Source organism: Haloferax sulfurifontis ATCC BAA-897 (assembly GCF_000337835.1).
Lineage (GTDB): Archaea > Halobacteriota > Halobacteria > Halobacteriales > Haloferacaceae > Haloferax > Haloferax denitrificans.
In genome coordinates this window covers 171,802-280,738 of the sequence record NZ_AOLM01000027.1, presented here as the reverse complement: position 1 = coordinate 280,738, position 108,937 = coordinate 171,802, and the positions used below count along the sequence as shown (strand labels likewise).

116 protein-coding genes, 2 tRNA genes and 2 pseudogenes (2 of these 120 running past the window's edge) are annotated in these 108,937 nt (G+C 68.2%); 51 read left to right on the top strand and 69 right to left on the bottom strand.

From position 1 onward, the window contains the following. Window positions 1-1,194, top strand: partial view of a heme-binding protein gene (locus C441_RS16880; protein WP_007276176.1) — the 3' portion only. 336 nt of this gene lie to the left of the window's left edge; 1,194 of the gene's 1,530 nt are visible here — the last part of the coding sequence; its start codon lies off the left edge, out of view; the stop codon is at window positions 1,192-1,194. Between the two features lie 182 nt (window positions 1,195-1,376). Here C441_RS16880 and C441_RS16875 read toward each other — a convergent pair whose 3' ends face one another. From C441_RS16875 to C441_RS16855, 6 genes are all read right to left on the bottom strand, one after another. Continuing rightward, a complete protein-coding gene (locus C441_RS16875; RefSeq protein ID WP_007276175.1) occupies window positions 1,377-1,625 on the bottom strand; it encodes a hypothetical protein in 249 nt (82 codons plus the stop codon). A gap of 52 nt (window positions 1,626-1,677) precedes the next feature. Further along, entirely contained in the window at window positions 1,678-2,136 is a 459-nt protein-coding gene (locus tag C441_RS16870) for an SHOCT domain-containing protein (RefSeq protein WP_007276174.1), read from the bottom strand. 51 nt (window positions 2,137-2,187) lie between these two features. Beyond that, window positions 2,188-4,317, bottom strand: a complete 2,130-nt coding sequence (locus C441_RS16865) for an alkaline phosphatase PhoX (RefSeq protein ID WP_049920661.1) — start codon at window positions 4,315-4,317, stop codon at window positions 2,188-2,190. Between the two features lie 103 nt (window positions 4,318-4,420). Continuing rightward, window positions 4,421-4,885, bottom strand: coding sequence for a hypothetical protein (locus C441_RS16860; protein ID WP_007276172.1), 465 nt, complete (start codon window positions 4,883-4,885; stop codon window positions 4,421-4,423). Window positions 4,886-5,078: 193 nt separating this feature from the next. Beyond that, window positions 5,079-5,249 carry a hypothetical protein gene (locus C441_RS20070; protein ID WP_004041755.1) on the bottom strand — a complete coding sequence of 57 codons (171 nt, stop codon included), beginning with the start codon at window positions 5,247-5,249 and terminating at the stop codon, window positions 5,079-5,081. Continuing rightward, entirely contained in the window at window positions 5,249-6,322 is a 1,074-nt protein-coding gene (locus tag C441_RS16855) for an aldo/keto reductase (RefSeq protein WP_007276171.1), read from the bottom strand. The genes C441_RS20070 and C441_RS16855 overlap by 1 nt, the downstream gene beginning before the upstream one ends. 191 nt (window positions 6,323-6,513) lie before the next feature. On the opposite strand from C441_RS16855, the gene C441_RS16850 reads away from it, so the two are divergent. The 3 genes from C441_RS16850 (at window position 6,514) to C441_RS16840 (ending at window position 8,072) form a co-directional block, all read left to right on the top strand. Continuing rightward, complete coding sequence (locus C441_RS16850; protein ID WP_007276170.1) at window positions 6,514-7,431, top strand: acyltransferase; 918 nt, start codon at window positions 6,514-6,516, stop codon at window positions 7,429-7,431. A 114-nt stretch (window positions 7,432-7,545) separates the two neighbouring features. Next, window positions 7,546-7,842, top strand: a complete 297-nt coding sequence (locus C441_RS16845) for a DUF7577 domain-containing protein (RefSeq protein ID WP_004967472.1) — start codon at window positions 7,546-7,548, stop codon at window positions 7,840-7,842. A 50-nt stretch (window positions 7,843-7,892) separates the two neighbouring features. Next, window positions 7,893-8,072, top strand: a complete 180-nt coding sequence (locus tag C441_RS16840; protein ID WP_004967471.1) for a hypothetical protein — start codon at window positions 7,893-7,895, stop codon at window positions 8,070-8,072. Between the two features lie 14 nt (window positions 8,073-8,086). Here the strand turns inward: C441_RS16840 and C441_RS16835 are convergent, their stop codons facing one another. Then, window positions 8,087-8,266 (bottom strand): hypothetical protein, encoded by a 180-nt coding sequence (locus tag C441_RS16835; protein ID WP_049920660.1) that lies wholly within the window; start codon window positions 8,264-8,266, stop codon window positions 8,087-8,089. A 335-nt stretch (window positions 8,267-8,601) separates the two neighbouring features. Next, window positions 8,602-8,672, bottom strand: a tRNA-Gly gene (locus C441_RS16830). A 324-nt stretch (window positions 8,673-8,996) separates the two neighbouring features. Here C441_RS16830 and C441_RS16825 point away from each other — a divergent pair. Next, entirely contained in the window at window positions 8,997-9,827 is an 831-nt protein-coding gene (locus C441_RS16825; RefSeq protein ID WP_007276169.1) for an NAD+ synthase, read from the top strand. 33 nt (window positions 9,828-9,860) lie between these two features. Here C441_RS16825 and C441_RS16820 read toward each other — a convergent pair whose 3' ends face one another. Beyond that, window positions 9,861-10,556: an enoyl-CoA hydratase/isomerase family protein gene (locus C441_RS16820; protein WP_007276168.1), complete on the bottom strand. Its 696-nt coding sequence runs from the start codon at window positions 10,554-10,556 to the stop codon at window positions 9,861-9,863. Window positions 10,557-10,616: 60 nt separating this feature from the next. Here C441_RS16820 and C441_RS16815 point away from each other — a divergent pair, with 60 nt between their 5' ends. Both C441_RS16815 and C441_RS16810 read left to right on the top strand, forming a co-directional pair. Further along, the gene (locus C441_RS16815; protein WP_007276167.1) at window positions 10,617-11,294 is read left to right on the top strand and encodes a DUF7114 family protein; all 678 of its coding nucleotides are present in this window, start codon (window positions 10,617-10,619) and stop codon (window positions 11,292-11,294) included. Between the two features lie 78 nt (window positions 11,295-11,372). Then, window positions 11,373-11,444: transfer RNA gene (locus tag C441_RS16810), tRNA-Thr, on the top strand. A 310-nt stretch (window positions 11,445-11,754) separates the two neighbouring features. On the opposite strand, the gene C441_RS16805 is transcribed toward C441_RS16810, so the two are convergent. Next, on the bottom strand, window positions 11,755-13,665 hold the full coding sequence (locus tag C441_RS16805) for a hypothetical protein (RefSeq protein WP_007276166.1): 1,911 nt from the start codon (window positions 13,663-13,665) through the stop codon (window positions 11,755-11,757). A gap of 40 nt (window positions 13,666-13,705) precedes the next feature. After that, window positions 13,706-13,990: a helix-turn-helix transcriptional regulator gene (locus C441_RS19620; RefSeq protein WP_161618826.1), complete on the bottom strand. Its 285-nt coding sequence runs from the start codon at window positions 13,988-13,990 to the stop codon at window positions 13,706-13,708. A 99-nt stretch (window positions 13,991-14,089) separates the two neighbouring features. On the opposite strand from C441_RS19620, the gene C441_RS19740 reads away from it, so the two are divergent. Both C441_RS19740 and C441_RS16800 read left to right on the top strand, forming a co-directional pair. After that, window positions 14,090-14,266: a hypothetical protein gene (locus C441_RS19740; RefSeq protein WP_161618825.1), complete on the top strand. Its 177-nt coding sequence runs from the start codon at window positions 14,090-14,092 to the stop codon at window positions 14,264-14,266. 18 nt (window positions 14,267-14,284) lie between these two features. Next, window positions 14,285-16,081 (top strand): DNA methyltransferase, encoded by a 1,797-nt coding sequence (locus C441_RS16800; RefSeq protein WP_007276165.1) that lies wholly within the window; start codon window positions 14,285-14,287, stop codon window positions 16,079-16,081. A gap of 193 nt (window positions 16,082-16,274) precedes the next feature. Here the strand turns inward: C441_RS16800 and C441_RS16795 are convergent, their stop codons facing one another. Then, window positions 16,275-17,330, bottom strand: a complete 1,056-nt coding sequence (locus tag C441_RS16795) for a pectinesterase family protein (protein ID WP_007276164.1) — start codon at window positions 17,328-17,330, stop codon at window positions 16,275-16,277. A gap of 155 nt (window positions 17,331-17,485) precedes the next feature. Here C441_RS16795 and C441_RS16790 point away from each other — a divergent pair. Continuing rightward, window positions 17,486-18,811 (top strand): annotated as a pseudogene (locus C441_RS16790) (MFS transporter). Between the two features lie 18 nt (window positions 18,812-18,829). Here C441_RS16790 and C441_RS16785 read toward each other — a convergent pair. Both C441_RS16785 and C441_RS16780 read right to left on the bottom strand, forming a co-directional pair. Next, window positions 18,830-19,453: a class I SAM-dependent methyltransferase gene (locus tag C441_RS16785; protein WP_007276163.1), complete on the bottom strand. Its 624-nt coding sequence runs from the start codon at window positions 19,451-19,453 to the stop codon at window positions 18,830-18,832. A gap of 148 nt (window positions 19,454-19,601) precedes the next feature. Further along, window positions 19,602-20,213 (bottom strand): hypothetical protein, encoded by a 612-nt coding sequence (locus C441_RS16780; protein WP_007276162.1) that lies wholly within the window; start codon window positions 20,211-20,213, stop codon window positions 19,602-19,604. Window positions 20,214-20,311: 98 nt separating this feature from the next. Between C441_RS16780 and C441_RS16775 the strand changes: the two genes are divergently transcribed. Continuing rightward, window positions 20,312-20,929 (top strand): hypothetical protein, encoded by a 618-nt coding sequence (locus C441_RS16775; RefSeq protein ID WP_007276161.1) that lies wholly within the window; start codon window positions 20,312-20,314, stop codon window positions 20,927-20,929. A 42-nt stretch (window positions 20,930-20,971) separates the two neighbouring features. Beyond that, window positions 20,972-21,625, top strand: coding sequence for a potassium channel family protein (locus C441_RS16770; RefSeq protein ID WP_007276160.1), 654 nt, complete (start codon window positions 20,972-20,974; stop codon window positions 21,623-21,625). A gap of 290 nt (window positions 21,626-21,915) precedes the next feature. Here the strand turns inward: C441_RS16770 and C441_RS16765 are convergent, their stop codons facing one another. From C441_RS16765 to C441_RS16755, 3 genes are read right to left on the bottom strand one after another with little or no spacing between them, the layout of a single operon-like run. Beyond that, on the bottom strand, window positions 21,916-22,767 hold the full coding sequence (locus C441_RS16765) for an ABC transporter ATP-binding protein (RefSeq protein WP_007276159.1): 852 nt from the start codon (window positions 22,765-22,767) through the stop codon (window positions 21,916-21,918). Continuing rightward, window positions 22,764-23,462 carry an ABC transporter permease gene (locus tag C441_RS16760; RefSeq protein ID WP_007276158.1) on the bottom strand — a complete coding sequence of 233 codons (699 nt, stop codon included), beginning with the start codon at window positions 23,460-23,462 and terminating at the stop codon, window positions 22,764-22,766. Before C441_RS16760 ends, C441_RS16765 begins: the two co-directional genes overlap by 4 nt. Before the next feature lie 24 nt (window positions 23,463-23,486). Then, window positions 23,487-24,524, bottom strand: a complete 1,038-nt coding sequence (locus tag C441_RS16755) for a substrate-binding domain-containing protein (RefSeq protein ID WP_007276157.1) — start codon at window positions 24,522-24,524, stop codon at window positions 23,487-23,489. Window positions 24,525-24,755: 231 nt separating this feature from the next. Here C441_RS16755 and C441_RS16750 point away from each other — a divergent pair, with 231 nt between their 5' ends. Then, a complete protein-coding gene (locus tag C441_RS16750; protein ID WP_007276156.1) occupies window positions 24,756-25,232 on the top strand; it encodes a PIN domain-containing protein in 477 nt (158 codons plus the stop codon). A gap of 24 nt (window positions 25,233-25,256) precedes the next feature. Here the strand turns inward: C441_RS16750 and C441_RS20065 are convergent, their stop codons facing one another. The 12 genes from C441_RS20065 to C441_RS16695 all read right to left on the bottom strand — a co-directional run bounded on the left by C441_RS20065 (window position 25,257) and on the right by C441_RS16695 (window position 33,195). Next, on the bottom strand, window positions 25,257-25,430 hold the full coding sequence (locus C441_RS20065) for a hypothetical protein (protein WP_004967457.1): 174 nt from the start codon (window positions 25,428-25,430) through the stop codon (window positions 25,257-25,259). A gap of 206 nt (window positions 25,431-25,636) precedes the next feature. Then, window positions 25,637-26,044 carry an ACT domain-containing protein gene (locus tag C441_RS16745; protein ID WP_007276155.1) on the bottom strand — a complete coding sequence of 136 codons (408 nt, stop codon included), beginning with the start codon at window positions 26,042-26,044 and terminating at the stop codon, window positions 25,637-25,639. 151 nt (window positions 26,045-26,195) lie between these two features. Beyond that, window positions 26,196-26,834 (bottom strand): non-canonical purine NTP pyrophosphatase, encoded by a 639-nt coding sequence (locus C441_RS16740; protein WP_007276154.1) that lies wholly within the window; start codon window positions 26,832-26,834, stop codon window positions 26,196-26,198. A gap of 54 nt (window positions 26,835-26,888) precedes the next feature. Beyond that, window positions 26,889-27,167, bottom strand: coding sequence for a DUF5808 domain-containing protein (locus C441_RS16735; RefSeq protein WP_007276153.1), 279 nt, complete (start codon window positions 27,165-27,167; stop codon window positions 26,889-26,891). A gap of 65 nt (window positions 27,168-27,232) precedes the next feature. Beyond that, complete coding sequence (locus tag C441_RS16730; RefSeq protein WP_007276152.1) at window positions 27,233-28,891, bottom strand: bifunctional N(6)-L-threonylcarbamoyladenine synthase/serine/threonine protein kinase; 1,659 nt, start codon at window positions 28,889-28,891, stop codon at window positions 27,233-27,235. Between the two features lie 33 nt (window positions 28,892-28,924). Beyond that, a complete protein-coding gene (locus C441_RS16725; RefSeq protein ID WP_004967452.1) occupies window positions 28,925-29,236 on the bottom strand; it encodes a 30S ribosomal protein S24e in 312 nt (103 codons plus the stop codon). A gap of 68 nt (window positions 29,237-29,304) precedes the next feature. Next, on the bottom strand, window positions 29,305-29,844 hold the full coding sequence (locus tag C441_RS16720; protein ID WP_007276151.1) for a GTP-dependent dephospho-CoA kinase family protein: 540 nt from the start codon (window positions 29,842-29,844) through the stop codon (window positions 29,305-29,307). A gap of 2 nt (window positions 29,845-29,846) precedes the next feature. Beyond that, window positions 29,847-30,044, bottom strand: a complete 198-nt coding sequence (gene spt4, locus C441_RS16715; protein ID WP_004967450.1) for a transcription elongation factor subunit Spt4 — start codon at window positions 30,042-30,044, stop codon at window positions 29,847-29,849. Next, window positions 30,044-30,616, bottom strand: a complete 573-nt coding sequence (locus tag C441_RS16710) for a DNA-directed RNA polymerase (RefSeq protein WP_004041780.1) — start codon at window positions 30,614-30,616, stop codon at window positions 30,044-30,046. The genes spt4 and C441_RS16710 overlap by 1 nt, the downstream gene beginning before the upstream one ends. A gap of 7 nt (window positions 30,617-30,623) precedes the next feature. Further along, window positions 30,624-30,992 (bottom strand): hypothetical protein, encoded by a 369-nt coding sequence (locus C441_RS16705; RefSeq protein ID WP_007276150.1) that lies wholly within the window; start codon window positions 30,990-30,992, stop codon window positions 30,624-30,626. A gap of 22 nt (window positions 30,993-31,014) precedes the next feature. Continuing rightward, on the bottom strand, window positions 31,015-32,250 hold the full coding sequence (locus tag C441_RS16700) for a translation initiation factor IF-2 subunit gamma (protein ID WP_049920659.1): 1,236 nt from the start codon (window positions 32,248-32,250) through the stop codon (window positions 31,015-31,017). 237 nt (window positions 32,251-32,487) lie between these two features. After that, a complete protein-coding gene (locus C441_RS16695; RefSeq protein ID WP_007276148.1) occupies window positions 32,488-33,195 on the bottom strand; it encodes a hypothetical protein in 708 nt (235 codons plus the stop codon). Between the two features lie 225 nt (window positions 33,196-33,420). Between C441_RS16695 and C441_RS16690 the strand changes: the two genes are divergently transcribed. Next, window positions 33,421-34,404: a DUF5787 family protein gene (locus C441_RS16690; RefSeq protein WP_193363604.1), complete on the top strand. Its 984-nt coding sequence runs from the start codon at window positions 33,421-33,423 to the stop codon at window positions 34,402-34,404. Window positions 34,405-34,428: 24 nt separating this feature from the next. On the opposite strand, the gene C441_RS16685 is transcribed toward C441_RS16690, so the two are convergent. The 5 genes from C441_RS16685 to C441_RS16665 form a co-directional block, all read right to left on the bottom strand. After that, entirely contained in the window at window positions 34,429-34,611 is a 183-nt protein-coding gene (locus C441_RS16685) for a hypothetical protein (RefSeq protein WP_229722725.1), read from the bottom strand. Window positions 34,612-34,672: 61 nt separating this feature from the next. After that, entirely contained in the window at window positions 34,673-34,885 is a 213-nt protein-coding gene (locus C441_RS16680) for a hypothetical protein (protein WP_007276145.1), read from the bottom strand. Next, a complete protein-coding gene (locus C441_RS16675) occupies window positions 34,882-35,706 on the bottom strand; it encodes an MBL fold metallo-hydrolase (protein ID WP_007276144.1) in 825 nt (274 codons plus the stop codon). Before C441_RS16675 ends, C441_RS16680 begins: the two co-directional genes overlap by 4 nt. A gap of 50 nt (window positions 35,707-35,756) precedes the next feature. Further along, complete coding sequence (locus C441_RS20355) at window positions 35,757-36,368, bottom strand: hypothetical protein (protein WP_239640848.1); 612 nt, start codon at window positions 36,366-36,368, stop codon at window positions 35,757-35,759. 50 nt (window positions 36,369-36,418) lie between these two features. After that, window positions 36,419-37,837, bottom strand: a complete 1,419-nt coding sequence (locus C441_RS16665) for an ATP-binding protein (RefSeq protein ID WP_007276142.1) — start codon at window positions 37,835-37,837, stop codon at window positions 36,419-36,421. A 349-nt stretch (window positions 37,838-38,186) separates the two neighbouring features. On the opposite strand from C441_RS16665, the gene nasA reads away from it, so the two are divergent. The 6 genes from nasA (at window position 38,187) to C441_RS20060 (ending at window position 44,893) form a co-directional block, all read left to right on the top strand. Continuing rightward, window positions 38,187-40,298, top strand: coding sequence for an assimilatory nitrate reductase NasA (nasA, locus tag C441_RS16660; RefSeq protein ID WP_275040277.1), 2,112 nt, complete (start codon window positions 38,187-38,189; stop codon window positions 40,296-40,298). 58 nt (window positions 40,299-40,356) lie between these two features. Next, complete coding sequence (locus C441_RS16655; RefSeq protein WP_007276140.1) at window positions 40,357-40,989, top strand: molybdenum cofactor guanylyltransferase; 633 nt, start codon at window positions 40,357-40,359, stop codon at window positions 40,987-40,989. A 265-nt stretch (window positions 40,990-41,254) separates the two neighbouring features. Further along, a complete protein-coding gene (locus C441_RS16650; protein WP_007276139.1) occupies window positions 41,255-43,009 on the top strand; it encodes a nitrite/sulfite reductase in 1,755 nt (584 codons plus the stop codon). A 2-nt stretch (window positions 43,010-43,011) separates the two neighbouring features. Beyond that, a complete protein-coding gene (locus C441_RS16645; RefSeq protein WP_007276138.1) occupies window positions 43,012-43,206 on the top strand; it encodes a hypothetical protein in 195 nt (64 codons plus the stop codon). 130 nt (window positions 43,207-43,336) lie between these two features. After that, entirely contained in the window at window positions 43,337-44,470 is a 1,134-nt protein-coding gene (locus tag C441_RS16640; RefSeq protein WP_007276137.1) for a thiolase family protein, read from the top strand. Between the two features lie 252 nt (window positions 44,471-44,722). Next, a complete protein-coding gene (locus tag C441_RS20060) occupies window positions 44,723-44,893 on the top strand; it encodes a hypothetical protein (RefSeq protein WP_007276136.1) in 171 nt (56 codons plus the stop codon). Window positions 44,894-44,945: 52 nt separating this feature from the next. Here C441_RS20060 and C441_RS16635 read toward each other — a convergent pair whose 3' ends face one another. From C441_RS16635 to C441_RS16625, 3 genes are all read right to left on the bottom strand, one after another. After that, a complete protein-coding gene (locus C441_RS16635) occupies window positions 44,946-46,853 on the bottom strand; it encodes a cation:proton antiporter domain-containing protein (protein ID WP_007276135.1) in 1,908 nt (635 codons plus the stop codon). Window positions 46,854-46,982: 129 nt separating this feature from the next. Continuing rightward, on the bottom strand, window positions 46,983-48,989 hold the full coding sequence (locus C441_RS16630; protein WP_007276134.1) for an AMP-dependent synthetase/ligase: 2,007 nt from the start codon (window positions 48,987-48,989) through the stop codon (window positions 46,983-46,985). A gap of 100 nt (window positions 48,990-49,089) precedes the next feature. Beyond that, window positions 49,090-49,998, bottom strand: a complete 909-nt coding sequence (locus tag C441_RS16625; protein WP_007276133.1) for an MBL fold metallo-hydrolase — start codon at window positions 49,996-49,998, stop codon at window positions 49,090-49,092. Between the two features lie 83 nt (window positions 49,999-50,081). On the opposite strand from C441_RS16625, the gene C441_RS16620 reads away from it, so the two are divergent. The 3 genes from C441_RS16620 to serS all read left to right on the top strand — a co-directional run bounded on the left by C441_RS16620 (window position 50,082) and on the right by serS (window position 53,544). Continuing rightward, a complete protein-coding gene (locus C441_RS16620; RefSeq protein ID WP_049920657.1) occupies window positions 50,082-50,342 on the top strand; it encodes a hypothetical protein in 261 nt (86 codons plus the stop codon). A 140-nt stretch (window positions 50,343-50,482) separates the two neighbouring features. Continuing rightward, a complete protein-coding gene (locus tag C441_RS16615; RefSeq protein WP_007276131.1) occupies window positions 50,483-52,051 on the top strand; it encodes an SLC13 family permease in 1,569 nt (522 codons plus the stop codon). Window positions 52,052-52,158: 107 nt separating this feature from the next. Continuing rightward, the gene (gene serS, locus C441_RS16610) at window positions 52,159-53,544 is read left to right on the top strand and encodes a serine--tRNA ligase (protein ID WP_007276130.1); all 1,386 of its coding nucleotides are present in this window, start codon (window positions 52,159-52,161) and stop codon (window positions 53,542-53,544) included. Window positions 53,545-53,611: 67 nt separating this feature from the next. Here serS and C441_RS16605 read toward each other — a convergent pair whose 3' ends face one another. Next, on the bottom strand, window positions 53,612-53,965 hold the full coding sequence (locus C441_RS16605) for a nuclear transport factor 2 family protein (RefSeq protein ID WP_007276129.1): 354 nt from the start codon (window positions 53,963-53,965) through the stop codon (window positions 53,612-53,614). Between the two features lie 120 nt (window positions 53,966-54,085). Here C441_RS16605 and C441_RS16600 point away from each other — a divergent pair, with 120 nt between their 5' ends. Continuing rightward, window positions 54,086-54,583 carry a DUF367 family protein gene (locus tag C441_RS16600; protein WP_004967429.1) on the top strand — a complete coding sequence of 166 codons (498 nt, stop codon included), beginning with the start codon at window positions 54,086-54,088 and terminating at the stop codon, window positions 54,581-54,583. Between the two features lie 61 nt (window positions 54,584-54,644). On the opposite strand, the gene C441_RS16595 is transcribed toward C441_RS16600, so the two are convergent. After that, window positions 54,645-55,007 carry a DUF5518 domain-containing protein gene (locus C441_RS16595; protein WP_007276128.1) on the bottom strand — a complete coding sequence of 121 codons (363 nt, stop codon included), beginning with the start codon at window positions 55,005-55,007 and terminating at the stop codon, window positions 54,645-54,647. A 225-nt stretch (window positions 55,008-55,232) separates the two neighbouring features. Here C441_RS16595 and C441_RS16590 point away from each other — a divergent pair, with 225 nt between their 5' ends. After that, window positions 55,233-56,210, top strand: coding sequence for an NOG1 family protein (locus C441_RS16590; protein WP_004967427.1), 978 nt, complete (start codon window positions 55,233-55,235; stop codon window positions 56,208-56,210). Window positions 56,211-56,353: 143 nt separating this feature from the next. Here C441_RS16590 and C441_RS16585 read toward each other — a convergent pair whose 3' ends face one another. The 4 genes and pseudogenes from C441_RS16585 to C441_RS16570 form a co-directional block, all read right to left on the bottom strand. Further along, window positions 56,354-57,094 (bottom strand): SIMPL domain-containing protein, encoded by a 741-nt coding sequence (locus C441_RS16585; protein ID WP_007276127.1) that lies wholly within the window; start codon window positions 57,092-57,094, stop codon window positions 56,354-56,356. A gap of 90 nt (window positions 57,095-57,184) precedes the next feature. Further along, window positions 57,185-58,488 (bottom strand): annotated as a pseudogene (locus tag C441_RS16580) (TIGR00341 family protein). A 42-nt stretch (window positions 58,489-58,530) separates the two neighbouring features. After that, the gene (locus tag C441_RS16575) at window positions 58,531-59,253 is read right to left on the bottom strand and encodes a 5-formyltetrahydrofolate cyclo-ligase (RefSeq protein WP_007276126.1); all 723 of its coding nucleotides are present in this window, start codon (window positions 59,251-59,253) and stop codon (window positions 58,531-58,533) included. Between the two features lie 85 nt (window positions 59,254-59,338). Further along, complete coding sequence (locus C441_RS16570) at window positions 59,339-60,001, bottom strand: helix-turn-helix domain-containing protein (protein WP_004967423.1); 663 nt, start codon at window positions 59,999-60,001, stop codon at window positions 59,339-59,341. Window positions 60,002-60,479: 478 nt separating this feature from the next. Here C441_RS16570 and C441_RS16565 point away from each other — a divergent pair, with 478 nt between their 5' ends. After that, window positions 60,480-60,812 (top strand): DUF7344 domain-containing protein, encoded by a 333-nt coding sequence (locus tag C441_RS16565; RefSeq protein ID WP_004967422.1) that lies wholly within the window; start codon window positions 60,480-60,482, stop codon window positions 60,810-60,812. A 139-nt stretch (window positions 60,813-60,951) separates the two neighbouring features. After that, window positions 60,952-61,569 carry a GTP-binding protein EngB gene (engB, locus tag C441_RS16560; protein ID WP_007276125.1) on the top strand — a complete coding sequence of 206 codons (618 nt, stop codon included), beginning with the start codon at window positions 60,952-60,954 and terminating at the stop codon, window positions 61,567-61,569. Window positions 61,570-61,605: 36 nt separating this feature from the next. Here the strand turns inward: engB and ddh are convergent, their stop codons facing one another. The 3 genes from ddh to C441_RS16545 all read right to left on the bottom strand — a co-directional run bounded on the left by ddh (window position 61,606) and on the right by C441_RS16545 (window position 64,684). Then, complete coding sequence (gene ddh / locus C441_RS16555; protein ID WP_007276124.1) at window positions 61,606-62,532, bottom strand: D-2-hydroxyacid dehydrogenase; 927 nt, start codon at window positions 62,530-62,532, stop codon at window positions 61,606-61,608. Window positions 62,533-62,668: 136 nt separating this feature from the next. Further along, window positions 62,669-63,166, bottom strand: coding sequence for a DUF3179 domain-containing (seleno)protein (locus tag C441_RS19245; protein WP_007276123.1), 498 nt, complete (start codon window positions 63,164-63,166; stop codon window positions 62,669-62,671). Between the two features lie 276 nt (window positions 63,167-63,442). Then, complete coding sequence (locus C441_RS16545; protein ID WP_007276122.1) at window positions 63,443-64,684, bottom strand: NUDIX domain-containing protein; 1,242 nt, start codon at window positions 64,682-64,684, stop codon at window positions 63,443-63,445. A gap of 60 nt (window positions 64,685-64,744) precedes the next feature. Between C441_RS16545 and C441_RS16540 the strand changes: the two genes are divergently transcribed. The 3 genes from C441_RS16540 to C441_RS16530 all read left to right on the top strand — a co-directional run bounded on the left by C441_RS16540 (window position 64,745) and on the right by C441_RS16530 (window position 67,149). After that, a complete protein-coding gene (locus tag C441_RS16540) occupies window positions 64,745-65,239 on the top strand; it encodes a metallophosphoesterase family protein (protein ID WP_007276121.1) in 495 nt (164 codons plus the stop codon). Window positions 65,240-65,365: 126 nt separating this feature from the next. After that, on the top strand, window positions 65,366-66,121 hold the full coding sequence (locus C441_RS16535; RefSeq protein ID WP_007276120.1) for a coenzyme F420-0:L-glutamate ligase: 756 nt from the start codon (window positions 65,366-65,368) through the stop codon (window positions 66,119-66,121). A 41-nt stretch (window positions 66,122-66,162) separates the two neighbouring features. Further along, window positions 66,163-67,149 (top strand): 5,10-methylenetetrahydromethanopterin reductase, encoded by a 987-nt coding sequence (locus tag C441_RS16530; RefSeq protein WP_007276119.1) that lies wholly within the window; start codon window positions 66,163-66,165, stop codon window positions 67,147-67,149. Here C441_RS16530 and C441_RS16525 read toward each other — a convergent pair. Beyond that, window positions 67,103-67,339 (bottom strand): hypothetical protein, encoded by a 237-nt coding sequence (locus tag C441_RS16525; protein ID WP_007276118.1) that lies wholly within the window; start codon window positions 67,337-67,339, stop codon window positions 67,103-67,105. The genes C441_RS16530 and C441_RS16525 overlap by 47 nt on opposite strands. A gap of 139 nt (window positions 67,340-67,478) precedes the next feature. On the opposite strand from C441_RS16525, the gene C441_RS16520 reads away from it, so the two are divergent. Next, window positions 67,479-67,721: a DUF7573 domain-containing protein gene (locus tag C441_RS16520; RefSeq protein WP_007276117.1), complete on the top strand. Its 243-nt coding sequence runs from the start codon at window positions 67,479-67,481 to the stop codon at window positions 67,719-67,721. Window positions 67,722-67,833: 112 nt separating this feature from the next. Here C441_RS16520 and mutL read toward each other — a convergent pair whose 3' ends face one another. Beyond that, a complete protein-coding gene (gene mutL / locus C441_RS16515; protein ID WP_007276116.1) occupies window positions 67,834-69,531 on the bottom strand; it encodes a DNA mismatch repair endonuclease MutL in 1,698 nt (565 codons plus the stop codon). Beyond that, window positions 69,528-72,314, bottom strand: coding sequence for a DNA mismatch repair protein MutS (mutS, locus tag C441_RS16510; RefSeq protein ID WP_007276115.1), 2,787 nt, complete (start codon window positions 72,312-72,314; stop codon window positions 69,528-69,530). The genes mutL and mutS overlap by 4 nt, the downstream gene beginning before the upstream one ends. 205 nt (window positions 72,315-72,519) lie before the next feature. Between mutS and C441_RS16505 the strand changes: the two genes are divergently transcribed. The 6 genes from C441_RS16505 to yciH all read left to right on the top strand — a co-directional run bounded on the left by C441_RS16505 (window position 72,520) and on the right by yciH (window position 79,687). Further along, window positions 72,520-73,476 carry an AAA family ATPase gene (locus C441_RS16505; protein ID WP_007276114.1) on the top strand — a complete coding sequence of 319 codons (957 nt, stop codon included), beginning with the start codon at window positions 72,520-72,522 and terminating at the stop codon, window positions 73,474-73,476. Between the two features lie 5 nt (window positions 73,477-73,481). Next, window positions 73,482-74,510, top strand: a complete 1,029-nt coding sequence (locus C441_RS16500) for a DUF58 domain-containing protein (protein WP_007276113.1) — start codon at window positions 73,482-73,484, stop codon at window positions 74,508-74,510. Beyond that, on the top strand, window positions 74,507-76,756 hold the full coding sequence (locus C441_RS16495) for a transglutaminase TgpA family protein (RefSeq protein WP_007276112.1): 2,250 nt from the start codon (window positions 74,507-74,509) through the stop codon (window positions 76,754-76,756). Before C441_RS16500 ends, C441_RS16495 begins: the two co-directional genes overlap by 4 nt. Window positions 76,757-76,807: 51 nt before the next feature. After that, complete coding sequence (locus C441_RS16490) at window positions 76,808-78,100, top strand: helix-turn-helix transcriptional regulator (RefSeq protein ID WP_049920656.1); 1,293 nt, start codon at window positions 76,808-76,810, stop codon at window positions 78,098-78,100. Window positions 78,101-78,247: 147 nt separating this feature from the next. Next, complete coding sequence (locus C441_RS16485; RefSeq protein WP_229722718.1) at window positions 78,248-79,327, top strand: DUF7096 domain-containing protein; 1,080 nt, start codon at window positions 78,248-78,250, stop codon at window positions 79,325-79,327. Between the two features lie 66 nt (window positions 79,328-79,393). Continuing rightward, on the top strand, window positions 79,394-79,687 hold the full coding sequence (gene yciH, locus C441_RS16480) for a stress response translation initiation inhibitor YciH (RefSeq protein WP_004976316.1): 294 nt from the start codon (window positions 79,394-79,396) through the stop codon (window positions 79,685-79,687). A 120-nt stretch (window positions 79,688-79,807) separates the two neighbouring features. Here yciH and C441_RS16475 read toward each other — a convergent pair whose 3' ends face one another. From C441_RS16475 to C441_RS16440, 8 genes are all read right to left on the bottom strand, one after another. Then, window positions 79,808-80,158 (bottom strand): rhodanese-like domain-containing protein, encoded by a 351-nt coding sequence (locus C441_RS16475; protein WP_007276109.1) that lies wholly within the window; start codon window positions 80,156-80,158, stop codon window positions 79,808-79,810. 1 nt (window position 80,159) lies between these two features. Beyond that, window positions 80,160-80,723, bottom strand: a complete 564-nt coding sequence (locus tag C441_RS16470; RefSeq protein WP_007276108.1) for an NUDIX hydrolase — start codon at window positions 80,721-80,723, stop codon at window positions 80,160-80,162. Further along, a complete protein-coding gene (locus tag C441_RS16465) occupies window positions 80,720-81,205 on the bottom strand; it encodes a DUF5809 family protein (protein WP_007276107.1) in 486 nt (161 codons plus the stop codon). The genes C441_RS16470 and C441_RS16465 overlap by 4 nt, the downstream gene beginning before the upstream one ends. A gap of 24 nt (window positions 81,206-81,229) precedes the next feature. After that, window positions 81,230-81,733 carry a DUF5810 domain-containing protein gene (locus tag C441_RS16460; protein WP_007276106.1) on the bottom strand — a complete coding sequence of 168 codons (504 nt, stop codon included), beginning with the start codon at window positions 81,731-81,733 and terminating at the stop codon, window positions 81,230-81,232. Window positions 81,734-81,975: 242 nt separating this feature from the next. Further along, window positions 81,976-82,323, bottom strand: a complete 348-nt coding sequence (locus C441_RS16455) for a HalOD1 output domain-containing protein (protein WP_004967396.1) — start codon at window positions 82,321-82,323, stop codon at window positions 81,976-81,978. Window positions 82,324-82,484: 161 nt separating this feature from the next. Continuing rightward, a complete protein-coding gene (locus C441_RS16450; protein ID WP_007276105.1) occupies window positions 82,485-85,694 on the bottom strand; it encodes a GAF domain-containing protein in 3,210 nt (1,069 codons plus the stop codon). Between the two features lie 82 nt (window positions 85,695-85,776). Beyond that, window positions 85,777-86,265, bottom strand: coding sequence for a ribosomal protein S18-alanine N-acetyltransferase (gene rimI, locus C441_RS16445; RefSeq protein ID WP_007276104.1), 489 nt, complete (start codon window positions 86,263-86,265; stop codon window positions 85,777-85,779). Between the two features lie 163 nt (window positions 86,266-86,428). Next, window positions 86,429-88,396: an aconitate hydratase gene (locus tag C441_RS16440; protein ID WP_007276103.1), complete on the bottom strand. Its 1,968-nt coding sequence runs from the start codon at window positions 88,394-88,396 to the stop codon at window positions 86,429-86,431. A 272-nt stretch (window positions 88,397-88,668) separates the two neighbouring features. Between C441_RS16440 and C441_RS16435 the strand changes: the two genes are divergently transcribed. The 6 genes from C441_RS16435 to C441_RS20055 all read left to right on the top strand — a co-directional run bounded on the left by C441_RS16435 (window position 88,669) and on the right by C441_RS20055 (window position 93,148). Then, the gene (locus C441_RS16435; protein WP_007276102.1) at window positions 88,669-89,142 is read left to right on the top strand and encodes a deoxyuridine 5'-triphosphate nucleotidohydrolase; all 474 of its coding nucleotides are present in this window, start codon (window positions 88,669-88,671) and stop codon (window positions 89,140-89,142) included. Window positions 89,143-89,573: 431 nt separating this feature from the next. Continuing rightward, window positions 89,574-90,812: a proteasome-activating nucleotidase Pan2 gene (gene pan2, locus C441_RS16430; RefSeq protein ID WP_007276101.1), complete on the top strand. Its 1,239-nt coding sequence runs from the start codon at window positions 89,574-89,576 to the stop codon at window positions 90,810-90,812. A 108-nt stretch (window positions 90,813-90,920) separates the two neighbouring features. Continuing rightward, the gene (locus C441_RS16425; RefSeq protein WP_004967383.1) at window positions 90,921-91,394 is read left to right on the top strand and encodes a pyruvoyl-dependent arginine decarboxylase; all 474 of its coding nucleotides are present in this window, start codon (window positions 90,921-90,923) and stop codon (window positions 91,392-91,394) included. Window positions 91,395-91,484: 90 nt separating this feature from the next. Further along, window positions 91,485-92,333: a sensor histidine kinase gene (locus C441_RS16420; RefSeq protein ID WP_007276100.1), complete on the top strand. Its 849-nt coding sequence runs from the start codon at window positions 91,485-91,487 to the stop codon at window positions 92,331-92,333. A gap of 98 nt (window positions 92,334-92,431) precedes the next feature. Next, window positions 92,432-92,815: a DUF5811 family protein gene (locus C441_RS16415; RefSeq protein WP_004062941.1), complete on the top strand. Its 384-nt coding sequence runs from the start codon at window positions 92,432-92,434 to the stop codon at window positions 92,813-92,815. A 171-nt stretch (window positions 92,816-92,986) separates the two neighbouring features. Continuing rightward, complete coding sequence (locus tag C441_RS20055; protein WP_004062940.1) at window positions 92,987-93,148, top strand: hypothetical protein; 162 nt, start codon at window positions 92,987-92,989, stop codon at window positions 93,146-93,148. Between the two features lie 30 nt (window positions 93,149-93,178). Here C441_RS20055 and C441_RS16410 read toward each other — a convergent pair whose 3' ends face one another. Together C441_RS16410 and infB are read right to left on the bottom strand one after the other, a co-directional pair. After that, window positions 93,179-93,502, bottom strand: a complete 324-nt coding sequence (locus C441_RS16410) for a hypothetical protein (protein ID WP_007276099.1) — start codon at window positions 93,500-93,502, stop codon at window positions 93,179-93,181. Between the two features lie 137 nt (window positions 93,503-93,639). Continuing rightward, window positions 93,640-95,442, bottom strand: a complete 1,803-nt coding sequence (gene infB, locus C441_RS16405; RefSeq protein ID WP_049920654.1) for a translation initiation factor IF-2 — start codon at window positions 95,440-95,442, stop codon at window positions 93,640-93,642. Between the two features lie 197 nt (window positions 95,443-95,639). On the opposite strand from infB, the gene C441_RS16400 reads away from it, so the two are divergent. Next, the gene (locus C441_RS16400) at window positions 95,640-95,885 is read left to right on the top strand and encodes a PRC-barrel domain-containing protein (RefSeq protein ID WP_004967375.1); all 246 of its coding nucleotides are present in this window, start codon (window positions 95,640-95,642) and stop codon (window positions 95,883-95,885) included. An 18-nt stretch (window positions 95,886-95,903) separates the two neighbouring features. After that, a complete protein-coding gene (locus C441_RS16395) occupies window positions 95,904-96,362 on the top strand; it encodes an NOB1 family endonuclease (RefSeq protein ID WP_004967374.1) in 459 nt (152 codons plus the stop codon). 41 nt (window positions 96,363-96,403) lie between these two features. On the opposite strand, the gene C441_RS16390 is transcribed toward C441_RS16395, so the two are convergent. Both C441_RS16390 and C441_RS16385 read right to left on the bottom strand, forming a co-directional pair. Continuing rightward, window positions 96,404-97,141 (bottom strand): CPBP family intramembrane glutamic endopeptidase, encoded by a 738-nt coding sequence (locus C441_RS16390; protein WP_007276097.1) that lies wholly within the window; start codon window positions 97,139-97,141, stop codon window positions 96,404-96,406. A gap of 302 nt (window positions 97,142-97,443) precedes the next feature. Next, on the bottom strand, window positions 97,444-98,736 hold the full coding sequence (locus tag C441_RS16385; protein ID WP_007276096.1) for a hypothetical protein: 1,293 nt from the start codon (window positions 98,734-98,736) through the stop codon (window positions 97,444-97,446). A 72-nt stretch (window positions 98,737-98,808) separates the two neighbouring features. On the opposite strand from C441_RS16385, the gene C441_RS16380 reads away from it, so the two are divergent. Further along, a complete protein-coding gene (locus C441_RS16380; RefSeq protein WP_007276095.1) occupies window positions 98,809-99,342 on the top strand; it encodes a hypothetical protein in 534 nt (177 codons plus the stop codon). Between the two features lie 38 nt (window positions 99,343-99,380). Here the strand turns inward: C441_RS16380 and C441_RS16375 are convergent, their stop codons facing one another. From C441_RS16375 to C441_RS16360, 4 genes are all read right to left on the bottom strand, one after another. Then, entirely contained in the window at window positions 99,381-100,064 is a 684-nt protein-coding gene (locus C441_RS16375; protein WP_007276094.1) for a TVP38/TMEM64 family protein, read from the bottom strand. Next, entirely contained in the window at window positions 100,061-100,765 is a 705-nt protein-coding gene (locus C441_RS16370; protein WP_007276093.1) for a CehA/McbA family metallohydrolase, read from the bottom strand. The genes C441_RS16375 and C441_RS16370 overlap by 4 nt, the downstream gene beginning before the upstream one ends. Continuing rightward, complete coding sequence (locus C441_RS16365) at window positions 100,762-101,460, bottom strand: CDP-alcohol phosphatidyltransferase family protein (protein WP_007276092.1); 699 nt, start codon at window positions 101,458-101,460, stop codon at window positions 100,762-100,764. The genes C441_RS16370 and C441_RS16365 overlap by 4 nt, the downstream gene beginning before the upstream one ends. A gap of 127 nt (window positions 101,461-101,587) precedes the next feature. Continuing rightward, window positions 101,588-102,187 carry a GNAT family N-acetyltransferase gene (locus C441_RS16360; protein WP_049920653.1) on the bottom strand — a complete coding sequence of 200 codons (600 nt, stop codon included), beginning with the start codon at window positions 102,185-102,187 and terminating at the stop codon, window positions 101,588-101,590. 114 nt (window positions 102,188-102,301) lie between these two features. Here C441_RS16360 and C441_RS16355 point away from each other — a divergent pair, with 114 nt between their 5' ends. Beyond that, complete coding sequence (locus C441_RS16355) at window positions 102,302-102,793, top strand: DUF5812 family protein (RefSeq protein WP_007276090.1); 492 nt, start codon at window positions 102,302-102,304, stop codon at window positions 102,791-102,793. 37 nt (window positions 102,794-102,830) lie between these two features. Here C441_RS16355 and C441_RS16350 read toward each other — a convergent pair whose 3' ends face one another. Next, window positions 102,831-103,172, bottom strand: coding sequence for a hypothetical protein (locus tag C441_RS16350; protein WP_004967365.1), 342 nt, complete (start codon window positions 103,170-103,172; stop codon window positions 102,831-102,833). A gap of 127 nt (window positions 103,173-103,299) precedes the next feature. On the opposite strand from C441_RS16350, the gene secF reads away from it, so the two are divergent. The 3 genes from secF (at window position 103,300) to C441_RS16335 (ending at window position 106,256) form a co-directional block, all read left to right on the top strand. Next, a complete protein-coding gene (gene secF / locus C441_RS16345) occupies window positions 103,300-104,163 on the top strand; it encodes a protein translocase subunit SecF (RefSeq protein ID WP_007276089.1) in 864 nt (287 codons plus the stop codon). Then, window positions 104,160-105,734 carry a preprotein translocase subunit SecD gene (gene secD, locus C441_RS16340; RefSeq protein ID WP_007276088.1) on the top strand — a complete coding sequence of 525 codons (1,575 nt, stop codon included), beginning with the start codon at window positions 104,160-104,162 and terminating at the stop codon, window positions 105,732-105,734. Before secF ends, secD begins: the two co-directional genes overlap by 4 nt. A gap of 291 nt (window positions 105,735-106,025) precedes the next feature. Beyond that, window positions 106,026-106,256: a DUF7511 domain-containing protein gene (locus C441_RS16335; RefSeq protein ID WP_004967362.1), complete on the top strand. Its 231-nt coding sequence runs from the start codon at window positions 106,026-106,028 to the stop codon at window positions 106,254-106,256. Between the two features lie 69 nt (window positions 106,257-106,325). Here C441_RS16335 and rnhB read toward each other — a convergent pair whose 3' ends face one another. The 3 genes from rnhB to C441_RS16320 all read right to left on the bottom strand — a co-directional run bounded on the left by rnhB (window position 106,326) and on the right by C441_RS16320 (window position 108,592). Then, entirely contained in the window at window positions 106,326-106,973 is a 648-nt protein-coding gene (gene rnhB, locus C441_RS16330) for a ribonuclease HII (RefSeq protein ID WP_007276087.1), read from the bottom strand. 78 nt (window positions 106,974-107,051) lie between these two features. Further along, entirely contained in the window at window positions 107,052-108,335 is a 1,284-nt protein-coding gene (locus C441_RS16325) for a tRNA pseudouridine(54/55) synthase Pus10 (protein ID WP_007276086.1), read from the bottom strand. 32 nt (window positions 108,336-108,367) lie between these two features. Next, a complete protein-coding gene (locus C441_RS16320) occupies window positions 108,368-108,592 on the bottom strand; it encodes a hypothetical protein (protein ID WP_007276085.1) in 225 nt (74 codons plus the stop codon). A gap of 91 nt (window positions 108,593-108,683) precedes the next feature. On the opposite strand from C441_RS16320, the gene C441_RS16315 reads away from it, so the two are divergent. Continuing rightward, window positions 108,684-108,937, top strand: partial view of a DMT family transporter gene (locus C441_RS16315; protein ID WP_007276084.1) — the start only. 724 nt of this gene lie beyond the right edge of the window; 254 of the gene's 978 nt are visible here — the first part of the coding sequence; its start codon is at window positions 108,684-108,686; its stop codon lies beyond the right edge, outside the window.

Below are 108,937 nucleotides of genomic sequence, written 5' to 3'. Positions count from 1 at the left end.
TACGTCTCGGACGACTACTTCGAGGGCAACGAGGAGGACATCGACACCGGCCTGCTCCGCTACATCGAGGGCAAGCTCAAACCTGACATCCCCGAGGACACCTACATGTCCTTCTACCCGATGTCGAAGCGCCGCGGCGAGGAGCACAACTGGTACGACCTCTCGTTCGACGAGCGCCGCGACCTGATGTCCACCCACGGCGACACCGGCCGGCAGTACGCCGGGAAAATCAAGCAGGTCATCGCCTCCTCGGTCGGCTTCGACGACTACGAGTGGGGCGTCACGCTGTTCGGCGACGACCCGACCGACATCAAGGACATCGTCTACGAGATGCGCTTCGACGAGGTGTCCTCGAAGTACGGCGAGTTCGGCCAGTTCTACGTCGGGCGGCGCTTCCCGCCGTCTGACCTCGGCGCGTTCCTCGCGGGCGACGGCGTCCCGACCAGCGAGTTCGAAGACGAGTCCCACCACGGCGCGCACGCGCACGGCGAGGGTGGCCACCACCACGGCGGCGACGGACACCATCACGGCGGCGAAGGCGGACAGCACCACGGCGACGGCGACGACGGTGGACACCACCACGGCGACGACGGCGGCGACGAGAGCGCCGACGAGGACATCCGGGGACAGCTCGAAGACCTGAACATCTACGCCGGCAAGCCCCACGGCGAGGACGTGTACGCGACGGTCCTCTACTCCGAGGCCGACGCCGACGAGCTGTTCGACGAGGTCGAGGGCCTCCGGGGCAACTTCGACCACTACCCGACGCACGTCAAGACGGCCGTCTACGAGGCCAACGAGCGCGGTCGGGTCGCCGTCGTCTCCATCTGGGAGACGGCGTCGGCCGCCGAGACCGCCGCGGGCTTCCTCTCGGAGCTTCCCGGCATCGTCGAGCGCGCCGGCGAGGAGTCCGGCTTCGGCACGATGGGGATGTTCTACACCGTCAAGTCCGAACACCGCGGCGACTTCGTCGAGAAGTTCGGCACCGTCGGCGGCCTCCTCGAAGAGATGGACGGCCACTTCGACACGGACCTGATGGTCAACGTCGAGGACGAAGACGACATGTTCATCGCCAGCCAGTGGCGCTCGCAGGACGACGCGATGGAGTTCTTCCGCTCGGACGCGTTCCGCGACACGGTCCAGTGGGGCCGCGACGTGCTGGCGGACCGGCCGCGACACGTGTTCTTAGCGTAGCTCCGCGACCATCGGGAGCGGGGTGAGGAACCCCCATACGGGGGTGACGAACCTTTTTGGTCCAGACTTTGCCAGCGAGCGGAGCGAGCGCACGAAAAGGTGGCGTGTACGTGCTGGCGGACCGGCCGCGACACGTCTTCCTCGCCCGAGTCAGTCGAACGTCAAAATAGGGACGCGGCTTTTTACGCGAGCGCGGCGCGAACGTCTCGGAGCTTCGGGCGGACCTTGTCGGCCCCGACGTTGTACGCGAAGTACAGCGCCACCGCGCCCATCACGACCGCCCACGCGGCGATTTCGACGTTGCCCTGTTCGAAGGTGACGAACGCGAAGCGCTCGATGTACGCGCCGGCGAGGGAAAGCCCCGCACTGCCGAGGCCGAAGACGAGGAGTTCGAGGAGGTCCGGGAGCACGTCGACGAGTGAACTACGCATAGTCGTCCCGAACTCGGTCGAGCGTTGTGGCTTTTTCGGTCTCGAATCGGCTTCAGTTCCGCTCGAAAGTCGGTTCCGACTCGTCTGTCGCCCGAGCCTGCGCCCGCGATTGCGACCCGGCGAGGAGGTCTTCGGTCTCGACCAGTCTGTCGAGGCGGCGCTCGAACTCCTCGTCGGAGAGTTCGCCGGCGGCGTAGCGCTCCCGCAGTCGCTCGATGGCCGACTCGTCGTCGACCGGGTCGTACCCGGAACCGTCCGCCGACCCCGTCCACTCGCCTTCGCCGTCGGGGTCGCCGCGTCCGCGGCGACGGACGCGCCGCCCGGCGTACGCCAGCGCCATCACCGTCGGCGCGACGACGAGAAACCAGACGACGGCGAGGTGCGCTTCGAGCCCCATCATCAGCGCGATGAGCATCAACCACGCCCCGGTGACCGCTCCCAAAAGCGGCGGGCTTCGGGCTACGACGCGGGCCTCGCGGGAGAGTACCGAACCGAATCGTTCGAGGACCATCGGTCGGACGTGTCTCTCTAAATACAAAAAACCGCGTCCGAGCGAGGCGGGTTAGTCGCTGTTTCCGTTCCCGTTGCCGCGTCCCGGAGTGCCGTCACCGTCGCCTCGCCCCGGGTTGTCGGCGTCGTCGCCGTCGGGGTCGTTCCCGTGGCCGCGGTCGCCGTCTTCGGGCGTGTAGACGTAGAGGCAGTCGTTTTTGTACGAGCGGCCGAACTGGTCGGCGTCCTCGCAACAGAGCACGCGGCCGTCGTCCATCACGTCGAGGTTGTCGACGTTGATGAGCGCGTCGTCGGCGACGGCGGCGGGGTCGCTCGCGTCGGGGCCGACGATGACGGGTTCGAGCGTCGAGACGTTGTAATCGGCCGCCAGTTCCGCGCGGTAGACGACGCCGCCGTCGACGCGCTGGAACTGGAGGTCGCCCGCGTCGTTCGACATGTCGTCGTTGAGTTCGGAGATGCCGAAGTAGACGTAGTCGCCGGGTTCCGCGCCGTCGACGCTGTCGATGCCCTCGGCCTTGTTGAACTCGATGGTCGCGCCGATTTCCTTCGCGGCCGCGCGGGTTTCGAGGAACGGGACGCGTCGGAGTCTCTCGTCCACGCCACCGGGACCGGCCGCCTCGTACTGGTCGGCCCACTCGACGATTTCCTCGTCGGTGACGTAGTCGCGGTTGCCGTTTTCGACGACCGCCCTGTCGGCGGCTTCGAGGAGTTCGGGAGTCACCTCGTCGCCCTCCTCCCAGTCCGTGTGGGTTTCGAGGTAGTCGACCTGCGTGACGCCGTCGTACTCCGCGACCCACGCCGCGACTTCCGCGTTGGTCGCGTGCCCGAGTTCGACCCACTCGATTTCGAGGTTCACGTCTGCCGGGGGCGCTTCGACCGCGGCGTCGCGGTTCGTCACGTACGGCGCGTAGAGCGTTCCGGCGAGGTCCATCGGGTCGTCGTAGCTCGGAATCGGCTCGTCGGCGACGAACTTGTAGACGCCCTTGCTGTCGCCGTCGGAGGCGAGGTAGACCGTCCGCTCGTCGGACTGCACGTCGGGGCACTCCCACGCGGCCCGTCCCATGACGTAGTACTTGACCGGCTCGGGGGTCTCGGCGGCCGGGTCGCGGACGTCGACGATGTAGCCGTAGCGGTACGGGTTGGGGTAGACGTCGCCGATGGGCGTCAGATCGTTGCCGTCGCCGGACTGGTCGACCGGCTCCGCGCCGAGGTAGTACGCGAGGAGTTCGACGCCCGCGACCGCCCAGTAGCTCTGGACGAACCACGACTCGTCGCCGTAGTAGTCGTCGACGGCCGCCTGAATCTCGGTCGGGTTGGGTCGGTTCCAGAACTCGTGTGCGCCGCGGAGCCCCTTGCCCGTCCCCTTCTCGACGATGTCGCCGACCGTCGCGGTCAGCGAGACGCGCGGGTGGCCGTAGTTCTCCTCGGCCGACAGCATCGTGTTCCACGGGCTCAGGTCGCCGTAGCAGTTGATTCGCGTCCCCCCGAGGTCGCGCAGGGCGTCGGTGTTGGCGAGGTTCAGCGCGTTTTCGAGGTCGGCGGTCCACGAGCCGTCGTCGTCCCGACTGAGCGGAATCCGCGAGACGTTACCCGGACTCGCCTCCCAGTTGGTGAACAGGTAGCCTTCGGTCTCCTCGTCGTTCGTGGCGACGAACTGGTTGCAGTCGGGGGTGTAGCCCGCGTCGGCGTACTTCGACCCGCTGAACTGGTCGCTCGTGATGTTCGTTCCGTCGGGCGTCTGCGGCACGCCGAGGAGTTCCGACCCGCCGTTGATGACGTCGCGCTCGCGGGCCAGAATCTCGTAGTCGCCGGCGGCGGACCGGACCGTCCGCCGCTCTGCGTCCGTCTCGGGCGTCGACAGCTCGTCGAAGTCGCTCTCGCCGTCGAACGAGAACTGGAAGCCGGAGAAGTAGCCGACCGCCGCCCTGTCGTAGGGCGCGGGGTTCTCGCGGTCGGGGTGCTGGAGGCTGTAGAGGAGCGACCCGTCGCCGAAGACGAACGGACCGGTCACTTCCGCGCCGAACGCCGTCGTCGAAAACCGCTTGAGTTCGCCGCGCACGAGCGGTGCGCGCGGCGTGTTCGGGTCGTCGGGGTCGGCCGCCTGACCGACGCCCGCCACGCTCGCTCCCAGCGCGGCGGCGACGGACGATGCCATGAGGGTTCGCCGAGTGAATTCCACCATGCGACCGAAGAAGCGGAACCGGCCCCCGTGTAGATTTATATGACAACAAGGTTGCAATACTGTCCGAGGGAGAGCGGTCTGTTGATTATATAGCGGTCCGGTCTCACTCCGCGGCCGACGCGTCGTCCGCGACTGGCTTCCCCTCGCGTTCGAGCGCCTCGACCCCGTCTCGAATCTCCTCGGCGCGTCGTCGGACGGCCGCGACGTAGCGCTCGATTCGCGCCCGCTTTTTCCCGTAGAACGACGCCACCCAGTCGGCGTCGGCGTAGGGGTGCGTCAGGAAGTACGCGGCGAGGGTGTCGCGGCCCGCTTGAATGATTTCCGGCGGCACGCCGCGGTCGCCCGTGCCGGCCTCGACGAACCCGTTCACGTCGAAGTAGACGTCGGCGTAGAGCGCGGCCGTGTCGGGGTCGTCGAACTCGCGGCCCGCGTGGTCGGGCGCGCGGAAGCCGTATCGGCGACCCTCCTCATCTGGGTCGTCGTACTCGACGATTCGGACGCCCAGCGGGTAGGTTCTGTACGCGCGCTCCGACCGCGTCTCGGGGGAGGGAGATGCTGAATTCGACATGTTCGGGTGTGCGCGTCGCCCCGGCGCGAGCGCACCGCGGCGACCGTACCGGTCGGGTTCGACGGCGGGGGTGTAGTAGGCTTATAAGTTGGATATATATCGAACGGGAGCCCTCGTGAGCGTCCGAAACGAGGGAAACAGAACGAACCAAAACGAGCGAACGCGCGACCGAGCCGCCGCGGGACCGCCGTCGTCAGCGGCCGTCGCGGACGTACTTCGCGGCACCGACAACGCCGGTGAGGAGCGTCAGCGCAATCCACTTGCCGGCGTCGTCGCCGCGCTTCTTGGCGTCGAGACTGACCAGCCACGCGAGCGCGACGTGGGCGACCGCGGTGACGCCGAGGAGGGTCTTCAGGCGACCCATTATGCTTCGTTGCGCGCGCCCTTCGCGACGCGCTTGTCGAGGCCGGCCGCGCGGATGTCGTCGCCGTCGACCGACGAGCGGAGCGCGTCCATGCCGTCGAAGCGGTCGATGCCGAAGTTGTCCGCGTACAGTTCCTCGACGCGGGTCATCTCCTCGTCGGTGAGTTTCGGCACGTCGGAGGCCTTCGCCCACTCGTCGATGTCGGCTTTCGTGCGGAACGTCGGCGTGACGGCCGCGGTCTCGTCGTAGCCGAGGAGGTAGGCGATAGACGCCTGCGCCATCGTCCGTTCGCCGTCGCGTTCGAGGAAGCGGAGTTGTTCGAGTTTCTCCCAGCCCGTCTCGTACCACTCGTCGGGGCGGAAGCCGCGGTGGTCGCCGGAGCCGAGTTCGGTCTCGGGGCGGACCTGCTCGTTCAGGAGGCCCGAGGAGTGCGGCACGCGGGCGATGAGGCTCGTCGGGGAGCCGGTCTCGCGGATGGTGTCGAGGAAGTGGTTGCCCACGTCCTGCTCGAAGGCGTTCCAGACGATTTGGAGCGCGTCGAACTCCTCTTCGATGGCCATGTCGCCTTCGGCCAGCCAGCCGATGGAGGGGCCGAGCGCCCAGCCGGTGGCCTCGATGAGACCCTCCTCTTTCAGTTCGTCGAGGGCTTCGAGCACGTCGGGCGTGACCTCGTCGACGTTCGCGTTGTGGAGTTGCAGGAGGTCGACGTACTCCATGTCGAGGCGTTCGAGGCTCTTTTCGGTCGCCTCGCGGACCCACTCGCCGGTTATCTCCTTGGGGAGTTCGCCGTGGCCGGCCTGGGGGTTGTTGTAGAAGTCGTAGCCGATTTTGGTGGCGACGGTGACCTCGTCGCGGTAGTCGGCAAGCGCCTCGCCGACGACTTCCTCGGAGTGGCCGTGGCCGTAGACGTCGCCCGTGTCGAAGAAGTCGATGCCCTGCTCGATGGCGTGGTGGAGCATCTCGATGGAGTCTTCGTCCGAGCGGTCGCCCCACCAGTCGGTCCCGACGACCCACGCACCGAAGCCGACCTCGCTGACTTCGATTCCGGAGGTGCCGAGTTCGCGGTAGTGCATGGCCGGCCCTACGAATTGGGGCGACTTATTCCGTGTGTTTTGTTCCCGTACGCTGGGAATCTCCGGACCCGCGCGACGCTCGGTTTCACGCATCGCAAACGCCCGGAACCAGCCAGTATTGCCCGGAGGAGGCCTGACGCGGGGTTCGCACAACCGAATCCCTTTGAATCTCGACGGCTTACGACGGTGCAATGACGAAGGTCCACGTTTCGCTTCCGGAGGACGCCGAAGAAGGCTTACAGGCGTTTATCGACGAGGTTGACGGTCGGCTCGCCTCGGACGAAGACACCTGCACGGTCGTTCGGGACACCCTCATCGACCTGTTCGGCGACCGCGAGGCGTGGGAGCGCTGGCAGAACGGCAAGCCCGTCTCGCCCGCGACGCGGGTTCGGTTGCAGGGGTACGACCCGTGCAACGCGACGCTCGAAGCCGAGTACTACGCCGAGAAGGACGACGAGCGGTTCAAGCGCTCGAAGCATCTCCAGTGGCTCTGGCGGCAGTTCGACGCGACGCCGATGGCCGACAACGTCGCCTTCGCCCTCCGGTTCCGGCAGATGCTCGCCGACCACCTGTTCGCCGAGGCCGGCGACAACCTCCGCATCTTCAAGGGCGTCACCTTCTCCTACGGCCACAACATCTCCGTCGGCGACAACACCGTCATCCACGACGACGTCCACCTCGACGACCGCGGGAAGCTCACCATCGGCGACCGCGTCTCCATCTCCGACAGCGCCCACATCTACAGCCACTCCCACGACACCGTCGACCAGACCGAGGTCAGGAACTACCACACGACCATCGGCGACGACGCGCGCATCACCTACGACGCGATGGTCAACGCCGGCGTTTCGGTCGGCGAGAACGCCATCGTCGGCGCGCGGTCGGTCGTACAGGGCGACGTGCCCGCCCACCACATCGCGGTCGGCTCCCCCGCCAAGAGCGTGAAAGTAAAGCCCGGCTTCGAGGACGCGGCCGAACCGCTCGACGCCGGAGGCGAGCGCCGCGCCGACGAGCGCGAGATTCCCTACGAGCTCCCCGACGACATCGAGGCCTTCGACGAGTTCGACCGCGACCTCGACGGCCCGGTGGATTCCCACCGGCGCGAGTAGCCCTTTTCGACGCGAAGCCGCCCCGTCGGCATCGCCCGTGACCACCGCCGAGAGCCTCAACAGACCCGTTCGACCGAAGGACCGATATAGCATGCTAACGTAAGTCAATGTGTGATGGACGTCTGGGGTTGGATCGTCGTCTACGCCCTCGGGTTGACCCTGCTCCAGCTTCTGGTCTATCGGTACCTCGTCAACGGCGGTGAGCCGACGATGGGCGAGGGAACCGGACGAGACTCCGCCCGGACGGACCGCTACGTTCACCCCGAAATCGCGGCGTCGTTCGACGACGGCTCGCAGGCCGGCGTGCAGACGACGCCGACGGGCGAGCGCATCTGCCCGAACTGCGGGGCCGAAAACGAGGCCGACACCACGTTCGACCTCTGTTGGAACTGCACCCGACGGCTCCGGTGACGACCCGTAGCCGAGTCCGTTTTACCAGCCCTCGACTAACTACGCGTATCATGGCCGACGACGACGAACTCCACGGCGAAATCGACGCGCTCGCCCGCGACATCGAGCGGGCGATTCTCGAATTCGACTCGGCCCTCGAACGCCACGCGATGATTCGCCAGACCGCCCGCGAGCCGGTGTTCCGTTCGGAGTCTCCGCAGTTCGACGACGTGCAGAACCTGTTTTTCTGAGTCGGCGCGGCGGGCTATTCTTCGAAGAAGGTGAGAAACAACGCGATGGCGACGTAGACGCCCGCGCCCAGTAGCGCGAGCGGGACCGGCTGACCGGTCCAGCCGACTGCGTCGGTGTACATCTGAACCGTGAGTAACAGCGCGAGCGCCATCAGCCAGCGTCGAATCGACAGGAGGGCCGCTTCAGTTTCCATGTCGTCCCGTTCGGACAACTGTCAATAAAACCGGTTGTACGCCGACCGGGAGTGCCGCGAGTGAAACGAGCGGCACGTTGGCGAGATAGCATCTCGCCAGAACTGAGCAAACCGAAGGTTTGCGAAGGTCGGTCGGCAAACGACTGGAGGGAGTACCGTGAGTGAAGCGAACGGTACGTCGGTGAGACAGCGTCTCACCGGAAGTGCGCCGACCGGGAATTGTACCTCACTCGCAACGCTTCGCGTTGCTCGCTGATTCAATTCCCTCGGATCGCATCTCTTCACTCCATAGGACTCAGAGCCGTTCGGCTCCTCGTCTGATTCCGTTCAGAAGATGCGCCGACCGGGAATTGAACCCGGGCTCCGAGCTTGGGAAGCTCGTGTCCTACCACTGGACCATCGGCGCGCTACGCTTCGCTTGCGCCCCTGACTCGACCTCGCTCCGCTCGGTCGACCATCGGCGCTCACATTCGTTCGCCCCGTGGCTGACTTCACTTCGTTCAGTCACCCATCGGCGCTCACATTCGTTCGCCCCGCGCGTTGTCTCACGTCGTTCGACAACACATCGGCGCGCTCCGCTTCGAACCGCGTTCCGAAGCAAAAATTCGTAGACCGCGGGGGCACTTGAACGTAGCGCTTCACCCCATCGAACCCCCGCGAAAACTGGACGGCCGTCCATTGTTTTCGCGTGACACGTGCCTATTTGGCCCCCCAGACCCAACCGGGGGTCATGACATCCGTCGACGTTCTCTCGGAGGACGCTCCGTTCGACCTCCTGCTGTCCGACGAGGAACTCGAAGCGCACCGCGAGCACATCACGACCTTCATCGAAGACACCGTCGAGGCCGCCGGTGCCGATGGGGCCGTCATCGGGCTGTCCGGGGGTATCGACTCGACGCTCACCGCCTTCCTCGCCGTCGAGGCGCTCGGGAAGGAGAACCTCCACGGGCTCGTCATGCCGAGCGTGGCGAACGACGAGGACATGATGAGCGACGCCGAGGGAGTCGCCGAGATGCTGGAAATCGAGTACGACGTGGTCGAGATTCAGCCCATCGCGGAGACGTTCTTCGACACGTTCCCCGAGGCGGCCGACGACCGCATGGCCGCCGGAAACGTCTACGTCCGCACGCGGGCGGTGCTCAACTACTTCGTCGCCAACCACGAGAACCGCATCGTGCTCGGGACGGGCAACCGCGCCGAGGCGATGACCGGCTACTTCACGAAGTACGGCGACCAGGCGGTCGACTGCAACCCCATCGGGAACCTCTACAAACAGCAGGTCCGCCAGCTGGCCGCCCACGTCGGCGTGCCGGAAGACCTCGTGTTGCAGACCCCGTCGGCCGAGATGTGGTCCGGACAGACCGACGAGGGCGAACTCGGCCTCACCTACGACGCGCTCGACGCGATTCTCGCGCTCCACGTGGACGGCCCGCTCTCGAAGTCCGCGACGGTCCGTCACCTCGACGTGACCGAACAACAGGTCGACCGCGTGGTCGGCCTCGTCGAGGGGAGCGCCCACAAGCGGTCGATGCCGCCCGCGCCGTCGGCGCTCGACGTGTAGGTCGCCACGGACCCGCCACCCCGCCCGCTGAACTCACTTTTCGCGCGCCGCCGCGATGTCGTCGGCGTTCGCCCGATGCAACTCCGCGAAGTCGGCGGCTTCCCGGTCGAGTCGTTCTTCTCGGTCGCCGCGGTCGCGCAGTCGCTCCTTGACGATTCGGAGCGACCGGTGGTCGTTGTCGGCCATCGAGGCCGCGACCGCCCGCGGGTCGTCGACGATTCGGGAGACGAGCCCCATTCGGAGGGCTTCGTCGGCGTCGACGACGCGGCCCGAAAGCGAGAATTCGAGGGCGTGGCCCTCGCCGACGACGCGCGGGAGGCGAACGGTCCCACCCCACGCGCCGAACAGCCCGAGTCGGACGCCCGGCTCGCCGAGGGTCGCACGCGGGGTGGCCACCCGCACGTCGCAGGCGAGCGCGAGTTCGACGCCGCCGCCGCGGGCCGCGCCGTCGATGCCGGCGACGACGACTGATTCGGCCGATTCGATGGCGTCGGCGACGCGCTGGCCGTGTTGTGCGAATCCCTCGGGGTCGTCGAGGTCGGCGACGCTGTCGAGGTCCGCGCCGGCGCAGAACGCCGGGCCGCTCCCCCGGAGGAGGACGACCGGCGCATCGGTACCCGTGACCGCGGCTTCGAGTGCGTCGAGGTCGGTCGGTCTGAGGGCGTTCCGTCGCGCCGGGCGGTCGATGGTCACGACCCGGAGGTCGCCGTCGTCCGTCGTCCGTATCATACGCCCGTTGTGCCGTGGTTTTCCAAAGGTCTTTGCCCTCCCAACCGTAAGTATCGGCCGATGGACGACGCCGTGCGAGCCCGCGAGGCCGCGCGCGAGGCCCTCTCCGACATCGAGCCCGAGGCCCTCCGCGCGGCGCTGGACGAACGCCTCGACGCCGCCTCCTTGACGCCGGCAGTGCTCACGTTCGTGAGCGCGCGGGCCGTCGAACCGAAGGTCGACCTGAACGGGCTGGCCTCCCGCGCGGCCGGAGTGCAACTCATCTACGAGGGCCTCCGGCTCACCCGAGCGCTCGCCCACGACGAGCCGTGGTCGCACCTCGACTCCCCCGAGGCGGACACCGACGCCGACCTCGACATCCTCGCGGCGGACGTGCTCGTCTCGCGCGGCTTCTACCTCCTCGCCCGAACCGAGGCCGCCGACCACGCCGTCGAGACGGTCCGCGCCTTCGGCCGCGACCAGACCCGCCGCCGCTCGGCAGACGAGGCGGCGCGCCCGGACCTCGACGGCGAACTCGAAGTGAACATCTGCACGCTCGCCGTCGTCGCCGGCACCACGGCCGTCGGCTCGGCCCCGCCGACCGCCCTCGTGGAGTACGCCGCCGGGCTGGCCGACTCCCACGACGGCGACTTCCCCCCGGCCGACGAGACCGTCTCCGAGGGGACCGTAGAGCGAATCGCGGCGCTCTACCGAGGCGGTGGCGGCGACGACGCGGTCACCTCCGCCGCGGACCGCTAATCGACATACGCTACCACGGTTCCGGGGCGATTCGAATCGAAACCCCTAAAGAGGAACCCGGACAACCAAGGAATGCCTGCCTGGGTAGCTTAGCGGTAAAGCGCGTCCTTGGTAAGGACGAGACCCCGGGTTCAAATCCCGGCCTAGGCTTTCTGTGAGGAACAACGTGACGAGCAGAAGCTGTAGACGGATTTGAGCAGCGAGCACCTCTCCGATTTGCGAGTGAACTCTGCTTGGGCTTGCGCGTGCCGCACAAAGCGTCATTCGGACACCGCCTAGCTACCTACCAGCGTTTCTAGAAGCTCCCCGCCCGCATAACCGGGTCTTTGCCGCTATCGAGCGGCCGTTAGGGACACCCGTTGCGGTACCCTCTCTTTACAGTCTGTCGACCCCCAACTAATGACTCCTCACGCGGGGAGAACTGTAAAACAGATTGTTGCTCTCAGGCGACCCGAATCAGTTAGAAGTCCGTGGCGCTGGTCTGCTGCACGTCCACCTGTACGTCGTCAGGGAGCTCTCTCATATACGGCTCCATCAGTTGCGCTACAGATGCCGGAACCGCGTATTTGTTCTCTCGATTGACCAGAATCCCGCCATCTGTGTCCTTTGTCCCGTCAGTCATTGAGTTGAGAATCTTCGTCGGTGCCCGCATATCGAGCAAGTCTCCAATGTCAGAAGACGTCGGTGCTGAACCCCAGTTGACCTCGTCATCACCGCTTGCAGGTACGTTTTCACCGCTATCGGAGTACTCCGTCAGATTCCGGACGCACCTGTATATTCGTCGCTTCTTCTGTGTGTCCGACTCGATTTTGAAGAGGTATTTCTCGAACGTCTCCCGAACCCGCGCGAGCTCCTTTTGTCCTTCTCCCTCTGCCTCCTCGATACTCGGGAACCGACGCAGGAATATCGGTCGGGAAATTGCGTCGTACACCAAGACTTCGATGGCTACATCCTGTAGGTAATCGAGCGGGTCGCCCGCATAAACTCCTTCAACGTATCTGTTGTCTCGACTCTCGTCGTACCGCTCTGCGAGGTCGCGTGCAAAAGACAGCAACTCCTGATCCGCTTTTCCGCGCTCCCCTGACAATAACATCGAACGGAACTCGGCAAGCCGCGTAGTCGACGTGTCACTCTCAAGAATCATATCCGCTATCGCCATCGCGTTATTACGGCCCTCCTCGGACATCTCGAACACCTTGTTCTCGCGTTCTGCGATGGAGAAGCCCAGCCAAAGGTCGTCGGCCTCGTTGTCGCTGATTATATCTCGGAGCGAGCGTGGCGAGTCAAATGCGTCGAGTGAACCGTTTTGTCCCACACCGTCCAGCGAACCGCTGTAGATCGTGTTCAGATACACGTCTCCGTAGAGGAACGAGAGATGAAACGAAATCGACTCCTCGCTATCCGGTGAGACGGGAACTTCGAATTCTAATTTAAGATTGTCGGCGTCGAGGCTGATATCCCGTAGGTCTTTGGTAAGGTCTGTTGGAAGTTCTTCTTCAAACTGCTCTATCAGTCTGCGGCTCGTTCCTTGCTGTGGGTCTTCCTCCCATCGCGCCGGTGTTCGTTTCTCGTTGAAAAGGATACCAATGTGGAAGTGGATCTCACCAACGCCGACTTCGTTCAGTAGTTCGATGAGGGTATAAGAGCCCGCAGGGACACTGTACTCCCGTTCAAGTTCGTCGGACACCGTGGCAACCGTGTTTGATTTTGTCAGCTCGCGAACCAACGCCTTTGGTTTCCTCATCAGCGACGGTCTCGCGGTCGTCCCACCGCTGACTACGCTTGTCCGATGTTCCCCGAATACGAGTACGCCTTCGTCCTCAAAGAATAGCGTCGCGTCCGAGTTCGCCTGCTTGTTGTTCTTACCGAGGTTCAGCGTAACAGAGCCTAAATTAGACAACCTGTCTTCTTCGTCATCTGTGAGCGTTTCACGGGTGTAATCGAGCGATTTCCAACAGAGTTCCGGCTCAAGGAGATACTGGGTTAGGTTTCCGAGGTTTCGGTCGACGTCAAGGCGGTGAGAGTCTTCCTCGGCGGCAATCACCTTCTCGAAGAACTTCCCTTTGATCGCATCAAACGACCGGGTGAAATACTCTGCAACTGTGAACAGACCTCCATAGACGGCAGGAAGTGTGTCTCCGGGGTTGTCCTCTGCAAGTTGGCGTGCCCGTTGAACACCACCGACGCTCTGGTTCGTTAACTTATCTCCCCCATCTTCGTCGCCGTTGTCCGATTGTTTCTCGTGTTCTTGAAACGTAGCCAGCGGAAGTTTTCGGACAGTCGTGTTCACTGTCTGTTTGAGTATGACTTCCGCTTCATTCAACTCCTCGTTATCGTGGATAGATATGATTTTACGGTCAAAATGATTCATAACCCAGAACAACGACACAGACTGTATAAATGTGGTTGGCTCAATTACCGCCCCGCGCCTGTTTCAACCGAGAGATAAGTTCGTCTAAATCATCCTCCTCAATCTCTTTGGCGACCTCGGCCGTGTGAGGACTTTCAAGAAGCGTTGCAAAGGAAACCCTGGTCTTGTCTCTAATTCGTGCAACAGCGTTGTTAACCGTACCACGAGCCACTCCCCGTTCCTCGGCGATTTCCTTGTAGCTCATCTCCGGATGCTCGATTAAATACCGAATTACTTCGAGTTCTGCTTCGCTAAAAGACGGTTCTACATCCGCTTTCTTTGGCACAGATGAACGATAGTAGATAACTCCGATAATTATGTGTGTTGCATATATTGCAACACAACTAAATGGGTCTGGATAGTACGATTTACTGAGAGCCGAAAGATGACCGACGAAATCGAGTCCTACGGAGCGTTTCAGAGCGAACTCTCGGAGTTACTTCAGAGGGCAGAAAAGTCTGGGCTTGACAACGCCATGCTTGCCGGTATTCTCTTGGATTACCGTGACCATCTCAAAATGACGGGGGACACTCCCGAAGTTCCAGCAGGTATTAAACGATGACACAGAAAGGAGTCAGCAATGACTGAGGAGGCCCCCAGTAGGGGAATCGGCTCTCTGTACGCTCAATACGGGGGCGTTGAGATGAGAAAGGAGGGCAACCGAGTGTTCCCAGATTTCCGTTTCGAGGATAATCCGGGGATGAGCGAGTCGCCGGGTGAAATCGGATACCTTCTCGGAGACGTCCCCAAAGGCGAGGGTGTCGAGTACGCGTTCGAGGGTGAACCGGAAGAGTACCCTGAAATGGATTTCCGAGACCTCGCCAACGGTCTAGGCGACGGAAGAACCATCCCTAATACGACCTACCTCACGCACGCTATCCACAAGCACCCGGCCATCTTTATCCCACATATCCCGAGCTATATTATTCGACAGTTCACAACAGAAAAGAACGAAGATGGGGAACGGCCACTTGTCCTCGACCCGTTCTCTGGAAGTGGTACGACCGGACTCGAAGCGAAAATCAACGGAAGGGACTACGTAGGAATTGAAATTAATCCGCTATCCCGGTTGGTCTCCGAAGTTTCTACCTCACCCATTCCACCCAGTTGTTTGGAAGCCGCAGAAGAAGAGTACCTTCGACTTCTCGACCAGACCGAAGAACGGGTCTATGAGGAGTATGACGCAGAATTCCTTGACAGAACGAACAAGGAACACTGGTTCGAACCCGTCGCAATCCGCGATCTCTCCCGAATCAGGAAAGCCCTCGCCGACTTCATAGCGGGTGACTTCGAGCCACTCTCCAACGTTGGCGAGGGTGAACAGGCGGTAGTTGATGACCTTGGGATGGGCACTGACGAAGTCAAAACCCGCCTGGATCGCTGGCTGACGCTGATGATTGCGAATACGGTCTTCGAGGTCTCTAATGCTGATCCCGGTGTCTCCAAAGCGTATAAATCGAAGAAGATGCGGCGGAAGATTGAGGAAGGAGACCATCCACCGGACATTCTCGACACGCACGCACAACAACTGAAAGAGACACGGGGTAAACTCGTTGCGCTGTGGAACGACATATACGACACAAACTACAGCGACGGAACTATCCAGCAGACCATCCAAACGTTTGGGAACGAAGGGCAAACAGAGAACGTAGCGAACAATGCCGCTCACAAGGCCGACGTTGATATCAGGTTGGGTGACGCTCGAACCTTCGATATCCCTGAGCATCGGGAGGGTGTAGACCTCGCAGTCACATCGCCTCCGTACATCAACGCGATGAATTACTACAGGGGGTCGAAACTCCGTCTGTTCTGGATATATGACTTCCTCGAAGAAGACGAAAAATTCGACGCGAAAGAACTCCGTCAGTCCATCATCGGGACTAACTCTGTGTCGATGAGTAAGGTTGACAGAGAACTCCCCGCCGCGATTCGTGACATTTGGTGCGGAACAGACGAGGAATACGAACACACTCGATTGCCCCATCTGGACGCTGATATCGAGGCGATTCACCATCTTGACCACAACGAGGCCGAGCGCAAGGCGTATGTGACTTGGAAGTTCTTCGGTGACGGGATGCTCAAGAACTTGGCCCGTGTCTATGAACACCTGAAACCGGGTGGCTACTACTTCTTCGTCATCGGTGAGAACACGATTGGCGAACGACTCATTCACAGCCACAAGTACGTTGCCGACATCGCACAGAACCTCGGTAAGTTCGAGGGACACGGCGGAGACTTTGAAGCCGACGAGGGATTCCGACTAGTCGGGTCTGCGTGGGACAGGATCACCAATCGCGACCTGTTCAAAGGCAGAAAACATAACGGGGGCGTCATCGAGTGCGAGTGGGCCACGATCCTCCAAAAACCGAGAGAATAAAACACTGCACTGGGCTCTCGCTACTGATGTACTCGTAAGCGGCTTGGAACGGGCTTTTCATCATCCAGAACCGTCCAGTAGTCCTTGAGGGGTCTTGTGTGGCCTTCGGTTTCTCGTCGTTCAGAAACCGGTACATCGCTTCGTGTGGCGGCGTCGGCTTGTGTGTCGAGACTAAACCCTCCCTCCCGCACTCTCACACCTCCCAGTCCCACCACTCCCCATCACCCTCCGAACCCAACACGTTCGCCTTCGAATACCGCTCAGCCTCCACCTCAGTCAACGCCGCCGCCCACGGAGCTCGCTCGCCCTCCGAACCCGGTCCTCGGCTGTCGTACTCCGCGTATTCGACCGTCACCTCGGCCTCCGGGCGCGACCAGTTGTGCCAGCCGGCGGGGAGCACGTGCGAGCCCATCCGGGTGCGGAGAAACGCGGTTCGGGCGTGATTCCGCCACGGGCGGCCGAGATACACCTCGGACACGTCGGGGTCGGCGGTCAGTTCGCAGTCGAGAAAGACGAAGCCGAAGGGCTCGCTCTCGGGTGTGGAGGCCGCCGTCACGTACGAGTCGGCTTTCGAGTGGACGCGGCAGTTCTCGAAGACGGCGGTCGCGCCGCCGAAGACGAAGTCGGTCGTCCCCTCGACGTAGCACTCCGAGAAGTACTGGCGCGCGCCCTCGCCGGCGGCGTAGACGGTGTCTTGGTGGCCGAGGAAGCGGCAGTTCTCGAAGACGGCGCGGTCGGCGTCGACGTGGAGGGCGACGGCCTGTCCGACCGGGCCGGCGCTGTTCTCGACGGTCAGGTTTCGGGCGCGGAAGTCGTTGCCGCGGACCTTCAGCGTGTGGGTGAAGAAGGTGCTGTTGCGCCCGCGGTCGATTTTCTCGAAGTGGTCGTCGTGGGTGATGACCGTCTCCCCGGCGCGCTCGCCGACGAGGGTGACGTCGGGGTTCCACGCGTGGACCTCGACCTTCTCGTCGTACACGCCCGCGCGGACGAGGATGCGGATGCGGTCCGGCGGGAACGACTTCGCGCCGTCGATGGCGGCCTGAATCGTCTCGTAGTCGCCGGAGCCGTCCTTGGCGACGACGTAGTCGTACTCGTCGGAGTCGTCAGAATCGCCGGTGTCGTCGGTGTCGTTGGCGTCGTCGGAACCGCCGGTGTCGTCGTCGTCAGCGCCCCCGAGGGTTCCGGCCACTCCGGCGGCGACGGCGAGACAGCCGACCGCGACTGCGAGAGCCGTGAGTAATGCGATCATGGGTCGTACCACCCTCGCCGACGCTATACGCTTGGGGGATACCGGTGGAACTCACGGCGGCGCGGGGAGCGATTGCGCCACGGTAACTAGAACTCGCACCGACGTTCACGAACGTCCGCGACAGACATTTACACGCACGCGGTGTCGCCTGAGCTATGACACGGTTCTCAGTTCGGTCGGCGCCGACCCGGCTCCGGTGGGCGCTCTGGGCGCTCCTGACGACGGGCTTTCTCCTCGTCAGCTTCCATCGCGTGACCTCGGCGGTTCTCGCCGACGACCTCGCGCGGGCGTTCGACACGACCGGCGCGGAACTCGGCATGCTCCACGCGTCCTTTTTCTACATCTACGCCGGCCTGTAGTTACCGGCGGGCATCCTCGTGGACCGCGCGGGGTCGCGCCGGGTCGCCGCCGGCGGACTCGCCGTGATGGCGCTCGGCGTCTTCGGCTTCGCGCTCGCGCCGACCTACGAGGTGGCGTTCGCCTCGCGGGCGCTCCTCGGCCTCGGCGGGAGCGTCCTCTACACGGCGACGCTCCGGTTCCTCGCGAACTGGTACCGACCGGACGAGTTCGCCACGATGACCGGGTGGACCGTCGCCGCGGCGGGGATGGGCGGCGTGCTCGCGACGACGCCGCTCGCGGTCGCCATCGACGCGGTCGGCTGGCGCTCGGTCCTCCTCGGGGTCGGCGTCGGCGGCGTCGGTCTCGCCGTCGTGACGTACCTCGCGGTCCGCGACCGGCCGCGAGACGCCGGGTTCGACCCCCTCGACGGCGTCCGTCCGCCCGCGTCGTCGGTCGAACTCGGGGCGGTCGTCGAGAACACGAGGCGCGTCCTCCGCGAGGGCGAGACGTGGCTGATGGGGACGATGCTGTTTCTCGTCTTGGGCACCAACTTCACCGTCACCGGCCTGTGGGGCGTCCCCTACATCGCCGACCTCTACGACGTGTCGGTCCGGACGGCCTCGCTTTTCGTCTTCGTCGGTAACGTCGGCTTCCTCCTCGGGTCGCCCGTGCTCGGGACGCTCTCGGACCGCATCGGCTACCGAACCGAACTCATCGTCGCCTCCTGTGTCGTCTTCACCCTCTCCTATGGGCTCGTCTTCCTCCTCGTGACGCCGCCGCTCCTCGTGGTCGGCGTCCTGCTGTTCTCGGCGCTGTTCGTCATGGGCGGGGCCGTCATCGCCTTCACGGTCGCCAAGGAGCGCCACGACGCCACCGCGAGCGCGACCGTCACGGGCGCGATAAACAGCATGGGCTACTTCGGTGCGGCGCTGTTCCCGGCGGTGATGGGCCTCGCACTCGACGCCTACTGGACGGGCGAGACCGTCGCCGGGGCGCGGGTTTACACGGCGACCGGCTACCGCGTCGCGTTCGGCATCGCCACCGCCGCGGGGGTCGTGGCGGTGTGTTGTGCGTACCTGCTCCACCGGCGGGAGTCCCGGACCGACGCGGCTCTATCGGCGACCGCGGAGCCGACCGACTGAGGGACGTGTCCCTCCGCGCTAACAGCCGCCTCGGCCCTCGTACCGCGCCAGTACGAACGGGTACTGACTCCCCAGTTCGTCGTCCACGACGAACTCGGCTTCCACCGCGAACCCGGCCGCGTCGAGCGTCTCGTAGGTCTCCTCGATGTCGGGGAAGCTCCAGCGCATCTCGACGCCGCTGTCGAGCCAGTCGGGGTTCGCGCCGCTCCACGCCTCGCCGCCGACGGTCGAAAGCAGGGTGCCGCCGGGTCGGAGGACGCGGGCGAACTCCGCGAACACCCGCTCGTGTTCCGCGATTGGGACGTGGATGACGGAGTAGAAGGCGCAGACGGCGTCGAAGGAGTCCGACCGGACCGGAAGCGCGGTCATGTCGCCCTGTGCGAACCGCGCCGCCGGGACGTCTTGGCGGGCGAGGTGCAGTTGCTCGCGGGAGAAATCGACGCCCACCACGTCGAAGTCGGCGGCGAGGGCGTCCGTCACCGGCGTCCCCTGTCCGCACCCGGCGTCGAGGACCCGCGCGCCCGAGTCGAGGGCGTCGGCGAGTTCGTCGAGAACCGCGGGCGCGTCGTCGCTCCGCTGGTCGAGGTAGTCGTCGGCGAGGCTGTCGTACGCGTCTCTGACGGCGCGGCGCTGGTCTGTCATGCTGGACGTAATCAGGTTCCACCCCGCGGCCGCCGGGTAAGTGTCTTGTCCCGTGACAGACCCCACGCGGGCCGTCGGTTCGGGGTGACGGCGACGGTCGAAAAACGGAGTAACGAGGGTCGAAACGCGTTCGAAAATCGGGTGCGGCTCAGCGGAAGTCGCGGACGAACCGCTCGGGCATGTAGTCGACGACGTGGTCGGGCATCGCGTCGACGGCGGTCTCGGCGATAGCGACCATCGGCTTGCGGAGCAGGACGTAGACGCCGGAGACGGCGACCGCGGCGATGACGAGCGTCTCCGCGAGGCCGTCGAAGACGAGGACCGGCGGGACGGCAAAGGCGAGCGTCAGCGCGAGGTCCTCGGGCGCGCCGTCGTAGCGAATCAGCCGCTTCGGGGCGAGCCAGCGGCCGTTCCAGTGGTCGTAGACGGCGCGCTCGGAGGTGCCGAGCCACGGCTTGAGTTCGAGGCCGCCGCCGAGCACGTCGGACGCGGAGTGGAGCGCGGCCGCCGCGAGGAACAGCGCGACGGCGAGCGTCGTGGTGGTCGGGTTCAGCGCGGCGACCGCGACTGCGGGCGCGGCGAGCGCGCTGAAGTACACGGGGAAGTGGAGGGTCTTCCGGTGGCCCGCGTACAGGTCGAAGTCGGGGAACAGGCCGCCGAGTGCGGCCGCGAGCACCGGGAGCATCCCGGCCTCGGGGACCAGCGCCCACACGGCGGTGCCGAGAACGACACCCGCGAGGGCGTGAGTGGTGGCCATCATCGGTGGGTCGTATGCAATCTGGAGGAAAAACGGTGTCGGTGGTCGTGCTAGCCAGTCACACGGTCGAATTTAGGGTGCTCAGGCCGTAGTGCACCGTAATGGTCCCCCGTCGAATCGAGCGACTCGCGGGGCTGGCGATTCAGGTCGTTATCCTGTGTATCTTCCTCGTCGGCGTCTACACGCGGAACCCGAGCGTCGTCGTCAACGCGGTGCTCGCGCTGGGCGCGACGTTCCTCCCCGCGGTGCTCCGCCGCGACTGGCAGATTCGGCTCCACCCGCTTTTCGGCCTCTGGTTGACGCTGGCGGTGTTGCTCCACGCCGCCGGCATGCTCGGCCCGTACAACTACATCGACTGGTGGGACCACGTCACCCACACGCTCTCGGCGACCGTGGTCGCGGCCGTCGGTTACGTCACCGCGCGGGCCGTCGACGAGTACACCGAGGCCGTCTACCTCCCCGACCGTTTCATGTTCGTCTACATCCTGCTTTTCACGCTCGCGGCCGGCGTGTTCTGGGAGGTACTGGAGTTCGGCGCGCGCCTCGCCGCCGAGGCCATCGGCTCTGAGGCCGTCCTCGTCCAGTACGGACTCGCCGACACCATCGTCGACCTCGTCTTCGACACGGTCGGCGCGGTGCTCGTCGCCCTCTTCGGAGCGCCGCCGCTCGCCGACACCATCGATTCGATCAGGGAGCGACTCGAACGGACCGGCCCCTGACGGGGGACCATCTTTTAGCCACCTGATGTGTATACTACTACCATGAAACTCGTTATCGTTGGGTACGGGCGCGTGGGTTCGCGGACCGCTCGCGTGCTCCGCGAGGAGGGCCACGACGTGACGGTCGTCGACAACGACGAAAAGAAGGTCGACCGCGCCCGCGACGAGGGGTTCGAAGCCGTACTCGGCGACGGTGGGACCGAGAGCGTGCTGACGGAGGCGGGCGTCGAGGGCGCGGACGCCGTCGGCGGACTGACCGGCGACCCGAACGTCAACTTCGCGGCCTGCATGCTCGGCAAGGAGTACGACTGCCGGACGGTCATGCGCATCAGCGAGGACTACCGGCAGGAGATTTACGAGCGCTACGCCGACGACGTGGACGAGATTATCTACCCCGAACGCCTCGGCGCGGCCGGCGCGAAGACGGCGCTTCTCGGCGGCGACTTCAACGCCATCGGCGACCTGACCGACCAGCTTCGGCTGACGACGGTCAGCGTCCCCGACGGCGCGCCCGTCGTCGGCGAACACGTCGCCAACATCGACCTCGGTGCGGACGGCCGCGTCTACGCCCACGGCCGGGAGCGCGAGCCGATGACGATTCCGCTACCGGGAACCGTCGTCGAGCCCGGCGACCAGCTCGCGCTCCTCACGGAGCGAACCGCGCTGGAGCGAGTCCGGTCGAAACTGCTCGGCTGACCCTCCAGCCGACCGCCGCGGCCGAGACGTCACTGGACGAGTAGTCGGTCTCGGAAAACAGCGCCGTGGTGGCGGCGCCGAGTGTCGTACCGGGGGAACCAGAACGACGATGGTGGTGGTGGTTTTCGTGCCGGGCGCGTCGGTGGGAGGATGGGAACTGAGGCCGAATCCGCGCCCTATGCTCGGGTACGTACGGGGGACCTTAAATCTGCGTCAGACGGGAGTCACACGCCATCTACACGCAATATCTGCTGTTATACCGACGACGAGGTTGCCGCGGTCATCCGCGCTCAGTAGACGAGCTTCCCCTCGACGAACTGGCGGACCCGGCCGTCGTCCGGCGACTCGAACACCGCGTCGGTCGGTCCCGATTCGATGCACGTCCCGCCGAGGATGACGGCCGTCCGGTCCGACACCCGCCGGGCCTGTTGCATGTCGTGGGTGGCGAGCGCGACGGCGATGCCCCGGTCTCGGGCGGCCCGCATCGCCGACTCGATGGCGGCGGTGTTCCGCGGGTCGAGGTTCGAGGTCGGCTCGTCCAGCAGTAACACGTCGGGGTCGGGCGCGAGCGCGCGAGCGATGGCGACGCGCTGGGCCTCCCCGGCCGACAGCGAGCCGGCGTCGCGGTCGACCTTGTCGAACATGCCGACGGTCCGCAGGGCGTCGCTGACGGTGTCTGCGCGCTCGTCGCGGCCGAACAGCCCCGCCACCGCGTCGCGGACGCGAGCCGACCACGGCCGGCGGACGCGGAGCCCGTAGGAGACGTTCTCCTCGACCGTCGTCGAAAACAGACTCCGCGTCTGGAAGGCCATCCCGACCCTGCGTCTGACCGCCAGCCGACGGGCCTCGGGGAGGTCCCACACGTCGTCGCCGCCGACTTCGACCGACCCCTCGTCGGGGCGCTCGAACATCGCGAGCAGTCGAAACAGCGTCGTCTTCCCGGTTCCCGAGGGACCGACGACGGCGAGAATCTCGCCCGGTTCGACGGCGAGCGAGACGTCGTCCAGCACCGCGCCGTCGCCGAAGCCGTGGCCGAGGCCGCGCGCCGCGAGTCGGGTCCGACCGTGTCGCGCGTCGGTCGATGCGGAGTCGGACCCGTCGGACGCGCCGGACGCGCCGCCGCCGGGGACTCCGGCCGTCATCGTCCCCTCCCGTTCCGTCCGGGAGTCCGGTCGCGGAAGCGCGCGCCGAGGGCGTTCACGCCGAGGACGAGCGCGAGCAGGATGGCTCCGAGGGCGATGCCCGTCTCGATGTTCCCCTTCCGCGCCTCGACGGTGATGGCCGTCGTGAGCGTCCGCGTGAACGACGTGCTGTCCGAGAAGACGATGTTACCGCCGACGATGAGCACGGAGCCGACCTCGCTGATTGCGCGGCCGTAGGCGGCCAGAAGCGCCGTGACGATGCCGTAGCGCGCCTCGCGGACGACCAACAGGGCGACGTCGGTCGAGGTGCCGCCGGCGGCGAACGCGGCGTCTCTGAGGTCCTGTGGCACCGACTGGACCGCCGACAGCGAGACGCTCACGAGGACGGGGAGCGCGAGGATGGTCTGCGAGAGAATCATCGCCTCGGGCGTAAACAGCAGTTCGAACGCCCCGAGCGGCCCCGACCGGGAGAGTGCCAAGAGCACGACGAGGCCCACGACGACGCTCGGAAAGCCCATGCCGGTCGAGATGAGCGAGGTCACGGCGGACTTCCCGGTGAAGTCGCGAAAGCCGACCACGAGCGAGAGGGGCAGGCCGATTGCGGCGCTGAGCGCGACCGCCGCGGTGCTCACGTACAGCGAGACCGCCGTGATGCTGACGAGGTAAGTGAGGTTCAGGTCGCCGAGGCCGAACACGGTCGGTGGTGGGGTCCGGTCGGACTAAAAGTCCTCGGGGACGTGCTGTGCCACCCACGACTCGAACTGCGCGTCGGAGACCGACGCCGACGACTCGGAGGCGTTCTCCCCGCCGTCGTAGTCCTCGGGGACGTACTGGCCGAACTGCGGCTCCTCCGAGAGCGCGTTGGGGAAGAACAACTGCGACCCGTTAGCCGTGTAGTTGCTGATTATCTCCTGTCCCTCGGGGCCCGTGAGGAAGCCGGCGTACGCCATCGCCAGCGAGTAGTTCACGTCGGGGTACTTTGCGGGGTTCACCGGGATGACGCCGTAGGGGTTCTTCAGGATGGTCGGGCCGTCCTTGAGCGGGCCCTGAACCTGGATTTCGAGGTCGACGTTGTCCTGCGTCGCGAGGAACGTCCCGCGGTCGGAGAGCGTGTACGCGCCCGACTGGTCGGCCTGCACGAGCGTGTCGCCCATGCCCTGCCCGATTTCGCGGTACCACGACCCCGACGGCGAAACCCCGGCGGCCTCCCAGATGAGCAGTTCCTTCTTGTTCGTCCCCGAGTCGTCGCCGCGGGAGACGAACGTCGCTTCGGCCTCGGCGATGGTCGCGAAGGCGTCGGTCGCGCTCTCCATCCCCGAGATGCCCGCGGGGTCGTCGGCCGGCCCGACGATGACGAAGTCGTTGAACATCACGTCGCGGCGGTTGACGCCGTAGCCCTCTCGGAGGAACTCGTCTTCCGCGCCGCGGGCGTGGACGAGAATCACGTCGGCGTCGCCGTTTCGCGCCGTCTCGATTGCCGCGCCGGTCCCCTGCGAGATGGTCTTCACCCGGGCGTTGTACTGCTCTTCGAATACCGGGTTCAGGGCGTCCAGCAGTCCCGTGTCGTACGTGCTCGTCGTCGTCGCCAGCGTGAGTTCCCGGGCCGCGCCGCTCTCGCCTTCGCTTTGGCTTCCCCCGGACGCCTCCGAGGTTTCGTTGTTCGCCTCCGGGGGACTCGTGTTCCCCGTGCATCCGCTCAGTCCGAGAACCGCACCGACACCGGCCGCCTGTAAGAAGCGCCGTCGCTCTATCGCCATGCATTGTGGTTCGCCGAACGGGGAATAACTGTTTCCCATGTGATGTAACCACAAATAATTTCAATCTCGAGGATTCGAAACGACCCGCGCCTGAAACCGGTTGCGTCGGATTCTTTTCGACCCCCTCCGTGCTAGCGCCCATGAGCTGGGAATCGCTTTTCGCCCGCGCCGCCGCCTACGAGACGACCGAAGCCGACATCACCGAGGCGCTCCGCGCCCGCCGGGGCGACGATGCCTGAGACGGAGCCCTCGCCCGCGCGGGTCGTCGCCGACGCCGACGTGCTCGCGGCCGACCTCCTCGCCGACGGCCCCGCGAGAGCGGCGCTCGACCACCTCCGGCGGCACTCGTGGACGACGCTCGTCGCCAGCGACCCGCTTCTCGACGACGCCGAGGCGGTCGTCTCGTCGCTCGCGGACGCCGACCTCGCGGCCGACTGGCGCGAGAAAGTCGACTCGTGGGCCGAACTCGTCTCCCACCCCGACGGCGACAACCCCGCGCTGGCGTCGGCCTACCGCGGCGGCGCGATGCACCTCCTCACGTTCGACGACCGACTCAGCTCGGCGCGGGCGGGCGCGGCGCTCGGCGGCCGCTTCCCGGTCAGCATCCGCCATCCGAAGGCGTTCGCGTCGCTGTTCGCGCCGGAGAGCCTCTACGCCGAGGTCGAAGACGGGCCGTACCCCGGCCCGGACCGCGACCCGCGGGCGTAGCGAGACGGGTCGCGGCCGACCGGCTCAGTCGCCGAGGACGCGCGTCACCGCGAAGATGGCGAGGACGGTCACGAGACCGAAGCCGACGGCCACACCGAGGCCCCGCGAGGCGTCGCCGAAGAACACCGCGATGGCGGCGAAGACGGCGATGCCGTAGCCGCTGGCCGCGCCGGCGGCGACGACGTTCGCTCGGTTCATGCGTCTCCGTACGCGCCCGTCGTCCCTGAGTGCGGACCCTGTCGATTGCGGGGCGTGACGGGGCCGGCTGTCGTGGAGCGCGTGCAGTCGATACCGCTGGAGGGGTCGGTGACGAGCGGAGGGAGCTCGTCGCAGGCGGGGGACATCGTGGCTAATGTCTCACCGCCGACCGTATCAAGCTGTTCGACCGCGCGCCGGTTTCGGCGTCAGTTCCCGTCTCCGAATCCCTCGGCGCGCTCGACGGCACAGCCGAGCGATTCGAGCTTCGCCGCGGCCGCCGCCACGTCGCCCTCGCGGACGAGCACGTGGTCGGTCGAGTACGCCGACAGCGCGAACACCGAGATGTCCTCCTCGGCGAGCGCGCCCGCGACCCGCGCCAGAAAACCGACGAGTTCGAACGGCAGAACCATCTCGAAGGTGAGTCGCTTCCAACCCCACTCGACGTCGATGGCGGTCTGCTCGTCGACGCGCTCCTCCTCGACGACGACAGTCGTCTCCGCGTCGTCTCGAATCGTCGCGAAGGCGTTCGGGTCGCCCCGCTCGGCCTTGACGACCGCGTAGGTCGCCGCCGAGACGGTCACGGTCCCACCCTCGAAGAAGTCGCTCGGGTCCATGCGTCTCGGGGTCGCCCCGGCGGGGTAAGCGTAGTGGTCGCGGCGACTCCCGCTCAACGCACCGATACTACTCGAAGACTTTCAACGGACGCCTCACTAACGTTCGGCGTACTTCCGTCGGACGCTTCGCGCCCGACGACGTTTGCCTCGCTCACTCCGTTCGCTCAGCAAACCACGTCGCAAACTTCGCTAACGCCCGCCCGCGGTGGGAGATGCCGTTTTTCTCCTCGGCGCTCATCTCCGCGAACGTCGCGCCGTCGTGTTCGAAGATGGGGTCGTAACCGAAGCCGCCCTCGCCGCGCGGCGGGACGATGCGACCGTTGACGCTTCCGGTAAAGAGCTTCACCGGGAGCGCCTCCGTCTCCTCTGTGTCCTGTTCCGCGCCGCGGGCGGCCGCGACGGTCCGGTCGTCGCGGTCTATCGGGTCCGGACTCGCCTCGAACGGCTCGCCGTCGCAGTACGCGAGGACACACCGGAACGACGCCCGACGAGGCTCGTCGAGTTCGGCCGCGGCCAGCCGGCGGACCGCCTCGACGCCGAGGGTGTCTTCGACGTACGAGGAGTACGGGCCGGGAAAGCCCTCGAACCCGTCGATGAAGAGCCCGGCGTCGTCCACGAGCACCGGCTCGTCGGCGTAGCGGTACGCCTCGCGCGCGCCGTGGGCCGCGATGGGGCCGAGGTCGGACGCCTGCACCTCGGTGTAGTCGAAGTCGAGTTGGGTCACGTCGTCGTCGAGGTACGAAAGCGCCTCGCGGACCTTCCCCGCGTTCGTGGTGACGTATCGGAGCATGCCCGCCCCTCCGCGGGCGGACGTGGAAAAGTCGTCGGTGTCGGTCGCTTCGCCTCAGTCGACGATGACTTCGACGGGGCCGTCGTCGGCCTCGGCTTCCTCTTCTGTCTCCTCCGCCTTCTGGCGCTCGTTCCAGAGGAGGCCGCCGGCGACGAGGAGGACGACCCACGACCGCCAGCTCGCGAGGTTCAGCGTGTAGCCGATGCCGAACGGCTTTTCGACCAGCATTCCCTTGCCGGGTTGCCAGTACGACGAGAGCAGTCGGCCGGCGCTCGGTCGCTCGAAGTTGTACGGGATTCCGAAAAGCGTTCCGCGCTGCGGTTTGTCTGCCATGTGAGACGAATACGCCGGCTCGGGATAAATCGTTTTGGCCTTCCGACGAGTCCGGCCGCGGCGACCTACCGGTACCGACCGCGGGACTCGACCTCGCGCAACCGAGCGATGACTTCCTCGGAGCCGATGGTCTCGTAGCCCGCTTCGAGCGCGTCGATGAGGGGAGCGGCGTCGTCTGCGGTCCCCTCGACGCTCTGGGCGAACACGTGGAGGTCCATCGCGTGGTCCTCGACGTGGCCCGTGTGGAAGCCGAGGCCGAAGTCGATGAGGTACACGCGCGGGTCGCCGTCCGGCCCCGTTCCGACCCGGACGTTCCGCGTCGTCGGGTCGCCGTGGACGATGCCGGCCTCGTGCAGTCGCGCGAGAGACTCGCCGACGACGCGGACGGCCTCGGGGCCGAGGCGCTCTGCGAGGTCCGCGTCGCCGACCCGCTGGAACGCGATGACGCCGTCGACGGGGTCGACGTCGCGGACGACGGGCGTCCGAACGCCGGCGCGCCGGGCGTCGCTCGTCAGCCGCGCCTCGGCTTTGGTCCGCTCGCGGCGGATTCTCTCGTCCAGTTCCGGGTGGCGGTACGTCTTCGGGACGCGCCGCTTGACGACCTCCTCGGAGCCGATATCGACGGTCGCCTCGGCCCCGCGAATCGCGCCGTCGTCCGTGTGGGCGCGCGCGACCGACTCGTCCGCGCCGCGCCACGTCACGGCCACTTGGTCGGGTCGGAAGTTCGGGTCCACGGTGGATTCTTCGACCGCGAGCGTGTCGCCCGCGGCGAGCATCCGCGCGCCGAGGGCGGCTATCATGCCTGCGTTGTCGCGGAGGAACCGCGGGTCGGGCGCGTAGAACTCCGCCCCGCGCTGGTCGCACATCTCCGCGAGCATCTCGCGCAAGCGGGCGTTCTGGCCCACGCCGCCGCCGAGGACGAGTTCGTCCGTCCCCGTCAGCGACAGCGCGCGCTCGGCCACCTCGGCGAGCATGGCGAAGACCGTCTCCTGGAGGCCGGCGCAGATGTCGGGGACGGGCGTGCCCGCGTCCGCCTCGTCCTTCGCGGCGCTCATGATGCCGGAAAACGAGAAATCCATCCCCTTGACGACGTACGGCAGTTCGACGTAGTCGCCGTCTTCCGCGGCTTTCTCGACCTTCGGGCCGCCGGGGTGGGTCCAGCCGACGTGGCGGGTGAACTTGTCGAGGGCGTTGCCGACGCCGGTGTCCATCGTCTCGCCGAGGACGCGGTAGCGGCCGTTGTGGTAGCCCAAGAGGTGGGCGTTCGCGCCCGAGGCGTTCAGACAGACCGGCGAGTCGAAGCCCGATTGGTAGCGGCCGATTTCGAGGTGTGCGACCATGTGGTTGACGCCCAGCAACGGCACGTCGAGCGTCTGGGCGACCGAGCGGGCCGCGGTGCCGACGATGCGGAGACACGGCCCGAGACCGGGGCCGCGGGAGAAGGCGACGCCGTCGACGACGGGGCCGTCGCCGTCGTGTCGCGCCGCGGCGTGCGCGAGCGCGGTCTCGACGACCTCGGGGATGGCGTTGCCCATGTGTTCGGCCGACTCGCGCGGGTGGATGCCGCCGCTGTCGGGCTGGTAGGGGTCAGATTCGATGAAGACGTGGTCGGCCGCGGGGTCGGGCGCCCGCCCGGTCTCAGAGCGGAGCGCGTCGGGGTCGTCGGTCTCGAAAACCGCGGCGCTCGCGGCCCACGCTGTACCTTCGATTCCGAGAATGCGCATCGAGTGTGAAGAAACGACGAGTCGAAGCCGGGGTTACGCCTCTTCGGCTTCGACTTCGGCGTCGGCGTCGGTGATCTTGTTGCGTTCGAGCATGTGGTCCTGTTCGACGTCACGCGCGAACTCGGGGCTCTCGTAGACCTTCGCGTAGCCCGCGGTCTTGCGCATGCCGAACTTCGTGTCGAGTTCGTGGACGACGACCTCGTCGGAGTCCTTGTTCAGCTTGGCCGCGAGCGAGTCGCGGACCGACAGACGAGACGGCGTCGCTTCCTCGTGGACGATCTCGAATCGAACGTCCGTCCGGTGCAACATGGGGTTCTCCTCCTCGGAGATGATTTCGATATCCATGGTTCAGTTACCAGTAATTCCCCCCGAAGCAAGTAAAAGGATTTCGAAGGGACGAGCGCGCCCGCGTCTCAGGCGTCGATGGGCGCGACGACGGCGTCGAAGTCACCGTCGAACCGCGCGAGGAGGTCCCGCATCTCGGTCTTGGTCGCGTCGGTGACGGTCACGCGGACCATTCCCTCGTCGGGCTGGCCGTAGACGACGGTCGAGCCGACGGGCGCGGCGAGCACCGCCGGGAGCGTGGCGAGGTCCTCTTCGCCCGTGACGAGGAGCGTCGTCGGCTCGGGGTCGTCGAGCGCGGCCACGAGCGCCTCGACGAGGGCGACGGAGACGGTTCCCGGTTCGTTTTCGACCTCGACGAGGCGGCCGGTCTCGACCGCCCGGCGAATCTCCTCGCCGACGGCCTCGCGTTTCGTCTTGCCGTCGATGACTGCCACGTCCGGCGGGCGACCGGCGCGGCGGAGGTGGAAGGTGACGACGTCGCCGACGGCGACGAGCGGCGCGCCCGCGTCCTCGCTGGATGCGTCTGCGAGGAGGTCGTCGGCCTCGGTGTACACCGGGCCGAACGGCTCTTTGAACGCCGCCCGAAGCGCCGTCGGCAGGGTGAGCATCCTCAGCGGACCTTCAGCGCGTAGCCACCGGGCTCGGTGACGTTCATCTCGGTGGCGATTTCGCTGTCTTCGGGGTGGGTGATGACGACGTAACCCGCCCAGTCCTCGGTGAGACTGCTCGACCCGCAGTTCTCACACGTCTGTTTGTCCGGCTCGTTGACGAAGTGGCACTCGCGGCAGGCGAGACGGGGCTTCGCCATCAGTTACCCTCCGCCGAGGCCTCGCTCTGCTGGCGCTTCGATTCGAGCCAGCCGTGCTTGCCGAGCCCCGGCTGTTTGGCCGTGAGGCCGATCTTCGAGTCGCGCGGGTTGCGCTCGTCGATGCTCTTGGTGACGATGCGAGCGCGAACCTCGTCGTCGACGGCGAGCGTCTGGTTGGACTCGGTCGACGCGAGCTGTTGGTTCTCGCCGTCGTAGGCGAGGTATTCGTCGGATATCTGCGAGACGTGGAGCAGTCCGTCGACCGGGCCGATGCCGACGAAGGCACCGAACTCGACGACTTCGACCACGATGCCGTCGACGACCTCCTGCATGTCTGGGTCGTAGGTGATGGCGTCGAAGTCGGCCTCGTAGTAGACGCCGGGGCGGTTGGGCAGTACGGTGCCCTCGCCGATGTCGTTGACGTTCACGACGCTCACGACGCTCCCCACGTCCTCGTCCATCCGTCCTTCCAACTTGTCCTGCAACAGTCGCTTGACCCGCTCGGGCGTCACGTCGCCCAGGTGTCGGGGTGGGACTTCGACTGTATCTTTGAGTCGTACCCGTTTGTACATAGTTTCGTTAAGGTTCCGTGATTGCCAGCGTGGCGTGCCCCCGGATGCCGACGACGGGAATCCCGCAGTCGAGCACCCGGTCACGGAGGGGCTTGTCGTTCGTGACGACGTAGTCGACCTCGCCCGATTCGGCGAGTTCGACGACCGCGTCGTCGGCGTACGATTCCTCGGTTTCGACCGCCCGGCACCGGGTCGCCAGGTCCGCGCCCACGCTCGCCGCGACGCCTTCGGTCCCGCCGCCCGCCGAGAGCTTCTCCAGCTCGTCGAGGACGGCCGTGGGGACCACGAGGTCCGCGTCGGCCGCGAGCAACCGGTCGAGTTCGTCGAACACGCGGACGTCGAGTTCGACCGGCATCATGTGCGCGTTCGTGTCCATGACGACTACGGTGGCGGTCACGTCACTTGAGCGTCCCGATACCGATGAGCCGCCAGCGAGCGCCCACGCGGCGGTTGATGGCTATCTTCGCTCCCTCGGCGGCGCAGACGGGGCGCTTGAGCGAGACTTCCGCCTCGCCGCTTCGCGCGCTCGTCACCGCGCCGACCGTGGTCGCGGTGCCGACGGTGAGCATCAGGGGCTCGCCGGTGGATATCTCGTCGATACCCTCGTCTTCCTCGCCGCCGACGACGCGGTCGAGAAGCTCCACGTCCATAGTGAACTGCTCGCGCGTCGGCGGGAGCGTGCCGGGCTCGCCGGCGACCTGCCCCGCGAGCGCGTCGCCCTTCGTGAAGCTCGGGTCGAGACCGGTCCCGACGCCGCAGAGCCCGCCGGGGCGGACCTCGTCGACCATGTTGCCGCCCGCCTGGAGCGAGCGGACCTCGGTCGTGATGGAGCGCCACTCGGTCTGGCCCTCCTCGTCGACCTCGCGGCCGGGGCGGAGTTCGAGTTCGTCGCCCTCCTCGAGTTTGCCGGCGACGACGCTACCGCCGACGACGCCGCCCATGAGACCGTCCCAGGTCGTCCCCGGGCGGTTGATGTCGAAACTGCGCGCGACGAACATCCGGCTGTCTTCGGTCTCGTCGCGGTCGGGCGTCGGAATCTCCTCCTCGATGGCCTCGATGAGGAGGTCGAGGTTGACCTCCTGTTGGGCGCTGATGGGGACGATGGGCGCGTCTTCGGCCACCGTTCCCTCCACGAACTCCTTTATCTGTTCGTAGTTGTCGAGGGCGCGCTCGCGGTCGACGAGGTCGACCTTGTTCTGCGCGATGACGATGTTCTCGATGCCGATGATATCGAGCGCCATCAGGTGCTCGGCCGTCTGGGCCTGCGGCACGTCCTCGGTCGCGCTCACGAGCAGGATGGCGCCGTCCATGATGGCGGCACCAGAGAGCATGGTCGCCATGAGCGTCTCGTGGCCGGGCGCGTCGACGAACGAGACGGTGCGGAGTACGTCCGTCTCCTCGCCGTCTTCTGTCTCTTCTTCGACCGTGTAACACTCCGGCGCGTCGGCGCCGGGAATCTGACGGAACGTCGCGTCGGCGTACCCCAGTCGGATGGAGATACCGCGCTTCATCTCCTCCGAGTGCTGGTCCGTCCACGAGCCGGACAACGCTTGGACGAGCGTCGTCTTTCCGTGGTCGACGTGACCGACGAGTCCGATGTTCACCTCCGGTTGTTGTGGGTTTTTCGTCACCATTGACCTCCTGAGAGTAATCTTGCGTGAACTTGGCTCCGAACGACTGATAAAGGTGCTGTTCTCGGAGCGGCGACGCTGTGGCTACGTCGGGCGGTCACACACCGCGCGCGGCGATTCAGCCGCGTCTCCCGGTCCCGGCGACGCTCCGAAAAATGGGTCGTCGCGCCCCCCAGCACGACGGTTCGCGGACCGATTCGAGTAACCCCTCGAACCGCTGTCGGCTCCGGGCTTCGCCGGTTATTCGACGCCCGTGACGAGCGACTGAAGCTCCTCGCGGTAGGCGTCGGGCGTGAGCCCGAGGTCGATGTCGACCGAGACCTCGATGGCCTCGGTCGGCTCCTTGGTCACGCTGAGTTCGATGTTCTCGCCGGGGTGTGCGCCGCCGGCGACGAGAATCGTCCCGTCGTGTTCCCAGACGGCCAGCATCCCGCTGACGTCGAACTCCTGTCCCTCGATGGTGAACTCCTTTTCGTCCGTGAACGGGAAGGTGATCTCGTCGAAGGCGATGGTGGCCTCGTAGTCGGTCACGCGCGCCGACTCGCCGGTATCGACCGTCGTCGTCCGCGTGTCGGTCTGTTCGATGTCCGTGACGTCCACGTCTTCCAACTGCCCCTCGTAGTTCGCCCGCGCGTGTTCTTCGACCAAGTCGACGACCGTCCCGCGGACCGCTTCCGGGAGGTTCGACAGGCTCGGGTCGAGCGTCACGCGCGTCGCGAAGAACAGCGAGAACTGCCCCTCGGCCTGTCCGAGCGTCTTCTCCTTCAGCGTCTCCGAGAGGCCCATGTCCTCGTAGACGAGCGTCTCGAACGCCGCGGAGACGCTCGCCGGGCCGACCGACCGCTCGAAGGCGGGGTCCAGCGAGTGTCCCCCGATGTACTCCCAGCCGCCGGCTTCGAGCGCCGCCTCGGGAACCTGCGGCGGTGCCCGCGCGGCGCTCGCGGTCATTCCGGAGCTACAGCCTGCGAGACTCGCGAGCCCCGCGCTGGCCGCGATACCGAGGTACGCTCTCCGTCTGATACTGCTGGATTCGTTGTTTTCCCCCTTCATCGGTCAGTACTGCCGGGCTCTGGGCCAAATAGGTACCTCCCCGAAAATCAAATGCGAGAACACCGACACGACTCGTCGGCCGCGGGAGCGACCTTTTTGCCGCTCCGCACCCGAGCGTTCCACGTGCCCGGACCGGTGTCGTCGCCCTCGGAGTTCGCCTTCGAACTGGCGCTCTGCGCCCACCTCGAACAGGCGACGGACTGGCTCCCCGCGCGGCAACTCGGCGCGTCGGTCGCCTCGCCGGGGAGCCGCATCATCGACGTGTGCGCCGTCGTCCCGGGGCCGGGGTTCGACGAGCGCGCCCGCATCACCGACCGCGCGATTCCCGCGGCGGCCATCGAGAGCGACGTGGGAGCCGGGAGCGCCGTCTTCTGGCGGGACGGCTTCGACTGCCACCCCGGTCGCGCCCGGCGCGCCACCGACCGCGCCGTCGACGTCGGCTTCTTCGAGTCCGAGCGCCGCCGGAGCCGGGAGTACGTCCGCCGCGCCGCCCGCTATCCAGACGACTGGTTCTCACGGCTCGTCGGCATCGAGAACAAACCCGACCTCGGAAGCCCCGGCGACCTGCTCCGACAGCTCCGGCTCGACGTGAGCCTCGCGGTCTTCGACGAGGTGATTCTCACGACCGAGAGCTACGTCACCGGCGCGCATCTCAACCGCATCCCCGAGGAGGTCGGCGTCTGGCGCTTCGACCCCGACACGGGCGACCGGGAGGTCGTCCGCGACCCCCGCCCGCTTTCGCCCGATTCGACCGGCGTCGAACCCGTCGAGTACCACTCGCTTCACACCGACGTGGCGCTCGTCCCACCCGCCGAAAAGCGAACCGCGCGCATCCGGCTCGCCGAGCGCGCCTACGGGAAGGGGTGGCGCGCCTACGACCCCCCGGGCTGTGTCCACGCCCGCGTCGACGCCGACGGCCGCCCGGTCTGCGAGCACTTCGAGCGGGTGGTCGACCCCGGCTCGGAGTGCGGTGCCGACTGCCCGGCGTTCGAGGCGGCCGCCTCCCCCGAACTGGACCGCGACGCCCTCCGCGAGTCGCGGACGGGCTGGGTCGCCGACCCGCCCGGCGCGGTCCGCAGACAGTCGGGACTCGACCGGTTCGTCTGACTCGGCCGGCCGCTCGTCGGGTCGTTAGTCGCCTCGTTCGTCGGAGTAGACCCAGCCGAGCGTCGCGACGACGCCGAAGCCGACGACGAACACCGCGCCCTCGACCCAGTTCGGATCGCCGGTCCACGAGGCGACGAGGTACCAGACGACTCCGGCGACGACTGCCAGCGGCGTGCTGTATCGAAGGGCCGCGACGATATCGGACACGACCGCCTCGACGCGCTCCGGCCGCAAAACCGCACCGGACCGCCGCGTTCGCCCCCGGCCCTCACTCCGCGTCGGCCCGCCGCTCCATGTGGTTCCAGTAGGCGACGAGCGCAACGCCGATGACGGCGACGAAGACGACCTGCACGGCGACGGCGAAGAAGTCCAGCCGGCCCGTGTCGACGTAGGTCAGGACGAAGTTCCCCGCGGCCGCGACGACGCCGGCGGCCATGAGATACCTGAACGCCTTGTCCTCAGCGATGGTTCGCAGGTTCACAGCTCGTACACCTCGCCGTCGACCGCCAGCGGCTCCTCGAACGCCTCGTCGGCGGGGTAGAAGTGCGCCACGTGTACGAGGCGGGTCTCGTCGGCGTTCAGTTCCTCGCCGAGCGCGATGGCCCCCTCGCGGGTCATGTGCTTCGTGCCGAAGGTCCGCGCGACCCCGTTTTCGTCGTAGTCGTCGCCGCCGATGGGGTGGTACTCGCAGACCGACGCGGGGACGATGGCCTCGGCGAGAAGCAGGTCGGGGTCGCGGAGCACGTCGCGGGACGCCTCGGGGATATCGTAGGTGGTGTCGCCCGAAAGCGAGAGCTTCGCGCCCGTCTCCGGGTCCTCGATGGCGACGCCGTAACAGACCAGCGGCGGGTGGACGACCGGAACGAACGTCACGTCGAGGCCGCAGGCGCGGAACGACTCGAACGGCGTCTGGTCTTCGACCGAGATGCGGTCGAGGTAGGCGAACTTCGAGCGAATCGCGTCGGCGACGCTCTCGCCCGTGACCGGGTCGACCTCGTCGGCGGCGTGGACCGAGAGGTCGTCGAGCAGGCGGTAGACGTTCCCGAGGCCGTCGAGGTGGTCGAAGTGGATGTGGGTGACTAAGGCCTCGTCCGGGAGCGCAACGTCCTGCGTGAGAAACTGGTGGCGGAAGTCGGGGCTGAAGTCCACGAGGAGCGACTCGCCGGTCCGCTCGTTTTCGACGTGGACCGAAAAGCGCGTCCGCTCGATGCCTCGCTCGCGGGCCGCGAGGCAGGTCTCGCAGTCGCACCCGACGGTGGGCGTCCCGGTCGTGTCGCCGGTGCCGAGGAGGGTCACGCGCATTGAGTCAACCACGGGGACGGCGAGGTATAAACGTGGCCGACGGCGGCGAGTCAGGACCGGTATGTCTGCCGGAACTCGACTACGGGGTGGAACGTCCCCGAGAGCGTCGCCGCTTCGAACCGGAGGTTCGCAGTAACCGTGCGCGGAACCGCCGAGACGAGCGTCTCGAATTCGACGGCCGGCGTTCGCGTTTCACCGCTCCGATTCGGCCACACCTCGTAGGCGAACGTCACCCGTCTCACGTCCCCATCGAGGTATCCAATCCCCGGGCTGACGTTATCGAACGACCCGACGCCGAGTCGCTCCCGAACCGTCGTCAGCGCCTCGGTTCCCGCGACGCTCCCGCCGACTCGCGTCACCCACGACGACGCCGGTTCTCGCTCGTACATCGGCTCTTTCGTCGTCCCCGACTCGTCCACGTGTTTGCGATAGCCGGTGCGTCGTCGCACCTCCGCAGTCTCCGGATAGTAGTCGTACTTCGACGACGCTCGGTAGTCGCGCGAGAGTGTAATCGGGTCTCCTGCGGCGGGGGCGGGATTCGACTCCGGTTCGGGAAGGGGAGTCGCGGTGGACGGTTCGAGGTCCGACGTACACCCGGCGAGTGCCGTCAGAATACCGCCCGCTGTAATCGTCCGAACGAACCGGCGTCTGCTGGAAGGCATCGGCTCAGCGTTTGCGGCCAACTGATGAATGTTTTGTCAGAAAGGTAGACTTACTGCGCCGCGCCGGCGTCTTTCTGCGTCTCGCCTTCGTGTTCGTCCGCGTGGTCGTGGTCGTGGTCGTGATCGTGACCGTCTCCGGACGCCGACCCCGCGACGAGTTCCGACGAGTCGGACATCATGTCGAGGTTCTTCAGGTTGTCGCGCTCTTCGAAGTCGGCGACGGCCTCGAGCAGGTCGTTCTGCGTGAGTTCCATCCGCTCTTCGGTGAGCGCTTCGAGGACGGCCTCGCGGAGGACGAGCCGGAGGTCGGAGCCGGTGAGGCCCTCCGTCACGTCGGCGATGGCCGAGGGGTCGAACTCGTCTATGTCCATTCGGTTCGTGATGACCCGGAGGATGTCGGCGCGCATCCCGCGGTCCGGCTTGGGGAAGTTGACGATCTCGTCGAAGCGCCGCCACGCCGCCGAGTCGAGCTGGTCGGGGTGGTTGGTCGCGCCGATGAGGATGACCTCGTCGCGAATCAGCGAGATGTCGTCGATGCTCTTGAGGAGCGTGTTGACCGCGCGCTTGAGCGCCGCGTGTTCGTCCGACCGGCGGGTCTTCGCCACCGAGTCGAACTCGTCGATAAAGAGGATACACGGCGACAGCCGCTTTGCCACCTCGAAGGTCTTTTCGACGTTCTTGGCCGTCTCGCCGAGGTACTGGCTCGTAATCATCGAGAGCTTCACCTCGACGAACGGGAGGCCGAGTTCGTGGGCGAGCGCCCGCGAGACGGTGGTCTTGCCGGTCCCCGGCGGCCCGACGAAGAGGATTTTCCCGATCTCGCGGAGGCCGATGTCCGCGAGGTACTCGCGGTGCTCGATGGCCTTCATCAGCTTGTGAATCTCGCCTTCCTGGTCCGTCGTGAGCACGAGGTCGTCGAGGGTCATCTCGATTTCCTCGGGCGCGCGGACCTGCACGAGGTCGAGCATCTCGGCGTCGTCCTCGTCGTCGAAGTACTCGTCGAGCAGGCTGTCTATCCACACGCGGTCGGCGTGAATCGGCCGGGTCTGTTCTCTCGCGTCCGCGTGGGTCACGTCCACGTCGTCGCGGTCCTCGACCGACTTCGCGACCGTCGGGTTCGTCACGAGCCGGTCGTGGTCGGCCCGCTTGACGAACCACTCCAGCGCCATCTCGGGTTGGGTCAGCGAGAGACGCCCGGAGAACTCCTCACGCTGGGTGAACATGAGGTCGGAAATCGCGTCCCAGGGGTGTTCGACGCCGGTCGCCTTCCGCGCGACGGACTCGGTCACGACCAGCGGTCGCTCGATGCCGCCCATCGACGAGTCGTCCTCGTCGCCGTCGTCCTCGGCGTCCGCCCAGAAGACGCGTCGATACCGCGGGGGAAGGTCGTTTTCGTCAAGCGTTCGGTCGTCAGTGTAGAGGTGGGCCGTCAGCAGAAACTCGACAACCTCGAGCGCCCGTTCACTCATCCCCCAGAAATTGCCCGGGGAGACGCATAAGAGCGTCGGAGCGTCGCCGGGAGCCGCGCGCGACCGAACTACCTCGATGGCAAAGAACGCGGCGCGGCTCCGTCTGCCGAAGTTAATTCCAGAAAAAGAATACAAAAATATATTCTAAATCGGGCGCATTACGCGATTATATTCCTTTCATCTGATTCTATATTGTGTCTTCATTCAGAATACGGGGATAAAATATCCTTTCTTAAACGATTAGGTCTTTATGGTTATCTTCCGCCACTGTGAGCCAAGAAAGTGAAATGATATTCACGAACGGCACGGGATATATGCCCGAATACGGTACGTTCGACGCGGACGGTGGGTGGTGAGTCGCGTGGCGAAACAAGTTCCGACGACCTGCATGCGCTGTGCGGTCGGCTGTGGCCACGTCCATCTCGGCTCCGACACGGCGTACGGTCTCGACGCGGTCCGGGGCGACCCCTCGCACCCCGTGAACAACGGGCTGGCCTGCGGTCGCGGCATCCGCGAGTCGGCCGACCCCGACGGGTCGTGGCTCACGCGGCCGCTCGTCAGGGAGAACGGCGAACTCCGCCAGACCTCGTGGTCCGACGCGCTCGCGCGCGCGGGAGACGCCATCGCCGACGCGATGGCCGACGACCCCGACGAGGTCGCCGTCCTCGGGAGCGGTCAGCAGACGAACGAGGCGGCCTACGCCCTCGGAAAACTCGCCCGCGGCGGCATCGGCACCCGGAACTACGACGCGAACACGACGCTCTGCATGGCGAGCGCGGTCAAGGCCTACTACCGCGCCTTCGGGAGCGACGCGCCGCCGCCGACCTACGACGACATCCCCGAGGCCGAGACGCACCTCGTCTGGGGGGCGAACCCGGCGGTCGCCCACCCCGTGATGTTCCGGTGGATTCGCCAGTCGGCCGACGACGGCGACCTCGTCGTCGTCGACCCCGTCGAGACGAAGACCGCGGCGGTCGCCGACGACCACGTCGCCATCGACCCCGGCGGCGACCTCGCGCTGGCGCAGGCGGTCCTCGGTCACCTCGTCGAGACCGACCGCGTGGACGACGCGTTCGTCGAGGGGTACACGGAGGGCTTCGACCGCGTCGTCGACGAACTCCCCCCGGTCGAAGAGGCGGCGTCGGAGGCCGGCGTCTCGCTCGACGAAGTCGAGAAACTGGCGTCGCTCCTCGACGCCCCCACGCTCGTCTACTGGGGCATGGGCGTCAACCAGAGCGTCCGCGGCACCGCGACCGCCGGCGCGCTCGTGAACCTCTGTCTCGCCTCGGGGAACCTCGGCCCCGGCTCCGGCCCCTTTTCTCTCACCGGACAGGCGAACTCGATGGGCACCCGCGTCGTCTCCTCGAAGGGGACGTGGCCCGGCCATCGGCCGTTCGAGCACCCGGACCACCGTCGGACCGTCGCCGAGGCGTGGGGCGTGCCCGTCTCTCGGCTCCCCGACGACAACGGGCCGGGACCGGTCGGAATGTTCGGGTCGTCGCCGTCGGTCGTCTGGACCGTCGCCACCAACCCGCTCGCGGGGTTCCCGGACGCCACGGCCGCCCGCGAGGTCCTCGAAGACTCGTTCCTCGTCGTGCAGGACGCCTTCCAGTCCGAGACGGTCGAACTCGCCGACGTGGTGCTCCCCGCGGCGACGTGGGGCGAGGCCGAGGGGACCACGATGAACATGGAGCGGACCGTCTCGCGGGTCCGCCCGGCCACCGAGACGCCGCCGGGCGTCAGACAGGACCTCGACATCATCGCCGACGTGGCCGCCCGCGTCGCGCCCGGACTGCTCCCGAGGCCGTCGGTCTCGCCGAGCGACCTGTTCGACGAGTTCGCCGCGCTCACCGAGGGGACCGACGCCGACTGCTCGGGGCTGTCGTACACGCGACTCGACGGCGAGCGCGCCGTGCGCTGGCCCGCGCCGGACCCGACGAGCGAGGGCGGCTACCGCTACTACGACGCCGACGGGGAGTCCGACGACTCGACGTGGTCGTTCCCGACGCCGTCGGGGAAGGCGCAGTTCAGCGCGCTCTCGGGGCCGTCGCTCCCCGAACCCGCCGACGAGTCGTACCCGCTGACGCTCACGACCGGCCGCGAGGCCGACGGGTACAACACCGGCGTCCGCACGCGGAGCGACACGCCGGACCACCCGGTCGCCCGCGCGCACCCCGACACCATCAACGCGCACCGCGACGCGGTCGCCGACCCCGAGGGCGCCCGTCGAACCACCGTCGTCTCCCGCCGGGCATCGGTTCCGGCGACGCTCGACCCCGACGACGCCGTCCCGCCGGGCCTCGTCTGGCTCTCTATTCACCACCCCATGACCAACCGACTCACCAGCCCCGCGGTCGACCCGCAGTCGAACGAACCGAACTTCAAGCAGTGCGCCGTCCGCCTCGAACACCCCGAGACGACCGCGTCGACCGACCTCCTCGCGGCCGAGGTGAGCGACTGATGGCGCCCGTCGCCGCCGGCGGACGGCATCGCGAACTCGAACACACCGCCGCCTGAGAATGGCCGACGCGTCGCACCCACACCTCGACACCGGCCGCGCGGGCATCATCCTCGCCGGCGGCCGCTCGACCAGATTCGGCGGCATCGACAAGGCGACGGCCACCGTCGGCGGCCAGCCCATGATTCACCGGGTCGCCGCCTCGCTCGACCCCGTCGTCGACGAACTCGTCGTCAACTGCCGCGCCGAACAGCGGGACTCGCTGGCCGGCGCGCTGTTGGACTTCGACGTCCGGTTCGCGGAGGACGCCCACCCCGACCGGGGGCCCGTCTTCGGTTTACGGACCGCGTTGCGGGAGACGAGCGCCGAGTACGCGGCGGTCCTCCCGACCGATATGCCGCTGGTCCCGAGCGGGTTCATCTCGCACCTCTTCGGCCGCCTGCAGGGCGGCGCGGGCGTCGTCCCGCGGGTCTCCGAGACGACCCAACCGCTTCCCGCGGTCGTTCACTGCCGCGCCGCCGAAGTCGCCTGCACGGACACCATCCGCGCCGGCGACGACCGCCTCCAGACCGTGATGTCCGCCCTCGACGCCACCGTCCTCGACGACCGAGAAGTGGAGGCTCACGCCGGAACGCACGTGTTTCACAACGTGAACTCCTTCGACGACTTGCGCGCGCTCGCCGCTCGTCGGTGAACCGTGTTCGAGGGACGTACCACATTATTGTCCATGAGGGTCTGTTTTGATTATCCAATAATCGGCCGTCTATTTGCCCAAAATACGACCTTATATTCGGAATATCCGGTTATAGAATGGACGAATGCGGGAAATTGTGGCAATTTCTAAAGGTTTTCAACGAATACTCTTATCAACCTTTGTCGAGTCGTGTTATCACGAAACATGACCAAGTTCGCAAACAAACGCACACAGATAGTGGACAATTGCCCACTGGTGGTCGGAAATGGCGAGTAAGAAGGAAGCGTGGAAGTCGGAGCTCTACGGCGACGAGGTTCGCGAGAAAATCGAGGAGTTCGCCGAGAAGGGCGTCGACGCAATCCCCGAGGAGGAGCGCGACAAGTGGTTCACCCGCTTCAAGTTCTGGGGCGTCTTCCAGCAACGGACGGGTCAGGACTCCTATTTCATGATGCGGCTGACGAACGCCAACGGCGTCCTCGAACCGGGGCAACTCCGGGCCATCGGTGAGGTCGCGCGCGACTACGCCTCCGGTCCCGTCGAGAACCCCGAGTTCGGCGACGCGTGGGTCGACCTGACGACGCGCCAGTCGATTCAGCTCCACTGGCTCGAACTCGAAGACATCCCCGCGGTCTGGGAGAAGCTCGAAGCGGCGGGCGTCTCCTCGCGGTCCGCGGGCGGCGACACCATGCGGAACATCACCGGCTGTCCGGTCGCCGGCCGCGACAAGCACGAACTCGTCGAGTCCCAGCCGCTTCTCGACCGCTTCCAGGCGGACCTCCGCGGGAACGACGCGCTGTCGAACATGCCGCGGAAGTTCAACATCAGCGTCACCGGCTGTCGCGAGGGCTGTGCGCAGGACTCGATAAACGACGTGGGACTCGAACCCGCGAAGAAGGAAGTCGACGGCGAGACGGTCACCGGCTTCAACGTCCGGGTCGGCGGCGGCCTCGGCTCCCGAAAGCCGCGCGTCGCCCGCGACCTCGACGTCTTCGTCGCCGACGAAGAGCGCGCCTACGAGGTCGTCCGCGGCTTCGTCGAACTCTACCACGAACACGGCAACCGCGACGTTCGGGCCCGCGCCCGCAGTCGCTTCTTCGTCGACGAGTGGGGCACGGAGAAGATTCGCGACCTCCTGCAGGAGGAGTACGTCGACTTCGAACTCCGGTCTGCGGGCGAGAACATCCGCGACGAGTACACCTACAACGCGGGCCGCCCGGAGTCCGCCGGCAAACACGACCACGTCGGCGTCCACGAGCAGGCCGACGGCGACTACTACGTCGGCCTCAGCGTCGCGGTCGGCCGGCTCACGGCGTCGGACGCCATCGAACTGGCCGACATCGCAGACGAGTACGGGTCCGGCGAGGTCCGACTCACTCGCCGGCAGAACCCGCTACTGATGGACGTGCCGGAGGAGAAGCTCGACGACCTGCTCGCCGAACCGCTCCTCGGCAAGCACACGCCCGTCCCGAACCCGTTCCAGCGCGGCACCGTCGCCTGCACCGGCACGGAGTTCTGCTCGCTCGCGCTCACGGAGACGAAAGCGCGGACCGCCCGGATGCTCCGGTGGCTCCGCGACAACGTGGACGTGCCCGACGACGTGAGTCAACTGAAGATTCACTACTCCGGCTGTACCGCCGACTGCGGGCAGGCGAACACGGCCGACATCGGCCTGTTCGGCATGCGCGCCCAGAAGGACGGCGAGATGGTCGAGGCGATGGACATCGGCGTCGGCGGCGGCATCGGCGAGGACCCGTCGTTCGTCGAGTGGGTTCGACAGCGCATCCCGGCGGACGAGGTGCCGGGCGCAATCGCGTCGCTCGTCGAGGCGTTCGCCGAGCGCCGCGAGCCCGGACAGACGTTCCGCGAGTGGGTCGAGGCCGAGGGGACCGAGGCCGTCACGGAGTACTGCGTCCCCGAGGAGACGGACTTCGAAGCGCCGTACATGCACGACGCGAAGCAGTCGTGGTACCCCTTCGCCGAGGACGAGGCGCAGTCCGAACAGACGGTCACGAGCGACTGAACATGACCGACCGCATCGCCTCCGAGAACCCGGCTGACGACGCCGACGCCGCCGATTCCGAGGCCGCCGACGCGGGCTTCGAGCACGCCTCGGCCGACGTCGCGCCGGAACTGTTCCCGGCGGAGCCAACGGTCGCCGACGCGGGTACCGGCGGGACCCCCGGTCGGCCGGACATCGACTCCGCCACCAGTTCCTGACGTTCCGAGACTCGGTGCCGTCGTCTCCACTTTCACCGCTTCCTCGGCGTTTTTCGACCCGAACGACAACTCGTCGCGACGAATAGCGAGTTCTAAACTATTTATGGTGTTCGAACCCGGATGCTGTGTCATGCCAGAGCCAGTCATCGCGGCCGCGTACCGCACGCCGTTCGGCAAGGCGGGCGGCGTGTTCGAAGACGTCCGAAGCGAGGACCTCTCGGTCACGCTCATCGACCACATCCTCGACGAACACGACGTCAACCCCGACGACGTGGAGGACCTGATGTGGGGCGTCGCCCAACAGCGCACCGAACAGGACAACAACGTCGCCCGCGTCATCGCGCTCCTGTCGGCCCTCGGCGAGGGGACGCCCGCGACGAGCATCAACCGGTGGTGCGCCTCCTCGATGCAGGCCATCATCTCGGCGTCCGACGCCGTCGCCGCCGGCAACCGCGAGTGCATCGTCGCCGGCGGCGTCGAGAGCATGTCCCGCGTGCCGATGGACGGCGACTCCTACGAGCACCTCCATCCGGAACTGAGCGAGCGGTACAACATCTTCCAACTCCAGATGGGGATGACCGCCGAGAAGGTCGCCGAGGAGTACGAAGTCTCTCGGGAGGCCCAAGACGAATTCGCGCTTCGGAGCCACCGGCGCGCCGCCGACGCGACCGACTCGGGCCGTTTCGACGACGAAATCGTCCCGGTCGAGACGGCAGACGGCGTCGTCACCGAAGACGAGGGCATCCGCCGCGACACCTCGATGGAGGTGCTCGCCGGCCTCGACCCCGCCTTCTCGGGCGACGGCTCGGTCACCGCCGGCAACTCCTCGCAGATAACCGACGGCGCGGCCGCCGTCCTCGTCACCAGCCGCGAGTTCGCCGACGAACGCGGCCTCGACGTGCTCGCCTCGGTCGGCACGAACAACGTCGCCGGCGTCGACCCGACGGTCATGGGCATCGGCCCGGTCCCGGCCACCCGCGGCCTCCTCGACCGCGCCGGCACCGACATCGACGACTACGGCCTCGTCGAAATCAACGAGGCGTTCGCCAGCCAGTGTGAGTACTCCCGCCGCGAACTCGGTATCGACGCGGACGAACTCAACGTCAACGGCGGCGCAATCGCCCTCGGCCACCCGCTCGGGGCGTCCGGCGCGCGCCTCCCGGTGACGCTCATCCACGAGATGCAGAAGCGCGACGTGGACCGCGGCCTCGCGTCGCTCTGCGTCGGCTTCGGCCAAGGTGCGGCAATCGAGTTCAGTAGGTAGGGCGAGAGTTCGGCTGTTTTTTGGTCCAGATTTTTGCCGAGCGGAGCGAGGGAAAAAGGTGGCAGTGGCGCGGCAATCGAGTTCAGTCGGTAAGGTCGCCCCGCGTTTTTATCCCGGTTCGTCGCGGGACGCGAGCGAAATCCGAGGACCACGCGTCGGTGGTTCCCCGAACCGCCGACCTCGGCTATCGCTCACGAATATACGTGCGCCTTTCGTCACGTTCATACTTCGGTCGTCGAGAGTATCCCGGTGATGAATCTCACGACGGCCGTTCTCTCGGGGGGCGTCGCGGCGCTGGCGGCCGCGGGGGTCGCCTCCGCGGGAGTCGCTCCGAGCCCCGACCTCGGCGCGCCCGTCTGGTACGTCCTCGTCGCGCTCACCGTCGGCTACTGGACGGTGTTCGTCCGGTGGGCGCGGCGCTGACCGGTCGGGGACGACGCGAAAAATTCGACCGCGCGGCGGGCGGCGAGAGCCGTTACTCGGGGTTGACGAGCTCTTCTGCGTCCCGGACGGCCTCGCGCTCGCCGATGATGGTGATGCGGTCGCCCTCCTGGAGGGTGTACTCCGCGTTGGGGACCGTCGTGTCGCCGTTCCGCGAGACGAGCGTGACGAGACAGCCGTCGGGCAGTTCGGGACCGATTTCGCGGATGGTCCGCCCGATGAGTCGCTCGGCGGTGACCTCGACCTCCTGGACGTCGCCGGAGCGGCCGATCTCGCCCATCCAGTTCGACATCGACGGGCGCTCGATGTAGTTGTCGAGCGCCTGCGCCGTGGCGATGGTCGACGAGATGGTCCGCACGCCGAGTTCTTCGAACGCCTCGACGTTATCGGGGTTGTTCGCCCGCGCGAGGACGCTCTCGGGTTCGAACTTCGAGTTCGCCAACTGCGCGACGAGCAGGTTCACGTCGTCGTCGCCGGTCGCGGCGACCACGAACTTGGCGTTCGCGGCCCCCGCGGAGCGTAAGACGCTCGTGTCGGCGCCGTCGCCGTGATGGACGGTAAAGCCCATGTTCCGGGCCGTCTGGACTACTTCTTGGTCCTGCTCGATGAGGACCACGTTCTCTCCGCGGTCTGCGAGGCGTTCGGCGAGCGCACGGCCCACTTTCCCGCCTCCGATGATGAGTACACGCATTGGGATGACGTCGAGGTATTCTGCGATCTGGCGAGCGAGGCCGGCCTCGAAGACGACGGTCGTCAGGATGACGAGGAAGACCGTGCCGACGAGAATCGAGGCGCTCTGGTTCAGCGCGGCGGCCTGCTGGGCCATTCCCTCGGCCGCCAGCCGCGTCGCCTCCTCCTGTAGGGCGATAGCGAACAGCGAGGCCACGGACGCGGGGATGATACCGCGCGGGCCGACGAAGCTCATGAAGAGCTTCTCTCCTTTCGTGAATCGGTCGCCGCGGGCCGAGATGAAGACCAACAGCGGCCGAATCACGAGCGCGACGGCGGCGACGACGACGAGGCCGCCGACGCCGAGGTTCAGGAGGTTCTGGAAGTCCAACAGCGCCGCGAGGGCGATGAAGACGAACGACAGCACGAGGAGTGTGATGTCGCCTTTGAACGCCGAAATCTCCTCTTCGTACGGCACGTCCGCGTTGCCGAGGAGGATGCCGGCGGTCGCCACCGCGGCGATGCCGGCCTCCGTGGCGACGTAGTCCGCCGCCCCGTAAGACACGAGCGCGCCGGCGAGGACGAGCAGGCGCGCGTTCTGCGGCGCGTTGCCCGGCGAGAGGTCGACGTACCGGAGCGCGTAGTACAGCGCCCCGGCGACGATTGCGCCCACGATGACGCCGACGCCGAGGCGCTCGGCGAACAGCGTCACGAGAGCGTCGGGACTACTGACGCCTTCGAGGATGGCCTCGAAGATGACGACGGCGACGATGGCCGCCGTCACGTCGTTGACGATACCCTCCGTGTCGAGCGCCGCGCCGACCCGGTCGCGGACCGGGACGACTTCGAGAATCGGCGCGATGACCGTCGGCCCGGTCGCGACGAGGAGCGCGCCCACGAGGAACGACACCGGCCACGGCGCGCCGAGCGCGTAGTGGACGACGACGCCGGTCGCGATGAACGAGATTATCGCCCCGACGGTGACGAGTCGGAACGTCGCGGCCGGCGCTTCCCGTAGCTTGTCGATTCGAAGGTGGAACGCGCCCTCGAACACGATGATGGCGACCGAGAGACCGACGATGGCCTGTAGTGCGTTCCCGAACGAGTCGGGAGAGATGACGCCGAGGACCTCCGGGCCGAGCAGGATGCCCGACGCGATGAGGAACACGACGCTTGGGACCTGAAACCGGTCCGAGAGCACCTGCGAGACCACGCCGATGCCGATTATCGCGGCGACGAGCGGGATGAGGTTCGCCCCTCCTGCTGCGGCCACTTATATCGCCTCCATGGATTCGGTTCATGTGGCGACGGAAGATAAAACCATACATCTCGGGCGGTATTCCCGCGGTCTTGTAGATACGTATGTCCGCAAAACCCCCGAAAAAGTTTAGGCTGTCATATTTTACTGGGTCGCGTCCCGTTCGCGGCCCCGCCCCGTTTCCGTTTCGCCCCGGCGCTCCTCGTCGTAGATGAGAGACACCTCGTCGGCGTAGCGGTCGAGGATGTTCCGGCGCTTTTTCTTCATCGTCGGCGTCATCAGGTCGTTGCCCTCCGAGAACTCCTCGGGGACGACGCGGAACTGCTTGATTCGCTCGTAGGACTCGAAGTTCTCGTTGGCCGCCTCCACCTCGGCCTCGATGCGCTCGTACACCCGGTCGTCGCGGCAGACGGCCTTCGGGTCGTCCGGGAGGTCGATTCCCTCCTCGTCGGCCCACTCGCGCAGGCCGTCGAAACTGGGGACGATGAGCGCCGAGACGAACTTGCGGCCGTCGCCGAGGACCATGCACTGTTCGACCACCGGCGAGGAGGCGAAGGCGTCCTCGATGGGCCCGGGCGCGACGTTCTTGCCCGTCGAGAGGACGAGAATCTGCTTGGCGCGCTCGCGGAACGCGATGTAGCCGTCGGGCCGGCGTTCGACCACGTCGCCGGTGCGGAACCAGCGTTCGGCCTCGTCGTCCTCGACGAACGCCGCCTCGGTCTCCTCGGGGTCGTTCCAGTAGCCCTCGGTGACGCTCGGCCCGCGGACGAGCAGTTCGCCCACCTCGCCGCCCGCGTCGCCGAGTCGGTCGCCGACGACGGTCGCGTCGAGTTTCGTCTCGACGGTCCGAAGCGGGTAGCCGATAGTGCCGATTTTCGGCTCTTCGGGGGGGTTGACCGAGATGACCGGCGAGGTCTCGGTGAGGCCGTAGCCCTCGTAAATCGGGAGGCCCATCGCGTGGTAGAGCGCGCACAGCTCGGCCGAGAGGCTCCCGCCGCCGCTGATGAAAAAGTCGATGTTGTCGCCGAGCGCCTCGCGCACCTGCCCGAACACGAGGCGGTCGGCGAGGCGGTGTTTCGCGGTGAGCAGGTAGCCCGGCGCGTCGGTCGTGTGGTACGCCTGCCCGACGCCGACGGCCCACTCGAAGACGCGCTTTTTCGCCGGCGATTCGCTGGCCTGCGTCCGAATGGCGTCGTAGAGCTTCTCGTACACGCGGGGGACGCTCGTCCCGACCGTCGGCCGGGCGAGCTGGAAGTCCTCGCGGAGCGTATCGGGGCTCTCGGCGTAGGCGACGGTCGCGCCCGCCGCGAACATCATGAAGTGGCCGGCCATGCGCTCGAAGACGTGCGCCAGCGGCAGAAAGGAAAGCGTCACCGCGTCGGGACCGATGACCGGCGTGTCGCCTTTGTCCGGGCGCGGGCCGAAGCGCCGATAGCTCTCGTTGACGTTCGACCGGAAGTTCCAGTGGGTGAGTTGGACGCCTTTCGGCTGGCCGGTCGTCCCCGAGGTGTAGATGAGGCTGGCGAGGTCCTCGGGGTCGCGCTCGTCAAGCCACGATTCGGCGGCCGCCTCGTCGTACACGCCCTCGCCGCGGCGGTAGAGCTCGCCGAGGGTCAGCACGTCGTCGCGGTCGTCGCGGCCGTCGTACTCGTCTACGACGACGATAAACCGCAGGTCCAACTCGTCTTCGATGGCGAGCACGCGCTCCAGTAGTTCTTCGTTCTCGACCACGACGGCGTTCGCCCCGGGGTCGGAAAGCAGATACTGCACCTGACGCTCCGACGACGAGGTGTACACCGTGGTGACGACGCCGCCCGCGCCGAGGACCGCGAAGTCGGTCTGCGCCCACTCCATGCGCGTGTGCGAGAGGATGCCCACCCGGTCGCCGCTCTCGATGCCGAGGTCGCGAAACCCGGCCGCGAGGCGGCGGACGACGCCCCGCATCTCCTCGTAGGTCAGGTCGGCGAAGTCGCCGTCGGGAGCCGCCGGGACGACGCCCTCGGCGACCAGCGACCGCCGGTAGACGCCGCCTTTGTATCGCTGTGCGACTCGCGAAGCGTTCCGCGACGCGCTCGCCTCGAACATCCGTGGGAGGGTCGACCGCTCGATGACCGGGTCGTCGAACGCCGCCTCCGCGTCCCGCCAGTCCATGTTCTGTTAGTAATAATTCAACATCTAAAAACTATGTACGTGCGGTCTGTTGAAAGCCCGCGGTACCGCGGGGAAACGGTGATTTCGACTCCCGGTCGCGTCACTCGTCGTCGCCGACGTAGTCGAGGTAGCCGAGCACGCCGCGGGTGTTCAGACGTTCCTCGTCGCGGGCCTTCCGCGCGCCCCACACCTCGTCCATCTGGGTGTGCTCGACGAAGTGGTCGATGACGGCCTCGTCGTCGCCGAGTTCCGCGCGCTTCTGGCGGATGGCCTCGACCCACTCCACGAGGACGCGCTTGTACTTCTCGGCGAGGTCGGTGTCGAAGGGCCTCGGTCCGAAGTGGCCGAAACAGACCGTCTCGGGGTCGATGTCCTCGATGGTCCGCACGTCGTCGAGCGCCTTCTGGAGGTGGAACTGCGAGGGCGGCGAGGTCTGTCGGAGCGTCCGCGACCGCGGCTCCCAGATGCCGAGCGCGTCGCCGACGAAAAGCGCGTCGTCGCCGTCGTCGTGGAACATCACCTGATGCGGCGCGTGGCCGGGCGCGTGGTGGACCGTGAGCGTCCGGTCGCCGAGGTCGATTTCGTCGCCGTCGGTGAGGCCCTCGACGCGATCTTCGTCGATTGGGAGCGGCTCGTCGTAGAACCGCCACTGGTCTTCGACGGCCGCCTTCGTGCCCTCGACGAGCCGCGAGGGGTCCACGAGGTGCGGCGCGCCGAGTTCGTGGGTCATGACGGTCGCGTCGGGGTAGCGCTCGGCGAGGTAGCCCGCGCCGCCCGCGTGGTCGAGGTGGACGTGCGTCGGCAGGACGTACGCGAGGTCGTCGACGCCGACCTCGTCGAGCATCCCGAAGACCGCCTCCCTGTCGGCGGCGATGCCGGTGTCGACGAGCGCCGGCTTCTCGGCGTCGATGAGGTAGACCGAGCCGTACTTCTCCACCTCGTACATGCCGGTGTCGACGTAGTAGAGGTCCGTGCTGTCCGGGACGGGTTCGACGTCGCCAATAGCCATAGTTGACGGCCGTCTCGGGGAAAGAAAAGCGTTCGGTCGCCGGACCCCCCACGTTGATTACGGGCGACCGCAAAGCCGTCCCCATGTCCGAACAGGGCGGCGACCCGCTCCCGGACGTCGACATCGCGGACGTCTCGCCGATGGCGTGGCGACTGCTCAGAGTCGCCGCCGGCTACAACCAGCGGGCCGTCGAGCGCGCCGTCGACGACCTCATGCAGGCGCACATCTCCATGCTCGAATCCGGGAGCCGCGGCCTCTCGCGGTCGCGCCGACGCGCCCTGCTCGCGCTGTACGCCGCGGAACTCGACGACGAACAGGTCCGCACGCTCGTCGAACAGTTTTAAACCGCGTCGAGACGCGACGCCGAACCTCGCTTCCGTCCCCCGATTCCGACGGGAACGCGGCTGTCGACACCGATATACCGCCATTCGCTACCGTATTGAAAATAATTAAGTAAGACTATCGTTAGAGATAGCGTGTATCAATGATACGCGGTGTTACAAAGACTGCTCGCGGACGATTCGCCGTCTTCACGCTCGCCCTCGTCGCGTCTCTCGCGTTGGCCTTCGGGCCGTCGCTGGAGGGGCTTTCGACGCGGGGGCAGTACGCATTAGCGACGATGGTGTTCGCCGGCACCCTCTGGGTGTCCGGGGCGCTTCCCCTCGCGGTGACGGCGCTGTCGATACCGGTGTTGCTCACGGCCTACGGTGTCTACGGCGACATCGACCCGGCGCTCGCCGGCTTCGCCGACCACCTCATCTTCCTCTTTATCGCCGGTTTCATGCTGGCGAACGCGCTCCAGAAGTACAACATCGACCGCCGCATCGCGCTGTGGCTCATGGCCGTCATGGGGTCGTCGCCGCGGCGGCTCATCCTCGCCATCATGCTCGCCACGGCGTTCCTGTCGATGTGGGTCTCGAACACCGCGACGACGGCGATGATGACGCCCATCGCGCTCGGCGTCCTCGCGCAGGTGCTCGGCCGCGAGGAGGTCTACGAGGCCGACGCTACTGAGGACTCCTTTTCGAACATGCAGATAGCGACGCTCCTCGGCACCGCCTACGCCGCGAGCGTCGGCGGAGTCGGCACCCTCATCGGCACCCCGCCGAACGCGGTCGTCGCCACCCAGCTCAACGCGTTGCTCGGCTACGACATCGGCTTCGCCGAGTGGCTCCTCGTCGGCCTCCCAATCGTCGCCATCACCCTCCCCATCGTCTGGTACCTCCTCACGTTCCGGTTCTACCCGCCCGAGGTCGACGACGTGGAGGGTGCCCGCGAACAGGCGCGCGAGTACCTCGCCGAGGAGGGCGCGCTCTCGACCCGCGGCCGCCGCGTCGCGTACATCTTCGCCGCCACCGCCGGCCTGTGGGTCGTCGGCGGCCTCGATCTCGCGTTCGAGGGCGTCCTCTCGGACCCGGTGTTCAACACCCTGTTCGGCACCGGCGAGGGGATGACGCTCCTCGGCGTTGAGGGCCATCAGGGCCTCCTGTACTACGTGATGGTCGGGATGGTCTCCATCCCGGCGCTCGTCCTCGCGGACACGATGGAGTGGGACGAGCTGGCCGACATCGACTGGGGGACGATTCTCCTCTTCGGCGGCGGCATCTCGCTGGCCGACGCGTTCGCCTCCACGGGCGCGACGCGGTGGCTCGCCGAGGCCGTCTTCGGCTCTCTGACCGGCGCGCCCATCATCCTCGTCGTCGGCGCTATCGTGCTTCTGGTGATCTTCCTCACGGAGATGACCTCGAACACCGCGACGGCGACGATCATCGTTCCCGTGCTCATCGGCATCGGGAGCATCTTCGCGGCGACGCTCGGCCTCACCGAGGTCTCCGCGGCGGTGTTCCTCGCGGTCAGCGGGGCCATCGCCGCCTCGTTCGCCTTCGCGCTTCCGGTGGCGACGCCCCCGAACGCCATCGTCTTCGGGAGCGGCCACATCAAGCAGTCGCACATGATGCGGGCGGGGACCGTCCTCAACGTCGTGATGACCGGCGTGCTGACGATTCTCATCTGGTTCCTCTTCCAGTTCGTCTGGCCGGCGTTCCTCTGGTAGTCGGCGCGTCTGCGTTCGGCGCTCGCCGACGCCTCTCCGCGCGGTCTCGACCTCCGTTCTTCGGCGATGCGATACGATTTTCCCGCCCGCCCGGAAACCACAGTCCAATGATTGACAGGCAACTGCTCCGCGACGAACCGGAGCGAGTTCGCGACGCGCTCGCCGCCCGTAACATGGAGGGCGTGGACATCGACCGCGTCCTCGACGTGTACGACGAGTGGCGCTCGCTGAAGGCTGAAGGCGACGACCTCCGCCACGAGCGCAACGAGGTCAGCCAGAAAATCGGCCAGCTGAAACAGGAGGGCAAAGACGAGGAAGCACAGGAAGCCATCGACCGTTCGGGCGAGCTCAAGACGGAGCTCCAGGAGCTCGAAGCCCGCGCCGACGAGCTCGAAGCGGAGCTCGACGAGGCGCTCATGGAACTGCCGAACCTCCCCCACGAGTCGGTTCCCGTCGGGGCCGACGAGGCCGACAACGAGGAGGTCCGCCGCGTCGGCTTCGACGACCGCCGCGAGCTTCCCGACGAGGTGACGCCGCACTACGACCTCGGCGAGGAACTCGACATAATCGACGAGGGTCGCGCGGCCAAGACCACCGGCTCGGGCTTCTACTTCCTGAAAGGCGAGGGCGCGATGCTCGAACACGCGCTCGTGCAGTTCATGCTCGACGTGCACCGCGAACAGGAGTACGTCGACCTGTTCCCGCCGATTCCGGTCAAGACCACCTCGATGGAGGGCACCGGTCAGCTCCCGAAGTTCGCGGAGGACGCCTACCGCATCGGCGGCTCGGAGACCGAGGACTACGACGACGACGACCTGTGGCTCTGTCCCACCGCGGAGGTCCCGGTCACGAACATGTACCGCGACGAGATTCTGCTGAAGGACGACCTCCCGCTGAAGCATCAGGCGTACACGCCGAACTTCCGGCGCGAGGCGGGCGAACACGGCACCGAGACCCGCGGCATCGTCCGCGTCCACCAGTTCAACAAGGTCGAACTCGTCAACTTCGTCGAGCCCGACGAGTCGTACGACCGGCTCGAAGCGCTCGTCGACGAGGCCGCAGAAGTGCTCGACCGACTCGGCCTGCCGTACCGCGTCCTCTCGCTTTGCACCGGCGACCTCACCTTCGCGTCGGCGAAGACCTACGACCTCGAAGTGTGGGCCCCCGGCACGGAGTCCGAGGACGGCCCCGAGGACCTCGGCGGCCGCTGGCTCGAAGTGTCGTCGGCCTCGAACTTCGAGGACTTCCAGGCGCGCCGCGCCGGCCTCCGGTACCGCCCCGAGCGCCACGAGTCGGCGGAGTACCTCCACACGCTCAACGCGTCGGGCACGGCCGTCGGCCGCGTCATGGTCGCGCTCCTCGAATACTACCAAAACGAGGACGGCACGGTCGACGTGCCCGAACCGCTCCAGCCCTACATGGGCGGCCGCGAGGTCATCGAGGGCCACGAGCCGGTCGGCGAGGCCGCGGTCGGTGCCGGCAAGAAGGACTGAGCGACCGACCCGCGCCGCCACCGCGCTTTTCGCTTCTCACTCTCTTTGTCTCCCGCGACTCGCGCCGTCAGTTCGCCGTCGACGACTTGACGAACGTCTTCAGCTCCGAGAGCTTCCCGTCGCGCGCCCGAAACCGGTCGAGGAAGACGAACAGCTCGTCGCCGTCGCGGTCTTCGAGATGGCCGCGGACGACGATTTCGTCGTCGGACTTCGACTGGATGTAGCGCTCGATGACGTGTCGCGTGTCCTTTTGCGGCCTGTCGTCCCGCATGAACGAGACGAACTCCTCGCGCCCCGTGAGCGTCATGTCGCCGCGGTGCTGGACGAATTCCGGTTCGAGGAGGTTCCGAAGCATCTCGTATCCGTGGTGGTCGAGCGCCGTGTAGTACTGCCGGGCCAGATACGTCGCGTCGGGATGCACGCTCTCCCTTCGTCGGCTGGCGGGAAGTATCCGACGCCGGTTCGCCTCGCCCCTCGACCGAGTCGCGCGCGCCGACGCCGCGTTCGGGACGCTTTTCTCGGCCAGCCGCGTACCGCGGCTGTGGACCTGCACGTTCGATACGAGGGCGACGACGACCCGAAGAAGTGCACGGCGAAGAAGCTCGAACGCTTCGACATGGCCGCCCTCCACGGCTCCGACCGCGAGACCCCCTACGGCGTCGTGCTCAACCCCCACGCCGACAGGGCGCTGTCCCCCGCCGACGCGGACACGGGCGCGCTCGTCGCGCTCGACTGCTCGTGGGAGTCGGCCGGCGAGGCCATGTTCTCGCTCCCCGGCGAGCACCGCGCGCTCCCGTATCTCGTCGCCGCCAACCCCGTGAACTTCGGCCGCCCGATGCAGTTGACGACGGTCGAGGCGATAGCCGCCGCGCTCGTCATCTTCGGCGAGAAAACGCGGGCCGAAGACGTGCTCTCGAAGTTCAACTGGGGGCACACGTTCCTCGAACTCAACGAGGAGCCGCTCCGCCGGTACTCGGAGTGCGCGGACTCGACCGAGGTCGTCGAGATTCAACGGGAGTACCTCGAACGCGGCGAGTAGTCGTTTCGACGCCCCTCGACCTCAGCCTCAGATTCAGCTCAGCCTCAGATTCAGCTCAGCCTCAGCTTTTCACCCACGCGCCGACGGCCCCGGCGATGGCGCTGTCGATAGCGAAGACGAGCGTCAAGATGACGCCCGCGACGAGGACGCCGACGCCGCCGAGGAGTCCGCCCAGCGGGCCGCCGGCGAGTCCGAGGAGACTCCCGAGGAGCGCCGCGAGGAGCGTCACGACCATACCCGAGATAGAGCCCGCGACGAGGCCGTTCCACGCGCCGTTGCCGAGCGTGCCGCCCGCGAGGTAGCCCGCCGCGAAGCCGCCGAGCAGGCCCGCGCCGATTTGGCCGACGACGGGGAGCGCGAGCCCGCCCGTGCCGACGACGACGATGACGACGAAGCCGACGGCGACCGCTTTCCAGTCAGTCATGCGTCGAGGTAGGCCGCGGGCGGGCAAGAACTTCGTGGCGGTCGCGGGGGTTGACGGTTTGGCGGTCCGCGTCCGTTCGCGTCCGTCAGCGCCCGCGCGTCGGTCGCCCGCGACCCCTTCGCTTCCGGTCGAACCGTGCGGGAGACCTGCACGGCGAATCCCCCGCTCGAAGCGCCGAGCCCCAAACGGACGCGCTTTTACGGCTCGGCCATGTAGCGGACTGCAATGATTTTCGAGTCTCTCCCGACCACGCCCCGGTCGGACGAACTCATCGACAAGGCCTTCTCGCGGGCCGCGCGCACGGGGCGAGCGAAGCAGAACAAGTTGGAGGCTCAGCAGTCGATGCTCCAGACGGCGTCGAACATCCTCTCGGACAACCTCGAAAACGTCGTCGTCGAGTGGCCCGACTTCGGGACGGTCGACCCCTTCTACTACGAACTCGCCGACGCCATCGTCGACGTCGACGAGGTTCGAAAGAGCCTCTCGGAAGTGATGTGGGCCTCCCGGCAGGTCGACAACATCGCTCGCGAGTACCAGCCGAAGCTCCGCAAGACCGACGCGGACCTCGCGCGAAAGCACCGAAAGCAGGCGTTCGCCCGCATGGCGAGCGTCGTCGAGGAGGTCGAAGACGACCTGCTCCGCATCGGCGAGGCCCGCGACGCCCTGAAGGACCTCCCCGACATCCGCCCGGACGAACCGGCAATCGTCGTCGCCGGCTATCCGAACGTCGGCAAGTCCTCGTTCGTCAACGACGTGACCCGCGCGTCGAACGAAATCGCCCGCTACCCCTTCACGACGAAGGGCGTCCAAATCGGGCACTTCGACCGCGACCGCATCCGCTACCAGATTATCGACACGCCGGGACTGCTCGACCGCCCGGAAGACGAGCGCAACGACATCGAGCGACAGGCCGTGAGCGCCCTCGAACACCTCGCGGACGCCGTCATCTTCGTCGCCGACGCCAGCGGGGCGTGCGGCTACCCCATCGAGTCACAGCTCGAACTCCGCGACGCCGTGAAAGCGCGCTTCGAAGAGCGCGACATCCCCGTCCTCACCGTCTGTAACAAAAGCGACCGCTCGACGGACATGGAGGCCGACCTCTACATGAGCGTCGAGACAGGCGAGAACGTCGAGGCCGTCCTCGACGCCGCGGTCGAGGCCATCGGGTTCGAACCCGACATCCCGCCGTCGCGCAACGAGTAATCGAACCGACGCGGATTTTCGGGTTCCGTCGTTTTCGTCACGCCGCAAGCGGAGAGAGCCGCGGCTACGGGGTGAGTGTCGGAGAACGAGGACGCGGGGTGGTCGAACCGCGAACCGCGAGTTCGGTAGCGGGGCGCGGGCGCTTACTCGGCTTCGTAGACCATCTGGACGGTCGCCGAGACGGTCACGGGGCCGGGCGAGAGTTCGGTCGAACCGCCGCGGGCGGCGTCCTCGGCGTAGGCGACCGGGTACGGGCCGGGCGAGGCGCTCCCGCCGACGGTGGCGGTGTGGACGCCCGCGACGGTCAGGCCCGAGGCGCTGGCGACCGCGTCGGCGTCGGCCTTCGCGGAGCCGACGGCGCGGGTCAGGGCCTCCTCGCGGAGTTCGGCGCGCTTCTCGTCGGAGAGCGTGAAGGCGACGCCGCGGATTTCGCTGGCACCGGCACCGACCGCGAGGTCGATGACCTCGCCGGCGCGGTCGGGGGCGACCTCGACGCGGAGGGTGTGGGTGGCGCGGTAGCCGAGGAGTTCGCGCTCCTGTCCGCTGTAGTCGTACTCGGGGTAGATGTTGAAGCCGGTCGTCTGGATGGCGTCCTCGGCGACGCCGGCGCCGGTGAGGGCGGCGCGGACTGCGGCCACGTCGTCGGCGACGGTGCCGCGGGCGTCGTCGGCCGAGTCGGCGGTGGTCGTCACGGCGAGAGAGACCACGGCGAGGTCGGCGTCGGCGGTCACCTCACCGGTGCCGGTCGCGGAGATGGTCGTCGCGTTCGTCGCGTTCGTCGCGTCTGCGCCCCCGTCGGTCGTCGCCTGCAGGGGTGCCGAGAGACAGCCCGCGAGGAGGACGAGGCCGACGAGGAGTATCGGTGCAATCGTGCGTCGTTGCATACCCAGCATACGCGGGTTCAGCTATTCAAGCCGCGCTAGAGACAAAGAGCGACTGTAGCCTTCGAAACGGGTGACAGAATCGTCGCCGCGCTACTCCACGACGGCGACGTAGCGCACCTGCACGTCGATTTCGCTCGCCCCCCACGGCGACAGCGGTTCGGGGGCGACGGCGTTCACCCGCCTCGTGAGTTCGCGTTCGACCACCGGGGGGTCCGACGCCGGGTCGTAGCCGACGGTCACGACGATACCCTCCGGCTCCTGGAGCGGGCCGCTGTCGTACTGCAGTTCCATCGACAGCAGTCGCGCGTCGGTGTCCGACAGCGCGTCTTCGACGGCGTCGCGCGCGTCGGTCTGGAAGTCGGCGTTCCGGTAGGTCGTGTAGGTGACCGCGCCGAGGAACGACGAGAGCACGAGCAGTCCGACCCCGATGACGGCGATGCGGAAGAAGGCGGCCCGGCGGGCCTCGTCGCGGCGAATCCAGCGCTCGGGTCGGTAGCCCTGTCGCCAGAGGACGCCGATGGCGACGAAGTTGACGGAGAGGATGTTGACGAGGACGAGGATGGCCGAGCCGACGACGGCCTCGGGCGCGCCCCACGCGATGCCGATGCCGACGACGGCGGTCGGCGGGACCAACGCGGCGGCTATCATGACGCCGACGAGCGCGGTCGAGACGCCCGAGGAGAGCGAAATCGCGCCCGCCGCCCCCGCGCCGAGCGCGATGACGAGCGACAGCACGTCGGGCGCGAGGCGCTCGTCAACCTCGGGAATCGACAGCACCTCAGCCGGCGACAGCGGGACCGCCCGGTCTGCCTGAGCAGGAAGGCGAAGACGGCGGCCGCGCCGACCGCGAGGAGGCCGCCGAGCGCCTGCAGGCGAACCCCGCGGGCGAACATCTCGTCGTCGTCGACGACGGTGCCGACGCTCGCGGACATCGCGGGGCCGACGAGCGGGGCGATGACCATCGAGCCGACGACCACGGCCGGCGAGTCGAGAAGCAGGCCCGCGGTGGCGACGAGCGCCGAGATGGCCGTCATGAGCACGTACGTCGGCACCGACGGCGCGAGTTCGGCGGCCTTGGAGGCCAGTTCCTCGCGGGCGATGCGGTCGCCGTTCTCCTCGTCTTCCTCGTACTGCTCGCGGAGCTGGTCGAACCGCTTCGACGCGACCGTCTCGGCGGCGACGACGACGGTGTAGGCGTCGCGCTCGACGCCCGCCTCGCGGAGCCGCGCCAACACCGGTTCGACGGCCTCCTTGGGGACCGGGAAGGTGACGACGGCGACGAAGTCCCGTCCCGAGGTCTCCTCGGAGACGGCGTAGTCCACGCCCTCCTCGTCGAGCGTCCGCAGGACGGCCTCGCGCTTGCCGGTCGGCACCAACACCTGTACGAGTCGCACGGCCTCACGTCGGTCCGGGCGGTGAAATAAGCAGGGGCTCGGCTACGCGTCCGACTCGTCGCGCAACCGCCGGAGGACGGGCATCTCGTCGAGACGCTCGTCGGGGAGCGCGTCCCAGTCGATGCCCTCGGGTCGGGGGTACGGGGTCTCGGTTCGGACCAGCCGCTCGGGGGTGACGACGAGGTCCATCGGCACGTCGTGGGCGTCCGGCTCGGGCAGGTCGTCGCGGACCTGTCGCTCGTGGACCGTCGTCGCCACGGTCGTCTCCGCGGAGACGGCTCTCAGCCCCCGCAACACCGCGTATTCGAGGTCGCTGAACCCCTCGCCCTTTCCGACGCGAGCGCCCGCCTCGGAGGCGGCGACCGACCCCGAGACGACGAGGTCGATGGGCGGGAGGGCGTCGGGGCCGACTTTGTCGGCGTAGGTCTCGACGTGCGAGACGGTCGGCGCGCTGTCGAGGTCGTCGTCGTCGATGCGAGCGGGGTCGAGTTCGTAGAAACACTCCTCGTCGCGGAGCCGCGGGACGGCCATGTAGACGGTCTTCCCCTCGCGGAGCGCCCGCCGCCTGACGGGGAGTTGCGGGGCGTCCGGGTTGGCTTTCACCGCGTCGGCGGCGGCCCACTCGGGCGTCGCCGCCAGTCGCTCGGCGGCCGCCGTCGCGTCGGCGAAGTTCGGGATGCGGCCGTGCGGCGGGAAGGGAAACCGGGCCGCGCCCGACGATTCGAGGTCGTCCCACACCGTCGTTCGGAGCGTCGCTTTGTCCATCGCGTCGCCGTCGCGTACTCGCGCCGGGCCAATAGCTCCCCCGCTCGGGCCGCGAGCGGTTCCCGTCGTCGCGCGCAGTCCCCGGCTACGAGAAGTCGGACGCCGACTGCGACAACAGCACCTTCCGCAGGACGGTGTCGGCCCCGCGGCGGACGCGCTCGGAGGCGGCCTGCGGGCTGATTCCGAGTCGGTCGGCCACCTCGTTGAGCGTGGTCTGACGGGGGACCTTGAAGTAGCCCTCAGAGACGGCGGTGACGAGCGCCTCCTGTTGTTCGTTGGTGATGTCGAAGTTGTAGACGCCCGGTTCGCCCTCCGCGAGGGTGTAGATGCGTTCGACGTGGAACTCGATCTCCTCGTCCTGACAGCGGTTGTGGAACTCGGTCAACCCGGTGTGGTCGTTGAACCGGAGGCGGAACAGCCACGGGTCGTTGCCGTGGGCTTCGAGAATCGTCGCCTCGCTGTCGGTGAGTATCCGAGTCAGACTCGACGTGGTCCCACCCCAGTTGACTTTGTACAGCACCCGGTCTTCGATGCGGGCCACCGCCGTCAGGTCGTCGACGATGCGGTTGTGCCGGACGGCGCGCTCGAACGCCTCGAAGTCGGTGCCGTGCGCCCAGAAGAACGGCATGACCTCGCCGCCGGTCGGGACGACGCGCTCTAGCTCGATGTGGATGCCGTTCGAGACGGCGGTGACCCTCCCGAGGTCGAAGCTCTCTGAGTCGATGGTCAACTCGACGACTACGGCCATTACTGGCTGTCTTTCAGCGGCCGCCGTATTGAACTCCCGTGTCAGTCGAGTTCCATGAGCGACCGAAAGCGGCGCTCGAACGCCGGAATTCACCCGCTTCCGCTAGCATTTCGGCCGATAGAACCCGTTCGTGACCAGATTCGGTTCATAACATGTAACGTCGGTTCCCGGATGCACTACTTCAATGACCGGACTGTGAAAGCAGAAAGAGAATCTGGCTTGCTAGCTATGCACTCTCGGGGGACGTAGTTGTGAACACACACAGACATCGACAGCCGTACGCCGTCCAGACGCGCCGCGACGGCGCAGAGGTGTGCGGACGTGTGATTGACTGGTCGCGCTCTCGACGGTACCGGTATCGGGTGGTGCTCGCCGGGTGCCCGGAGCGCGACCGTCCGGCGACTCGCGGGAGACGCGTTACCTCGGCGTCTCGCGCCCGTCGCGCGACGCCCGTTGGGACCCGACGGGGGTTGCGCTGATGGTAGCCGCGGCGCCCCCCCGCCTCGACGAGGCGTTCGACGCTCTCGGAAACGTCCATCGGCGACGGTTGCTGATGGGCCTGCGCCGACGGCGACGCGCGCGCCTCGACGCGGCAACGCGGGACGCGGCCGGTGGTGGCGGCCGCGACCGCGACCGACTGAAGGTGGAACTGTTCCACGTTCATCTGCCGAAACTCGCCGACGCGGGCTTCGTCGAGTGGAACCGTCGTCGCGGTTCCGTCGCCTGCGGCCCTCGATTCGACGAAATCGAGCCGCTGTTGCGATTTCTCGACGAGGACGCGGGCGAGCTATCGGCCGGCGGCTGTGACTGACGCGGCCGCTTCATTCACGCGTCGTCGGCGAGTCGCCGTGGGGGCGACTCGCCCGGAGACGTGATTCTTTTCGACGGTGACGCCGCCGGCGGTGAGCCCATTCCGCCCACCTTATCCGTCGCGGTGGCGAACCATCGGTATGTTCGAAGACCGACCGGACCGCGACGAAATCGTCCTCGTCGGGCGGTCGAACGTGGGGAAGTCGACGCTGATGCGAGAGCTGACGGGTCACAGCAAGTTCACGACGGGCAAGAAGCCCGGCGTCACCCGCAAGCCCAACCACTTCGACTGGAACGCGGAGAAGTTCATGTTCACCGACCTGCCCGGGTTCGGCTTCATGTCCGGCGTCGACCGCGACACCCGCGAGGCAATCAAGACCGACGTCGTCCAGTACATCGAGGAGCACGCCGACGACATCCTCGCGGCGGTCCTCGTCGTCGACGGGAAAAGCGTCATCGACATCATCGACCGCCACACCACCGAGGACTCCATCCCCCACGACGTGGAGATGTTCTTCTTCCTCGACGAACTCGACATCCCGACCGTGGTCGCGGTCAACAAGATGGACAAGGTCGACGACCGCGACGAGCGCCTGAACGACCTCTGTGACCGCCTCGGGCTGTTCCCGCCGTGGAAGCAGTGGCGGAACGTGGTCGCGCCCATCACGGCCAAGCGCGGCGACATCTCGGCCCTCGAAGAGGCCCTGCGGTCGCACCTCCACGAACAGAGCCGCGACGACCTGTTCAAGTTCCTCTGAGCGAGGCGCGGCCGGTGCTGTGTTCCGTGCCGACCCTCACGCCACGCGGTTCGTGAGCGGGTCGCCGGCGGCTATCTTCTCGACGTTCTCTCCCACGAGCGCCGCGATGTCCTCGTGGTAGTTCCCCGTCGCGGCGCTCACGTGCGGCGTGACGAGCACCTCGTCGAAGTCCCACAGCGGCGACTCCGCGGGGAGCGGTTCCTCGGCGAACACGTCGAGCGCCGCGCCCGCGATGTCGCCGGCGTCGAGCGCCGCCACGAGGTCGTCCTCGTCGACGACGGGGCCGCGCGCGACGTTCACGAGGTAGGCGTCCCCGCGCATCGCCTCGAACGCCGGCGCGGCGACCATGCCTTCCGTCTCCTCGGTCAGCGGCATCGCCAGCACGACGAACCGGGCGTCGGCGACGGCCTCGTGCAGTCGGTCGGGCGTGAACACCGTCGAGACGTTCTCGACCGAGTCGCCGGAGCGCCGGACACCGACGACCTCCATGCCGAGGGCGGCCGCGCGGTTGACGACGCCCCGTCCGAGCGTGCCGAGGCCGACGACGCAGACGCGCTCGCCGTCGAGGGTGAACGGCTCCGTGTAGCGCGGGAGATTCCACTCGCGGTCGCGCTGGGCGTCGCGGTAGGCGTGGAGGCGGCGGGCGAGCGTCAGCATATAGGCGACGACCGTCTCGCCGACCGTGGTCCCGTGGACGCCGGTGCTGTTCGTGAGCGCCGTGCCGGCGGCCTCGTAGTCGGCGACGGGGAACTCGTCGTAGCCGGCGCGGACGCAGTGGACCCAGTCGGCGTCGACGAAGGCGTCTCTGTGGCCGAACGTGGCGACCGCGTCGCCCGGCCCGAACTCCTCGCCGTCGCCGACGCGCTCGACGGGGACGCCGTGGCCCGAAAGCGCCTCGGCGAACAGTCCCGGCGGCATCGTCCGCCCGACCGACTCGTCGACCGCGATGCGTTCGATGTGCATGGCCGAGGGGTCGCGGCGGCTCACGAAGGAAGTTGCGCCTTCGGCGCGGGTGGCCGGTTTCGGGCGACCGGCGTCCGATTTTCGGGTGCCCGGTTTCTGTCGTCCGGTCTCTACCGTCTGGCCTCTGCCCCCGCCCTTACGTCGTCTCCGACCACGGCGGCGGCAGGAGCACGTCCGTGTCTGGCTGGTCGGCGCGCCACTCGGCCCACGTCGTCACCGACGACGGGAGCACCGCCAGTTCCTCGCCGGACTGCGGGACACAGATACCCGTCGCCAGCAGTTGGCTCCAGTAGCTTCCGGTCGCCTCGTCGTAGAGCACGAGGTTCGCGGCGTTTCGGAGCTCGGTGTCGCCGGTCAGGACCGACGCGCCGAACACCCGCCCCTCGGCGGCGCTCGTGAAGCCGCGGGTCGCCGGCGGTTGCCACAGTTGCCCCGAGACGAGGAACGTCGTCGGCGCGCCGTCGACGGGGTTCGGCGGCGCGCTACACACCGTCTTCGGGAACCCCTGCGCGACGACCGGGTCGGGGTTCCCCGGCGCGGGACCGGCCTTCGGCGGCCGCACGCTCCCTTCGGTACAGCCCGCGAGTCCGGCGGCCGCCCCGCTCGCGACTCCGAGAAACGTGCGGCGGTACATACCTCTATATTGGTCGTTTGACGCGAAATAGCTAGCTCGAAGTCGGGGTGTTCGATGCCCCATTTCGGCGTTTGCGACGCTCTGTGGGGTGAGATACGGTCGGACCGGACGCCGGGTCGTCAGTAGTTGGTGGCTCGGGTGAAATCTATCATCACAAGGGGCTGAGTGGGGGTAACCTTCGTCATCGCCACCGAGTCGGAGTCCGGGGCGGACGCTCAAGAATCCACCCTTTTCGCCCCGCCGAGTGGTGATGTCGGTGGGGGGGTGCGCCCCGCCTCAGTCGTCCCACGCCGCCAGCGCGGCGTGCTCGGCCGCGACCGCCTCGACTCCGTCGGCGTCCAGCACGCCCGACTCGGTGACGACGCCCGAGAGCGGGTCCGCGGGAACGACCTCGAAAATCGGGTTTTCGGTCCCTATCGCGGCCTCGCCGTCGTACAGTTCTCCCGCGTTCTCGCCGACGAACCGGTCGTCGCCGCGAACCTTGTCGCGGGCGCAGACGGCGAAGACGGGCACGCCGGCGCGGGCGGCCGCGAGCGCGACGGGGAGGCTTCCGACCTTGTTGACGACGCCGCCGGACGCGAGCACCGCGTCGGCCCCGAGGAGGACGGCGGCGGCCTCCCCAGCCATGACGAGTCCGGGGAGCGCCGCGTCGGTGGTCAGCGTCACGTCTCGCCCGTCGCGGGCGAGGCGCTCCGCGACGCCGACGCCCTCGCCGCCCGGTCGAGACTCGGCGACGAGGACGGCGGCGTCGGCGGCCTCGGTGGCTTCGAGCGCCGCGAGGACCGTCCCCGACCGCGAGAGGGTTGCGAGTCGGTCGTAGCCGCGTTCTCCGACGAGTTCGGCGGCGCAGGCGGCCGCCGCGTCGTCCGCTTCCGCCGCGTCGTCGATAGCCGCCTCGGCGCGGCGGCGAACCGATTCGGGCTCGGAGTCCGATTCGGCCATCACGCGGTTGACGCGGTTCTCGACGGCGGCCATGGTCGGGCGCGCGTCGCGGAGTCGCCGGGCGACCGACGCGACTGCGTCCCGCGAGTCCGCCTCGGCGGCGGCGTCGCGCAGGACCTCCAGCGCCCGGAGCGAAACCCACGCCGAGCCGTGGGTCTCGTCGCCGGCGACGGTCTCGACCGCGGGCGCGACCCGGCGGTAGGCCGCCCACAGTCCGGGGACCGTCTCGCGCTTTCGAATCGCGGTCGGGTGGACCCACTCGACCGCGGCGAGTTCCTCGTTGGTGTCGACGTCGCGGCTCCCCGCGTCGAACAGGAACGGGTGGACGGTCCACTCGCGGCCCCCGTCGGAAACGGGGAGGGGTGCTCCCGCGCGGACGAGGTCCGCGTCGGCCTCGCGGACGCCGACCTCCTCGGCGAGTTCGCGCCGGGCGTCGCGCTCGGCGTCGGCGGGGTCGCCCTCGACGTAGCCGGAGACGCCGGCCCAGCGACCCTGATACGTTCCGACCGCCTCGCTCCGCCGGGCGAGGAGGACGCGGCCGCCGTGTCGGAGGAAGACGGTGACGACGTGTGGCATATCCTGACTTACGCCCGCCACTGACAAAACGACTATTCAGGCCGGTCGCGTGGTGTCGGTATGCGACTCGCTATCCTGAGCGACACGCACGTTCCGGGGCGGGCCGACGGGATTCCGGGCTGGGTCGAAGACCGGGTTCGCGAGGCCGACCTCGTGATTCACGCGGGCGACTTCGACTCGCCGGACACGCTCGACCGCCTCCGCGACCTCTCGGCGCGGTTCGTCGGCGTTCGCGGGAATATCGACCCGCCGGCCATCGACCTCCCGTTCGTCGAGGTCGTCGAGGTCGACGGCCTCACGTTCGTCGTCACCCACGGCACGGGGACGAGAACGGGCTACGAGTCCCGCGTCGCCGACGCGGTCAGGGACGCCGCGGGCGACGGCGCGGTCGGCGTCGCGGGCCACATCCACGAGGTGGTCGACGAGACGGTCGACGGCGTCCGCGTCCTCAATCCGGGCACCGCGACGGCGGCGAATCCGGGCGACGACGCGACGATGATGGTCGGCACGGTCGCCGACGGCTCGCTGTCGGTCGAGGTCGTCCGCGACGACTGAGGTCGGTTCGTCGTCGCGCCGGGCGGAGCGGCCAGCCGTCGAACCGGCCCTCCCCGCCCGCCTGCGATACCGGCCCGGTTCGCCAGCATCCCGTCGTTTTTCACCGCCCTCGCCTTCCGACTCGGTATGGAGCTGTTTCCCGTCCCCGACGTGCCCGAGGTCCGCGAGGGCGACGACCTCGCCGCCCTCGTCTCGGAGCGCGTCGACCTCCGGCCCGACGACGTGGTCTGCGTCGCCTCCACCGTCGTCTCGAAGGCCGAAGGGCGGTTCGCCGACCTCGACGACTTCCCGGCCGGCCCGCGGGCGCGCGAACTCGCCGCCCGCCTCGCCGAACTGACCGGCGACGAGAAGGACCCGCGGTTCGCGCAGGCGGTCCTCGAAGAGAGCGTCGACCTCGTCATGTCCGAGCCGTTCCTCCTGACCGAGACGCGGTTCGGCCACGTCGGCGTCAACGCCGGTATCGACCGCTCGAACGTCCCCGACCACGACCTGCTGTTGCTCCCGAAGCGCCCCAGCGAGTCGGCCGAGCGCATCCGCGCCGGTATCGACGCCGACCGAGTCGTCGTCACCGACACCTGCGGCCGGCCGTTTCGACACGGTCAGCGCGGCGTCGCCATCGGCTGGGCGGGGCTGAGCGCCTCTCGCGACTGGCGCGGCGAGGCCGACCGCGACGGCCGCGAACTCGGCGTCACCGTCGAGAGCGTCGTGGACGAGCTCGCCGCGGCCGCCAACCTCGTGCAGGGCGAGGGCGACGGCGGCACCCCCGTCGTCGTCGTCCGCGGCTTCGAGTGGGGCGACCACGGCGAAAGCGACGCCCACTTCCGCGACATCGACGGCGACTTCGTGCGACAGGCGCTCCGCGAGTGGCGCTACGACCCCTGACGACTCGCTTCACCAGTTCACGCTCACACCACGCTCACACCATGCTCGGACTCGAACTCACCCCGGAACACCCCGTCGACGACCTCGTCGAACTGGGCACGCAGGCGGAACGCGAGGGCTACAACTCGTGTTTCGTCTCGTGTCACTACAACAACCGCGACCCCTTCGCGGTCCTCGCGCGACTCGCGGCCGAGACCGACGACATCCGCCTCGGCCCCGGCGTCGCCAACCCCTACGAGCTACACCCCGTGACGCTCGCCGGCAAGGTGGCGACCGTCGCAGAGGCCTCGGGCGGCCGCGGCCTCCTCGGTATCGGTCCCGGCGACCCCTCGACGCTCCGCAACCTCGGTCTCGAAGACGAACGCGGCCTCCGCTCCGTGCTGGAGGCGTTCAAGGTCGCACAGAAGCTCTGGGACGGCGAGCGCGTCACACACGACGGCACGTTCGAGGCGACCGACGCCGGTCTCAACTTCGACGTGCCCGGCGAGGTGCCGGTGTACGTCGGCGGCGAGGGCCCGCACATGTGCCGCATGGCCGGCAAGCACGCCGACGGCCTGCTGTTCAACGGCTCGCACCCCGACGACCTCGCGTGGGCGCGCGAACAGGTCGATATCGGCGTCGAGGACCGCCCCGACTCGCGCGGTGAGTTCACGCTGGCCGCCTACGCCAGCGTCTCCGTCTCGGAAGACGCGGACGCGGCCCGCGAGGCCGCCCGCCCGCCGGTCGCCTTTATCACCGCCGGGGCGGCCCCGCCGGTCCTCGACAGACACGGCATCGACGCCGACCGCGCGAGCGACATCGGCGAGAAGATTTCGGCCGGCGCGTTCTCCGAGGCGTTCGGCCTCGTCACGCCGGCGATGATAGACGCCTTCTCGATGGCCGGCACGCCGGACGACGTGGCCGACCGGATGGACGCAGTGCTCGAACACGCGGACGGCGTCGTGGTCGGGTCGCCGGTCGGCCCCGACCTGGAAGAAGCGATTACTCTCGCCGCGGCGGCCTACCGCTCGACGAGCCGACGCCGATGATACCGAGTTCCGCGCCGATTGCGCCGAGGACGACGTAGGCGAACGCGCCGACGGCGAGGAGGATGAAGACGTTGCCGAAGAGGAAACTCACCGTCGAAAGCGGGTCGCTCAGCGCCACGTCGGCGAAGGTCACCACCAGTTCGAGGACGCTCGTGAGGAGCGCGATGACGAAGTCCGTGAGTGTTGCCATGCGCGACTCTCGGGATTCGGGGGTATTGATTGTGTGGGTTTCGCACGGCGCGCACCCCGACGCGGGCGACGGACGAGGTCCCCCTCTCCGTGGCGCCTCGGTCGGCACCGATAAGGACCGCGCCCACGGACGCTGAGTCATGCCGAACCGCTCGCTCGACGACTTCGCCGCCGGCGGCGACGAACCCGTCGACACCCCGCCCAGCGCCGACGAACCCGCCGACGCCACCGATTCCGTCGAGGCCGATTCCCGCGACGTGAGCACGCTCGCCACCTACCGATGGACGCCCGAACCCGCGGCGTGCCCACAGTGCGGCGAGTCAGTGCAAAAGCGGTGGCTCGACGGCGACGAGTACGTCTGTCTCGACTGCAAGGACTGGTAGCGGCCGGCCAATCCATCCCTGTAACTATTCGGTATCTATCCCTGTCCGAGCCATCGCGCCACTTCGAACGACTGCGTCGGGGTGGCTCGGCAACGTTGCTCTCGTCGAGCCCCTATCCGAGCCGGCCACTTCGCCGCCCGAAGCCCCGGACGAACGTCTTCTCGTCGATAGAGAGCACCGTGGGTCGGCCGTGCGGGCAGGTGTAGGGCGTCTCGCACGACCCGAGTCGCTCGACTACCCGCGCGGCCTCGTCGTCGGTGAGGTCGTCGCCGGCTTTAATCGACGGGTGGCACGCGAGGTCACTCAGCAGTTCGGCCCGCGGGTCGGTGTCGTCGCCCGAAGCAACGTCGGCCACCACGTCCGCGAGCGCGTCCGGGGCGAACGGCCGGCCGAGCGGTGCCGGGACCGCTTCGACGCGGTACGTTCCGGTTCCGATTCTGCTCCCGTCGCCGAACTCGGCGACGCGGAAGCCCAACTTCTCCACGAGGTCGCGGTTCGCGTCGAGGAGCGCCGCGTCGGTCGGCGACAGCGAGACGGTCGCGGGCGGGTCGACGGCGACCGATTCGACGCCCGCCGATTCGACGGCCTCGCGGAGTCGCTCGTAGTTGATGCGCTCGTGGGCCGCGTGCTGGTCGACGACGAGGAGTTCGTCGCCGGCCTCACAGAGCAGGTACAGGCCGCGGAACCGACCGATGACGCGGAGGTCGTCGAACACCGACGCGGCCTCGACGGGCGCGAGCGAGCTATCGAGGTCCATCGCCACCTCGCCGCTCCGCCGGAGGTCGGCCGTCGACAGCGCGTCGCGGACGCTCGCCTCGATCGCCTCGGCGACCGCGTCGGCGTCTCTGAAGCCCACCTCGTCCTTCGCGGGGTGGACGTTGTGGTCGACCCACGCGGGCGGCAGGCGGAGTCGGACGACGCCGACCGGTTCGCGCCCGTCGGGCAGGAGCGTCCCGTAGCCGTCGGCGACCGCCCGGCGGAGTCGCGGTTCGGCGAGGGCGCGGCCGTTGACCGCGACGTGGACGTGGTCGCGCCGGGAGCGCGTCACCTCCGGGTGACAGAGCGCGCCGTCGACTTCGACCGTGGCCGTCTCGCCGGCCGCCGAGACCTCTCGCGACGCGTCGAACGTCGAGGCGTGGCTCGCGGCGTCGCGGCCGTACACCGCCAAGAGCGCGTCCGAGAAGCGGTCGGTCCCGGGCGTCGCGAGCGTCTCGCGGCCGTCGTGCCGCAGGACGAACCGCACGTCCGGCCACGTGAGCGCGTAGCGGGTGACGACCGCCGAGACACGCGCGAACTCGGCTTTCGGCGACGCGAGCGACTTCTTCCGCGCCGGGCGGTCCGAAAACAGGTCGGTCACTTCGACGGTCGTCCCGCGCGCCCGACCCGCGGGCGAGACGATCTTCTCGCGCTCGCCGTCCGTCGCCGCCTCGCCGACCTCGACGACGACTCGCGTCCCCCGCGGGCCGCCGTCGTTCGTCGTCAGTTCGAGTCGGGTGGCGGCCGCGGCGATGCTCGGGAGCGCCTCGCCCCGGAAGCCGAGCGTCTCGACGGTTTCGAGGTCGTCGGCCGTAGAAAGCTTGCTCGTCGCGTGTCGCTCGACCGCGAGCGCGGCGTCCGATTCGGCCATTCCGCGGCCGTCGTCGGCGACGCGGATTTGGTCGGTCCCGTCGCCGTCGACCTCGATCTCGACGGTCTCCGCGCCGGCGTCGAGGGCGTTTTCGACCAGTTCGACCACGACGCTCGCGGGGCGGGCGACGACCTCGCCGGCGGCGATTTTCGAGCGCGTCTCCGGGTCGAGTCGGCGAATCATTCGAGTCTTCCTTTGAGCTCCGACAGGAGGTTCAGCGCCTCCAGCGGCGTGGTGTCCACGAGGTCGGCCTCGCGGAGCGCCTCGGCGACGGCTTCGAGCTCGGGGTTCGGTTCGGCGGTCGAGGTCGCTCGGCTCGGGCTCTCCGTCTGACTGTGACCGTTCTCCAACCCATCGACGTAGGCGGCGAGCGTGCCGTCTTCGGCGGCCTCGTCGACCTCGCCGTTCGCCGCGGCGGCGACGCCGCCTCCTCCGGAGTCGGCCGCACTCTCGGCGTCGGTCTCGGTTTCGTCCACGAGGCTCCGCGCCCGCCCGACCACGCTGGCCGGCACGCCGGCCAACTGCGCCACTTCGACCCCGTAGGACGACGAGGAGGGGCCGTCGGCGACGCTGTGGAGGAACGTGACCTCGCCGTCGCGCCGCGCCGCGGTGAAGTGGAGGTTGAACACGCCCTCGCGGTCGTCGGCCGCGTCGGTGAGGTCGTGGTAGTGGGTCGCAAACAGCGTCGTCGCGCCGACCTCGTCGTGGAGGAACTCGGTGGCCGCGCGGGCGATGGCGAGGCCGTCGGCGGTGGAGGTGCCGCGGCCGACCTCGTCGAGGAGGACGAGCGAGTCGCCGGTGGCGTTGTGGAGGATTTCGGTCAGTTCGCTCATCTCGCGCATGAACGTGGACTGGCCGCCCGCGATGTCGTCGGACGCGCCGATGCGGGTGAACACGCGGTCGAGGACCGGCAACTCCGCCGACTTCGCGGGGACGAAGCCACCGACCTGCGCGAGGACGCAGACGAGCGCGACCTGCCGCATGTACGTCGATTTCCCGGACATGTTGGGACCGGTGACGAGCGCGACGCTCCCCCGCGGGAGGGCCGCGGGGTTCGGGACGAACTCGTCCTGTGCGCGCTCGACGACGGGGTGTCTGCCGGCGTCGATGTGGATGCCGCCGGCCTCGCCGGTCGCCCCGGCTTCGTCGGTCGAGCCGGCTGAGGAGGCGGCGTCCCCGTGGAACTCGGGGCGGGCGTAGTCGTTCGCCACCGCCACGTCCGCGAGCGTCCGGAGCACGTCGAGGTCGGCGAGGGCGTCGGCGACGGCCTGAATCCGGGCGGACTCGGTCGCCACGTCGGCGCGGACCTCGCAGAACAGGTCGTATTCGAGCGCGTCGGCGCGGTCCGAGGCGCGGAGAATCTCGTCTTCGCGCTCCTTCAGTTCGGGCGTGTAGAACCGCTCTGAGTTCTTCAGCGTCTGTCGGCGCTGGTAGTCGTCGGGGACGCGGTCGAGGTTCGGGTTCGTCACCTCGATGTAGTAGCCGTGGACCTGATTGTAGCCGACCTCAAGCGAGTCGATGCCGGTGCGCTCCTGCTCGCGGGCTTCGAGGTTCGACACCCACTCGCGGCCCGCCTCGGCGGTGCCGCGGACCTCGTCCAGCTCGGCGTCGAAACCGTCGGCGATGACGCCGCCCTCGGTAATCTCCTGCGGCGGGTCGGAGACGACCGCGTCGCCGACGAGGTCGCGCACGTCTTCGAGTTCGTCCAGCGAGTCGCGCAGGTCCGCGAGGAGGTCGGAATCGGTTCCGGCGAGCGCCTCGCGAATCTCCGGAACGCGGTCGAGCGTCGTCTTCAGCGAGCGCAGGTCGCGGGCGTCGGCGCGCTCGCGGGAGACGCGGGCGACCAGTCGTTCGAGGTCGTACACCGACGAGAGGTGGTCTCGGAGGTCGGCGCGGGCCAGCGCGTCGTCGCAGAGGGCGTCCACGGCGTCCAGTCGCGCCTCGATTCGGTCGCGGTCGACGAGCGGGCGGCGGAGCCACGCCTCAAGCCGGCGGCGACCGAGCGCACAGGCCGTCTCGTCGAGCACCGAAAACAGCGTGCTCCCGGCGCGGGCGCTCCGCGACTCGAACAGTTCGAGGCTTCTGATGGCGGTCGCGTCGAGCTGGAGGAACTCGCGGGGGTCGAACCGCGTGACGCGGGTGACGTACGCAAGCTTCGAGTCGCCCTGTGCGTACTCGGCGTAGGCGAGCGCCGCGCCGACCGCCCGGAGTTCGGCGTCCGACTCGACCACGGCGTCCGGCCGGGGGGCGTAGGCCGACAGCGTCTCGCGGGCCGCGTCGGCGTCGAACGCCGCCGGTTCGAACGGCGTCTCCATCGGGTCGAACGACAGGTCCGGGAGGTCGCAGTCGGGACCGACGACGAGTTCGGCGGGCGCGAGGCGCTCCAGTTCTTCGAGCGCCAGCGCGCGGTCGGCCCCGGTGACGAGGCACTCGCCGGTCGAGACGTCCACGACGGCGAGGCCGTAGGTGTCTGCGTCGGCGTCGCTGTCGTGGCTCTCGCCGTCGCCCCCGCCCCGGGCGACCGCGCCGAGATAGGTCGCGCGGCCGGCGTCGAGCAGTTCCTCGTCGACGACGGTGCCGGGCGTGATGAGCTGGGTGACCGCGCGGTCGACGAGGCCGGACGCCTCCTCGGCGTCTTCGACCTGCTCCGCGAGCGCGACCCGGTAGCCGGCGTCGAGCAGGCGTTCGAGGTAGCCCGCGGCGTTGTCGATGGGGATGCCCGCCATCGGCCACGTCCCGGTGGAGTCCTCGCGCTGGGTCAGCGCCACCTCGCAGGTGCGGGCGACGGCCTCCGCCGCGCCGCAGAACGCCTCGTAGAAGTCGCCGACCTGAAACAGCACGACTGCGTCGTCGTGTTCCGCACAGAGGTCGGCGTACTGCGAGAGCATCGGCGTCAGGTCGTCTCGGGCTTCCAGCATCTCCGGCGGCGCGCCGTACACCGCCTCCCGCTGGGCGTCCGCGTTCATACTCACACCCGGGTCGCCGAGCGATAAAAACGCCCGGGAACGGCCCGGTCGCCGCCGTCCGCGCGAACCGCCGCCCGCGACTGAGGCGTGCGGGAGACACGCAAGGCCAATGTGGACACCCAGCAAGGTTAGGTAGACCGAGGCAATACTAACACGCAGAGACCCGTCGGCGGTGCGGACGGTCGGCGGGGCATCCGGGATATCAATGACTGATGCACATGCAGACGCCGACTTCGACTCCGCGCCCTCGGTCGAGGCGGTGTCGGACCTCGCGACACGAATCTCCGAGAACGTCGAACGGGTCATCGTCGGCCACCACGACGCCATCGAAGACATCATCGTGGCGCTGTTCGCCCGCGGGCACCTCCTGTTGGAGGACGTGCCGGGCGTCGGCAAGACGATGCTCGCCCGCGCCATCGCCACCTCGATAGAGGGCTCGTTCGAGCGCATCCAGTTCACGCCCGACCTCCTCCCGTCGGACGTGACGGGCGTGAACGTGTTCAACCAACAGACCAGCGAGTTCGAGTTCCGCGAGGGACCGGTGTTCGGGAACGTCGTCCTCGGCGACGAGATAAACCGCGCGCCGCCGAAGACGCAGGCCGCGCTCCTCGAAGTCATGGAGGAGCTCCAGGTGACCGTCGACGGCGTCACCCGCCGCGTCCCCGACCCCTTCACCGTCATCGCCACGCAGAACGACGTGGAGCCCGACCGGACGTACGACCTCCCGCTGGCCGAACTCGACCGGTTCATGAAGAAGATTCACCTCGGCTACCCGAACGAGGCCGAGGAGACGGAACTGCTCGGCCGCGTCTCCGGCCACCACCCCATCGAGTCGCTCGAACCGGTCGCGTCGGCCGGCGACGTGCGCGACGCCCGCGAGCGCATCCTCGACGTGACGGTGAGCGAGCCGGTCCGCCGCTACGTCTCTCGGCTCGCGGCCGACACCAGAGCGCGCGCCGACCTCGGCGTGAGCCCCCGCGGCTCCATCGCGCTCGTCCGCGCCGCGCAGGCCCGCGCCGCTCTCGACGCCCGCGACTACGTCGTCCCCGACGACGTGCAACGCGAGGTGCGGAGCGTCTGGGCCCACCGCGTTCGGACGACCGACGAGCGCTCCGGCCGCGACGTGGTCGAGCGGGCGCTCGACACTGTCGCGGTCGAGTGAGACCGATGAGGCTCACGCTCCGCGGCTGGGTCGCCGTCGCGGTCGTGGTCGTCGGCGTCGCCAACGCCGTCGCCTACGGCCCGCGGGCGCTCAACGCCGTCGTCGTCCCGGTCGCCGTCGGCCTCGTCGTCGGCGCGGTGCAGGTCTGGCGCGTCTCGCCGCCCCGAGCCGAGCGCGTCGCGCCCGACGACGGCTTCCCCGGCGAGACGCGCACCGTCTCGCTCGATATCGACGCCGACAGGCCGTTTCCGGCCACCGTCGCCGACGCCCTCTCGCCGGGGCTCGACGGCGACACCGCGGTCGACTCGGTCGTCGGCGACGGCCGCGTCGACTACGAGGTGACCTACCGCGGCCGCGGCCCGGCGACGCTCGGCCCGGCGACCGTCGTCGCCCGCGACATCCTCGGCCTGTTCTCGAAGTCGTTCGCCGCCGGCGGGACGACCGAGGTGCTCGTCTTCCCGCGAGTTCGGTCGCTCGGCGTGGCGGCCCGCCGCGACCTCTCGGCGCTCGCCGACGCGGGCCGCACCGACGAGCGCGCCGAGTTCGACCGCCTGCGCGAGTACGTCCCCGGCGACCCGCTCCGCGACATCCACTGGAAGTCGAGCGCCAAGTCCGGCGACCTCGTGGTGAAGGCCTACGACGACCGGGTCACGGCCGACGCGGTGCGCGTCTCGGTCGGCGCGACCGACGGCCACGAGGACGACGCGGCGGAGGCGGCCGCGACGCTCTGCTGTGCGCTCCTCGACGCCGGCGTTCCGGTCCACCTCACCTCGCCCGAGGGAGTCGTCGAGGCGACGCCGGGCGACCGACGGCGCGTCCTCGGTCACCTCTCGCGGCTCCGTCCGGGGTCGGTCCCCGACGAGGCGGCCGAAATCGTCGTCAACGGCGACGCCCGGCAGACGCGCGTCGCGCTCGGCGGCCGCGAGACGACGTTCGACCGCCTGCGCGCCGACGGCGACGACGCGGGGGGCTCGGTCCCGAACCCGCCGAGTCCCGCCGGGGACCGCGGTGCCGACTCGGGGGTGTCGGCGTGACGGTTGCCGGCGAGTCGTCGGCTGATTCAGCCGGCTCGACGAACACCGTCTTCGGCGTCCCCGCGGGCCTCCTCGCGGCGGCGGCCTCGCTGGTCCTCATCGGCGCGTTCCTCGCGGTCGTCTACGACATCACGAACGTCGTGGGTCGCCGCGACCAGTTCGTCCTCCTCGCGGCGGGGACGCTCGCCCTCGCCACCGTCGTGGGGTGGACGCTCCGGCCCAGATACGCCCTCGGCCTCGCGGCTCTCATCGCCGGCGGCGGCTTCGCGGCGTACTTCCTCGCGCTCCCCGAGAGCCAGGTCGCGTTGCTCTCGCCGGAGCGCCTCTTGGCCGACACGTTCGCGCTCCTCAGCGGCCTCTCGGCGCTCCGGCTCCTGTCGGCCGACGTGTGGGCGCTCGCGGTGACGCCCGGGCCGGTGTTCCTCGCGTGGTATCTCGCGGTCCGCGGGCGAATCGCGCCGGCCGTCGCGGTCGCCGGGAGCGGCCTCGGCCTGTTCGTCCTCACCACCGACGCCACGGGGACGCTCACGCTCCTCGGCGTCGGCGCGGGCATGGCCGCGGTCGGCCTCGACGGCATCGACCGCTTCGGGAGCGCCGGCGGCCAACTCGACGTGCTGACGGTCGTCCTCGCCGCGATGGTCGTGCTGTCGGCCACCGTCACGGTCCTCCCCGGCGCGGGCGGGTCGCCGGTCATCGCCGACGGCGGCGTGGCCGAACAGCCGACCGTCGAGGCCAGCCTCGTGAGCGCGGACGACCGCATCTCCGTCGTCGGGAGCATCAGCCTCTCGCCGCAGGTCCGCTTCGAGGTCCAGAGCACGTCGCCGGACTACTGGCAGACGGCGACGTTCGACCGCTACACCGGCGACGGCTGGGTCAGGACCGGCGACACCAGCGACTACGAGGGCGGCCGGTTGGCCGGCCCGGAGGGTCCCTCGCGACTGGTCCGTCAGACCGTCACGCCGGCGACGCCGCTCGATTCGATGCCCGCGGCGTGGCGGCCCGTCGCCGTCTCCGGCGACATCGAAAACGAGACGCTCGTCACCCAACAGGGGAACCTCCGCCCCGACCGAGCCGTCGAAATCGGCGAGACGTACAACGTCACGAGCGAAGTCCCGCAGTACACCGCGGCGTCGCTCCGGCGGACCGGAACCGACTACCCCGACGAGATACGCGAGCGGTATCTCGCGCTCCCCGACAGCACGTCCGACCGCGTCCGCGACCGCGCCGCCGAGATAGCGGGCGACGCGGAGACGCCCTACGACAAGGCCGTCGCGGTCGAGGAGTGGCTCGAAGCCAACAAGGAGTACTCCCTTCGGGTGTCCCGACCCGACGGCGACATCGCCGAGTCGTTCCTCTTCGAGATGGACGCCGGCTACTGCACCTACTACGCCTCGACGATGGTGGTTCTCCTCCGCTCGGAGGGCGTCCCCGCGCGGTTCGTCACCGGCTACACGACCGGCGAGCGCGTCGGCGGCGACCGCTACGTCGTCCGCGGCCTCGACTCCCACGCGTGGGTCGAGGTCTACTTCGAGGACACCGGCTGGGTGCGCTTCGACCCGACGCCCGCCGGTCCCCGGCAGGACGCGGAGTCGACGACGCTCAGCGACGCCCGCGACGAGGGTCAGACGGGCGTCGACACCAACGAGACGAACGTCGAGTCCAACGAGACAGAACAGCCCACGACGACCGCGAACGACACCGAAACGCCGACCGAAGACGACAACGAGACGAACGCGACGCCCGCCGGCGGTAGCCCGCCGGGCCCCAGCATCGACGAGCGCCTCGGCGTCACGCCGACGGGCGACGGCGCGGTCGAAGACGACGAGGGCGGCGGCCTCGTCCCCGAGATGCCGTCTCGGGAGACGATTCTCGTCGGTCTCGTCGGCCTCCTCGGCGTCGTGGCCGGCGTCAGGCGGACTCGACTCCCGGCGCACCTCCGGTTTGCGACCGCGGCGTATCAGCGGCGCACCGACTCGCCGGCCGACGACGTGTTCCGCGCGTACGACCGGCTCGAGCTCGCCCTCGAACGCGAGTACCGGCCGCGTCGCCCCGGCGAGACGGTCAGAGCCTACCTCGATTCGCTCTCTCGCGTCGGCGTGGACGAGCGGACCCGACAGGTCGGGAGACTCTACGAGCGCGCGAAGTACGGCGACGGCGTCACCCGGGCCGACGCCGACGAGGCGGTGGCCGCGGCGAACGCCGTCGTCCGCGCCCGTCTGCCGCTCGTCAGACGCTGGACGGACTGAGAGCGCGAAGAACCGCGTCACTTTTTCTACGTGCGCTCGCACGAACGGGCAATGGCGACACGAGACGCTGTCTTCGCAGTCCTGTGTGCCGCCCTCTGTGTGCTCGCCGTGGTCGCGCCGACCGCGGTCGCACAGGAGGTCCCCGCGAGCGGTCCGGGCGTCGAGCCGCTCGTCCAGCAGGGAGTCGAACCGGACAGCACGCGAATCGTCGTCGACGTCTCCGAGAGCGGCGACGCCACTTGGGAGATTCAGTACTGGACCCGGCTCGACGACGAGAACACCACCGAGGCCTTCCAGTCGCTCCGGGACGACGTGCGGGCCAACCCCGACGACTACACCTCGGCGTTCGCAGAGCGCATCGCCTCGACCGTCGGGGCCGCGGAGAACGCCACCGGCCGGGAGATGGCCGCGACGAACGTCTCGGTCTCGGCGGAGACGCGGTCGCTCCCCGACAGCTTCGGGGTCGTCTCCTACTCCTTCGAGTGGTCCAACTTCGCGGCGGTCGACGGCGACCGCCTCGTCGTCGGCGACGCCATCGAGGGCTTCTTCCTCGACAGTAGCTCCCGGCTCATCCTCTCGTGGCCCGACGACTACGGCGCGACGACCGTCGAGCCCGCGGGCGACGAGACGCGCGAGCACACGGTCATCTGGCGCGGCTCCCAGACCGAGTTCGTCTCGGGCGAGCCGAGCGTCGTCCTCGAACGCGGCGCGGGCGGTCCGGGAACGACGGCGACGGCGTCGCCGACTCCGACGCCGGCCGACTCGGAGACGCCCGCCGCCGGCGACGACCCGTTCCCGACGACGACCGCGCTCGTCGCGGTCGTTCTCGTCGTCCTCGTCGGTGCCGGCGCGCTCTATCTCCGCTCGCGGGGCGCGCTCGGCGGCGGCGACGGCGGTGCAGACGCGACCGACGCGGCCGGCGGGACGGCCGCCGAGCGCCCCCCCGAGGCGACCGACGCGAGCGCGGGCGAAGCCGACTCGGCGTCGGCGGGCGACGACACAGCGTCCGCCGCGGCGAGCGCCGGGGCTGGTGCGGGCGCGTCCGACGATGAGTCCGACGCGGGCGGCGACGGCGGCGACGAGCCGAGTCCGCCGCCGGAACTCCTCAGCAACGAAGAGCGCGTCCTCCGGCTCATCGAGTCCCGCGGGGGCCGCATCAAGCAACAGGAGGTCGCCGGCGCGCTCGACTGGACCGACGCGAAGACGAGCAAGGTCGTCCGCGGGATGCGCGACGAGGGGACCATCGAGGGCTTCCGCCTCGGCCGCGAGAACGTCCTCCGCCTACCGGAAGACGACGAGGGCGCGGACGCGGACACCGACGGCGGCGACGCGAAAGGAGTATAAATTTCTTACGACCGTTTCGGTCGGTGGCCGGTCCCTAATCGGGAGACGGCGTCGCCCCGAACGCGGCTCTCAAACTGCCGTTGACTGGGGTTGATTCGCGGCCACGACCGCACGTTTATATCGGAACGCGGTTCCAAAGCGGGAGTGATGAGCCGACGAACCGCTGTGCTCGCCGTCGCCGCCGCCGTGTTGCTGGCGACGGTGGGCGCACCGCTCGCTCTCGCCGCCCCGGCCGGACCGACAGGAACGACGGCCGCGGTCACCGATGGGTCGGCCGCGGCGCCCGTCGCACAGACGACCGCGAACGACAGCGCGACCAACGACACGGCGACCAACGACAGCGCCGCGTCGTCGGAGACGCTCCCCGGTCAGCGCCTGTCCGCCGTCATCGGCGTACAGGGCTCGGAGACCAACGGCGAACTCGAACGCCGCACCTTCGAGGCGCGCTTCGCCAAGGCGAACTCGAACGCTTCGAAGGCCGCGGTCGTTGCCACGCAGGTCGACGCGGTCCGCGAGCGCCTCACCGAACTCGAACAGCGCAGGGACCGCCTCGAAGCCCAGCGCGAAAACGGGACGCTCTCCGAGGGACAGTACCGCGCGCGACTGACCCAGACGGTCGCCGACATCGAGCGCACCCGGAGCATGCTGAACCAGACGGCCGACGCCGCCTCGACGGTCCCCGCAGAGGACCTCTCGGCGCGCGGCGTCGAGACGGCCGAACTCGACAGGCTTCGCACGAACGCGAGCGAACTCACAGGCCCCGAAGTGGCCGCAATCGCCGGCGAACTCGCGGGGAACCCCGGGAGGGGTATCGGCCGCGAGCGCGCCGCGAACGAGACGGGAACCGACAACGGCGGACAACCGGACGACGCGGGACGGGGCGACGCCCCGGGAAACTCGCGTTCCGAGGCGAGCGACCGCGCCGATGACGTTCGCGCCGACGCCGGCAACGCGTCCAACGGCAACGCGTCCAACGGCAACGCGACCGACGGAGACGAGACTGCCGCGACCGCCGACGCGTCCGACCCCGCCTCGGACGGCGCCGACCGCGGCAACGCCCCGGAGACGCCGCCCGGCAACGACAAGCGCGCGAGGGACGCCGACGGGAGCGGCCCCTCCGCGGACACCGACGACGGGCAGTCCGACGCCGACGGCACCGACACGACCGACGACGTGACGGCGGACGACGACTCGGAAACGTCGTCCACGGGCGACTCGGGCGCTTGAGGCCGGGGACGGCGACCCCGCCTCCCGATACTGTTTAATATCCCCATCCTGTAGACCCACACTGTAATGTCGGAAGTCTGCTCGACGTGCGGGCTCCCTGAAGAGCTCTGCGTCTGCGAGGACGTGGCGAAAGAGTCTCAGGAGATAGTCATCCGCATCGACGAGCGCCGCTACGGAAAAGAGGTTACAGTCATCGAGGGATTCGACCCGAAGGACGTCGACATGGACAGCCTGTCGTCGGACCTCAAGTCGAAGTTCGCTTGCGGTGGAACCGTCGAAGACGATTCCATCGAACTCCAAGGCAACCACCGCGGCCGCGTGGAGGACTTCCTCCGCGAAAAGGGGTTCAACGTCGCGTGACCGACCTCTGAGTTAGCCCGCCGTCGAGATTTTTCGAGCGAGTCAGCGCGCGCGAGCCGTTAGTCCGCCAATTCCACGCCTTTGGTCTCCAGTCGCGTCACCCCCCAGCGACGCCGCCGCTCAGCTCCGCTCGTCGCCGTTTGCGCCCTCGTCGAGACCCTCTTCGAGCGGGCCGTCCCACGCCGCGAGCCCGCCGGCCATGCTCTCGATGCGGGCGTCTTCGGTCCCCTCGTAGGCAGAAAGCAGGCGCACGGCCTGCACGCTCGCCTCGCCCCGCGGGCAGACGGTGACGACGTGTTCCGCGCCCGCGACGCGGTCGAGGTGCGAGACGAGGTTCGAAAGCGGGACGCTGATGCTTCCCGGAACGTGCCCGAGCGCGAACTCCGCCTCCGTGCTCACGTCCACGACGAGCGGCGGCTCCTCGCCGTCGAGGAGCTCCGCGACCGCCTCGGGCGAGATTTCGTCGACCATCCTACAGCAGGCCCTCGTCGCGGGCGAGGAGCACGCCCTCGACGGTCGCGTCGTTCGTCGGCGGTTCGGTCGCCCGCTCGATTGCCTCCTCGACGGGGACGGCGCGGACCGAGAGGAACTCGTTGTCGTCGAGGTCGCGCTCGACCGGCGTGAGACCCTCGGCGAAGACGAAGCCGCGGCGGTGCCGGAGGACGCCCGTCGAACACCACACGTCGCCGATGACCGACGCCGAGTCGGCGTCGAAGCCGGTCTCCTCGCGGAGTTCGCGCACCCCGGCGTCGGTGAAGGACTCGCCCTTTTCGACGACGCCCGCGGGGAGTTCGAGCTGAGTCTGACGGATGTTCGGGCGGTACTGCTCGACGAAGACGACGTGGTCGTCCGCGACCGCGACGACGACGACCGCGGTCGCCAACTCGGCCCAGTAGTAGCGCTTCGTGGTCCCGTTGGGCTGTTCGACGAGGTCGTAGCCGCCGGTGAACCAGCCGGTGTCGTACTCGATTTCGGATTCCAGCACGGGCCAGTCGGGGTCGGGCAGGCGCTCGTGTCGGCGGCCGTCGTCGGTCATCGGTCCGCTCCGGTCGCGTCGCTCTCGGAATCTGCCCCACTACTGTCGCCCTCGGATTCCTCGCCGAGGAGCGCGTCGCGGTAGACGCGGCCGAAGGCGTTGCGTCGGAGGGTGCTGACGGCGGCGTCCTCCTCGTTTTGGAACGTCGTCGCCAGCACCGTCTCCGCGAAGGGGACCGCGTGCCACGCGACGCGCTCGACGTCGGGGTTGCCGAGTTCGACGAGTTCGTACTCCTCGTGGGCCGCGCGCCAGTCGTCGAACTCGGCGCGCGTGCCGACCGTGACCGAAAGCGACTCGGCGAAAAGCGCGTTCCGGACGGTCTCGATTACGTCGCCGGTCACGCGTTCGCTGTACTCCTCGCGGTCGAACTCCATCGCCTTGGCCGTCTCGCGGACGACCACCTGTGCGGTCGGTCCGACGCGGTCGAAGGCGGCCTCGGCCTCGTCGAGCGACGCCGGCGCAATCGTCCCGTGGGTTTCCATCGCCAGTCGGTTCGGGGTCCGGACTTACGACTCTTTCCCGTCGGTGTCGTCGTCGTCGGTCGCCTCGCCACGGTCGCCGTCGGTGTCGTCGTCCCGCGACGCGCCCTCGGGGTCGTCGTCGCCGTCTCCGCCGTCGTCCGCGACCATCTCGCGGGTGAGCGACCGCGCCTCCTCGAAAATCTGCGCCGCGTCGCCCGAAAGCGACTGCGACCCGCCGGCACCGCCGAACGGTTGCGGCTCTCGGTCGGGGATGTCGTGGTCGTGTTCCTGCCCGTGCGCGTGGCCGTGACTGTGACCGCCGGTGCGGTCGACCGTGTCCTCGAACACCTCGTCGAACTCGCGTTCCTCGGCGAGGTCGGAGACGAGCGGGCCGAGCGAGTCGGCGTTCAGGTCGGCCCACTCGGGGGCGTGTTCGTCCAGCCACGTCTCGTGGTCGTCGCCGTGGACGATGGCCTGTAACGCGAGGTGGTTCGCGAGGTGCGTCTCGTCGCGTTGCGGCGCGTCGCAGACCGGACAGGCGTATCCCATACCCTCCGGTAGCGGCTCTGTGTACCAAAACCCGTCGCACTCTCGCGTCGACCCGTGTCGCGGTGCGGCGCATCGCGTCGGGGTCGTCGGTCGTCGAAGAAATGCGGCCGCGTCGCCCGCGTGGTGATGGTGGTGGTGGTGGTGGGTCGCAGGCGAGCGGCCGTCACGGCGCCGCGTTTGGGCGCCGCGTCCTGTGGTGGTGTGGTGGTGTGGTGATACCGATTCGTTCGTGTGTCGATGCGTCAGGCGGACGTGACGATAACCGTTCCGTCGGCCCAGACGGTCACGTCGCAGGCGGCGTACCGGAACCCGATTCGACCGCGCGAGGGCGCTACCGACCCGCGAGTGCCACCGTCGGTCACCGGTACCCGCGCCGGCGGAGCGAACAGTTGACACAGCGCGTCGGGGTCGATAGCCTCGGACAGCGGTGGGAGGTCGATGGCGTCCACGCCTCTCAGTTGAGCGGTCGCGGTGACGACGGTCACCGCGAGGGTGTCTCGTCCGCCCCAATCGTGTCTGGCGACGACCTCGTCGGTCGTCCCCGTATTCCATCCCACATCGTTGCCCGGTAACACGCGAGTTTCGTCCATGGTTCGGTTCGCGTCGGCGCCTCGCCGACACCCGTGCCGACGACGCTCGGGGATATATCGGTCGCTGCTATCCAACTAGTGGTGGCGCGCGAGCCACCTCTAGGCACCTAGAACCGGACCTGAAAATCAGTTGGTATCGATGGTCTGCACGTGGTACGCCCTCACTCGAAGACTCGCTCGACCAGCTTTCGCTCGGCCGCGCGCAGGTGGTACTGGTAGGTCGGCGCGCTGATGTCGAACGTCTCGGCGAGCGTCTCGGCGGTACTGCGGCGCGGCCACTCGTAGAAGCCGGCGAGGTGGGCCGCCCGAATCGACTCGTGTTGCCGACTCGTCCACGCCTCCCGCATCTCGGCGGCGAACGTCTGCGGCGACTCGGCACCGGCGGCGGTCCGCCGCGAGAGCAGACTCGTCCCGGGGTAGTTCGCGTCGAGCGCGTCGACGAACGACCGGACGCGGATTCGCTCGGGGACCTCGGCGGTGAGCGTGGTCTGGGTCGGCGTCGCGTCGAGCGCCCGTAGCGTCGCCTCCGAGGCGTACAGCGTCTCGAACAGCGACTCCCGCGGGAGGCGGAGTTCGAACAGCGACCCCGCGTCGTCGGTCGAGACGTGGCGCACGCGCGTCGCGATGTCCCGCCCCGCGGCGACGACGTCCTCGGGCGCCGCGTCGCTGGCGACGAACGCGATGACCGAGCCGTCGGACTGCGGGATGACGCCGCCGAGGCTCACCGCCTCGCCGACCCGCCGGGCGAGCCGCGATATCGACAGTCGGTCGCCGCCGAGCCGTATCTGCACGTCCGCCCGGCGCTCGGTCAGCATGGCGTCGGCGCGCCCCGTGGCCGCGAGCGCGTAGCCGACCGCCTCCCCCAGTTCGGAGAGCAGACCGTCGTCGTTTTCGAACGTTTCCGAGTTGGTCGCGTGGACGACGAACACCGCCTCCACCCGGTCGTCGGCGACCGCGGGGATGACCGCGATGGCGCGGAACCCGTAGCTGAGCGCGTCGCCGCGGTGGTCTGCCCACGCGGGGTCGTCGAGCACGTCCGCTATCACCTGCATCTCTCGGCTCTCGATGGCGGCTTCGAGGAGCGAAAACAGCGGCTCCGCGGTCGCCACCTCCCCCAGTCGGTCGGCGTAGGCGGTGTCCGCGCCGTGGACCGCGTCGCTCGGCGGGCGGTACGTCTCGTCGACGTCGCTGACCTCGGCGTGCCAGACGACGGCCACGCCGTCGGCGTCGACGAGGTGTTCGGCGACGGCCGACAGCGCCTCGCCGCGGGTCGGCGCGCGGATGAGCGACCGGTTGATGCTCCGGATGGTCGCGTTGATTCGGTCGAGTCGCGTGAGCGCCTCGTTTTGGGCTTCGAGCCGGCTGTCGCGCTCGCGGAGCTCCGCCTCGGCGTCGATTCGGTCGAGCAACTCCTCGACGGTCGCCGACAGCAGATTCACGAGCTCCACGTCGACTTCGTTCGGCGCGACGGTGCCGGGGTGGCCGGTGACGAGCACGCCGTGGCGACCCAGCGGCGCGGCGATAACGCGCTCGACGCCGTCGACGACGCCCCCGTCGGGCGCGAGTTCGACCACGCGGACGTCGCCGGAGACGAACGCGTCCCAGACGCCGCCGCGGTCGAGGCCGCCCTCGAACGGCTTGTCGCCGAGCCCGGTCCCGGCCGCGCCCACGCGGACGAGGCTCGTGTCCGACTCGTCGAAGACGTACAGCTCCGTCCGGGCGTCGCCGAGCATCTCGTCGCAGGCGTCGACCGCCGCCCGGAGGACCGCCTGTCTGTCGGTCGCGCCCATCATCTCGCGGGTCCGGTCGTGGAGGGTCGCGAGCAGTCGCTCGTAGCGGTGTCGCTTCGTCACGTCGCGGAGGACGCCGACGGAGCCGATTTCCTCGCCGCAGACCACGAGCGGCGTCCGGTGGTTCTCGACGCGGACGACCTCGCCGTCGGGCGTCCGGAGTTCGAACTCGACGATGCCCCGCGACGTGGCCGCGAACGCCTCGTCGCTCCCGTCTGTCGGGGTCGCGTTCTCTGCGAGCAGGCTCGTCGGCGAGCCGATGACGCGCTCGCGGTCGAGCCCGGTGAGCCGCTCGAACGCCGGGTTGACCGCCGCGAACCGCTCCTCGTCGTCCAGCGCGTACACCGCGTCGGCGACGGCCTCGACCATCCGCCCGTACTGCTCGGCCTCGGCCTCGCGTTCCAACTGCTCTGTGATGTCGGTGAAGTAGACCGAAAGCCCCGTCTCGGAGGGGTACGCCCGAACCGCGTACCACGTTTCGAGACGCTCGTAGTAGGTCTCGAACGTCGCCGGCTCCTGTCGCTCCATCGCGCGCTCGAACCCCTCGCGGAAGACGGCCGCCTCGGGGACCGAGTCCCAGATGCGCGTCCCCAGCACCGCCGCGGCGGACATCCCGAGGCCGTGTTCGGCCGTCGAGTTGACGTAGGTGACTCGCCAGTCCGCGTCGAACCCCATCACCGCCTCGTCCATCCGCTCTAACACCTCCGAGAGGGCCCCTTTGAGCTCGTGGCGCTCGGTCGCCGCGCCGACGACGGCCGCGATGTTCTCCAAGAACAGCACGTCGTCGTCGGAGAACCGCCCGCGGGCGACGGCGTGGGCGGTGATGACTCCCCACCGAGTCCCGTCCCCGCCGATGGCCGCGCTCATCCCGCTTTTCGGTCCCGACGCCCCCGCGTCGTCCGCGGGCTCGAAGCGCTCGTCGGCGTCGACGTCGTCGACGAGCGTCGAGCGCCCGGTCCGGTACGTCTCGGCCGCCTGCGTCCCCTCGGTCGCGGTGGGGCCGCGACCCCGACTCGCCGACCAGCCCGCGGCGGCGGCGACGCGAAACGCGCCGTCGTCGAGGCCCTCGAACACCGTGACCGAGTCCGCCCCGAGCACGTCGCGGACCCGGTGTGCGGCGTGGTCGAGCGTCGTGTCGAGGTCCACGGCGGTCAGCGCCCGGGTGCCCACCTCGGAGACGACGCGCTGTTGCTCGATGCGGTCTCTGTGGTCCCGCGCGAGGGTGTACTCGCCGAGCGCCCGCTCGACGCGGGCGGCCACCCACGACATCGTCCCCGGGTCGCCGTCGCGGACGACGTAGTCCGTCGCGCCGGCGTCGACCGCGCGCCCCGCGACCTCGCGGTCGGCGGCCGCGACGACGACGGGAACGTCGAGGCCCTGCGCGTAGACGTCGCGGACGAACGCCGCCTCGTCGCCGGCCGCCGTGGGCGCGGTGAGAACGACACACGAGACGGCCGCCGAGGCGGAGACGAGCTCCGCGCGCGCCGCGGCGGGGGTGCGGACGTGGCGGACGGCCGTCGCTTCGCCGAGCGACGACAGCGACGAGTCGAGGGCCGCCACGAACTCGTCGTCGTCACTCACACAGAGCACGGTGGGGGACGGTAACACAACTCGTGTACGTGGCTTGCCCTGATAAGCCCTCGTTCGGCCGCGTGCGGTCCTGTCAGCCGCTTTGCCACTCGGCCATGTCGAGGACCATGATGTAGGCGTCCTCGCCGTCGCCGTAGTAGCTCGGCACCCGGCGGGCGGGGTCGAAGCCGAGGCTCCGGTAGAGCCCGATGGCGGGGTCGTTCGAGACGCGGACTTCGAGTTTCACGACCGCCGCGCCCGCGATGGCCATCGCCGTCAGCGACTGGACGAGTAACCGCCGACCGAGGCCGTTCCCGCGGGCCGCCGGGCGGACCGCGAGGTCCTTGACGTGCCCGATGTCGTTGCCGTGGTTCGGCATCACGTCGGCGACGACGTAGCCGAGCACCTCGCCCCCGCGGACGGCGACGAGGAACGCCGGCTCGTCGACGAACAGCTCGAACGCGGAGTACGGCCACGGCTCGGAGAAACAGGTCCGCTCGATGCGGAGCACGTCGAGGAGGTCCGCCCGGTCGACCCGCCGGACGACAACGTCGTCGGCGAGCGCGTCGTCGAACGCCGTCACGCACGGCGCTACGTGGTTGGCACGCAAAAGCCCGACGGCACGGGGCCGCGAGGGCGCAAGCGGGCCGGCGGGAGGACGCTCACGGGGGCGGCCGGTGCGACCCTCGGGTCGCGCGATAGCCGCCGCTCGCCGGGCGAAAAAGTGAGAAGGTGGTCGGTCGCGCTCAGTCGTCCGCGGGGGCGGCGCCGCCCTCGGCCTGCTGTTTCGTGAGGGGGAGCTTGCCGCCGGCGGTGAGGATACGACGCTCGCGCTCGGAGGCGTGTAGGTTCGCCGTCGCTTCCCAGTCGTCGTTCACGCGGATGGTGAACTCTTCCTGGCCGGATTCGACGGCGTCGGCAACGTCGTCGACGATTTCGACGTCGTCGCCCTGTTCGATCTTCTCGTAGGTCTCCTCGTCGATGGCGAGGGGGACGATACCGAAGTTGAACAGGTTCGCCTTGTGGATGCGAGCGAACGACTGCGCGAGGACGGCCTCGATGCCGAGGTACATCGGACACATCGCGGCGTGTTCGCGGGAGGAGCCCTGGCCGTAGTTCTCGCCCGCGACGAGGACGCCGGTGCCGGCGTCCTTGGCGCGCTGGGCGAACGTCTCGTCGACGCGCGAGAGCGTGAAGTCCGAGAGGCGCTCGATGTTCGAGCGGAACTTGAGGATGTCGGACGTCGCCGGGATGATGTGGTCGGTCGTGATGTTGTCCTCCATCTTCAGGAGGGTCTCACCCGAGATGTTCGAGCCGAGGGGGTCCTGCAGGGGAACTTCGCCGATGTTCGGGCCCTTGATGAGCTCGTCGTCGATGGCGTCTTCGGCGTAGATGAGGTCCGTCTTCGAGCCGTCGTACTTCTCGGGGAGCTCGACGCCGGGCGCGTCGAGGTCACCGAGTTCGTCGGCGAGGTCGCGCGGGTCGATGATTTCGCCCTTGAGCGCCGCGGCGGCGGCGACCTGCGGCGAGCAGAGGTAGACGTTGTCGTCTTCGATACCGGAGCGACCCTCGAAGTTACGGTTGAAGGTGCGAAGCGAGATGGAGTCGGAGGCGGGCACGTGGCCGATGCCGATACACGGACCACAGGTCGCCTCGGAGACGTTGACACCGGCGGCCATCATCTCTGCCGTCCAGCCCTGCCGGGCGAGAATCTCGCCGGCCTGCTTCGAACCGGGTGCGACGATCATCTCGAGGTGCTTTGCGACTTCGCGACCCTCGAACATCTTCGCGGCCGGGAGGATGTCCTCGTAGCCGCCGTTCGTACAGGAACCGACGAGGACCTGTTCGACCTTCTCGCCGGCGACTTCGCGGACGGGAACGACCTTGTCCGGCATCGACGGGCAGGCGATGAGCGGTTCGAGGTCGTCGAGGTCGATGACGATTTCGTCGGCGTACTCGGCGTCGTCGTCGGCCGTCAGCTCGACGTACTCGTCGCCGCGACCCTGGCGTTCGAGGTAGTCCTTGGTCTTCTCGTCGGTCTCGAACAGCGACGAGGTGGCTCCGAGTTCGGTCCCCATGTTGGTGATGGTGGTTCGCTCGGGCACGCTGAGCGACTCGGCACCGGGGCCGGTGTACTCGAACACCTTGCCGACGCCGCCCTTGACGGTCTCGCGGCGGAGCATCTCGAGGATGACGTCCTTCGCGGAGGACCACTCGGGGAGTTCGCCTTCGAGGCGCACGTTCACGACTTCCGGCATCTCGACGTAGTACGCGCCGCCGCCCATGGCGACCGCGATGTCGAGGCCGCCCGCACCGATGGCGAGCTGGCCGAGGCCGCCGGGGGTCGGCGTGTGCGAGTCCGAGCCGAGGAGCGTCTTGCCGGGCGCGGCGAAGTTCTCCTTGTGGACGTTGTGGCAGATACCGTTGCCGGGGCGGGAGAAGTGGGCACCATATGTCCCGGCCGCGGAACGGAGGAAGCGGTGGTCGTCCGTGTTCTTGAAGTCGAACTGGTAGGTCTGGTGGTCGCAGTACTGAGCGGCGAGCTCGGTCTGCGCCTCGTCGAGGTCGAGCGCCTCGAACTGGAGCCAGACCATCGTCCCGGTCGTGTCCTGCATCAGGACTTGGTCGATTTCGATTCCGATCTCCTCTCCGGGGGTGAGGTCACCCTCGACGAGGTGGTCCGAGAGAATCTTTTCCGTGAGCGTCTGTCCCATAACACCCGAACCTCGATGGTCCTCGGATATAAATCCCGCGTACTTCCCTATCTTCGAACGTGAACGATAGCGCCGTCTCGGGGTTTGTAGCGTCTAAGGGCCATTAAACTCCTTGTTGGTTCTCCCATGTGACTTGTCACCGCGGGGGTCGTCACCTCCCCGAAGGGGGTGCGATTTCACCCCCGTCGCGGCCCCGAATCAGAGGTGCGTTTCGGGGGGCGACGACGGCCGAGGTCCGGCACAGTTTTGCGCCCGCTGAACGGGGTTCGGATATGCACCGCGCTGGCTCGTTCGTCGCACAGCACATCTCGCCGGTCACGGCCGAACAGGTCCAACCCAACGGCGTCGACCTGACGCTCGAAGCGGTCCTCGAACAGGTCGAACCGGGCCGCCTCGGCCGCGAGGGGAAGACCGTCGGGGAGCGCCGCGCCCTCGACTTCGCCGACCCGGAGACCGAGACGTACCGGCTCGACCCCGGCGGCTACGTCCTCCAGTACGCCGAGACGGTCCACATCCCCGAGGACCACGTCGGCTTCATCTACCCGCGGTCGTCGCTCATGCGGAACTCCTGTATGCTGAACACGGCCGTCTGGGACGCCGGCTACGAGGGGAAAGGCGAGGGCCTCCTGCAGGTCCACCACCCGGTCGAACTCGAACGCGGCGCGCGGGTCGCCCAAATCGTCCTCGCGGACGCGACCCACGACGAGACCTACGACGGGAGCTATCAGGGCGAGCGAACCCGCTGACGAACGAACCCGCTGACGAACGCCGACCGCGACTCTCGGAAGCGGTCGCTCGCCGGTCGCTCGTCGGATGATACCGGATTAATACCCACATCCCGATTTACGGGACGTTCTCGGCGACGACGAATTCCTTTCAAGTCGTTGGGCGTCGTATCTGTTCTCGCGGAGGGCACGTCGGGCCGAAACGAGGGGCGACCTGTACACACTGAACCTCCGCAACTTCCTCCTACCACATCTTCGTCTTCGTCACGTCGCGCGTTTCCTGCGAACAGCACTGTCCCCGTGAGCCGCGGCGTCGCTCTGCCGGCGTCCGATTCGCCGCCGCGGTCGGGTGCCGCGGGACCGCCGTCACCTAAAGCCGCTTCGAGCGCGGCAGTCGGGTTCTCTGACCCAAAGGCACATTTACGCGCATGCCTAAGTGTGGCCAATCACTGATGTCACGGAGTCCATCTCTCCCGGAACGTCCTCATCTCGACCTGGACCCCGAGATGTCGGATGCAGAGCGGCTGTCTGCACTCCGCCAGCACTTCGAACGCATGGTCGACGTCAACCGCGAACTCGACCAGCGGCTCCAGAACGCCGATGACCGCCACGCCGAGTTAGTCGACGAAGTCGACCAGATGAAAGCGCGCAACGAGGCGCTGAAGACGGCCTCGTACTACATCGCTACGGTCGAGGAACTGACCGACGACGGCGTCATCATCAAACAGCACGGCAACAACCAGGAGGTCCTCACCGAGTTCGCACCGAACCTGAACATCGACGACATCGAGCCGGGCGACCGCGTCGCCATCAACGACTCGTTCGCCGTCCAGACCGTCCTCGACGACGAGACGGACGCGCGGGCGCAGGCGATGGAGGTCGTCGAGTCGCCGACGGTCACCTACGACGACATCGGCGGCATCGACGAGCAGGTCCGCGAGGTCCGCGAGGCGGTCGAACAGCCCCTCGAAAACCCCGAGATGTTCGCGGAAGTCGGCATCGACCCGCCGTCGGGCGTGCTCCTCTACGGCCCGCCGGGCACCGGGAAGACGATGCTCGCCAAGGCCGTCGCCAACGAGACCAACGCCTCGTTCATCAAGATGGCCGGCTCCGAACTCGTCCAGAAGTTCATCGGCGAGGGCGCGCGGCTGGTCCGCGACCTGTTCAAGCTCGCCGCCGAGCGCGAACCGGTGGTCATCTTCATCGACGAAATCGACGCCGTCGCCTCGAAGCGGACGGACTCGAAGACCTCCGGCGACGCCGAGGTCCAGCGCACGATGATGCAACTCCTCTCGGAGATGGACGGCTTCGACGACCGCGGCGACATCCGCATCATCGCGGCGACCAACCGCTTCGATATGCTCGACGAGGCCATCCTCCGGCCCGGCCGGTTCGACCGCCTCATCGAGGTGCCCAAGCCCGCCGTCGAGGGCCGCCGCCGCATCCTCGACATCCACACCCGCGACATGAACGTCGCCGACGACGTGGACCTCGACGCGCTCGCCGAGGAACTCGACGACTACTCCGGCGCGGACATCGCGTCGCTGACCACCGAGGCCGGCATGTTCGCCATCCGCGAGGGCCGCACCGAGGTGACGGGCGCGGACTTCGACGCCGCCCACGAGAAGCTCTCGAACGTCGAGGAGTCCGGCACCGGCCCCATCTCGGGCTTCACGGACTACCAGTACTGAACTCGGCCGGGAACCGGCGTCGCGGCGGTCGTCGACGCCCCCGCCTCGCCCCGGCTTTCGAGCGCCGCTATTCGTAACCCCCTTTTCCGCCGCCGCGAGAGTTCGGACATGAACACGATTCGCGTCGTCCGCGGGGTCGGCACCGCCCCCACCGAGATGGCGTCGTACGACGCCGCGCTCGCCGCCGCCAACGTCCACAACTACAACCTCGTCGCCGTCTCCTCCGTGGTTCCCGCCGACGCGACGGTCGAGGCGGTCGACGTGGCCCCCGATCTCGGTCCGGCGGGCAACCGTCTGACCGTGGTGCAGGCCCGCGAGACGACTTCGACCCCCGGCGAGACGGCCGTCGCCGGTCTCGGCTGGGCGACCGGCTCCGGCCCCGGCCTGTTCTACGAGGCGTCAGGAACCGACGAAGACAGCGTCCGCGCGGCCGTCCTCGACGGGCTCGACGCGGGACGGAACCTCCGCGAGTGGTCGTTCGACGACGAGGAAGTCGCGCTCACGACCGGCACCCACGAGGGCGACGGCTACACCACCGCCGTCACGGTCGCGGCCTACGGGCAAAGCGAATCTATCTTCTGACACTCCGCGCTGACCGACGGACTCATCAGCGTTTGTGAGTATTGCTCCGTCATGAGTGGTGACGCGCCGTTCGACCTGTCTCCGAGGCGAGTGGCGCTTATCTACGCCGCGTTCGGGTTCCTCTGGGTCGCGACGAGCGACAGTCTCGTGGAGGGGCTTCCGAACCACGAGCTCGTCCAGACGGCGAAGGGGTGGATGTTCGTCGTCCTGTCGGCGCTGTTGGTGTACGACCTCGTCGGTCGGAGCCAGACCGAACTGGACCGGACCTCCGAGCGACTGGAATCGACGCTCGCGCACACGAGCGTCCTGCATCGAATCCTCAGACACGACATCAGGAACGCCTGCACCGCCATCCTCGGTTACGCCGAACTCGTCGAGTCGCGGGACGAGTCGGACTCGAACACCGACCCCGTCGAGGCGATTCGGGAGCGCGCGAACCGACTGGTCGAGGTGAGCGACGAGGTCGCGCTCCTCCGGACCGTCGAACTCGCGGAGGGCAACGAGGTCGACGTCGACCTCTCGTCTGCGGTCGCCGACGCCGTCGAGGACCTCGAACTCGAGCACTCCGGGGTGCGGGTGTCGGTCGCCTCGTCGGTGGAGACGCTCACCGTGCGGGCGCATCCGGCGCTCCCGCGGAGCATCGCCGAACTGCTCGACAACGCCGTCGTCCACGCCGACTGCGACGAACCGGAGATTCACGTCGCCGTCTGGCAACTCGAGGGGTCCGTCGGCGTGACCGTCTCCGACAACGGACCCGGCATCCCGGACGCCGAGCGGGACGCCCTCATGTCCGGCGCGGAGACGCCGCTTTCGCACACGAGCGGCGTCGGCCTCTGGCTGGTCCGCGCCATCGTCGACGCCTCCGGCGGGTCGCTCGCCATCTCGACGCCGAAGCCCCGCGGGACCGTCGTCACCGTCTCGCTCCCGCGACCGGCCTGACGGCGGCGTCACCGCGCAGTCAGCCGGTTTTGATTCCGCCACCGCCTTGCCGACCGACGACGGCTTTTTACACGTCCTTCCCCTATCGCAGACGACTGATGAACGGGAACAACCCATATGCGGGCGCTCCCGGCGTGACTGGGGCCGGCCAGGCGTCGGCCGACCGAGAACTGACCGTCGACCAGATGGACGCGCTCCGGCGGGCGGTCGCCGGTATCGTCTCGCGGACGGAGTCGTATCTCCCCGAGGGGTTCGCCGTCGGGTCGGAGCTCTCGACCGGGTCGACCGGGCCGCTCGCCACCGTGGCCGTCCACCCGCCGGTCGGCCACCCCGTCAGCGCCGGCTTCTCGCCGGACGCCGACGAACTCGACGCCGGACTCACCGACGAAGACCGCAACGAGGTCGCCCGCGGGCTGGCCGCCACCGCGGCGTTTCAGGTCATGAGCGCCGTCGGCGACGACCTCACGCCCGCCGCGCGGTAACCTCGACCGACCCCCGTCGCCGTCGCGGTCCGAGTGGCGACTGACGCGCGGGTGCGACCCGCCGACCGCTTTCTCCTCGTCGCTCCGTCGCTCGCCTTGCATCTCCCCTCCTCACTCTCGTCAGTTCAGAACGAGAACAATACACTTCACGGAGGCCGTCGAAAGGGAGGTATGGTTTCGCTTTTCGGCTACGCGGACGAGATTGGTCCGACGACGCTCATCATCGTCGGCTTCCTGCTGTTTGTCTTCCCCGAACCGGCGACGTCGGCCCTCGGAGCGGGACTGATGCTGTTCGGCGCGGCGTACTGGTTCTGGGAGTGGAACCGTCCCTGACCACGGGGCCGAGCGCGCGAGCGTCCCCGGTCAGACGCTCCCGCGGCGGCGGTTTCGACCGGCGTCGTCGCGGACGCGGGACTCGATGTCGTCGAGCGGCAGTTCCGTCTCGGCGGTCGCGCCCGACTCGCCCGTCGGACCGGCCGCCGACCGCGGTGTCGCAACGAACAACCCGTAGGCGAGCACGGCCGCCGAGACGAGGCCGCTCGCGCCGACAACGAGCGAAAGTGGGAGCGGCGAGAGCGCGCCGACCGCCGTCCCGACGGCGAGCGGGAGCGGTAGTGTCGCGAGGATGGCGTCGTACCGCGTCGCTTTCGTGACGATGCTGTCGCTATGGGGTGTTCGTGTGCGCATGATACCACTCGGAACCGAGTACGAACCACTCGGAACCGAGTACGAACGTCTGAATGTTAGCTATTTCGCCCGACGGGACGGCCGTGCGGCTCACGGATATGCTGAGTCAACGGAAGACTCGGGGCGCGACGAGTCGCCTATTTTCCCCAGAAGGGGTCGCGGCGGCGGTGCTTTTCGAGGTAGCCCGACAGCGCCTCCAGTTCGTCGGTGGGGATGTCGTCGCGGAGCTCCTGTTCGAGAATCTTCGCGTGCTTTTCGGGGAGTTCGATCCAGAGTTCGTCACCCTCCTCTATCTGGCGGCCGACCGTCGGGCCGTCGATGGCGACGCTGACCCGCGAGCCGGCGCGGGCGCTCGACACGTCCTCGCCGTTTTCTTGGATGCCCGAGAGCTGACCGACGCGGTTCGCCTCGCCGTCTTCCCACTTCACGACGTTCATGTTGTTCTTGATGGTCCCGGACATGACTTCGACCCCGACGACGGCGGGGTTGTTCTGCCGGAAGACGTGGTCCTGGAGGATGCGGAAGCGACACGGGCGGACGATTTTGTCGAGAATCGTCTCCTGTTGGGCGCGTTTCATCTCCTCGACGTGCTCTTCGTACTCCTCGACGAGCTGATAGATGACGTCGTCTTCGAACAGCTTCACGTCGTTCTTTTCGAGTTCGGCCTCGGCGTTCGAGAGCACGTCCACGTTGAACCCGAGGATGACCTTGTGTTCGGACTCGCGGGCGGTCGAGGCGACCGCCACGTCGCGCGGGGCCACGTCGCCGACCTCGGCGCGGAGAATGGGCACTTCGGCTTCCTGTAACGCGTTCGCCATGGCTTCGAGACTGCCGAGCGTGTCGGCCTTGACGACGACGCCCTCCTCTTCGGTGGTGACCTCGATGTCCGCGAGTTCGGCTTCGACCTCGCGGACGACCTCGTCGAGGTCGCGGTCGCCGACGACGCGGACCGGCGCGCCGGCCATCGCGTCTTCGAGGTCGGGCGCGGCGATTTTCACGCCGGCCGCGGCGCGGACCTCGTCGACCTTGTCGAACCGCTTTTCGGTTCGAATCTCCGCGTTCGGGCGGGGCTGGAGGAGCGCGCGGACCTCGGTGACGATGGGGTCGTTCGCGCCGCCGACGACGATGGTGTCGCCCGCGCGAATCGTCCCGTCGTAGAGGACCACGTCGAGGGTCGCGCCGAAGCCGCGTTCCTCCTTGACTTCGAGGACCGTCCCGGAGCCGGGACCGGCCACGTCGATGGCCATCTCGTCTTTCATGTAGCGCTGGGACAGCCCCATCAGGACGCCCAGCAGGTCGGGGATGCCCTCGCCGGTCAGCGCGGAGACGGGGACGACGCCGATGTTGGACTGGAAGTTCTGGACGCGCCAGTAGAAGTCCGAGGAGAAGCCCCGGTCGGAGAGCTCGCCGATAATCTCGTACAGTTTCTCGTCGAGTTTCGAGCGGGCGCGCTGGGACTGCTCCTCGTAGGTCTTCTGGATGGGGGCCCCCTCTTGGGGGTTCCAGCCCGGCGTCGTGTCTATCTTGTTCGCGGCCACGATGAACGGCGTTCCCGTCCGCTTGAGGATGTCGATGGCCTCCTCGGTCTGCGGCTGGAAGCTGTCGTTCACGTCGACCACGAGGATGGCGATGTCGGCGAGCGCCCCGCCGCGCGAGCGGAGGGTGCTGAAGGAGTGGTGGCCCGGCGTGTCGATGAACAACAGCCCCGGGAGGTCGAAGTCCTCGGGCTTGACCAGACTGCCGGCCATCTGCGAGACGGTGTCTAAGGGGACCGCGGTCGCGCCGATGTGCTGGGTGATGGCGCCGGCTTCGCCCTCGCTGACGGCGGAGCCGCGAATCTTGTCGAGAAGACTCGTCTTCCCGTGGTCCACGTGGCCGAGGACGGCCACGATGGGTGTGCGAAGCGTATCGGATTGTGACGTCGAATCAGTGTCGGACATGGAGAATCGCCCCGGAGAAAGCTCTTACCGGAATCGAGTCGGTGACTCAAGTTAAGTCCATCGTCACGACCGCGCCCGCGAGTCCGCGAGTCACCGTGTCGACTGTTCTCGCGGCCCGCAGGCGGGTCGGGGCGTTCGTCGGCCGCCCGTCAGACGTGCCCGTACCGTTTATGTGAACCGACGAGGAAGGGGTGTGTATGGCCGACATACTCGCCGAGAACCTCTCCGGGAAGGCCGTCATGGGCTCCGACGGAACGGAACTCGGGATGCTGTACAACATCACGATGGACATGAAGTCGGGCGAGCTTCACGACCTGCTCGTCCAGCCGAACGAGCAGATATCCCCCGGTCGCGTCTCGTTCGACCGGGACGACCGCGGACGGTTCCGAGTCCCGGTGAACCGCGTGCAGGCGGTCAAGGATTACATCGTCGTCCAACGGTAGACTCAGGATAGATTCTCAATGCGGATTCTCGACGCTTCTGCGTTCATCCACGAGTACCACACCGACGACGAGACGGCCTCGATTCCCCTCGTCAAGGAAGAACTCACCGGCGAGCACGCCTTCCGCTTCGACGCCCTCGAAGGCGCGGGCATGTACGTCCACATCCCCGGACAGGGAACCGTGGACAAGGTGCTCCGCGCCGCGGGCGAGACCGGCGACCGCGACGTGCTCTCGGAGACCGACACACGGCTCATCGCCGCCGCCTTCGAACTCGACGCGACGCTCGTCACCGACGACTACGCGATGCAGAACGTCGCCGAGCGGCTCAACGTCGGCGTCGAAGTCATCGCCCAAGACGGCATCGCAGAACAGCGAAGCTGGAAGTTCCAGTGTCAGGGCTGTGGCCGCGAGTTCGACGAGCACAAAGAGCGCTGTCCCATCTGCGGGATGGAGCTGTCGCGGAAGAACCCGGCGTAAGCCGGCCGAGCCAGCGGTTCGGCTGTTCCTTTTTCAGACCGTCAGACCATGCCGGTCGCCTGCGCGTAGCTCACGAGGAACTGGACCGCGTTGTACAGCCCGTGGACCAGCGCGGCGACGAGCAGGTTCCCGCTTTGCTCGTAGACGACCGCGAGGACGCTCCCGAGGACGAACACCATCCCGAGCGAGACGTACAGCCCCTCGCCGGAGAACGACCAGAGGTGAATCGACGCGAACACCAGACTCGACAGGACGACCGCGGGCGCGGGACCCCAGAGTCGGCGGAGTTCACCGAAGGCGATGCCGCGGAAAATAAGCTCCTCCGCCGGGCCGACGAGGACGATGGTGATGACCGTGAGATACAGGAAGTACACCGGGTTCTCGCGGCCCTGCTGGGCGATGACGCTGTCGCCGCTCTGGATGCCGAGCGCGGACATCAGCGCCGACGCGCCGAGGTAGACGCCCATCACGGCGACGAACCCGCCCGCAATCCACAGGGCGTCGCGCGCGGTCGGTCGCTCGAACCGAATCAGGTCCCAGTCGTCGCGCATGGAGAGGTAGCCCGCGCCGACGACGCCGAAGCCGACGAACTGTCCGGCGGTCTGTATCGCGCCGATGAGCGCGGTGTCGCCCGGAACCACGCCGCGAGCGAGGCCGGCGGCGACCGAGCCGAGCGTCGCGCCGACGAGGAGCGAAAGGGCGACGACGATGATGATGCCACCGTACGCCTGGAGGTGGTCTGCGGGGCTCGCAGACGAGCGGGCGGTGTCGTGTGCCATTGTCCCCCCCTTCGGAACGGTGTCGGATAACCGATTCGGGTCGATTCTCACCAGTCTGTGGAGTCACGTGAGTCTGTGTCGCTTGCGCCGTTTTGAGAGGAGGGCCGGACTGCGGAACCCCTCGAAAGCCCCCGCCACGACGGCTCCCGCGGGCCGTCGCGGTCCTCCGCTTCCGGCCTGCGGTCCTCACCGCCCTGGGGTTCGCCCTCGCGGCGGCCCCTTTCAGTCCCGCCCCGTGGACTGTTCGGGAGTCGTCGCTGGCGGGAGTCCGAAAAGACCCCGCGCCAGCAGAGCGACCGACTCTACTCGACGACCAGTTCTTCTTTGTCGGCGACGGCGTCCGCCTCCTCGAAGTCGCCGCCGCCGAGCAGGCCGCGGGCGGCGCGTTTGCCCCACTCGACCGCCGGCTGGACGAACGTGTCCACGCTGGCGAGTTCGCCGTAGAGGACGCAGGCGGCCTCCATCGCGTACAGCAGTTCGCCGAGGCCGTACTCGTCGACGCGGTCGAGTTCGATGCGGACGCTCGGGCGGTCGGCGGCGGCGAGGCTCGCCTCGGTCGCTTCGAACTCGGCGTCGAGCAGGTCGCCGAGCGACGAGCCGCCGAGGTACGCGAGGCCGTCGAGGTCGGTCTCGGGGATGGCGACGTCCTCGCGCTCCGCGGCGCGGACGAGGGTCACGAGCTTGTCGCGCGGGCCGGCGCGGTACAGTTGAAGCTGGGAGTGCTGGTCGGTCGCGCCGAGCGCCCGCAGGGGCGTCTGGCCGAGGCCGTCTTTCCCGAGCGACTCGGCCCACAGCTGGGCGAACCACTCGGAGAACGTTTCGAGCGACTCGGCGTAGGGCATCATCGCGTTCTGGTGCATGCCGCGCTCGGCGAGCGCGTAGGACACCGCGCCGTAGGCGTACGCCGGCGAGTCGAAAAGCGAGTCCGACAGGCGCGCCTCCTGTGCGGCCGCGCCCTCCAAGACCGCCTCGATGTCGTGGCCGCAGAGGGCCGCGGCGGCGAGGCCGACCGTCGAGAGCACCGAAAACCGGCCGGGCACGCCGTCCGGGACGGGGAGCGACGGGAGGTCGTGCTTGTCGGCGAGGTCGCGGAGGTTGCCCTCCTCGCCGGTCGTGACGAAGGTTCGGTCGGCCCAGTCGACGCCCGCGTCGGCCATCGCCTCCCGGACGACGAGGAAGTTCGCCAGCGTCTCGGCGGTCGTGCCGGACCGCGAGACGACGTTGACGACGGTCGACGCGAGGTCCAGCGAGTCGAGGAGGCGCTCGACGGCCTCGGGGTCGACGTTGTCGAGGTAGTGGGCGTCCACGTCGCTTTCGAGCGCGTCGGTGAGGGTGGCCGCGCCGAGGGCGCTCCCGCCGATGCCGACGGTGACGACCGCCGAGGGGTCGTCGAACCGACTCACCGCGTCGCGAATCGCCGCGGGGTCGGTGCTGTTGGGGAGGTTCAGCGATTCGTAGCCGTGTTCGCCGGCCTCTCGGCCGCGTTCGATGCGGTCGTGGGCGGCCGCGACGCGGCCGTCGAGTCGGTCGAGCGCCTCGCGCGAGACGCCGTGGGCCGACGCCGTGTCGAGGACGTTCCCGAGGTCTACCTGCATACAGGATGCCGCGTCGCCCGGCGTCAAAACGACACCGGTCGCTTTAATCGCGGCCGCTCCCAAGGGCGACCGATGGCAGACGACTACGGCGGCGTCATCGGCGCGTTCCCGTACGCCTTCCGGCACAGCGAGTCGTGGCTGTTCAAGTGTTACGTGCTCGTCGGTGCGCTGGCGACGGGCGTCGTCTCGTTGTTCGTCGCCTTCGGACTCGTGGTCCTCATCGGGGCGACCGCCGGCGTCCCCGGCGGGTCGCTCACCCTCTCGCGGTCGTTCTACGTCCTCGTGGGGCTTTTCGTCGTCGCGCCGCTGGTCGCCCCGATACTGTTCGTCGCCCGACGACACCGCCGCACCGGGTCGAAACCGCGGTACGACCTGAGCCTCGCGCTCGCGGGATTCCTGTTCATGGCCTCGGTGTACGTGGGGCTTCTCGCGTCGGTGCCCGCGGAGCTTCAGACGCCGGCCGAGCCGTTCACGGTGGGCCCCGTGACCGTCTCGGCGCTCGTCCCCGTCGTCCGACTGCTCTACGACCTGCCCGCAGTCTACGGGCTCGTTCCGCCCGTCGCGTGCGCGGCGGGCATCTACGGAATCCACCGACTGCTCCGGTAATCTCCCATCGCCCGACTCGTTTTCGCCCCGCTCCACTCTCAGCCGACTCTCGCCGCCAACTCGTCTCGGTAGCGGTAGACGACCACAGAACTGACGACGCCGATTCCGACGAGGAGCGCCACCGTCCCGTAGTTCGCCGCGCCCGCGTTCCGCCCGGCGGCCGCCGCGAGGGCGAACGTCGGCAGGCGACCGACCGCGACGAGGACGACGAGCGTCCGGAGTCGAAGCGGCGAGAGCCCGGCGAGCGCGCAGAGCGCGTCGTCCGGGAACGCCGGCAGGAGAAACAGGACGAACAGGCCGGCGACGCCCCGGCGGTCGGCGAATCCGTCGAACCGCGCGAGCGCGTCGTCGGCGACGAGTCGCTCGACCGCGGGCCGGCCGAAGCGCCGGGCGAGCAGGAAGACGACGGCGCTTCCGGCGACGACGCCGACCATGCTGTAGACCGTCCCGGCGACCGTCCCGAACAGGTAGCCGCCGACGGCGGCGAGGGCTTGGCCGGGAATCGGCGCGAGAATCACCTGAAGCGTCTGGATACCGACGAACACCAACGGGGCGAACGCCCCGGTCGATTCGACGGCCGAGCGGACCCACGCCGGGTCGGCGAGTCGCGGGGCGAACGCGGCGACGCCGACCGCGACGGCGGAAAAGGCGATTGCGACGGCTCCGACTCTGACGAGCGCCGCGTTCCGCGCGTCGGTCGAGTCGAACAGCCGACCGGTCACAGGAACGAGGCGGTCTTGAGCCGGGCGTTCAGCGCGTACTTCCGCAGGTACTGACGGGCGGTCGTTCGCGTCCCGCGCGCGACGGTTCGCCCGGCGCGAATCCCGTCCAAGATGGCGTCCGTCGTGACGCCGCCGTCCGTCTCGACCGAGACGGCCGTGTACGCCCGTCCGACCAGCGCGGGCCGGTGCGCGTCGCTCCCGCCCGTGCCCGGGAGTCCCCGCCGGCGGGCGTAGCGCCGCGCCTGCCCGTTTCTGAACCCGGTGAGCGTGTGGGCGTTGTACACCTCGACGGCGTCGACGTCCCGAATCGCCCGCCGGGACGCGCCGTGCCGGAACGTCTGAAACGGGTGCGGGACGACCGCGAGCCCGCCCGACTCGCGGACCGCCCGCGCCGTCTCGGGGAGCGGTCGCCCCGTCGCCGGCGGGTCGTCGACGCCGAGTGCGAGGAGGTGGCCGTCGGCCGTCGAGACCTCGACGCCGGGGACGACCCGGACGCCGTACTCGTGGGCGATGTCGAACGCCCGCGGGAGCGACCCGACCGAGTCGTGGTCGGTGAGTGCGACCGCGTCGAGGCCGACCGACGCCGCGCGGCTCAGCACCGCTTCGACCGACATCTCGCAGTCGTAGGAGGCGTCGGTGTGGACGTGGAGGTCGACCGCGAGCGTTCGCGGCCCTCGCGAGTCCCGCGTCCGACCGCTCATACCACACCGAATTCGAGCGCGAGACAGCCGGCGACCGTCAGGACGCCGGCGACGCCGACGAGGACGTGTCCCGCGTCTGTCTTGTACGCCTTGTAGTCGGAGGTCATGAGCGGGCAGACCGCCACGATGGTCGCGCCCGCGACCCAGCCGTTCCACAGCGGGACGAACTGGAGGAGGAAGTAGTTCGCCAGCACGACGAGGTGCGTGTGGACGACCGTCGTCCCGTGGTAGTACGAGGTTCCCGAATCGTCGCCGAACCCCTCGCTGTTGTGGCGGATGAGTCGCAGGCCGCCGAACGCGAGGACGACGAAGCCGACGACGGCGCTCACGACCGGGTTGGGCGCGAGCGCGACGTGGTACAGGAGCGCCGCCGACACGAGGTACGCGAAGATGTCGATAAAGGAGTCTATCTGTCGGCCGAACGCCGAGGCGGTCCCGGTCTTGCGGGCGTAGTAGCCGTCGGCCTTGTCGAAGGCGAAGCCGGCGAGGACGGCCACGATGGCCCAGTTCGGCTCGCCCGACACGAACAGTATCGCGCCGACCCACGCCCAGAAGAGCGCGCCCAGACTCAACCAGTCCGCGACCCCGAGCCGCGAAATCATGTTCTCCCCCGTCGATGAGCGCACGACCTCGCTCGCCCGCGCGTCGACCGCGTCCAGCCGCCCGAGAACTGCTGACCTGAGTTCGTCCGTCATGCCTGTCTGTCCGACACACTCGGCCGATTGAGTATAAATCTAATCGCTATAGTATATATAATTCAAATATCTATATACTTGGGTTCCCGAACGGAGCGCTCGGGACGGAACTGAGCGCTCTATACGGCTATGAACGCGGTTTGACGCGCCGGCGTCGCCACGGGCCGACCCGGTAGTACGATCGGGTGCGGGCGACGCGGAAGCCGACGCTCTCGAAGGTCCACTGCGAGGGTCGGTTGTCGCGGGCGACGAGCGCGTGGACCGTCTCAGCCCCCTGCCCGGCGGCAACCGCGACGGCCCGCGAAACGAGCGCGGTGGCGATGCCGCGGTTCCGCGCCTCGGGCGCGACGAACACCCGGCGGACGTAGCCGCCGGGGACGGTCACGTCGGCCTCCAGCGGGTGGACGTGGTACGTCAGGCCGGGGTCGCCGAGAAAGAGGTAGCCGACGAGAGCACGCTCCACGTCCGGCCCGCCATCGAACGCACACACCGCCGTCTCGTCGTCTCGAAGCTCGGAAAACGCGTCGTAGCGTGCCTCGAACCGGCGCGCGTCCTCGGGGTCGAGCGCGCGGATCTCGACTCCCGCCGGGGGGCCGCGGTCGGCGTCCGCCGCGTCGGCGTCCGCGACGTACTCGTCCATCTGCGTCGCCGTGAGGCCGCGGGCCTTGAGCGCGTCGTAGACGCGGCGGGCCGTCTCGGTCCGGGTCAACCGCCAGAGCGCGGGCATCGTCAGTCGCGTCGGCGCGCCGCGAGAAAAGCCCACCGTCGCCGTGGGTGTCGGTGGCACACGCCGTCGTGAGCGCCCGAAACGGGGAAAAGGCCCGGTGGCGTACAGCGGGTGATGACCGAGTCCGAGACCGAGACCGAGTCCGAGCGAACGGGAACGTTTCTCGTCACCGCCGCCGACGAGGAGTCGGCCGTCCTGAAGGACGTACACTCCGGGCAGGTCCACGCGCTCTCGTCGAACCCCGGCGTCTCCGAGGACGAAGCCGTCCGCGGGACCGTCGCGCCCGACCCGCCGATGAACGTCTCGTGGCAACTCGTCGAAGTCGAGTCGCGCTGGACCGTCTCCGTCGAGCGCTCGACCGAGTCGCCGACGACGAACTCCCGCGACATCGCCGCCGACAACCCCGACGGCGAACTCGTCCGCGAGGAACGCGCCGGGACCGGCGAGATTCACGTCCTGTCGGTCCCCGACGACATGACCGAACAGGCCGTCGACGACATCCTCGACGACAGGGAGGGACTGCTCTCGCGGGCCGCCAGACTCGACGTGAACCGCGTCGAAATCCGCTCGCAACCGGGCGTCGTCGCGGTCCGCTACATGCCCTGACAGGGCGCTTTTTCACCCCGGCTTCTGTCTCGCGTTCCTACCGCTGTTTTCCGGTCGAGGAGACGGGCCCGTCCGCGCTCTGGACGCACCACCCGCCGTGGACGCTCCCCTCGCGCTCGACGAACTCGACTGCCGTCCCCTCGCCGACGTGGGTCGCGTCCGCCGGGTCGAGTTCCTCCACGCGGAGCGTCAGCGTCAGCGCGTCGCCGCAACAGCCCACGTCGAGGAACTCCTCCCACTCGTCGCCCGGCGCGGCGTCCTCGTGGACCCGCCGCAGGTAGGTCACGAAATGGTCCGTGGTCAGCTGGTCGCGGCCCCACGCGCTGAGTTCGTCGGGAAAGGAGACGACCACGCGGGTCGCCGTCGGTTCGGTCGTCATAGTTCACGATTGTCGGCCAACGACTATGGGCCTGTCGCGGGTTCGCCGGGCGCTCGCCAGACCGCGCCGCGGCCGAGACCGTCCGCGGATAAGAAACCTTATTCCGCACCGCTCAGGACCGCAACCCATGGTTGAGTTTACGGTACCGGAGGTAGACTACACCCGGTACACGAATCGCCAACTCGCGGCCGTCCCCCTCGCGGTCCTCGCGGTGGCCCTACTGGTCATCGGAGGGTGGTACGTCGCGACTGGTGCGCCGGTGAATCCGGGCGTCGACTTCACCGGCGGTACCGAACTCCGCATCGCAACGGATGCCCCGCAAAGCGAGGTCACGGCGGCCTTCGACAGCCAGCCCGAGTCGATTCGCTCCGTCGCGGCCGACGGAACCTACGTCGTGACGTTCCAGTCGGGGAGCGCGACGTCGAGCGAACTCCAGACGCAGGCCGAAGACGCCGGCTTCGAAGTCCGGTCTATCGACGCCGTGTCGGCCAACTTCGGCGGCGAGACGCAACTGCTCGCCCTCGGCGGCCTCGCGGTCGCCTTCGCGGGCATGAGCGTCCTCGTGTTCGCCATGTTCCGCTCCTTTGTCCCCTCCATCGCGGTCGTCCTCTCGGCGTTCTCCGACATCGTCATCCCGGTGGCGCTGATGAACCTCTTCGGCATCGAACTGTCGCTGGGGACCGTCGCGGCCCTCCTGATGCTCATCGGGTACTCGGTGGACTCGGACATCCTCCTGAACAACCACGTCCTCCGGCGCTCCGGTGACTTCTACGAGTCGACCGCGCGCGCCATGCGGACCGGCGTGACGATGACGCTCACGTCCATCGCGGCGATGATCGTCATGACCATCACGGCGACGCTGTTCGGAATCCAACTGCTCGCCGCCATCGGCACGGTCCTCGTGTTCGGCCTCACCGCCGACCTGATGAACACCTACATGCTGAACGTGACCCTCCTTCGCTGGTACAAGTTCGAGGGGGTGGCCCGATGAGCACGCTCCGCGACAACTGGCGGGTCATCTTCCTCGTCGTGGCCATCCTGTTTTCGACGTTCGCCCTCTTCTCGCCGACGATGGGCAACCAGTCCACAATCGGCGAGGACGACAGCGCGACGAACCTCCAGTTCGGCCTCCAACTCGACGGCGGGACGCGCATCCGCGCGCCGCTCGTCGGTGTCACGGCCGAGGACGTCCAGTTCAACGGCGACTCCGAGCGCGTCGTCGAACGGCAGGTCGCCGCCCAGATAGCGGGCGCCGACGCCGCCGACGTCATCGCCCGCACGGGCGCGGAGTCCAACACGGTCGAAGCGACCATCGAGAACGTCACGACCGACGACCTGAGCGCCGCGCTCGACGCCGCTGGCTACGGCCACGGCGAGGTCAGAGACGGCGTCACCGCGACGACCCGCGAGGAGACGGTCCGCGTCCTCCAGTCGAAAATCAACGAGGCCGGTCTCTCCGGCGGGACGGTCCAGCAGGTGACCACGGCGACGGGCGAGCACTTCATCCTCGTCGAGGTCCCCAACCGCGACCAGTCCGACGTCGTCGACCTCGTCGGCGAGCGCGGGACGGTCCAGATAGACATCTACTACCCGACCGGCACGGACAACGGGTCGCGGACCTACGAGACGCGCGAGGCCGTCCTGACGCAGGCCGACTTCACCTCCATCGGGACCGCACAGGAGTCCCAGACGGGAAGCGGGGCGTTCGTCCCCGTCTCCGTCCGCGACGAGCCCGCGTCAGAGTTCCAGACGGCGGTTCAGGACACCGGCCTCGCCCAACCCGGCGGGACGCGGTGTACCTACATGGAAGACGGCGGCCGGAACACGACCGAGGGCTGTCTCCTGCTCGTCGTCAACGGCGAGGTCGTCAACGCCTTCGGCATGAGCGGCGGGCTCGCAGACACCATGCGGGCCGGCGAGTGGGCCGACGCGCCGAGCTTCCAGCTCCAGACGCGCAACACCTCCGAGGCACAGGAAATCGCCATCAACCTCCGCGCCGGCGCGCTCCCGGCCGGCCTCGACCTCTCGGGCGAGGACAGCGGCACCTCGTCGTACATCTCCCCGAGTCAGGGTGAGAGCTTCAAGTTCGACTCGCTCATCACGGGTATCATCGCGGTCCTCGCGGTCGCCGGCGTCGTCTTCGTCCGCTACGGCAAGCCGCAGGTCGCCCTGCCGATGATCGTCACCGGCCTCTCCGAGGTGTACATCCTCCTCGGGTTCGCCGCCGCAATCGGCTACCCGCTCGACCTCTCGGTCATCGCCGGCTTCATCGCCGTCATCGGGACCGGGGTGGACGACCTCATCATCATCGCCGACGAGGTGATGGCCGAAGGCTCCGTGACGTCGCGGAAGGTCTTCCAGTCGCGGTTCCGCCGGGCCTTCTGGGTCATCGGCGCGGCCGCCGCGACGACCATCATCGCCATGAGCCCGCTCGCCGTGCTCTCGCTCGGCGACCTCCAGGGCTTCGCCATCTTCACCATCCTCGGCGTCATCGTCGGCGTGCTCGTCACCCGCCCGGCGTACGGTGACATCCTCCGACTCCTCCTGACCGAGGACCGCTGAGGCCGACCCCGCTTCGGCTGACGCGCTTTCTCTTTTCGTTCGCCGCTCCGATTCGTGTCTCCCGAGTCGGCGCGCTCGCCGCTCGGCCCGTTCACGCGATTCTCGCAGTTGATAGCACTCCGACGCTCTCGGACGTTCCCTATTTCAGAATCGGCAGACTGCGGCGATTTCGTTCGTCCCCACCGGGGGGTATTCGCCGATAGAATCATATAGACTGCCTATAAAATACTGAGTGAAGCGGCAACTAACCAACCGCCGCCCGTCGGTAATCACGGTGCACGCACTCCACTCATGGACGATACGCCCCTTCGACACGATGACACGGACGCGACAACGACCCGGCCGGACGCCTCGCGGCGGTCCGCCGGCGACGACGAGGAGTTCGTCGCCATCGTCGCCCCGTACGACGACGCACCTGACGAGTGCACCATCTTCCCCGCAGGACTCTCCGAAGACGAGTTGCTGACGACGTGGCTCTCCGCGCAGGAAGGCGGGTACGTCGCACTCGCCGAGATGCGGTAGGTCCCGCTCGCGACTCGCTTTCGAACCGCTCCGACCCTCCACTTTTTCGAGCGCCGGTCCCCAGTCGACTCAGAAGTCCCCAAGCGACGACTGTTCGTGCGCGGCCATGAGGTCGGCGCAGGTCGACCACGACTTCCGCGCGCAGTCCGGGAGGATGCCGTGTTCGCGGACGTACTCCCGCAGGAATTTCCGGGTCGTCCCGTCGCTCGGGTAGCCGCTCCCCACCTCGCCGTACTCCGCGGCGAGCGCTTCGACCCGCCGGTCGCGTTCGACCTTCGCCACGATGCTCGCCGCGCCGACGATGGCGTGTTCGTCGTCCGCGCGGTGCTGGGCGTGGACCTCGACCGAGACGCCCGCCTCGGCCACGCCCTCGCGGACGCGCCGGCCGAATCTGGACTCGCTCACGTCGCCCGCGTCGCAGACGAGTTCGTCGGCGTCGACGGCGACTGCGGCGGCCGCTTCGACCTGCGCGCGGACGGTCAGGAGGTTCATGTCCGTCTCGGGGTCGTCGATGGTCTCGGGTTCGACGAACGCGACGCCGACTTCGACGTCGTCGCGCTCCCGGAGTTTCGCGGCGAGTTCCGCGCGCCGCTCGGGAGTCAGTCGCTTCGAATCGGCGATTCCGTCCGGGAGGGCGTCGGGGTCCGCCCGGACCGCCGCGGCGACCATCGGACCCAACACGGGTCCCTTTCCGGCTTCGTCGACGCCGACGTGCATATCTGGTCGGGTCTTGGGGTGGAAAATTAGAGGTTGCGGTCCGCGACGACGCCGGCCGACGCTCGCCGGGGTCTCGACTCAGTCCTTGAAGAACTCGTCGTCCTCGAACGGTTCGTCCTCGCCTTCGACCGCAATCACGTCGAGCGCGGTGACGACCGCGCCCGTGTCGAGGATGCCGGCGAGGCTCGGATTCGTTCGGCCCTCGTCGCCGGAGATGAGTTCCTTGATGTAGAGACCGCCCTCGCCGTGGATTTCGACGGTCGCGTGGCGCGCGTCTTCGAGCTCGCCGGTGGCGTCGTAGACGTGGCGGGTGCGGGTGATGCTCGCGCGGCGGTGGTCGACGCGGTGCGGCGTGTACTGCTCGATGGTCGCGCCGGTGAGTTCGTCCAGCGCGGCCCCCAGTTCCTCGTCGGTCACGTCGTCGTCGAACTCGACGGCGGCGCGGTACTCCTTGCTCGCGTCGAGTTTCTTCACGCGCTCGACCATGTCGTAGGTGGCGAGCCGAAGCCCCTCGACTTCGATTTCGCCGTCGGCCATCGCGTTGATGTCGCCTTCGAGCTGTTCTACGTCGATACTGCGGCGACGCGGCTCCATGATTTCGACCACGAACGGCCGGCCGGTGCCGAGCATGAGCGCGTCCACGTCTTCGCGGCCCGCGCCGTGGAACTTCGCGTCGACGCCGTCCATCACGTCCGTCACGACGGGGGCGACGAAGCCCTCGACGCTGTCCTCGTAGAGGTAGCCGGAGCCGCCGCAGTAGTCGCACGGCTCTTTGCCCTTGTAGCCCGAGCCGTCGCACTCGCGGCAGGGCCACTCGGTCTGCGGGATGTCGCGGGCGAGCTTCCGGTAGCGCCCGTAGACGAACGCGGAGTTGAGTTGCGCCTCGACGGTGTCGGCCTCGATGTCGAGGAGGAACTGCACGTCGGGCCGGGTGAAGTCGACCTCGGTGCCGGTGAGTCGCCCCACGCGCTTTCCGACCTCGCGGTTGAACTCGGATTTGAACAGTTCGCCGGCGTCCTCGGGCAGGCCCGCGCCCTCGCGGAGGAGCAGTTCGTTCTCCTCGACGAGCGGCGGCGCGCGGGTGCCGACCTGATACGTCTCGACCTCGACGTCCTCGATGGCCTCTGCACAGCGTTCCGCCCAGTCGTCGAACTCGGCGCAGGCCCCCTCGCAGACCCAGCAGTCCTCGGTGTCGACGGCCTCGTACGGCTCGTCGTCGTCGAGGGCGGCGGCGACCCGGAGCGACTTGCCCCGCTCGGCGTTCGTCAGCCCGAAACTGCGCTCGGCGAAGGCCCGGCCCAGACAGGCGTCGCAGACCGGCCCGCTCTCGGCGAGCGCTCGCGCGTCCTCAAGGATGCTCATGGTCGGTCTCTATCGGGGCGCGCGTAACTAGCTTACTTTGTTCGCCGGGTCGCCGGCTCACCGCCTCGCCGCCGCAGTCGTCGCGTCGCCGCCGCAGTCGTCGCGTCGCCGCCGCAGTCGTCGCGTCGCCGCCGCAGTCGTCGCGTCGCCGCCGCAGTCGTCGCGTCGCCGCCGCAGTCGTCGCGTCGCCGCCGCGGCGACTCGTCGTCGCCGACGGTCTCGCCGACGTTCCGTCGAACTGAGACGTTTGTCAACACGACCCGAGTGGAGTGCTATCTCGGCTCCGAGAAATTTGATGTACGGCGGCGTGGTAGCCGCTTCAACACCTGGGTTTACGGTCGATATCTCGTGTCTATCAATACGCAAACGAATCGGACGCTCGCACTGTTTTCGACCATCGCGGTCCTCTGGGGGACCTCCTTCATGGCTATCGAGGTCGGCCTCGACGCCCTCCCGCCCGTGCTGTTCGCCGCCCTCCGGTACGACGTCGCCGGCGCCATGCTGTTCGTCTACGGCCTGCTCGCGGCGGAGGACTGGCGGCCCCGCGGCCGCGACGAGTGGGTCGTCGTCTCCGTCGGCGGCGCGCTCCTCATCGGCGCGCA

What these genes read in the sequence shown, in the direction of transcription:
- C441_RS16840 (WP_004967471.1), top strand. Translation starts at nt 7,893, where the DNA reads ATGGCCGACGACGACGAACTCCACGGCGAAATCGACGCGCTCGCCCGC.
- C441_RS16665 (WP_007276142.1), bottom strand. Translation starts at nt 37,837, where the DNA reads ATGAGTGAACGGGCGCTCGAGGTTGTCGAGTTTCTGCTGACGGCCCAC.
- C441_RS16825 (WP_007276169.1), top strand. Translation starts at nt 8,997, where the DNA reads ATGACATCCGTCGACGTTCTCTCGGAGGACGCTCCGTTCGACCTCCTG.
- C441_RS16765 (WP_007276159.1), bottom strand. Translation starts at nt 22,767, where the DNA reads ATGACGGCCGGAGTCCCCGGCGGCGGCGCGTCCGGCGCGTCCGACGGG.
- C441_RS16400 (WP_004967375.1), top strand. Translation starts at nt 95,640, where the DNA reads ATGGCCGACATACTCGCCGAGAACCTCTCCGGGAAGGCCGTCATGGGC.
- C441_RS16570 (WP_004967423.1), bottom strand. Translation starts at nt 60,001, where the DNA reads ATGGCCGTAGTCGTCGAGTTGACCATCGACTCAGAGAGCTTCGACCTC.
- C441_RS16370 (WP_007276093.1), bottom strand. Translation starts at nt 100,765, where the DNA reads ATGAGCGGTCGGACGCGGGACTCGCGAGGGCCGCGAACGCTCGCGGTC.
- C441_RS16590 (WP_004967427.1), top strand. Translation starts at nt 55,233, where the DNA reads ATGATTTTCGAGTCTCTCCCGACCACGCCCCGGTCGGACGAACTCATC.
- C441_RS16455 (WP_004967396.1), bottom strand. Translation starts at nt 82,323, where the DNA reads ATGGACGAAACTCGCGTGTTACCGGGCAACGATGTGGGATGGAATACG.
- C441_RS16350 (WP_004967365.1), bottom strand. Translation starts at nt 103,172, where the DNA reads ATGACGACCGAACCGACGGCGACCCGCGTGGTCGTCTCCTTTCCCGAC.
- C441_RS16530 (WP_007276119.1), top strand. Translation starts at nt 66,163, where the DNA reads ATGCTCGGACTCGAACTCACCCCGGAACACCCCGTCGACGACCTCGTC.
- C441_RS16390 (WP_007276097.1), bottom strand. Translation starts at nt 97,141, where the DNA reads ATGGCACACGACACCGCCCGCTCGTCTGCGAGCCCCGCAGACCACCTC.
- C441_RS16625 (WP_007276133.1), bottom strand. Translation starts at nt 49,998, where the DNA reads ATGGCTATTGGCGACGTCGAACCCGTCCCGGACAGCACGGACCTCTAC.
- C441_RS20355 (WP_239640848.1), bottom strand. Translation starts at nt 36,368, where the DNA reads ATGCCTTCCAGCAGACGCCGGTTCGTTCGGACGATTACAGCGGGCGGT.
- C441_RS16775 (WP_007276161.1), top strand. Translation starts at nt 20,312, where the DNA reads ATGGTCCCCCGTCGAATCGAGCGACTCGCGGGGCTGGCGATTCAGGTC.
- C441_RS16500 (WP_007276113.1), top strand. Translation starts at nt 73,482, where the DNA reads ATGAGGCTCACGCTCCGCGGCTGGGTCGCCGTCGCGGTCGTGGTCGTC.
- C441_RS16750 (WP_007276156.1), top strand. Translation starts at nt 24,756, where the DNA reads ATGCCTGAGACGGAGCCCTCGCCCGCGCGGGTCGTCGCCGACGCCGAC.
- C441_RS16855 (WP_007276171.1), bottom strand. Translation starts at nt 6,322, where the DNA reads ATGCACTACCGCGAACTCGGCACCTCCGGAATCGAAGTCAGCGAGGTC.
- C441_RS16410 (WP_007276099.1), bottom strand. Translation starts at nt 93,502, where the DNA reads ATGCGCACACGAACACCCCATAGCGACAGCATCGTCACGAAAGCGACG.
- C441_RS16505 (WP_007276114.1), top strand. Translation starts at nt 72,520, where the DNA reads ATGACTGATGCACATGCAGACGCCGACTTCGACTCCGCGCCCTCGGTC.
- C441_RS16700 (WP_049920659.1), bottom strand. Translation starts at nt 32,250, where the DNA reads ATGGTGACGAAAAACCCACAACAACCGGAGGTGAACATCGGACTCGTC.
- C441_RS16335 (WP_004967362.1), top strand. Translation starts at nt 106,026, where the DNA reads ATGGACGATACGCCCCTTCGACACGATGACACGGACGCGACAACGACC.
- C441_RS16870 (WP_007276174.1), bottom strand. Translation starts at nt 2,136, where the DNA reads ATGGTCCTCGAACGATTCGGTTCGGTACTCTCCCGCGAGGCCCGCGTC.
- C441_RS16725 (WP_004967452.1), bottom strand. Translation starts at nt 29,236, where the DNA reads ATGGATATCGAAATCATCTCCGAGGAGGAGAACCCCATGTTGCACCGG.
- C441_RS19740 (WP_161618825.1), top strand. Translation starts at nt 14,090, where the DNA reads ATGACCGACGAAATCGAGTCCTACGGAGCGTTTCAGAGCGAACTCTCG.
- C441_RS16615 (WP_007276131.1), top strand. Translation starts at nt 50,483, where the DNA reads ATGATACGCGGTGTTACAAAGACTGCTCGCGGACGATTCGCCGTCTTC.
- rnhB (WP_007276087.1), bottom strand. Translation starts at nt 106,973, where the DNA reads ATGCACGTCGGCGTCGACGAAGCCGGAAAGGGACCCGTGTTGGGTCCG.
- C441_RS16380 (WP_007276095.1), top strand. Translation starts at nt 98,809, where the DNA reads ATGGCAGACGACTACGGCGGCGTCATCGGCGCGTTCCCGTACGCCTTC.
- C441_RS16815 (WP_007276167.1), top strand. Translation starts at nt 10,617, where the DNA reads ATGGACGACGCCGTGCGAGCCCGCGAGGCCGCGCGCGAGGCCCTCTCC.
- C441_RS16325 (WP_007276086.1), bottom strand. Translation starts at nt 108,335, where the DNA reads ATGAGCATCCTTGAGGACGCGCGAGCGCTCGCCGAGAGCGGGCCGGTC.
- C441_RS16845 (WP_004967472.1), top strand. Translation starts at nt 7,546, where the DNA reads ATGGACGTCTGGGGTTGGATCGTCGTCTACGCCCTCGGGTTGACCCTG.
- C441_RS16705 (WP_007276150.1), bottom strand. Translation starts at nt 30,992, where the DNA reads ATGGACACGAACGCGCACATGATGCCGGTCGAACTCGACGTCCGCGTG.
- C441_RS16490 (WP_049920656.1), top strand. Translation starts at nt 76,808, where the DNA reads ATGGCGACACGAGACGCTGTCTTCGCAGTCCTGTGTGCCGCCCTCTGT.
- C441_RS16860 (WP_007276172.1), bottom strand. Translation starts at nt 4,885, where the DNA reads ATGTCGAATTCAGCATCTCCCTCCCCCGAGACGCGGTCGGAGCGCGCG.
- infB (WP_049920654.1), bottom strand. Translation starts at nt 95,442, where the DNA reads ATGTCCGACACTGATTCGACGTCACAATCCGATACGCTTCGCACACCC.
- C441_RS16360 (WP_049920653.1), bottom strand. Translation starts at nt 102,187, where the DNA reads ATGCCCGCGCTCTGGCGGTTGACCCGGACCGAGACGGCCCGCCGCGTC.
- C441_RS16535 (WP_007276120.1), top strand. Translation starts at nt 65,366, where the DNA reads ATGGAGCTGTTTCCCGTCCCCGACGTGCCCGAGGTCCGCGAGGGCGAC.
- C441_RS16425 (WP_004967383.1), top strand. Translation starts at nt 90,921, where the DNA reads ATGAACACGATTCGCGTCGTCCGCGGGGTCGGCACCGCCCCCACCGAG.
- C441_RS16720 (WP_007276151.1), bottom strand. Translation starts at nt 29,844, where the DNA reads ATGCTCACCCTGCCGACGGCGCTTCGGGCGGCGTTCAAAGAGCCGTTC.
- C441_RS16435 (WP_007276102.1), top strand. Translation starts at nt 88,669, where the DNA reads ATGCACCGCGCTGGCTCGTTCGTCGCACAGCACATCTCGCCGGTCACG.
- C441_RS16695 (WP_007276148.1), bottom strand. Translation starts at nt 33,195, where the DNA reads ATGACCGCGAGCGCCGCGCGGGCACCGCCGCAGGTTCCCGAGGCGGCG.
- C441_RS16795 (WP_007276164.1), bottom strand. Translation starts at nt 17,330, where the DNA reads ATGATCGCATTACTCACGGCTCTCGCAGTCGCGGTCGGCTGTCTCGCC.
- C441_RS16465 (WP_007276107.1), bottom strand. Translation starts at nt 81,205, where the DNA reads ATGGAAACCCACGGGACGATTGCGCCGGCGTCGCTCGACGAGGCCGAG.
- C441_RS16460 (WP_007276106.1), bottom strand. Translation starts at nt 81,733, where the DNA reads ATGGGATACGCCTGTCCGGTCTGCGACGCGCCGCAACGCGACGAGACG.
- C441_RS16740 (WP_007276154.1), bottom strand. Translation starts at nt 26,834, where the DNA reads ATGCTCCGATACGTCACCACGAACGCGGGGAAGGTCCGCGAGGCGCTT.
- C441_RS16835 (WP_049920660.1), bottom strand. Translation starts at nt 8,266, where the DNA reads ATGGAAACTGAAGCGGCCCTCCTGTCGATTCGACGCTGGCTGATGGCG.
- C441_RS16865 (WP_049920661.1), bottom strand. Translation starts at nt 4,317, where the DNA reads ATGGTGGAATTCACTCGGCGAACCCTCATGGCATCGTCCGTCGCCGCC.
- pan2 (WP_007276101.1), top strand. Translation starts at nt 89,574, where the DNA reads ATGTCACGGAGTCCATCTCTCCCGGAACGTCCTCATCTCGACCTGGAC.
- C441_RS16655 (WP_007276140.1), top strand. Translation starts at nt 40,357, where the DNA reads ATGGCCGACGCGTCGCACCCACACCTCGACACCGGCCGCGCGGGCATC.
- C441_RS19245 (WP_007276123.1), bottom strand. Translation starts at nt 63,166, where the DNA reads ATGTACCGCCGCACGTTTCTCGGAGTCGCGAGCGGGGCGGCCGCCGGA.
- C441_RS16745 (WP_007276155.1), bottom strand. Translation starts at nt 26,044, where the DNA reads ATGGACCCGAGCGACTTCTTCGAGGGTGGGACCGTGACCGTCTCGGCG.
- secD (WP_007276088.1), top strand. Translation starts at nt 104,160, where the DNA reads ATGAGCACGCTCCGCGACAACTGGCGGGTCATCTTCCTCGTCGTGGCC.
- C441_RS16475 (WP_007276109.1), bottom strand. Translation starts at nt 80,158, where the DNA reads ATGGTCGACGAAATCTCGCCCGAGGCGGTCGCGGAGCTCCTCGACGGC.
- C441_RS16470 (WP_007276108.1), bottom strand. Translation starts at nt 80,723, where the DNA reads ATGACCGACGACGGCCGCCGACACGAGCGCCTGCCCGACCCCGACTGG.
- mutS (WP_007276115.1), bottom strand. Translation starts at nt 72,314, where the DNA reads ATGAACGCGGACGCCCAGCGGGAGGCGGTGTACGGCGCGCCGCCGGAG.
- C441_RS16575 (WP_007276126.1), bottom strand. Translation starts at nt 59,253, where the DNA reads ATGGACAAAGCGACGCTCCGAACGACGGTGTGGGACGACCTCGAATCG.
- mutL (WP_007276116.1), bottom strand. Translation starts at nt 69,531, where the DNA reads ATGATTCGCCGACTCGACCCGGAGACGCGCTCGAAAATCGCCGCCGGC.
- yciH (WP_004976316.1), top strand. Translation starts at nt 79,394, where the DNA reads ATGTCGGAAGTCTGCTCGACGTGCGGGCTCCCTGAAGAGCTCTGCGTC.
- C441_RS16440 (WP_007276103.1), bottom strand. Translation starts at nt 88,396, where the DNA reads ATGGGACAGACGCTCACGGAAAAGATTCTCTCGGACCACCTCGTCGAG.
- C441_RS16395 (WP_004967374.1), top strand. Translation starts at nt 95,904, where the DNA reads ATGCGGATTCTCGACGCTTCTGCGTTCATCCACGAGTACCACACCGAC.
- C441_RS16820 (WP_007276168.1), bottom strand. Translation starts at nt 10,556, where the DNA reads ATGATACGGACGACGGACGACGGCGACCTCCGGGTCGTGACCATCGAC.
- C441_RS16800 (WP_007276165.1), top strand. Translation starts at nt 14,285, where the DNA reads ATGACTGAGGAGGCCCCCAGTAGGGGAATCGGCTCTCTGTACGCTCAA.
- C441_RS16385 (WP_007276096.1), bottom strand. Translation starts at nt 98,736, where the DNA reads ATGCAGGTAGACCTCGGGAACGTCCTCGACACGGCGTCGGCCCACGGC.
- C441_RS16735 (WP_007276153.1), bottom strand. Translation starts at nt 27,167, where the DNA reads ATGGCAGACAAACCGCAGCGCGGAACGCTTTTCGGAATCCCGTACAAC.
- C441_RS20065 (WP_004967457.1), bottom strand. Translation starts at nt 25,430, where the DNA reads ATGAACCGAGCGAACGTCGTCGCCGCCGGCGCGGCCAGCGGCTACGGC.
- C441_RS16850 (WP_007276170.1), top strand. Translation starts at nt 6,514, where the DNA reads ATGACGAAGGTCCACGTTTCGCTTCCGGAGGACGCCGAAGAAGGCTTA.
- ddh (WP_007276124.1), bottom strand. Translation starts at nt 62,532, where the DNA reads ATGCACATCGAACGCATCGCGGTCGACGAGTCGGTCGGGCGGACGATG.
- C441_RS16875 (WP_007276175.1), bottom strand. Translation starts at nt 1,625, where the DNA reads ATGCGTAGTTCACTCGTCGACGTGCTCCCGGACCTCCTCGAACTCCTC.
- C441_RS16540 (WP_007276121.1), top strand. Translation starts at nt 64,745, where the DNA reads ATGCGACTCGCTATCCTGAGCGACACGCACGTTCCGGGGCGGGCCGAC.
- C441_RS16355 (WP_007276090.1), top strand. Translation starts at nt 102,302, where the DNA reads ATGACCGAGTCCGAGACCGAGACCGAGTCCGAGCGAACGGGAACGTTT.
- serS (WP_007276130.1), top strand. Translation starts at nt 52,159, where the DNA reads ATGATTGACAGGCAACTGCTCCGCGACGAACCGGAGCGAGTTCGCGAC.
- C441_RS16545 (WP_007276122.1), bottom strand. Translation starts at nt 64,684, where the DNA reads ATGCCACACGTCGTCACCGTCTTCCTCCGACACGGCGGCCGCGTCCTC.
- C441_RS20070 (WP_004041755.1), bottom strand. Translation starts at nt 5,249, where the DNA reads ATGGGTCGCCTGAAGACCCTCCTCGGCGTCACCGCGGTCGCCCACGTC.
- C441_RS16780 (WP_007276162.1), bottom strand. Translation starts at nt 20,213, where the DNA reads ATGATGGCCACCACTCACGCCCTCGCGGGTGTCGTTCTCGGCACCGCC.
- C441_RS16770 (WP_007276160.1), top strand. Translation starts at nt 20,972, where the DNA reads ATGAAACTCGTTATCGTTGGGTACGGGCGCGTGGGTTCGCGGACCGCT.
- C441_RS16525 (WP_007276118.1), bottom strand. Translation starts at nt 67,339, where the DNA reads ATGGCAACACTCACGGACTTCGTCATCGCGCTCCTCACGAGCGTCCTC.
- C441_RS16585 (WP_007276127.1), bottom strand. Translation starts at nt 57,094, where the DNA reads ATGCAACGACGCACGATTGCACCGATACTCCTCGTCGGCCTCGTCCTC.
- C441_RS16640 (WP_007276137.1), top strand. Translation starts at nt 43,337, where the DNA reads ATGCCAGAGCCAGTCATCGCGGCCGCGTACCGCACGCCGTTCGGCAAG.
- C441_RS16595 (WP_007276128.1), bottom strand. Translation starts at nt 55,007, where the DNA reads ATGACTGACTGGAAAGCGGTCGCCGTCGGCTTCGTCGTCATCGTCGTC.
- C441_RS16620 (WP_049920657.1), top strand. Translation starts at nt 50,082, where the DNA reads ATGTCCGAACAGGGCGGCGACCCGCTCCCGGACGTCGACATCGCGGAC.
- C441_RS16565 (WP_004967422.1), top strand. Translation starts at nt 60,480, where the DNA reads ATGGTAGCCGCGGCGCCCCCCCGCCTCGACGAGGCGTTCGACGCTCTC.
- C441_RS20060 (WP_007276136.1), top strand. Translation starts at nt 44,723, where the DNA reads ATGAATCTCACGACGGCCGTTCTCTCGGGGGGCGTCGCGGCGCTGGCG.
- C441_RS16415 (WP_004062941.1), top strand. Translation starts at nt 92,432, where the DNA reads ATGAACGGGAACAACCCATATGCGGGCGCTCCCGGCGTGACTGGGGCC.
- C441_RS16485 (WP_229722718.1), top strand. Translation starts at nt 78,248, where the DNA reads ATGAGCCGACGAACCGCTGTGCTCGCCGTCGCCGCCGCCGTGTTGCTG.
- secF (WP_007276089.1), top strand. Translation starts at nt 103,300, where the DNA reads ATGGTTGAGTTTACGGTACCGGAGGTAGACTACACCCGGTACACGAAT.
- C441_RS16785 (WP_007276163.1), bottom strand. Translation starts at nt 19,453, where the DNA reads ATGACAGACCAGCGCCGCGCCGTCAGAGACGCGTACGACAGCCTCGCC.
- C441_RS16520 (WP_007276117.1), top strand. Translation starts at nt 67,479, where the DNA reads ATGCCGAACCGCTCGCTCGACGACTTCGCCGCCGGCGGCGACGAACCC.
- C441_RS16365 (WP_007276092.1), bottom strand. Translation starts at nt 101,460, where the DNA reads ATGACGGACGAACTCAGGTCAGCAGTTCTCGGGCGGCTGGACGCGGTC.
- C441_RS16675 (WP_007276144.1), bottom strand. Translation starts at nt 35,706, where the DNA reads ATGCGCGTGACCCTCCTCGGCACCGGCGACACGACCGGGACGCCCACC.
- C441_RS16630 (WP_007276134.1), bottom strand. Translation starts at nt 48,989, where the DNA reads ATGGACTGGCGGGACGCGGAGGCGGCGTTCGACGACCCGGTCATCGAG.
- engB (WP_007276125.1), top strand. Translation starts at nt 60,952, where the DNA reads ATGTTCGAAGACCGACCGGACCGCGACGAAATCGTCCTCGTCGGGCGG.
- spt4 (WP_004967450.1), bottom strand. Translation starts at nt 30,044, where the DNA reads ATGGCGAAGCCCCGTCTCGCCTGCCGCGAGTGCCACTTCGTCAACGAG.
- C441_RS16710 (WP_004041780.1), bottom strand. Translation starts at nt 30,616, where the DNA reads ATGTACAAACGGGTACGACTCAAAGATACAGTCGAAGTCCCACCCCGA.
- C441_RS16650 (WP_007276139.1), top strand. Translation starts at nt 41,255, where the DNA reads ATGGCGAGTAAGAAGGAAGCGTGGAAGTCGGAGCTCTACGGCGACGAG.
- C441_RS16645 (WP_007276138.1), top strand. Translation starts at nt 43,012, where the DNA reads ATGACCGACCGCATCGCCTCCGAGAACCCGGCTGACGACGCCGACGCC.
- C441_RS20055 (WP_004062940.1), top strand. Translation starts at nt 92,987, where the DNA reads ATGGTTTCGCTTTTCGGCTACGCGGACGAGATTGGTCCGACGACGCTC.
- C441_RS16805 (WP_007276166.1), bottom strand. Translation starts at nt 13,665, where the DNA reads ATGAATCATTTTGACCGTAAAATCATATCTATCCACGATAACGAGGAG.
- C441_RS16730 (WP_007276152.1), bottom strand. Translation starts at nt 28,891, where the DNA reads ATGCGCATTCTCGGAATCGAAGGTACAGCGTGGGCCGCGAGCGCCGCG.
- C441_RS16755 (WP_007276157.1), bottom strand. Translation starts at nt 24,524, where the DNA reads ATGGCGATAGAGCGACGGCGCTTCTTACAGGCGGCCGGTGTCGGTGCG.